Genomic DNA, 115,343 nt, shown 5'->3' with positions numbered 1-115,343 from the left:
CGAGGCGGTCGAATGTGCGTTTGCCGACGGCGAGGTGGCGCGCGTTCGGATCGAGGCCAACGGCACGCTGCGCGTGGCGCGCCGCGAGGCGGTCCTGCTGCTGGCCGGGCTCCTGCGGCGCCTGCACGCGGCACGACCGGAGGCCGCGCTGAGGCTGCGCCGCGAGCCGGCGCGAATCATCCTCGAGGCCGCGATCGAGCCGGCCCCACTGCACGAGCATGCCAGCGCGCGCGCCGACGTCGGCACCGGCTCGGCCCTGCTCGATCGGCTGGCGACTCGGCTCGGCTGGCAACTCGCGCTGAGCACGCCCACCCAGGTCGTGCTCGGGCTCGATCCGGCGGCGGCCGCGCCGACCACGGCATGATCCGCCGCCACGGCGGCTCGTCGATGCGGCCGACGCCAGCTGCGGCTTGCTGGCCGCGCGGCCGCGCCGCGCGTGGTGCGCTCAGGCCGCGCTGCCGGCGAGGCGGTAGCCCTTGAGCTGGGCGGCGAATTCCTGCAAGGAACGGATGCCGCTGGCTTCGGCTTCGCCGCACCAGTCCTTGAGCGCGTCGAGCAGTGCATCGGCGTTGCGGCCGTTGCGCTCGATCAGTGCGGCCAGCCGGGCGCGGAACTCGCACACGGTATGCAGGCGCGGCAGGCGCTCGGTGAACGCAACCATGCGCTCGCGCGAGGCCGCGTCGAGCCAGCGTCCGCCATTGCCGAGCGCGCGCCGCAGGCGGCGCGGCAGCGCCTTGAGGTTGGCGCCGGCGTGGGCCGCATCTTCGCGCAGGGTCGGCACGATCACCTCGCGGCAATACTCGCTCATGACGCGAAAGCGCTGCGCGAGCAGCGCCTTGGCGGTGTCCGCATCGGGCAGGTTCACGTTGGCGCGAATGTCGAGCACGGGTGCCACCCGCAGCACCGTGGCCAGGCGCAAGCGGCGCAAGCCGCCGATCACGAGCCAGCCCGCGTCGATCTCCCATTTGCGCAGCGCGAAGCGCGCCGACCCCGGATAGGCGTGATGGTTGTTGTGCAGCTCCTCGCCACCGATCCACAGTCCCCACGGCGACAGGTTGGTCGAGGTGTCGGCGGTCTCGAAGTTGCGATAGCCCCACCAGTGGCCGAGGCCGTTGACGACGCCGGCCGCCCACAGCGGAATCCACACCATCTGCACGGCCCAGATCGCGACACCGACCACGCCGAACAGCAGTGCGTCGATGACGAGCATGAGCGCCGGGCCCCAGCTCGCATGCGGCGTGTAGAGGTGCCGTTCGAGCCAGTCGTCGGGCGTGCCACGCCCGTACTGCTCGATCCGCTGCCGCTGCGCGCTTGCGGCGCGATAGAGTTCGGCGCCGCGCCAGAACACGGTGCGGATGCCTTGCACCTGCGGGCTGTGCGGATCGTCGGGCGTTTCCACGTGTGCATGGTGCTGACGGTGGATCGCCACCCACTCGCGCGTGACCATGCCGGTGCCCAGCCACGACCAGAAGCGGAACGCATGTGCGACCAGCGGATGGAACTCGACCGCGCGGTGGGTCTGGCTGCGATGCAGGTACAGCGTGACGGTGAAGATCGTCAGCTGCGTGGTGACGAGCAGCCAGACGAGCCAGCTCGTCCACGAGCCCTGGCTGAGGCCACGGGCGGCGAACGCGAGCAGGGAATCTTGCATGGACATGGGGCACGATTGCGGGAACGGCCTGCCACTATAGCGCCGCCGGCGCCGCCGTGGCGCCGCCCGCCTCTGCGGGCCGGCCCTTGCGGCTGCGGGCCACAAACTTCAACAATCACGTCTTGATGAATACCGCCGCGCCCATGCTCGAACTTGCCCAGGTCAGTCGCCGGCTCGCTGGCCGCGAGGTGGTGCGCGAGCTGAGCCTGCGCGTGGCGCGTGGCCGCATCCTGGGCCTGCTCGGTGTCAACGGTGCCGGCAAGACCACCACCTTGCGCATGGCCTGCGGCGTGCTCGCGCCGAGCCGCGGCCAGGTGCGGGTCGAGGGTCGCGACCTGTACGAGCAGCCGCAGCTCGCGCGCCGCCACATCGGATATCTGCCCGAGACGCCGCCGTTGCACGGCGAGCTCACCACGCGCGAATACCTGAGTTTTTGCGCGCGCCTGCATGGCGTGGCGCGCAGCGCGGTCGCGGCCGCGGTGGAGCGCGCCATCGAACGCTGTGCGCTCGGCGAGGTGGCGCGGCGCCTGACCGGCGCGTTGTCCAAGGGCTATCGCCAGCGCGTCGGTGTGGCCCAGGCGATCGTGCACGAACCGGGCCTCATCGTGCTCGACGAACCGGCCTCGGGCCTCGATCCGGTGCAGGCGCTGCGCCTGCGTGAGCTCATTCGCAGCCTCGGCCACGATCACGCCCTGATCGTATCGACCCATGTGCTGCCCGATGTCGCTGCCTGCTGTGACGAGGTGGCGATCCTGCATCGCGGCACCCTGCGTCACGTCGGGCCGGTGGCCGCCGCGGCCGACGACCGCTACGAGGCGCAGTTCAGCACCGCGGTCGACGCCACGCTGTGGCAGGGCCTGCCGCTCGTCGTCGCGGCGGCAGCGCAGCACGACGCGCTGCACTGGCAGGTGCGGCTCGCGGCCGGCACGGGCGGCGCGGCGCTGATCGCCGCGCTCGTGGCGCGCGGCGCACCGCTGTGCGGCCTGCGCCGAGCGAGCCCGTCGCTGGAGGCGACCTTCCTCGCGATCGCTGCCAGCGACACGGCGCAGGCCGCATGAGCGGCGCCCTGCTCATCGCGCGCCACGAATGGCGGCGCCTGCTCGTGCAACCGTTCGCCTGGATCCTCGGCGCCGTGGTGCTGGCACTGATGGCCTGGCAGTTCCTGCTGGCGCTCGAAGCCTACCTGGCGATCGCGCCGCGCCTCGGCGGCGTCAGGGACGCGCCCGGCGTGACCGACCTCGTCGCGGTGCCGTTCCTGCATGCGCTGGCCAATGTGCTCGCGTTCGTGCTGCCACTGGTGACGATGCGCAGCATCGCCGGCGAGCGCCGCGCCGGCACCTTGCCGCTGCTGTTGGCCAGTGGCCTGGGCAATGCCAGCCTCGTCGTGGGCAAGTTTCTCGGCGCGCTCGGCTATGCGCTCGCGCTCATCGCGCTCATTGCACTGCTGCCGCTGGCGCTGAGTACCGGCACCACGCTCGACCTGGGCAAGCTCGCCGCGACGCTGCTCGGTCTCGTCCTGTACGCCTCGGCGCTCACGGCGATCGGGATCGCCTGTTCGGCATGGGCGGCGCAACCCGCGCTGGCGGCCGGCGCCGCGATCGCGCTGACCGGCCTGCTCAGCGTGGTCGACGCCGGCGCGCGCATGCAGGGCATCGCCAACGCGGGCATCAATTACCTCGCGCTGCCCACGCATCTGGTGCCGTTCACGCGCGGTATCGTTGCCAGCGTCGACATCGTCTACTTCCTCATCGTCACCACGGTCGCGCTCGCGCTCGCCACGCGGCGGCTCGATGACCTGCGCGCGAGTGCCACCGCATGAGGGAGCGCCTCGCCTACGCGCTGTTCGTGCTGCTCGTACTGCTGGCAGCGACGCTGGCCGCGTTCCTCAGCACGCGCCATGGCATCGAAGGCGACTGGAGCCATGCCCACTCGGCGAGCCTGTCGGCCGACACGCGCGCGCTGCTGGCGCGGCTCGATGGTCCGGTCGAGGTCGTGAGCTACGCGCGCGCGCAGGGTGGCCTGCGCGAGGTCATCGACAACTTCGTCGCGCGCTACCACCGCGCCAAGCCCGACCTCAGCCTGCGCTTCGTCGATCCCGACGCCGATCCGGCCGCGATGCGGGCGGCCGGCGTGGCGCTCGATGGTGAGCTCGAGATCCGCTACCGCGGTCGCAGCGAACGACTCAAGGTACTCGGCGAGAGCGAGTTCTCGAGCGCGCTGCTGCGGCTGTCGCGCAGCGGCGAGCGCATCGTGGCCTTCCTCGAAGGCGAGGGCGAGCGGGCGCCGCTGGGGCAGGCCAATGCCGACCTGGGCCAGTTCGTCGGCACGCTGGCCGCGCGCGGTGTGCGGGCGGTGGCCTTGCCGCTGGCCAGCACCGGCACGGTGCCCGCCAACACCGACCTCGTCGTGATCGCCAATCCCAAGGTCGCGCTGGCGCCGGCGCTGGCCGCGGCCCTCGTCGCTTACGTCGACCGCGGCGGCGCGCTGCTCTGGCTCATCGAACCCGACGAACCGGCGCTGGCCGAAGGCGGCGGCCTCGATCGGCTCGCCAGCGCGCTCGGCGTGCGCGTGCTGCCCGGCACCGTGGTCGACGCCGGCGGCCAGGCGTTCGGTCTGTCCGATCCGAGCTTCGTCGCGATCGCCAGCTATCCGCCGCACGCGATCACCGAAGGGTTCGTGCTCACCACGCTGTTTCCGCAAGCCTCTGCGCTGGCGCAGATCAGCGGCGCACCGTTCGCGTTCGCGCCGCTGCTGCGCACGAGCAACCGCTCGTGGAACGAGACCGGCCATATCCCGCAGGCCGGCGAGGATGCCGGCACGATCCGCCAGGACGGCGATGCCGGCGAAATCCCGGGTCCGCTCGACCTGGGCTTTGCGCTCACGCGCCTGTCGCCGCTGCCGGGCCGACGCGAACAGCGCATCGTCGTGCTCGGCGATGGCGATTTCCTCGCCAACAGCTTTCTCGGCAACGGCGGCAACCGCGAGTTCGGCCAGCGCGTGTTCGACTGGTTGCTCGGTGACGATGCGCAGATCGTCGTGCCCGATCGCAGCGCGCCCGATCGCGAGCTCGCGCTGTCGCAGCGCGCCCTCACCACGCTCGCGCTGGTGTTCCTGGTGGGCCTGCCGCTGGCGCTCGTGCTGGCCGGGCTCGGCATCGCCTGGCGTCGGCGCCGGCAGTGACGATGCGTCGCCGGCTGCGTGCACCGCTGTTGCTCCTCGCGCTCTGCATCGGGCTCGGCGTGCTCGTCCAGCTGCAGCTGCGGCATGAACGTGCGGCCGCACACGAGCCGCTGACCGACATCGACCCGGCCGGCGTGCACCGCTTCGCCGTCGAGTGCCGCGGCTGCACGCCGCGCCGATTCGAGCGCGTTGCCGGCCATTGGCAGATGCGCGCCCCGCACGATGCACCCGCCGACGAGGCTGCGGTGGCGCGCCTGCTCGCGATCGCCACTGCGCCGGTGCTGCGCCGCCATGCCGCGGGCGCGCTCGATCCGGCGCGCATCGGGCTGCAGCCGCCGCAGGCGCTGCTGCGGCTGGATGACCGCGAACTGCGTTTCGGCGCCACCGACGCGATCGATGGCGATCGCTACGTCGACACCGGCACGGCGATCGTGCTGGTGCCCGAGCAGTACACCGCGCTGCTGTTCGAGCCGGCCGAACGCGAGATCGCGCGTGCCGCGAGCACGCCCGCCGCAACGCCGTGATTGTCGGCTACGCTGCGCGCGAGTCCAGCTGCCGGAAACAGTTCATGGTCGAAACCTTCAACGCCACCGCCGGTCGCGGCAACGTGACCGTGCTCAACGACGCACTCGTCACCACCGCATTCGAGTTGCCCGGCTATCGCATCGTGCGCAGCATCGGCGTGGTACGCGGCATCACCGTGCGCTCACGCTCGATCGTCGGCAATTTCTTCGGCGCCCTGCAGAGCCTGTTCGGCGGCAACATCACGATCTACACCGAGTTGTGCGAGCAGGCGCGCGCCGAGACCTACCGCGACATGGTCATGCACGCGCGCCAGCGCAGCGCCAATGCGATCATCGGCATGCGCTACGACGCCACCGAGATCATGACCGGCCTCACCGAGGTGATCTGCTACGGGACCGCGGTCGTGGTCGAGCCGCAGTGAGCCGCTGCGCCGGAGTGGCGCGGCGCGCCTGAACGAGGCCGGTCATGCCCGAATTGCCCGAAGTCGAAACCACGCGCCGTGGCCTGCTGCCGCACCTGGTCGGGCGCCGCGTGCGCGCGGTGGTGGTGCGCCAACCGCAGCTGCGCTGGCCGATCGCGGCCGAACTCGTCGCGCAACTGCCCGGCCAACGCATCGAGGCCGTGGAGCGACGCGCCAAGTACCTGCTCGTGCACACGCGCGTCGGCAGCGCGTTGCTGCACCTGGGCATGTCGGGCAGCCTGCGCGTGCTGCCCGAACGCACGCCCGCCGGTCCGCACGACCACGTCGATTGGCGGCTCGACGATCATCGCCTGCTGCGCCTGACCGATCCGCGCCGCTTCGGCTGCGAGCTGTGGCAGGCGCCGGGCACGGTCCACGAGTTGCTGCGCGGGCTCGGACCCGAGCCGCTCGGCGAGGACTTCGATGGCGACGTGCTGTGGCTGCGCTCGCGCGGGCGCAGGAGCGCGGTCAAGGTGTTCATCATGGACCAGGCCGTGGTGGTCGGCGTCGGCAACATCTATGCGAGCGAGGCGCTGTTCGTGGCCGGCATCGCGCCGCGGCGACCGGCCGGGCAGGTCTCGCGCGAACGCTACCTGCGGCTCGCGCGCGCGATCCAGCAGGTGTTGCTGCAGGCGATCGAGTGTGGCGGCACCACGCTGCGCGATTTCGGCGCGCCCGACGGCGCGCGGGGTTACTTCGTGCAGGAGCTGGCGGTGTACGGCCGCGCCGGACAGCCGTGCCGCAACTGCGGCACGACGATCCGGCACTGCGTGCTCGGCGGACGCGCGACCTACTACTGCCCGCGCTGCCAGCGTTGATCATTCAATGCCGCGGCGGATCGGGCACGAACGAGTTGGGGAAGGCCTGCGGTTCGTGCGGCTTGCGCGGCCGCGGGATGATGCCGCGCGCGACGAGGTTGGCCTGGCTGTCGTACCAGATCGAGATCGTCTCGGCCGGATCGCGCGTGGCGCGTTCGAACGTGGTGCGGTCGACATGGGCATATTCGCGCTCGCCATGCCCGGTGCCGAGGCGTTCGGCCTTCCTGGGCGCCGGCGCGCGTGCCATGTCCTGCGCGGCCGAGGCTGCTGGCGCGGCCGACGTTGTCGGCGCGCCTTCGCGGCTGGCGCCGGCGGCCGACGGCGGCGCCGGCAGCGGACGTGCGTCGGCGACCTCGGGCACGTACTTGGGCGGCATCGGCACGCGTTCGTTGAACACCGCCACGCCGATCACGCCGACGTTGGCCGGTCGGCCCGTCGCGGCGGCGTAGCTGTCCGACAGCGCGGTGAAGTTGAACTGCGCGATCTCGTCGAGGCTCTTGCGCCAGCCGTTGATCTCGGTGGACTGCCAGGGGTCGAGCACGTAGCCGGTCTGGCTCACGTCGGCGGTCTGGCCGCTGACCGCGTTGACGCCGTCGACGCTGAGCACGACGAGGATGCGGCCGCTGCTGCGGTTGGCCATCCGCACGGCGTAGCGGTGGCCTGGCGTACCGGCGACGTAGAGCTTGCCGCCGGCGGCATAGGTGGGCAGGGTGCGGCCGTCGTCGCGATCGACGACGGCCAGATCGAGCAGGTTGCCCGCATGCGCGGGCAGGGCGGTGGCGAGCGTGATCAGGGCGGCGCACAGCAGGTTACGCATGGGAGTTCTCCGGTTGGGGCGCAGACTGCAACGCGGGTGGGTGGTTGGCGGGGTTGAATCGAGCGCCCGCCGATTGTGGCCGGCCGGGGGGCTGCGTACCATGCCGCAAGCCGCAGCCATGAAGTGTGGTGCGCGTGGACGCCCGGCCGGCAGTGCGCCGCTGCCGGTCGCGGCGGTCGGCCATCACCCGATCGAGACCCATGCCGTCGGGCCGCTGTGCGCGATGGCGTCGCACCGGCGGCTCGCGCGGGCGTCCGTATTCCTTGTCACCGGTACCTGAAACCATGCCAGCACGCCGCATCCTCACCGGCATCACCACCTCGGGCACACCGCACCTGGGCAACTACGTCGGTGCGATCCGGCCGGCGATCGCCGCCAGCCGGCGCGGCGATGCCGAATCGTTCTACTTCCTGGCCGACTACCACGCGCTGATCAAGTGCGGCGATCCCGAGCGCGTGCAGCGTTCCACGCTCGAGATCGCGGCGAGCTGGCTCGCCTGCGGTCTCGACCCCGACAAGGTGTTCTTCTACCGACAGTCCGACATCCCCGAGATTCCCGAGCTGACCTGGCTGCTCACCTGCGTGACGGCGAAGGGCTTGCTCAACCGCGCGCATGCCTACAAGGCCGCGGTCGACGCCAACACGGCCGGCGGCGAGGATGCCGATGCGGGCATCACGGCCGGTCTGTACATGTACCCGGTGCTGATGGCGGCCGACATCCTCATCTTCAATGCACACGAAGTGCCGGTCGGGCGTGACCAGATCCAGCACATCGAGATGGCGCGCGACATCGGCCAGCGCTGCAACCATCTCTACGGCGGCGAGTTCTTCACCCTGCCCGAGGCGCGCGTCGAGGAACACGTGGCGACCCTGCCCGGCACCGATGGCCGCAAGATGTCCAAGAGCTACGACAACACGATCCCGCTGTGGCTGCCGGCCGGCGAACTGCGCAAGGCCATCCTCGGCATCGTCACCGACTCGCGCGCGCCGGGCGAGGCCAAGGATCCGGACAGCTCCAACATCTTCGCGATCTACCAGGCCTTTGCCACCGCGGATGAAGCCGCGGCGATGCGCGAGGCCTTTGCGGCCGGCATCGGCTGGGGCGAGGCCAAGCAGCGCCTGTTCGAGCGGGTCGATGCCGAGCTGGCCCCACTGCGTGCAAGCTACGAGGCGTTGATCGCCGATCCGGCACGCATCGAGGCGCTGTTGCACGCAGGTGCCGCCAAGGCGCGCCAGCGCAGCGCGCCGTTCATCACGCGCCTGCGTCATGCGGCCGGCATCCGCCGCCTGACCGATGCACCCGCGCGGCCACGGGCCGCCGATCCGGCCGCGCTGGCGTTGCCACAGCTCAAGAGCTATCGCGAATCCGATGGCCGGTTCCACTTCAAGCTCGAGGATGCCGCCGGCACGCTGCTGCTGCGCAGCCGCGGCTTCGACGCGCCGCGCGAGGCCGGACGGCTCAGTGCTGCACTGGTCGAGACCGGCGGCGACCCGGCGCGGCTCAGGCAGTTGCTGCTCGAATGCGTGCCGGCTGACGAACTGGCGCTGCCGATCGAGCCGATCGCCGCCGCGCTCGCCGCGCTCAAGGCCGCCCGGCTGGCCAAGGCCAAGGCCGCCTCCTGAATCATCGCGCACGCGGCAGGCATGCTGCGTGGCGCGCACGAATATCGAGACGCCCATGCCCTACGTCCGGATCGTTCTGCTGGCGCTGTTCGTCGTGTATCTGGCGAGCGTGTGGTACGTGCATCGGCGCGGGCGCGTGCGCCTGCCGCTCAAACGCCAGTTGTTCGACCACTCGGGCCTGTTCGCGCCCTGCAATGTCGCGCTCTACCTGAGCTCGGCGCTGCCGGCGCGGCCCTATCCGCCACGCCGCAGCTTCGGCTGCGTCGATCCACTGCGCGACAACTGGCAGATGATCCGCGACGAAGCGCTGCGCCTGTTCGACGAGGGCTACATCCGCGCCGCCGAGCAGCACAATGACGCGAGCTTCGCCTCGTTCTTCAAGACGGGCTGGAAGCGCTTCTACCTCAAGTGGTACGACGCGCCGCTCAAGTCCGCGCGCGCGCTGTGCCCGCACACGGTGGCGCTGGTCGAGTCGATCCCGCAGGTCCGGGCGGCGATGTTCGCGGTGCTGCCGCCGGGCGCCAGGCTCAACCCGCATCGCGATCCGTTCGCCGGCTCGATCCGCTACCACCTGGGCCTGGCCACGCCCAATTCGGACGAATGCCGCATCGTCGTCGACGGCGAGCCCTACGCGTGGCGTGATGGCGAGGACGTGCTGTTCGACGAGACCTACGTGCACTGCGCCGAGAACAACACCGGACAATCGCGCCTGATCCTGTTCTGCGACGTCGAGCGACCGCTGCGCGGCCGCGTCATGCCGGCACTCAATCACGCCCTCGGCAGTGTGCTCGGCCGCGCCACCGCCACGCAGAACATCGGCGGCGAACCGGTCGGCGTGGTCAACCGCCTGTACGGTCTGGCGCATCGTGCCGGTCGCCTGCGCAAGCGCTTCAAGCTGCGTGCGCCGCTCGCCTATCACGTGTTGCGTGTCGTGCTGGTGCTGGCGCTGGTGGCGTGGCTGCTGTCGCCGTGGCTGCCGGCGATGCCGTGACCGCATGTCGCGGCGGCGCGCCGGCGCCGGTCGCGGGCGGTCCGCGCAAGGGGCGCGTGCGACCGGTTACGGCGCGATCGAATCGGCCCGGGCGCTTGCGAGCTGCTCGCGCGCGAAGGCGGTGAATTCGCGGCGCTGGCGCAACTGCATGATGGCGCCGAGGGCGTCGCTGGCAGGGGGCACCCACCCGGCTTGCACGTGATCGTCGCCGCGCACGGCCTCGAGCAGACTGAAGTACGCATCGACCTGCAGCCCCGCGGTGTCGAGCAGCAGCGCCGGCAGGTAGAACGCGGCGGTGGCGACCGGTGCATGGGCGCGTGGGTCGGCGCTGTCGAGCAGCAGCCATGGCACCGGCTGCTGGGCGGCGCCGCGGCCATCGACGAAGCCCAGTTGCGCGTAGACCTGCGGCAGCGCCGGCAGGTGGTCGCCATAGAAGAGCAGCAGGCTGCGGCGCTGCCGCTGGCGCAGCGCCGCGGCCAGTCGGCCGAGCGCGCGATCGGCATTGTCGGCATGGTAGAGATAGCCGCGCAGCATCGCGGCCGCCTCGGCGTCGAGCCCGGGCGGAACCGGCTGGGCGTCGCGTCGCCTGCTGTCGACGTTGGGAAACTCGGTGTAGGGACCGTGGTTTTCCATGCTGATGGCGAGGATCAGCACGGGCGTGTCGGCCTGCTGCAGCCGTTTCAGCACATGGTCGACGAGCGCCTCGTCGCTGATGTACCAACCTTCACGCGGCGCATCGCCGAACTCTTCCTCGGCATCGAACTCATCGAAGCCGAGATTGGTCAGCGCAGCGGCGCGGTTCCAGAAGCTGCGATCATGCGGGTGGACTGCCACGGTGCGGTAGCCCTGCCGGCGCAGGATCCTTGCGATGCTCTGCTCGCGCGTCGCGGTCAGTCCGAAATACGGGTATTGCACCTGCGGGAAGTAGCGCATCGCGATGCCGGTCAGCACCTCGAATTCGGTGCGGATCGTGCCGCCGCCGAACGTCGGCGGCCACAGCTCGCCGTGTTGCGCCGTGGCGGCCAGACGATGCAGCTGCGGCAGCAGGTCGGCGTGCTCCAGGCCGCGCAGGCGGGTCGGATCGAACAGTGATTCGCTCTGCACGATGATGATGTCGGGCTGGCTTGTCGCGGCCGACGGCGGGTCGGGCTGCAGCTGCGGGCGATACTGCGCGAGCAGCGCAGTCGCGGCCGCCCGATCGGGCGCGGCAGCCGGGGCCGCCGTGGCCCAGCGGTAGAGCAGCAGGTGGGCCAGCAATCCCTGCTGTTCGGCGTGCTGCGTCGGGATCCAGATCGCGAAGTCGTCGCTGGCCGCGTACCAGTGATGCCACGGCGATCCGCCGCGGTACAGGCTCAGGCACAACAGGCAGGCGCTGCCGCCCAGTGCGAGTCGGCGCCAGCCGCGCAGCAAGCGCAGCGGTCGTTCGCGGCGGGCCGTCATGACCAGCGCCGCCACTGCCGCCAGCGTGAGCGCAATGGCGAGCCGATCACGCGGCAGGTAGTGCAGCAGCAGCGCACTGCCGCGCTTGCCGAGATTGACGAGCAAGCTGAAATCGGCCGGCATCACGGGCGTGCCCAGTTGTTCGAGCTTGAGCGCGTTGGCCCAGTACAGCAGCGCGGTGATGCCGAGCGTGAGCAGTGCCGCCAGCATGAGCCGCGCGGTCAGGCCGAGCAGGAACAGCAGCAGCAGGGCGAGCGGCAGCACGTTGCGCAGCCACAGCAGCCATGGCGCGGTGGGCAGCAACTCGGGAGCGGTCGCGGCTGGCGCGAGAAAGGCCGCGTCGTTGGCCTGCATGATCCAGCCGCAGGCGGCCAGCGCAGCGGCGGCTGCGAGAGCACGCAGGCCGCCATGCAGGCGCTTGCGTGGCTCGGTCGATGCGGGCAGATCGGCCATGCGGGACCAGCGTTGCGAGCGGTTCCAGTCCGCGATCGTGACACAGACGCGGCCGGATTTGCGGTCGCGCTGCGGTAGGCGAGTGCCGCTGCACCTGCGCCTTGCGCTGATTCGCGCGCCTGCTCTAGTCTCGCCCGCTTCGGCGGCGCTGGCCGCATCACGGGGATCTTCCATGCTCGACACCCTGGGGCACGTTGCGTTCGGCCTGTTCGGGCTGGCCACGTTGATCGGCATCGCCTGGCTGTTCTCCAACAACAAGCGTGCCGTGGACTGGAAGCTGGTCGGCACCGGCGTGGTGCTGCAGATCCTGTTCGCGGCGATCGTGCTCAAGTTGCCGCTCGGGCGCGACGTGTTCAACGCGATCGCGACTGGTTTCGTCAAGCTGCTCGACTACGTCAACGTCGGTTCGGCGTTCATCTTCGGCAGCTTCATGGACATCAAGAAGTTCGGCTTCGTGTTCGCGGTGCAGGTGCTGCCGACGATCATCTTCTTCGCCTCGCTCACGGGCGTGCTCTATCACCTGGGCGTGATGCAGAAGATCGTCAAGGGCATGGCCTGGGTCATCACCAAGGTGATGCGCGTGTCGGGCGCCGAGACCACCAGCGTGTGCGCCAGCGTGTTCATCGGCCAGACCGAGGCACCGCTCACGATCAAGCCCTACATCGAGCGCATGACCCAGTCCGAGCTGATGACGGTCATGATCGGCGGCATGGCCCACATCGCCGGCAGCGTGATGGCGGCCTACGTCGGCCTGCTCGGCGGCGACGATCCGGTGCAGAAGCAGTTTTTCGCCAAGCACCTGCTCACCGCCAGCATCATGGCCGCGCCGGCGACGCTCATGCTGGCCAAGATCCTGGTGCCCGAGACGCAGGAGCCGCTCACGCGCGGAACGGTCAAGCTCGACGTGGAGAAGTCCACCGCCAACGTGATCGACGCGGCCGCGACCGGCGCGGCCGACGGCCTGCGCCTGGCGCTCAACGTCGGCGCAATGCTGCTCGCCTTCATCGCGCTCATCGCCCTCATCAACGGGCCGATCCAGTGGCTGGGCAGCTACGCCTGGGGTGGTGATGCGGGCGCCACGCTCAACGCCTGGCTGTCGGCCCAGGCCGGCCACCCGGTCGAGTTCTCGCTGCAGACGATCTTCGGCTGGGTGCTGGCGCCACTGGCCTGGCTCATCGGCGTGCCGTGGCAGGACGCCGCGCTGGTCGGCAGCTTCATCGGCGAGAAGGTCGTCATCAACGAATTCGTCGCCTACGTCGACATGTCGCAGAATCTGGGCAGGCTCGGCAAGGAAAGCCAGCTCATCGCCACCTACGCGCTGTGCGGGTTCGCCAACTTCTCCTCGATCGCGATCCAGATCGGCGGCATCGGCGGGCTGGCGCCGAACCGGCGTGCCGACCTGGCCCGCTTCGGCCTGCGCGCGGTGCTCGGCGGCTCGCTGGCCACGTTCATGACCGCGACGATCGCGGGCGTGCTCGAGCAGATGTGAGGTCATGGCCGCGCCGCAGGTGCTTGTCGTCGGCAGCTACAACCAGGACTGCAGCTGGCGCGTCGAGCGCGCGCCGCAGGCCGGGGAGACGGTGCGCGGTCACGGCTTTGCCAGTGCGCATGGCGGCAAGGGCTACAACCAGGCCGTGGCCTGCGCGCGGCAGGCCGCGCCCACCACGTTCATTGCGGCGCTCGGCAGCGACGCGGCGGCCGAAGCCGCGCAGCGCGCTGCCGCCGCCGAGGGCATCACGACCTGCTGGCAGCGGCATGCCGAGCGCGCCACCGGCACGGCCTGCATCCTGGTCGAGGACGGCGGCCAGAATCGCATCGTCGTCGCGCTGGGCGCCAACGAAGCGCTCGGCGAGGACTTTCTCGTCGCGCAGGAGGCGGTATTCGCCGCCTCGCGCATCCTGCTCGTCCAGCTCGAGAACAACATCGAGGCGACCCGCACCGCGTGTGCGCTGGCGCGCCGCCACGGCCTGTTGTGCATGCTCAACCCGGCGCCCGTGCATGCCGGACTCGATGCGGCACTGCTGGGCCAGGTGGATCTGCTGATCCCGAACGAAACCGAATTCACGCTGCTGCTCGAACGCATCGCCGGCTTGCGCGTCGCGGCCGACGACCTCGCGCGGCACAGCGACGCCGAGCTGCACGCGCTGGCGCGGCGGCTCGGCGTCGGCAGCGTGATCATCACGCTGGGCGCGCAGGGCTGCTTCGTCTCGCATGGCGCGGCGGCGCGGGTGGGCGACGCGGCGGCCTGCTATCGCGTCGCGGCCGAAGCGGCGCGTGTGGTCGACACCAGCGGCGCCGGCGACGCATTCTGCGGCGCACTGGCGGCCGCGCTGCTGCGCGCGAAGGCACCGCTGCGTGCCGCCGTGGTGCAGGCCAACCGCTGCGCGGCGATGTCGACCGAGTCACGCGGGGCGGCCTCGGCACCGACGCTCGCGGCCGTCCATGCGCGCTTCGACGCGCGCTGAGGCCATAGCGCGTCGCCGTACGCCTTCAATGCCGGCCGCGGCCCGCGCGCGCGTTGCCGCGCAGGGCGCGCCGTTCGCGGTGCGCGTGCAGGCGCAGCATGCGGCGTCGTGCGCCGCGCCACAGCGCCCAGGCGACGCCGGCAACGACGAGCACGGCGAACGCGATGACGATGCCCTGGCCCTCGCGGATCGCCTGCAGCAGCCAGTCGCGGCGCTCGGCACCGAAGTAGCCGACCCATACCCACAGCGGCACCGACACCAGCGCCGCCACGCCATCGAGCAGCAGGAAGCGCCAGAACGGCACGCGGTGGCTTATTCCTGCCGACAGGAAGATGGCCGCGCGCAGCCCCGGCAGGAAGCGCGCAAAGAACAGCATGCGGTTGCCGTAGCGATCGAACTTGGCCTGCACGCGCGCGTAACGGCGCGGCGTGAGCACGCGCGCCACCCAGCGCAGGCGGCGCGCATGCGGACCGAGCCGATAGCCGACCAGGAACATGATCGAATCGCCGACCAGGACGCCGGCGAGACCGACCACGATCATCGTGCGCAGCTCGGCATGGCCGAGACCGGCGATGATGCCGCCGGCCACCAGCGAGATGTCCTCGGGAATCGGCACGCCCAACCCGCACACGACCAGCACCGTGAACAGCGCGATGTAGCCGTTGTTGATGAACAGGTCGGTGAGTGCGTCGAGCAGGGCCATTGTCGCTTCGGGCCGGGGGTGAGTGCCGATTTTACGTTGCCCGCTGCGCGCGCGGCGACGTCCTGCGTATGATGCGCCGGCGGCACACCGCCGCAGCGAGGCGAGGATGATCCCGCGCTGGCTGTTGTTGCTGACTTCGGTGCTGTACGTGGGCGGCCTGTTCGCGCTGGCCTACCACGGCGATCGGCGCCCGCTGCATGGCGGGCGTTCATGGCTGCGCCCGCTCGTCTACAGCCTCACGCTGGCGGTGTACTGCTCGTCGTGGACGCTGTATGGCGCAGTCGGCACGGCGGCGCGCGATGGCTTGGCCTACCTGCCGATCTACATCGGCCCGATCCTGTTGTTCGTGGTCGGCTTCGGCCTGTTCGAGCGCCTCGTGATCGTCGCCCGCGAGCGTCGCATCACCTCGATCGCCGATTTCATCGGTTCGCGCTTCGGCAAGTCGCACGCGCTCGGTGCCCTGGTGACCCTGATCGCGATCATTGCCGCGGTGCCCTACCTGGCCCTGCAGCTCAAGGCGATCGGCATGAGCTTCGACCTGCTGGCCGGCCATGGCCCCAGCCCGGCGCTGCTCGGCGACACCACGCTGTACGTGGCGTTGCTGTTGGCGGCATTCTCGATCCTGTTCGGCACCCGCGGCATCGATGCCAGCGAGCACCATCGCGGCATGATGCTGGCGATCGCCGCCGAATCGCTGGTCAAGCTGCTCGCGTTCGTTGCCGTTGGCGTGTACGCGCTCACGCGCGGTGGCGCCGACCTCGGTGCGTTCGTCAAGCCGATCGAGAGCGCGGTCAGCGATACCCTGCCGCGCGGCTTCATCGCACAAAGCATCCTCGCCTTCCTCGCCATCCTGTGCCTGCCGCGCCAGTTCCAGGTCGGCGTGGTGGAGTGCGAGGCCGTGGCCGACACGCGCGTCGCCCGCTGGCTGTTTCCGGCGTACCTGGCTGTGATCAGCCTGTTCGCATTGCCGATCGCGCAGGGTGGCGCGCTGGCGGCGCAAGGCCATCAGGTCGACGCCGACGCCTACGTGTTGTGGTTGCCGCTGGCCAACGGCGATGGCCTGTTCGCGGTGCTCGCCTACATCGGTGGCTTCTCGGCCGCGACCGGCATGGTCATCGTCGCCTCGGTGGCGCTGGCGACGATGATCAGCAACGAGCTCGTGATGCCGGCGCTGCTGCGCGTGCGCATGCTGCATCTCGAGCAGCGCGAGGATCTCTCCGCCTGGGTGCTCGGCGTGCGCCGGGCCGCGATCGTCGCCCTCGTGCTGCTGGCCTTCGCCTACTACCGCGCCAGTACGCAGAATCAGAATCTCGCCGCGATGGGCCTGCTCGCGTTCGCGGCGGTGGCGCAGTTCGCGCCGGCGATCATCGTCGGGTTGTACTGGCGCAGCGCCAGCCGGCAGGGCGTGATGGCGGGCCTGGGCGCCGGCTTTGCGGTCTGGTGCTACACGCTGCTGGCACCGACGCTGACCTCGGCCGGCTGGTTCGACGCAGGTTGGGTCGGACGCGGCCCCTACGACATCGGCTGGTTGCGACCGCACGCGCTGTTCAATCTCAGCGGTTGGGATCCACTCACGCACGCCACGTTCTGGTCGCTGCTCCTCAATTCGGCGACGCTGCTGCTGGTGTCGCTGCGGTTGCGCCCGAGCATCGATGAGCGTCTGCGCGCGGCGGCCTTCCTCGACCCGGAGTTCGTGCGCGCGGCGGCCGGTGAATTGCGTGGTCGGGTGCGTGTTGCCGATCTGCGCGCGATCGCCGAGCGCATCCTCGGCGAACGCAGCGCGCAGCGCGCCTTCGCCGCCTGGGAACAGGCCAGCGGCGGCAAGCCCAGCGGCGATGCCTATGCCGATCGTGCCCTGGTGCAGCGCGTGGAGCGCCTGCTGGCCAGTGCGATCGGCGCGGCCTCGGCACGCCGCATGCTGACCAGCGCCCTGCGCGGCACGGGCCTGGATGTGGCCGAGGCGGTGGCCCTGCTCGACGAAACCTCGCAGGAACTGCGCTTCAACCGCGCCCTGATGGCGGTGACCTTCGAGAACATGCTGCAGGGCATCAGCGTGGTCGATGCGCAGTTGCGCATCGTGGCCTGGAACCGCCGCTATCTCGACTTCTTCGACTATCCCGAGGGGTTTCTCTACGTCGGCCGCCCGGTGGTCGATCTCATGCGCCACAATGCGCGCCAAGGCCTGCTCGGGCCGGGTGCGGTGGATGAGCTCGTGCGCGAGCGCCTGCAGCACCTGCGCCGCGCGACACCGCACATGTACCTGCGCACGCGCAGCGACGGCCGCGTGATCGAATCGCGCGGTGACCCGCTGCCCGATGGCGGCTATCTCACCACCTTCACCGACGTCACCGCCTACAAGCACGCCGAACAGGCGCTGATCGAGGCCAACGAAACCCTGGAGCAGCGCGTCGGGCAGCGCACGCGCGAGCTGTCGGAGTCGCTGCTGGCGCAGGAGCAGGCCAAGCGCCTGGCCGAAGCGGCCAATTTGTCCAAGACGCGCTTCCTCGCCGCCGCCAGCCACGACCTGCTGCAGCCGCTCAACGCCGCGCGCCTGTTCACCTCGGCGCTGCGCCAGCGCCCCGGCCTGGACGCGGAGTCCTCACGATTGGCCGAGCGCATCGATACGGCGTTCAAGACCGCCGAGGAATTGCTCGATGCCCTGCTCGAGGCCTCGCGGCTCGATGCCGGCAAGTACCAGCCCGAGGTCGTCGAGATGGCGCTGGCCGACGTGATCGAGCCCTTGCGCCACCAGTTCGGCGTGCAAGCCGCCGCGCGCGGCATTCGCCTGCGCCTGGTCGACTCGGGCATGTGGGTGCGCAGCGACGCGCAGTTGCTGCGCCGGATCCTGCAGAACTTCCTTGCCAATGCGCTGCGCTACACGCGCAAGGGCAGCGTGCTGCTGATCGCGCGGCGCGAGGGCGCCGCCGGTGTGCGGGTGGAGGTGCGCGACTCGGGCCTGGGCATTTCCGACGAGCAGCAACGCGCGATCTTCGACGAGTTCCATCGCGGCACCCAGACTTCGCCTTGGGGCGAAAAGGGACTGGGCCTGGGCCTGGCGATCTGCGAGCGCATGGCGCGCCTGCTCGGCCATCGGCTCGGCGTGCGCTCGCGCCTGCAGCGCGGCAGCGTGTTCTCGGTCAGCCTGCCGCGCGCGCGGCCGCGCCCGGCGGCGAGTGCGCCGGAGGCGCCAGCCACGCACGCGATCGGGCTGGCCGCCGACCTGCACGTGCTGTGCATTGACAACGAGGCCAGTGTGCTCGATGGCATGGCGACCCTGCTCGGACAATGGGGCGTGAGCTGCGACCTGGCCGGTGGCATCGACGAAGCGGTCGCCGCGGTGCGGCGCCGGCGCCCCGACCTGGTCCTGGCCGACTACCACCTCGACGGCGACGAGCACGGCCTCGATGCGCTGGCCCGCGTGCGCGAGGCCTGCGCGGTGCCACCGCCCGGCGCGCTGGTGACCGCCGACCACGGCGCCGAACTGCAGTCGCTGGCACGCGCGGCCGGTTACGTCGTGCTGCGCAAGCCGGTGCGGCCGGCGGCGCTGCGCGCGTTCATCGCCCAGCTCGGACGCCGCTCGCGCGCGGCGTCCACGGCGACCGAAGCGGACGATGCGGCGGACTGAGACGACGGCGCCGCCGCCGGTCCCGGCGTGATGGCGGCGCTGGCCGACGCCGAACCCGCGCCTGACCCGGGGCCGTACGCGGCTCAGCCGGGCGGCGCGATCTGCGCTGCCAGCAGCTGCTCGAGGTCGTGGCCGGTGGCCGCCGCCGCGGCCAGTTCGTCGCGCGTCCAGGCATGCGCGATGCGGCCCTCGTGCAGCAGTGCCACGCGGTCGGCCCAGCGCGCGGCGATGTCGAGCGCATGGGTTGCCAGCAGCACCGCGCAGCGGCGCGTCTCGACGCGCTCGTGCAGGTGCCGCTTGAGCAGCAGGGCGCTGGCCGGATCGAGGCCGTTGAAGGTCTCGTCGAGCACGACCAGCGCAGGTTCACCGAGCAGGGCGATCAGCGCGCCGAGCTTCTGCCGCGTGCCGTAGGACAGGAGCGCCACCGCAGTGTCGAGCCACGGCGCCAGGCCAAGGCGGTCGGCGAGCTCGAGCACCTCGGCGTCGATCCGGGCCAGGCCTTTGGCCAGCGCCTGCACCTGCAGGCATTCGCGTGCGCTCAGCAGCTCCGGCAGCAGTTCGGCGGCGATCGCGTAGCCGAGCGCACGCTTCGCCGCCAGCGGCTGCGCCTGCAGCGCATGGCCGGCGATCGCGATCTCGCCTGCCGCCGGTACCAGCCGGCCGACGCAGGCATCGAGCAGCGTGCTCTTGCCGCTGCCGTTGGCGCCGAGCAGGGCGAGCCAGTGGCCGCGCGCGAGTTCGAGCTCCACGCCGCGCAACACGCGGCGGGCGCCGCGCTGCACGTCGACGCCACGCAGGCGCAGCGCGGGGGCGTCGGCTGTCATGCGCGGCCCATGCCGTACCGCCGGCATGCGGCGCCGAGCCAGAGCGCGCAGGGCAGCAGCCACAGCGCGGCGGCCAGGCCGCCTTGGGCGAGCAGCGGTCGCGGCAGCAGTTGCCACGCCAAGCGCGTCGCCGGCAGCGGCGTGCTGCGCAGGAAGCCGGCGGCCTGGCCGATGGCCGTCGTGGTTGCGCGCAACAGGCCTTGCGCCGCAACGAGCACGACGAGTGCCGCCAGCAGGCGCAGCCCGCTGGCGAAGCCCGTGCTCGCCGGCAGGGCGAGCAGCATCGGTGCGAGCAGTTGCGCCTCGCGGCGTGGCTGCGCGGCGGCCAGCCAGCAGGCGAAGGCCCAGCGGCGCAGCGGCGCGCCATCGGCCACGAATGCCGTTGTGACTGCCGCGCTGCGCAGGCGCGGCGGCATCGGCGCAGCCGGCACCGCCGCGGCGCCGTGACGCCAACCACCACCGGCGCCGAGCGCGCACGCGATGCCCACGGTCGTCAGCAAGGCGCGCAGGTCCAGCGCGCAGCGCAGCGCGCACAGCGTCGCCACGGCCAGCACGAGGCCGCAGGCGCCGAGGCCGTGCCTGAGGAGGGAGCGTCGCCAATGCGCGAGCAGGGCGTGCCGTGCGATCGGCGCGGCGGCCAGCCAGCCGCGTTCGTGCGCATGCCGCAAGCCTTGCCGCAGCGCGCGCAGCCGCGACCATGCGACCGCGCCGACGAGCAGGGCGAGCGGCCACCGCATCCGGTCGAGCACGACGAGCGCGGCGCGCAGTTGCGCCGGCCACACGCCGGCCAGCAGCGCCGCGGTGGCCACTGCGCCCAGCGCCAGCATGAGCGACAGCGGCACGCGGGCGAGCGGCTGCCGGCGGCGCCGGCCGGCGTGCGCGCAGCGCGTGGCGAGGGCAAGCGCGGCGGCGCCGTCATGGAGTGGGGCTGCGGGCATGTGGCTGTGACCGTGCCGCGCCGGTGAGGTTCAGCCTCGTGCCGGCGGCCTTGCGTCAGCGTGCCGGTGGCGACAGCGCCGCATCGTCGAGCGCAAGCTGATTGGCCACGAGTGCGACCTGGGTGCGGTTGCCGACGCCGAGCTTGCGCATGATGGCGGTCATGTGGGCCTTGATGGTGGCTTCCGACACGCCGAGATCCCAGGCGATCTGCTTGTTGAGCAGGCCCTCGCCGATCATCGCCAGCACGCGGAATTGTTGCGGCGTGAGTTCGGCGATGCGCGCGGCAGCATCGGCCTCGGCCGTGCGCAGCGGACCGGGCACGGCATCGATCGGCAGCCACACGCCGCCGGCGAGCACGGCCCGGATCGCCTCGACGATGGCGTCGACCGGCGCCGACTTGGGGATGTAGCCCGATGCGCCATGGGCGATCGAGCGCGTGATCGCGCTGCGATCCTCGTGCGCCGACACGACGATGATCGGCAGTCCCGGGTGCTGCGCACGCACATGCACGAGCGCGGAAAAGCCGCTCGCCCCCGGCATGTGCAGGTCGAGCAGCAGCAGGTCGGCATCGACATGCGCATCGACCAGTTGCTGCAGCGCCTCGACGTCGGCGGCTTCGCCGATCAGGGCCTGCGGCCACGCGGTCAGGATCGCGCGCTTGAGCGCGTCGCGGAACAGCGGGTGATCGTCGGCTATGAGGATTTCGCGCATCGGACTGGACGCCGGGAGAGAGCCGCGCGCCAGCGGCCACCGCGACGCACGAGGCGCTGCGTCGTGGCGGCCGATCTGCGCTGGCCGCTCGCCGGCTTCATCTCACTTGACGAGGCGTTCGGCCACCAGGCTCGCCACCACCGAGGGGTCGGCCAACGTGGTGATGTCGCCGAGCGCCTCGGGCTGGTTCTCGGCGATCTTGCGCAGGATGCGGCGCATGATCTTGCCGGACCGCGTCTTGGGCAGGCTCGGCGCCCATTGCAACTGGTCGGGCGTTGCGATCGGGCCGATTTCCTTGCGCACCCAGGCCACCAGTTCCTTGCGCAGCTCGTCGCTGGGATGTTCGCCCGCCTTGAGCGTCACGTAGGCGTAGATGCCCTGGCCCTTGATGTCGTGCGGATAGCCGACCACGGCTGCCTCGGCGACCTTGGGATGGGCCACCAGCGCGCTTTCGACCTCGGCGGTGCCGAGCCGGTGGCCCGACACGTTGATCACGTCGTCGACGCGACCGGTGATCCAGTAATAGCCATCGGCGTCGCGGCGCGCGCCATCGCCCGTGAAATACATGCCGGGATAGGTCTTGAAATAGGTGTCGATGAAGCGCTGGTGGTCGCCATAGACCGTGCGCATCTGGCCGGGCCAGGAATCGAGCAGCACGAGGTTGCCCTCGGCCTCGCCTTCCAGCAGCACGCCGTTGGCGTCGACGATGGCGGGGCGCACGCCGAAGAACGGCAGCGTGGCCGAGCCGGGCTTCTGGTCGATCGCGCCGGGCAGCGGCGAGATGAGGATGCCGCCGGTTTCGGTCTGCCACCAGGTATCGACCACCGGGCAGCGTCCGTCGCCGACCACGCGCCAGTACCACTCCCATGCCTCGGGATTGATCGGCTCGCCCACCGAGCCGAGCAGGCGCAGGCTGGCGCGCGAGGTCTTCTTGACCGGCGCTTCGCCTTCGCGCATGAGCGCGCGGATCGCGGTCGGCGCGGTATAGATGATCGTGACCTTGTGCTTGTCCACCACCTGCCAGAAGCGCGAGGCGTCGGGGTAGTTGGGCACGCCCTCGAACATCACGGTGGTGGCGCCGTTGGCGAGCGGGCCGTACAGCACGTAGCTGTGGCCGGTGACCCAGCCGACGTCGGCCGTGCACCAGTACACGTCGTCCTCGCGCAGGTCGAATACGGCCTCGTGGGTGTAGGCGATGAACACCAGGAAGCCGCCGGTGGTGTGCAGCACGCCCTTGGGCTTGCCGGTCGAGCCCGAGGTATACAGGATGAACAGCGGATGCTCCGCGTTCACCGGGACGGCCTCGTGTTGCGGGGACTGGCCCGCCATGAGCTCGTGCCACCAGCGGTCGCGCGGCGCCTGCATCGCGATCGCGCCGCCGGTGCGGCGCACCACCAGCACGGTTTCGACCGAGGTCGTGCCCGGCCGCGTCAGCGCTTCGTCGACATTGACCTTGAGCGGCACCTTCTTGCTGCCACGCAGGCCTTCGTCGGCCGTGATCACGAGCTTGCATTGCGCGTCGGCGATGCGGCTGGCCAGCGAGTCGGGCGAGAAGCCGCCGAACACCACGGTATGCACGGCGCCGATGCGCGTGCAGGCCAGCATCGCCACCGCGACCTCGGGAATCATCGGCAGGTAGATCGCGACGCGATCGCCGCGCTTGATGCCGAGGCTGCTCAGCAGGTTGGCTGCCTTGCAGACGTCGGCATGCAGCTCGCGGTAGCTGATGCGGCGCGACTCGGACGGGTCGTCGCCTTCCCACACGATCGCGGCCTTGTCGCCACGCGTGGCGAGGTGGCGGTCGAGACAATTTGCCGCAAGGTTGAGTTCGCCATCGGCGTACCATTTCACATGCAGGTCGTTCGCGTCGAAGGATACGTCGCGCACTTGGGTGTAGGGCTTGCTCCAGTCCAGGCGCTTGCCGACGCGGCCCCAGAAGCCGTCCGGATCGCGAACGGATTCGGCGTAGTCGCGCTCGTAGGTGGCGCGGTCGATGCGGGCCGCGGCGGCGAACTCGGGGGGGACCTTGTGGATGTTCGACATGGCTGACTCCTGGTTGGACTGGAGGTGATCCGCCTCGCAAGTGTGCCACGTAGCGCAGAACCCGCATTCGACTTTCGTCGTAGCCTCGACCAATGGCGAATAGCCGACCTTGGCGTGCTGCGAAATCCTCATCACTACCATCGGGAGGGCTTATGAAGCCAACACCAACTCGCAGCAGGTTGCACCACGCCTTGTCCGCAGCCATCGTCTGCGCGCTCATCGCGCCGCTCGGCGTGCAGGCCAAGGATTCGCCCAAAGAGCAGCAGCTCGAGGCGCGCATCCAGCAACTGGAAGCCGAACTGGCTGCGATCAAGGACGAGATCCGCGCCCAGCAGCGCACGGTCGACCATGTCGCCCAGCAGCAGGCGGCAATGCCGCCGCCGCCACCGCCGGCGCCCAAGGAAGAGCCCAAGTCGCCCGTGTTCAGCACGGCCAAGGGTGTTTCCGTTGCGCTGCATGGCTTCATCAACGCCAGTGCCTTCAGCCAGAACCGCAACTTCACGTTCGGCAATGGTCAGAATGCGCAATTCCCGATTCCGGGTTCGACCGGCACGCTCAGCGGCTTCGATATCCGCAACACGCGCTTCTGGCTCGATTTCACCGGCGCCCAGTTCAACGAGTCCTGGAGCGGCGGTGGCCGCATCGAGATGGACTTCTTCGGTGGCTTCAACGGCACCGGCGCCTACAGCCAGCAGCAGCCCGTGCCGCGGCTGCGCCAGGCCTACATGGACATCGCCAACGCCAGTACCGGCACGCGTGTGCGCATCGGCCAGCAATGGGATCTCATGTTCCCGATCGACAACCTCGCCACCTCGCCCACCCATGTGGCGTTTCCGCTCGGCTTCGGCAACGGCTACGTCGGCTGGCGCTTCCCGGGCGTGGTCGTGATGCAGGATCTCGGCCAAGGTGGCGACACCAAGTGGCGGTTCGACGTCGGCGCGTTCTCGGGTTCGTGGAACGGTCCCGGTTCGACGGTCAACTACCTCACCGGTGGCAACGTCGACTTCCAGCCGCAGCTCGAGGCGCGCATCCGCGCCAGCGGCAGCAACTGGGTTGCCTACGTGGCGGGCCATTACAGCAAGATCGACCTCAAGGGCGTCGATGGCGCCGCGCCGACGCCGGTCAAGTCGAGTGTCGACAGCACGGGCCTGGAAATCGGCGGTCAGTGGAAGCCCGGCGACTGGACCCTCAAGGGCCTGCTCTACACCGGCAACGGCTTGGGTGAGATCTTTGGCAACCTCGCCCAGTTCGGCGACATCGGCGAGACCGGCGGCTACGTGCAGGTTGGCTACAACTTCACCAAGAACTGGAGCATCAACGGCTACTACGGCATGTCCAAGTCCGACCGTGATGACGTGACCGCCTGGCTCGGCAATGGCTCGACCGGCCTGCTGCAGAGCCGCCAGACCGCGCTGAGCGTGATCTATGCGAGCGGCCCGTACCAGCTTGGCGTCGAATGGCTGCACGACCGGCTCGACTCGCTCAATGCCGGTGCCACGCGCAAGACCAGTGGCAACCAGGTCAGCGTGAGCGCGCAGTACACGTTCTGATCATGCCTGCGGCGGCGGCGCTGGCCCGCCGCCTGCGGGGTTCATGCCTGCAGCCTCGCCACGGCAGTCGTGGCGGGGCCAGGCGGGGTGCGGCGCCGCGGCGTCGCCGGCGAAGAGGGGATACACGATGGCCACCAGCAAGCCCGGTTCCGTGAACATGCTCAGTACGAGCCACAAGCGCGTGATCATCGCCTCGAGCGTGGGCACGATGTTCGAGTGGTACGACTTCTACCTGTACGGTTCGCTGGCAGGCAACATCGCGGCGCAGTTCTTCTCGGCCCTCAATCCCACCAGCGGCCTCATCATGGCGCTGCTGGCCTTCGCTGCCGGCTTCTTCGTGCGTCCGTTCGGTGCACTCGTGTTCGGTCGCCTCGGCGACATGGTCGGGCGCAAGTTCACCTTCCTCGTCACGATCGTCATCATGGGTTCGTCGACCTTCCTGGTCGGCCTGATCCCGAGCTACGCCACGATCGGCATTGCGGCACCGATCATCCTTATCGTGCTGCGCCTGTTGCAGGGCCTCGCGCTCGGCGGCGAGTATGGTGGCGCGGCAACCTACGTGGCCGAGCATGCGCCGCCAGGCAAGCGCGGCTTCTACACGAGCTTCATCCAGATCACCGCGACCTTCGGCCTGTTCCTGTCGCTGCTCGTCATCCTGGCCTGCCGCAAGCTGCTCGGCGAAAGCTTCGATACCTGGGGCTGGCGCGTCCCGTTCCTGATTTCCGCCGTCCTGCTCGCGATCTCGGTCTATATCCGCCTGCAACTCAACGAATCGCCGCTGTTCCAGCAGATGAAGGCCGAGGGGCGCGGCTCGAAGTCGCCGATCAGCGAATCGTTCGGGCGTTGGGGCAACCTCAGGATCGTCATCCTCGCCCTGATCGGTGCAACCGCAGGTCAGGCCGTGGTGTGGTACGGCGGACAGTTCTATTCGCTGTTCTTCCTGGGCCAGACGCTCAAGATCGATCCGGTGATGACCAACCTGCTGATCGCGGGTGCCTTGCTCATCGCCACGCCGTTCTTCGTCGTGTTTGGCGCCCTGTCGGACCGGATCGGACGCAAACCGATCATCATGCTCGGCTGCCTGCTTGCGGCGTTGACCTACTTCCCGATCTTCAAGGGCTTGACGCATTACGGCAATCCGGCCGTGGAGCACGCCGCGCAGGCGAATCCCGTGGTGGTCGTGGCCGATCCTGCCACCTGCGCGTTCCAGTTCGACCCGGTCGGCAAGAAGGTCTTCAAGGATTCCTGCGACATCGCCAAGAGCGCGCTCACCAAGGCCGGCGTGCCCTATTCGAATCAGCCGGCGGCAGTCGGCACGGTGGCGTCGGTCAAGATCGGCGCGACCACCGTCAATTCATTCGAGGGCGGCGCGCTCGACGCCGATGCGTTCAAGGCCCAGGCGGCCGCGTTCAGCAAGGAGCTGAGCGCAGCACTCAACAGCGCCGGCTACCCGGCCAAGGCCGATCCGGCCCAGGTCAACTGGCCGATGCTGCTGCTTCTGCTGACGATCCTCGTGATCTACGTCACGATGGTCTACGGCCCGATCGCGGCCTGGCTGGTCGAGCTGTTCCCGACCCGCATCCGCTACACCTCGATGAGCCTGCCGTATCACATCGGCAACGGCTGGTTCGGTGGCTTCCTGCCCTCGATCTCGTTTGCGCTGGTGGCCTGGACCGGCGATATCTATTACGGCCTGTGGTACACGGTCATCGTGGCTTCGATGACCTTCATCGTCGGCCTGCTGTTCCTGCCCGAAACCAAGGACGTCGACATTTCCAGGTGACGTTGCGCCCCGCGCACCGCCAGCTGGCGGTGCGCGCTCGGTTCTGGCGAGCCTTCCCCGTCCGCGGGGAAGGCTTTCTTGTTTGTCGACCGGCAGACCAGACCGGTTGCAAGACCTTGTTTCATCACAACGTCATCGCATCGAAACGTTGCCGGAATGCCGCGCGAACGCGGCGCGAATTGCTTTTTGCCGCGACCGCGCCAAGCTGCCGGGTCGCTGTCTCGCGCCCGGCGCGAGGCCGACGGACCCGGCGTCCGCAAGCCGGCCCCCGCCACCTCCGGAGCCCCAACCATGCGCTTTGCCCCGCTCGCCGCGATCCTCGTGGCGGTTCTTGCCACCACCAGCGGCGCCAGCGTCGCCAGCCCGTCGATCACGGTCCTGCAGACGCCCGGTGCCCAGGCCACCAAGTTCTCGCAGAACGGCGACTACCTCGTCGCCTACGTCTTCGGTCAGGGCGGATTGCGCTGGACCGCGGCCACCGGCAACGAGGAACTGCTGAGCGAGCTGGTCTACGCCAACGGCATCAACAATACCGGCACGCTGTCGGGTGCCTGGTCCAACGATGGCGGCATCGACAATGGCGGACATGACCTGCCGGCACTGCTGGCGGTGGGTTCGACCACGCCAACCCAGTTGCCGCTGCCGGCCGATACCGACAATGCCAACGTCTACGACGTGGCCGACGACGGCACGGCGGTCGGGCTTGCCTTCAGCAGTGACTATTCCGTGGCCCGCGCCTACTACCACTCGCCGGTCGATGGCCTCGTCACGTTGCCGGTCGACAGCCCCACCTCGGCCTCGCGCGCCAACGCGATCAGTGCCGACGGGCGCGTGGTGGGAGGCTGGAACGACGACCCGGATGACGGTTTCCGCCGCGGCGTGATTTGGGTCGACCGCGTGCCGACCTATGTGCACGACGGCAGCGGCAATGCGCTCGATGAGGCCACCGGCGTCAGTGGCAACGGCCAGTGGGCGGTCGGCAGCGGCTGGCGTCTCAACGTCGCCAGCGGTGAACTCACGTTGATCCCCGGCATGCCGTTCGCATTCGGCGTGAGCGACGATGGCAACACCATCGTCGGTGCCAGCGGCTTCTTCGACAGCCCGCCGCGCGCGTTGCTGATCTGGACCGAGGCCGGCGGCGCACAGGCGTTGGCCGACTACCTGTCCGACCGCGCGGTCGCCTTGCCGCCCGAGTTGCCGCTGCCGCTGCAGGGAGGCCTGACCGCCGTCTCGGGCGACGGCAGCAAGCTGGCCGGCTGGGTCATCGGCGCCACCGACACGGTGTCGTTCGTGGTCGATGGCGCCAACGGGCCGCCCGACCGGATCTTCGTCAATGGCTTCGATCCCGGTCCAGTGGTCGCCGATGGCGGCTTCGAGGCCACCACCACGAGCTTCGGCCCCAATCCATACTGGACCGCGTTCGACAGCAACGATGATTCCAGCACGTTCTTCGTTGCCGGCGGCTACCCGACCCACGGCGGCGTATACACGACCTGGTTCGGAGGCTGGGGTGGCGACAATCTCTATACGCAGCACATCGAGCAGACGGTGACGATCCCGGCGGGTGCGCCACGCTACCTCAACTACTGGCGCTATGCGGTCGAGCTGCCCGACCAGGTGGCCAATCTCACCGTGTCGATCGACGGCACCGCGGTCGAGACCACCGACCTGTCGGCGATCACCGCCGATGACGCCTATGGGTTGCACTCGATCGACATCGCCGCGTTTGCCGATGGCGGCGCGCATGTGCTGCGTTTCCAGTACGACTACCCCGGTGGCGGCGCGGCCGATGGCAGCACGTTCATCGACGACGTCAGCATTGATGGCACCGATACGCCAACCGTGACCGTGCCCGGTCGCCACGTCAGCGCCGCCGGCCTCGCGCGCCTGCATCGCCGCAAGCACTGAAGCCAGTCGCCGCGCCGCGCATGCGGCGCGGCGCGCGGTGCAGGGCGGCCAGCGGGCGCCCTGCGCTGCCCGCGGTCGCGCCGCCCGCGCACCGCTACAATCGCGCCACCATGCGCATCGGTCCGTACCTCATCGACCCGCCGCTGGCGCTTGCGCCGATGGCCGGGGTCACCGACAAGCCGTTCCGCCAGCTCTGCAAGCGGCTCGGCGCGGGCCTGGCCGTGTCGGAGATGACGCATTGCGATCCGCGCCTGTGGACCACGCGCAAGTCGCGTCAGCGCATGGACCATATCGGCGAGCCCGCACCGATCAGCGTGCAGATCGCCGGCTACGATCCGGCCATGCTCGCGCACGCGGCGCGCTACAACGTCGACCAGGGCGCGCAGCTCATCGACATCAACATGGGCTGTCCGGCCAAGAAGGTCTGCAACGTCTGGTCAGGCAGCGCGCTGCTGCAGGACGAGGCGCTGGTTGCGCGCATCCTCGCTGCCGTGGTGCGCGCGGTCGAGGTGCCGGTCACGCTCAAGATCCGCACCGGCTGGGACCACGCGCACCGCAACGGCGTGACGATCGCGCGCATCGCGCAGGACGCCGGCATCGCCGCGTTGGCCGTGCATGGGCGCACGCGCGCCGACCTCTACAACGGCCAGGCCGAGTACGCCACGATCGCGGCGATCAAGGCGGCGGTGACGATCCCGGTGCTGGCCAATGGCGACATCGACTCGCCGCACAAGGCCCGTGACGTGCTCGCCGCCACCGGCGCCGATGCGCTCATGATCGGTCGCGCGGCGCAGGGTCGGCCGTGGATCTTCCGCGAAATCGCCCACTTCCTCGCCAGCGGCGAACGGCTGGCACCGCCCACGCCGGCCGAGATCGCGGCGATCCTGCTCGAACACCTGGCCGAACTGCATGCCTTCCATGGCGAAGGGCAGGGCGTGCGCATCGCGCGCAAGCATCTGGGCTGGTATCTGCGGCAGGTCGAGCAGGCTGGGTCCGACGCCGCCGGAGATGGCCACCCCAACCGCTCGCCGCATGCCGCCTTCCGCGCGCTGATCAATGGCGTCGACGATGCGCAGGCGCAGTTGCGGCTGACGCGCGACTACTTCGCGGCCCTGGCCGAGGCAGCCGCGCCGATTGCCGCCGCGGCCTGAGGCCCCGGCCTCCGCTGCGCGGGTGGGCGGCGGCGCGCCCGCGCCTACAGCGAGCGATCGGTCCAGCGCCCGTCGACGAGGCGCTGCAGCGCGGCGGGATTGGCATCGCGCAGTTCGCTCGGCAGGCGATCCTCGCGCACGTTGTCATGGCACTGCCACTGCGCAAAACGCCGGATCGCACCGGGCATGCCGACCGCGCTGAAGCCGGCGTGGCTCGTGCTCGGGTAGGGTCCGCCATGCTGCATGGCCGCACTGACGGCGACGCCGGTCGGCCACTTGTCGTTGCACAGCCGGCCCACGCGCGGCCGCAGCGCGGCCGCGACGCGCGCGCAGTCGGCGTCATCGCTGCCGTCCGCGGCGCTGAACAGGCTGCCCGTGAGACTGCCCTCGCAGGCGTGGCCGATCGCCACCGCCTGCTCGGTGTCGTGGTAGCGCACGAGCAGCGCCACGGGGCCGAATGCTTCCTGCTGCAGCGCCGCCGGCTGGGCCAGGAACTGCGCGGCATCGACTTCGAGCAGGCTCGGTGCATAGCGCCAGCCGGGCGCTTCGGCCTGGGCACGTCCCGCGATGAGCCGGGCGCCGGCCGAGCGCAGCGCCGCCACCGCCGCCGTCAGGTGCCGCTCGACGCCGGCGGCCAGCAGCAGCATCGCGGCGGCGCCATCGAAGCGCGCCGCGGCGGCGCTGACGAAGGCATCGCCGGCGGCGTCGGCCGGCACCATGACGAGGCCGGGACTGGTGCAGAACTGGCCGCTGCCGAGCGTGCACGATGCGAAGAATTCCTGGGCGAGGCCGGCGCCGCGCTCGCGCAGCGCGCCCGCCAGCAGGAACACCGGGTTGACGCTCGACATTTCGGCATGGATCGGCACTCCGGCCTGGTCGGCGGCGGCCTTGAGCGCCATGCCGGCCTGGCGGCTGCCGGTGAAGCCGATCGCGCCGAGGCGACGGTCGCCCGCCAGGCGCAGGCCCAGTGCCGGATCGAGCGCGTAGAACAGTTGCAGCGTCGCGGCCGGCAAGCCGCAGGCGAGCACGGCCTGATGGGCGAGCTCGGCGAGCAGCCGACTGGTGCCCGGATGCGCCGGATGGGCCGCCGCGATGACCGGATTGCGCGCCGCGATCGCGCTGGCGAAGTCGCTGCCGGCGGCGGCGTTGAATGCGAACGGGAAATTGTTGGGTCCGAACACGAGCACGGGCTTGTGCAGCGGTGCGAAGTGCGCGCGCAGGCCGCTGCGGGTGTCGATCACCGGCTGCGTCCAGCTGTAGTCGCGCACGGCCCGTGCCGCTTGGCGCAGTTGGTCGCTCGTGCGCGGCAGCTCGACCTCGGCCAGGCGCGGCGCAGCGGGCAAGGCGGTTTCGGCGTGGGCGCTCGCGACGAGCGTGTCGCGGGCGGCGTCGAGCGCGGCCGCGTAGGCATCGAGGAACGCGGCGATGCGCGCCGGCTCACAGGCGGCGAGCACGCTGGCCGCCTGCGTCGCCGCGTCCAGCATGGCCTCCACGTCGGCCGCGCCCGAGTACGGAAACTCTGGGCCGATCGACTCAGCGGTGGTCGGATCGGCGGCGCGAAAACCGCGCGTGGCGTCGGTCGCGGCACGCCACTGGCCGGCGCACAGGATCGGTTGCAGCGTGCTCGACGGGAAGCTGCTCATCGCCGGCTCACCGCGGCGGCCGCGTGGCGATGGCAGCGTCGATCACGCGCAGCGCGGCGGCGCGTTCGGCCGCATCGAGCTCCAGCCGCGGCGCCCGCACGCGCGCGCTGCCCTGGCCAACACGCTCCTGCATGAGTTTGATGAGCTGCACGAACTTGGGCACCGTATCCATGCGCAGCAGCGGCAGCAGCCAGGCATACAGATCCATCGCCGCCGCGCTGCCGCCCGTGCGAGCCAGCTCGAACAGGCGCACCGATTCGGTCGGGAATGCGTTGACGACACCGGCGATCCAGCCGCAGGCGCCCATCGCCACGCCCTCGACCAACGCATCGTCGATGCCGACCATGAGCTGCAGCCGATCGCCGATCAGCGCGCGCAGTGCCGCCAGGCGGCGGAGGTCGCCCGAGGATTCCTTGATCGCCGCCACCTGCGGGAACTCGCTGGCCAGTTCCGCCACCTGCTCGGGCGTGAAGTCGGTGCGGTAGGCGAGCGGGTTGTTGTACAGCAACACCGGCAGTGCGGTCGCCGCGATCACGGCCCGCAGGTGCGCGCCCATCTCGCGCCAGTCCGACGAGTAGACATAGGGTGGCAGCACCATGAGGCCACGCGCGCCGAGCCGCTCGCATTCGCGCGCGAGGCGCACCGCTTCGGCGGTCGACAGTGCGGCGATGCCGGCGATCACGGGCGCGCGCGTGCCGAGCGTGGCGACCAGCGTGCGCACGATCGCGAGCTTCTCGTCGAACGCGAGCGTGGCGCCCTCGCCGAGCGAACCCAGCGGCACGATGCCGGTGCAGCCCGCCTCGACGAGCCAGTTGGCGTGGCGGGCGAGGAATTCATGATCGACGCCGCCGGCGGCGTCGAATGGCGTGGTGATGGCCGGCACCACGCCGTGCCACAAGCAGGTCTCGTGCATCATTGCATGCTCGTCATGGAAGGAAATGGTGACCGGTTCATGGGGCGGCGATGCCCCATGCAAACGGATCATCGGCCTCGACCAGCAGCCGGCCCTGCGCCGACAGGTGGGCGCGACCGGTGATCCGCGGCAGCACGCGGCCAGCGTCACCGGGCGTGAAGCTGCCCTCGAACACGCTGCCGATCACGCTCTCCATGCGCAGCACCTGGCCCGCGGCGAGCGCGCCGTCGGCGGCAAGGCAGGCGAGCTTGGCCGACAGGCCGGTGCCGCAGGGCGAGCGGTCATAGGCCAGGCCCGGGCACAGCACGAAGTTGCGCGCATCGTTGGCCGCATCGAGCGGCGCCGCATTGAGCTCGATGTGGTCGATCTCGGCGCCGGCGTCGCCGCGGATGCCGGCGCTGGCGAGCGCGTCGCGGATCGCAGCGGTGTAGCGGGTGAGCTCGCGCCAGTGCGTGAGCCGCAGCGGCAGCGGCGTGTCGCTGCTGATGAAGAACCAGTTGCCGCCCCAGGCCACATCGCCGCGCACCGTGCCGTGGCCCGGCACCTCGACCGCGACCTGGCGCTGGCTGCGATGGCTGGCGACGTTGTCGATGCTGACGCGCCCATCCGCGTGCAACTGCGCGCTGACGGTGCCGACCGGCGTGTCGATCGCATGGCGACCGGGCCCGATGCGACCGAGGTGGGCCAGCGTGCGCACGAGGCCGATCGTGCCGTGGCCGCACATGCCCAGCGTGCCGACATTGTTGAAGAAGATCACCGCAGCGACCGAGTCGGGCTGCTCGGGCGGCAGCAACAGGGCGCCGACCATCGTGTCCGAGCCGCGCGGCTCGCAGGCGATCATGCTGCGCCAGCGGTCGTGGTCGCGCAGCAGCGCCGCGCGACGCTGCTGCAGCGTGCCCGGCGCCATGCCTGGCAGCGGCGACAGCACCACGCGCGTGGGTTCGCCGCCGCTGTGACTGTCGATGTAATCGATTTCGATCATGCTGGCAGGATCGCCCACTGGCGTGGCATCGTCTAGCCTGATTCGCGCTGCGCGCATGCCGAAATCAGCACAATTGCCATGGCCAGTCCGATTCCGCCGATTCCGCCCGAACAGTTGCAGCAGCTCATGGACGGCCTGCCCGACACGGTGTTCTTCATCAAGGACCGCGCCGGCCGCTACACGCATGCCAACCAGACCCTGCTGCGCCGGCTCGGCCGCGCCAGGCGCGAATACGTCATCGGCCGCACCACGGCCGAGCTGTTCCCGCCACGACTGGGTGAGTCGTATCTGGCGCAGGACCGCCGGGTGCTGGCCGGCGCCAGCATCGACAACCAGCTCGAACTGCATCTGTTCGCCAACCGCGCCTCGGGCTGGTGCCTGACCTGCAAGATGCCGCTGCGGGAAGGTTCGGCCATCGTCGGCCTGATCGGCATCTCGCGCGACCTGCAGCAGCCCGATGGCCGCCATCCGGGCTACGCGCGCCTGCGCCGCGTGCTCGACCACATGGAGCGCCACTATGGCGAGCGTGTGCGCATGCAGACGCTGGCGACGCTGGCCGGGCTGTCGCTGTCGCAGCTCGAACGCCAGTTCCAGCGCGTGTTCCACCTCAGTCCGCAACAGTGGCTCATGCGTCTGCGCATCGAGGCGGCGACGACCCTGCTGCGCGGCGAGCGCAGCATTGCCTCGATCGGTCAGGCCTGCGGCTTCAGCGACCAGAGCGCATTCAGCCGCCAGTTCAAGGCGGCGGTCGGCACCACGCCGCGCGACTACCGCAGCCTCGTCGGCGGCGACTGGGCGTAGGCCGCGGCGGACCCGGCGCGAATCGCCGAATCTCGTGCGGAGTTTTGCATAGCCAGCGCAGCGGCGCGGACCTAGCATGGGCGTCCTTCCGGCTCCGATCCACGCGGCATGTCGACCCCGTCCGCAACAGCCCTGGTCATCGGTGGCGGCGTCATCGGCTACGCCGGCGCGCTCGCGCTGCAGCGTGCCGGCTGGCGCGTGACCCTCGTTGCGCCCGACGAACCGACCGCGCCGCCGTCGTGGGGCAATGCCGGCCACATCGCCACCGAGCAGGTCGAGCCGCTGGCGACGCTGGCCACGCTGCGCAGCGCGCTGCGCCGCTGGCATCGCTTTGGCGGGCCGCTCGATCTGCGCCAGCCCTGGCGGCATCGGGCGTGGCTGCGGCGCTACCTGCGGGCCTGCATGCCGGCGCGGGCGGCCGCCGGGCGGGTCGCGCTCGCCGGCCTGCTCGCCGATGCGTTGCCGGCCTGGCGGCGCCTGGCCGCGGCGATCGATGCCAGCGACCTGCTGCTCGAGCATGGCCACTGGTTGTGCTGGGAGTCGGCGCGCAGCGCCGCCCGCGGCAGCGCGGCCTGGCAAGGCGCCGATCTGGGCACGGCGCGCTGCGCGCCGCTGCCGGCAGCGCAGCGCGAGGCGCTGCAGGCCGAGCTTGGCGTCCCGTTGGCCGGCGCGCTCGGCTTCGAGCACACCGCGCAGATCGCCGACCTGCCGACGCTGGCACGGCGCCTCGAACTGGCCCTGGTGCGTGGTGGCGGCACGATCGTGCGCAGCCGCGTGCAGGCGCTGCAGGCCAGCGGCGTGCGCGTGCAGGCGCTCGATGCCGGCGGCGTGCGCCGCGATGCCGATGTCATCCTCGTCTGTGCAGGTCTGCACTCACGCGGCCTGCTCGCGGGCCTGGGCCTGCCCGCGCCGCTGATCGCCGAACGTGGCTATCACCTGCAGTGGGCCCGCCATGACTGGCCCGCGCTGCCGCCGGTGGTGTTCGAGGATCGCTCGGTGATCCTGACGCGTTTCAGCTCGGGGCTGCGCCTGGCCGGCCATGTCGAATACGCCGTGCCGGACGCCGCGCCCGATCCGCGCAAGTGGGCGCGCCTGGCCCGGCACGCGGCGCAACTGGGCCTGCCCGTGCGCGGCGAGCCCAGTGCCTGGTTCGGCGCGCGCCCGACCTTGCCCGACTACCTGCCCGCGCTGGGCGTGGCCGACGCCTACGACAACCTCGCCTACGCCTTCGGCCACCAGCATCTGGGTCTCACGCTGGCGGCGACCACCGGCGAGCGCATCGCGCGCGCATGCATGCAAGGCGGTCCACGGACCGAGCTGGCACCGTTCGGGTTGGCGCGCTTCGGCTGACTGCCGTTGCGCGCGATCACGGTTGCCGTGCGCACCGGTCCGGCGCAACGGCGATCAGCCGCGCGCTACTTCCAGTCGTAAAGCGAGTAGTAGACCGGCGATACCGGGCCTTCCTTCGGATCGCGCACGAGGCGGCCGCTGCCGTCGTTGGTGACGAAGGTCTGGATCGGGCCGTTGATCGGCACGATGCGGATCATCCAGATGCGGCCGTTCTGGCGGTATTCCTCCACCGTGTCACTGCCCTGCTGGCGTCGCGTGACCTGGCTGCCCGCCATGCGCTGCTGGGTGGCGGCGGCGTCGCGCGAGGCCTTGTCGCGCACGAGGCGCGCATCGGGCTTGGGTACTGCAGCGAGCGGGTCGTCGGCTTGGCTGGCCGCGGTGGCCGCGGCTGCGGCGGCGGGCGCGGCCTGCGTGCTGGCAGGCGCCGCGGTCGGGTCGTTCAGGCCGGGCGGCGGCGGAACCTCGGCCGGTTGCGGGCGGGCCGCGGGCGGGGCCGCCAGCAGCGCGCCGCTGGCAAGGGCAAACGACAGGCCGGTGATGAGCAGGGTCGGGCGGTTCATCGTGGATCCTCGAGCAATGTCGACAGCCTAGCAGAGAGCGCATGGCGCGATGCAGCCGTGCGCGGCGATTGCGGGTCGGCGGTGGATATCGCGTATAAGGCTGTGATCCTGCGGAGACCGCCCATGTTCATGCGCCATGTCCTGCTGTTGCCGCTGCTGCTGTCAGCCGCGGCCGCGTTGTCGGCACCGGCACCGGCATCGATACCGCTGTCGGTGCCCGCGGCGGTGTCGGCGCCCGAGCTCGTGCTGCCCTGGTACAACGGTGTCTTCATCGGCATCGGCACCGACATCGCCTGCCTCAGCGATCCGCCGATCGTCGAGACGCGCGTGAGCGGCTACACGGGTTACAGCCTGCTGCCGCCCAACTACACGCCGGCAGTCGGCGAGGTGTTCTACACCCACCTCGTGCTGGCCCATCCGGGCAACCCCTGCGCCGGCAGCGCGGTCGGCATCGAACTGTTGCTGCCAGCCGGCGTGCAGCCGGCCACCTCGAACGCCAACCCCGCGTTCTGCTTTGCCGTGCTCGGCACCAGCAACACGCTCATCAATCTCGACAACGACCCCAACTACGGTTGCCCGCAAACCTTTCCGCAAGGGCTGGAGGGGCTGGCCGTGCGCGCGCTGCGCGGCGGCATCGGCGGCGGTGCCTGGGGCATGCATCGTGGTTTCTGGCTCGAGCTGCTGATCCCGTTGCGTTCGACGGTGCCGCAGGCGGGCAACAACCTGATCCGCTGGCGCGTCAATCCCGACATCGGCGTGGTCGGCTATCCGCAGGTGCCGCTGCTGGTCAACAACGACGTGATCTTCCGCGATTCGATGGAGGGCCACGTGCTCATGCTCGATGTCTGCACGGTCACGCCGACCCCGAACGGTTGCTGAGCCGGCGCCGCGGGTGGCCGGCCAGCCACGCGCGTCGGTCGGCATTTGATGTTTTGCCCGCCATCTTGCGTTGAGTGGCGCGTCCCAATCGTGGAGCGCGTCATGCACAAGTTCCTGCAACACCTGCTGGGCCTGCTGCTCGTTGTTGCATGTCCGGTCACCGCGCCGTGCGCGGCGGCGCCCGCGGTCGCAACCGCGGATGCCGTTGCGCCGCTGGCATTGCCGATCAGCGAACAGTTGCAGCCCTGGTACAACGGCGCCTTCATCAACATCGGCACCGATGTGTACTGCGACATCTTCGGGCCGCCGATCGTCGAGACGCGCGTCATGGGCTACGCGGGCTTTTCCCATCCGCCGCCCGACTTCAGCCCCGCAGTCGGCGAGGTGTTCTACGTGCATCTCGTGCTCGGCCATCCGGGCAATCCCTGTTCGGGCAGCGCGGTCGGCATCGAACTGATCCTGCCGCCCGGCATGGTGACCGCCAACTCAGCCGACAATCCCGCCTTCTGCTACGCCGCGCGCGGCACGCCACTGGTGCTGTACAACCTCGACGTCGACCCCGACTACGGTTGCCCGCAGAGTTACCCGCAGGGCGTCCAGGGGCTGGCCGTGCGCGCCGTGCGCGGCGGCATCGGCGGCGGCGCGTGGGGCATGCATCGCGGCTTCTGGCTCGAGCTGCTCATTCCAGTGCGCGCCACCCAGGTGCAGACCGGCAACAACGCGATCGCCTGGCGTGTGAACCCCGATGTCGGCGTGGTCGGTTATCCGCAGGTGGCGGCGTTCGCCAACGGCGACGTGATCTTCCGCGACCAGATGGAAAACAACGACATGCGCCTGGACCTGTGCACGCTCAACCCGCTGCCGCAGGGCTGCTGAGCGGCGATCGCGGGGTATCGGTGATGGCGCGCCGTTGAGGTCGCGCCACCACCGCACACCGGTGCTGCGGCGGATTCGCCATTGCAATGGCCGCGGGTGCGCGCGAAGCTCAGGGTCCGTCGCCGCCTCGCCCCGCCATGTCCCAGCGCCTCGTCCTCATCGACGGTTCGTCGTACCTGTACCGCGCGTTCCATGCCCTGCCGCCGCTGAGCAATGCGGCCGGCGAGCCGACCGGCGCGCTGTTCGGCGTGGTCAACATGCTGCGCGCCGTGCTCAAGGACCGCCCCGATTACGTTGCCTTCGTGCAGGATGCGCCCGGACCCACCTTCCGCGACGCGCTGTATCCGGCCTACAAGGCCACGCGTCAGGCCACACCCGACGATCTGCTGGCGCAGATCGAGCCGATGCTCGCGATCGTCGCGGCGCTCGGCCTGCCAATCCTGCGCGTGACCGGCGTGGAGGCCGACGACGTCATCGGCACGCTGGCGCGGCAGGCGCAGGCGCAGGGCATCGAGGTCACGATCTCGACCAGCGACAAGGATTTCGCCCAGCTCGTCGCACCCGGCATCACGCTCGTCAACACGATGACCAACACCAGGCTCGACAGCGCAGGCGTCGTCGAGCGCTTCGGCGTGCGGCCCGACCAGATCATCGACTACCTCGCGCTGATGGGCGACAGCGTCGACAACATTCCGGGCGTGGACAAGTGCGGCCCCAAGACCGCGGCCAAATGGCTGGCCGCCTATGGCAGCCTCGATGGCGTGATCGCCCACGCGGACGCGATCGCCGGCAAGATCGGCGACAACCTGCGCCGTGCCTTGCCGCAACTGCCACTGTCGCGCGAGCTGGCCACGATCAGGACCGACGTCGAGCTCGCGCAGGGCCCACGCGACCTGGCGTTGCGCGAACCGGACGTGGCGGCGCTGCGCACGCTCTACCAGCGCTACGAATTCCACGCCGCGCTGCGCGAACTGGACGCGGCGGGTATCGCCGCCGACACCGGCGCCGCTGCCGCGCCGGTCGTGGCTGCGCCGCCCGCGGCGGCGGGCGCGCAGGGCAGCTACGAGCTCGTGACCGACGCGGCGCAGCTCGCGGCCTGGGTGGAACGGCTGCGCGGCGCCGAACTCATCGCCTTCGACACCGAGACGACCTCGCTCGACCCGATGCAGGCGCAGCTCGTCGGCCTGTCGTTCGCGGTCGAACCGCAGGCGGCCTGCTACATCCCGCTCGGCCACGACTACGCCGGCGTGCCGGCGCAGTTGCCGCGCGAGGAGGTGCTGGCTGCGCTGGCGCCGATCCTCGAGGACGCGCAGCGGCCCAAGCTCGGCCAGCATGCCAAGTACGACCTCAACGTGCTGGCCGGCGCCGGCATCACGGTGCGCGGCGTGGTGCACGACACGCTGCTCGAGTCCTACGTGCTGCATTCGACCTGGCGCCATGACATGGACACCCAGGCCAAGCGTCTGCTCGGCTACGACACGATCCGCTACGAGGATGTCGCCGGCAAGGGCGCACGGCAGATTCCGTTCGCGCAGGTCGATCTCGACAGCGCCTGCCGCTACGCGGCCGAGGACGCCGACATCACGCTGCGCCTGCACCAGGCGCAGTGGCCGCAGTTCGAATCGCTGCCGGGCCTGCGCAGCGTCTACGAGACGATCGAGGTGCCGCTGATCGGTGTGCTGGCGCGCATGGAGCAGGCGGGCGTGCTGATCGACACCGCCGCGCTCAGGCGCCAAGGCAGCGAACTCGGCCAGCGCATGCAGGCGCTCACCGAGCGTGCCTGGGCGCTGGCCGGGCATCCCTTCAGCATCGACTCGACCAAGCAGCTCGGCAACGTCCTGTTCGACGAGCTCGGCCTGCCGGTGGTGGTCAAGACGCCGGGTGGGCAAGCCTCGACCAACGAGGACGCGCTCGAGGCGATCGCCGACCGGCACGAGCTGCCGCGTGTCGTGCTCGAGTACCGCAGCCTGGCCAAGCTGCGCAGCACCTACACCGACAAGCTCGCCGAGATGGTCAACCCGCGCACGGGCCGCGTGCACACGAGCTATGGCCAGGCCATAGCCGCCACCGGGCGACTGTCCTCGTCGGAGCCGAACCTGCAGAACATCCCGGCCCGCACCGAGGAAGGCCGGCGCATCCGCCAGGCCTTCATCGCCCCGCCGGGATGGCGAGTCGTCGCGGCCGACTATTCGCAGATCGAGCTGCGCATCATGGCGCACCTGTCGGGCGATCCCGGCCTGCTCGCGGCGTTCCATGGCGGACAGGACGTGCACCGTGCGACCGCCGCCGAAGTGTTTGGCGTGCCGCAGGGCGAGGTCGATGCCGACCAGCGCCGCGCCGCCAAGGTCATCAACTTCGGCCTCATCTACGGCATGGGCGCATTCGGTCTCGCCCGCCAGCTCGGCGTCTCGCGCGGCGAGGCGCAGGACTACATGGCGCGCTATTTCACCCGCTATCCGGGCGTGCACGAGTTCATGGAGCGCATCCGCGAGCAGGCCCACCGTGACGGTTACGTGGAGACGCTGTTCGGGCGCCGCCTGTACCTGGACTACATCAACTCGCGCAACCAGGCCCAGCGCGCCGGCGCCGAGCGTGCGGCCATCAATGCGCCGATGCAGGGCACCGCGGCCGACATCATCAAGCGCGCGATGATCACGGTCGACGCCTGGCTTGCCGATCAGGCGTCGCGCGCACGCATGCTCATGCAGGTGCACGACGAGCTCGTGTTCGAGGTGCGCGAAGACGCGGTCGATGCGGTCGTGGCCGGCGTGCGCGAACGCATGGCCGCGGCGGCCCGGCTCGACGTGCCGCTGATCGTCGACATCGGCACCGGCATGAACTGGGACCAGGCGCATTGAGCGGCGCGGCATGGCGGCGGTGGCCGTGGCCGCGCAGATGAATCGGGCGTAAATGCGACCGCGGCGGCGCTGGAAACTTTCGCCGCCCGACCCGATCTATGTTCCCGGACGCACGCAACGGCGTCCCTGGTTGGCTCACCTCCCCTTGAGCACAACCCTGAAGCCCGATCCCTCCCCAGATCGGTCTTCCTGCCCCGAGGGCTTCCCCTGGCCCTCGGGGCAATCTATTTCTGGCCCCCGCACATTGCGCCGCCGCGCGTCGGGCGGGTGGCCGGCCGCCCCTCGCTCAGTCGCGGGCGCCGAGCATGGCGATGAGCCGCGCACGCGGCAGCTTGCCGGTGTCGTTGCGCGGCAGCGCCGGCACCTTGCGCAGCGGGCGCGGCAGGAAGGCCGGGTCGATGCAGTCACGCAGTCCGGCCAGCAGCTCGGCCTCGCTGCGCCCGGGTGCGACCACCAGCGCGGCGACGCGGCGCACGCCGGCGGCATCGGGCTCGTCGAGCTGCAGCACGGCGGCATCGACGACACCCGGCAGCGCCAGCACGCGCCGCGAGAGATCGGCCAGCGAGGCCCGCTTGCCGGCGATGTCGACGAAGTCGGCCTGGCGCCCGCACAGGCGGAAGCGCCGCTGCGGGAGCAATTCGACGAGATCGGGCAGCACGACGGGCGCCGCGAACCAGGGCGCCTCGACCAGCGTGCCGTCGGGCTGCGGGTGCAGGCTGACGGCCTCGTGCAGCCGCCAATCCTCGCCATGGGCCGTGCGGCGCTGGGCGATCACGCAGGTTTCGGTGGAGCCGAACATTTCGAGCAGAACGGCGCCGCAATGGGCCTCGGCGGCAGCGGCCAGCGCCGGTTCGAGCGGCGCGGTGGCCGACACGATCGCGGCCAGCGGCGGCAACGCGACGGCCGAGCGCAGCAGGGCGCGCAGGTGCACGGGCGTGGCGACGAGGATGCGCGGCGCCGGAACCTGGGCCAGGGCGGCGGCGACGTCGGCCGGCAGCAGCGGTCGCCCCGAGTGCACGGCGAACGCACCGAACAGCGGCGGCAGCACCGACAGCTCGATTCCATACATGTGCTGCGCCGGCACCGTGGCGACGATGTGGGCCTCGACCCCGGTCGGCAGGCAGGCGCGCAGCGCACCCAGATTGGCCGCGCAGCTCGCGCCGAACATGCCCCAGGTCTTGGCGTGGGCCTTGGGTGTTCCCGTGCTGCCCGAGGTGAATCCGATTGCCGCCACCTGGGCGGCGTCGAGCGGCGGCGGCGCGCAACCGCGCGCGTTCGCGCCGAGCGGCGCGATGACATGGGTCGGCACGCCCGCGATCGGCGCCTCGCTGGCGGCCACGCTGCCCGGATGCGCATCGAGCAGCTCGAGGATCGCAGCGGGCGCGCGCGAGCCCGCGAGCAGGTTGACCTGGCCACGACTGGCGGCGGCGCAGAAGGTGACGAGGAACGCATAGCGGTCTTCGCACAGGTTGACGAGGTGACTGCCCGCCGGCAGTTGCGCCGCGATCGCGCCGACATCAGCGAGGAAACCCGCCACATCGACCGCGCGGCCATCACGCCAGGCGATGCAGCGCGTCGCGCTGGCATCAGCGAGCAACGGCACCTGCGCGCCGCTCGAGGCACGCGCTTGCACTACAGCCGACATCGCTCCATCCCCAGTCTAGGCTCTGATCACGTCCCCGCTGATAGCGTCGCGGATCGCGGTCGGCCGCTCAAGTCCCCCGAGCGGGCCATCGATGATCGCCGCGAGCGCGTCGCCGAACGCGGCGCGCACCGCGGCCGCCGAGCGCGCCGGCGGCTCGCCATGGCGGTTCGCGCTGGTCGATACCACGGCGCCGCCGAAGGCGCGGCACAGTGCAGCGGCCGGCGGATGCGCGGTCACGCGCAGCGCGATGCCGGCATGGCTGCCGGCGATCCAGGCCGGTACCTCCGCTGCGCGCGGAAAGATCCACGTATGCGGTCCGGGCCAGCTCGCCTGCGCGCGCGCCAGCGCGGCGGCCGGCGTGCGGGCCAGGTCGATGTACGGCGCGACCTGGTCGAAGTCGGCGCCGATCAGCAGCACGCCCTGCGTCGGCGGGCGCTGCTTGAGCTCGAACAGGCGGTTGAACGCGACCTCGTTGCGCGGATCGCAGCCCAGGCCGTAGACGGCCTCGGTCGGATAGGCGACGACGCCGCCGGCGCGCAAGGCCGCCGCCGCCTCGATGCTGCCATCGGGAGCCTCGCTCATGCGGTCGATCCTGCGCTCATGCGCGGCAATACGCAAAATGGCGCGCCCGGTCCCAACGACGACATCGCTGCGGCCGCCTCAGGCACATTCGAACAGGGCCAGTCCGCAGTGTTCGCAATGGCGTCCCGGCGGACTGTGCCAGGCCAAACGCTGCGCGGGGCGGCCATGGAACGGCTCGCCGCAGCGCGGGCAGGCAAAGCGCAGCCGCCGCGCGTTGTGGCGCAGCCTGGCCGCAACGCATGCAATCGCCGCCGCCGCGGCCACCGGGCGCATCGACGGCTGCAGCAGCGGCCATTGCCCGGCGGCGATCACGTAGGCGCCGCCAGCGACCACGGCCAGCAGTGGCAACGCGCCACCGCGCCGGTATGCGCGCCACGCCGCCGCGCAGTCGGCGGCTGCGGGACGCGTCATTGCCGCCTCACCATGGCGGATCGGCCGCGACCTTCTTCGCCGCCGCCTTCTTCGCCGGGGCCTTCTTCACGGCTGCCTTCTTCGCCGAAGCCTTCTTCGCCGCCGTCTTGCCGGCGGCCTTCTTCGCCGGGGCCGCCTTGCGCGTGGCTGCCTTGCTGGCGGCGGTCTTGCCGACCGCGGCCTCGCCGGCGGCGGCCGAGCTGGCTGCCGACGATTTGCCGGCGGCTTTCGCGGCGGGTCGGCTGGCGGCCTTGCCCTTGCCCTTGCCGAAACGCCCGCCACCACGTTTGGGTCGGTTCGGCGCAGCGGCGAGCAGTTCGACGCATTCGGCCTCGGTCAGTTCGCGAGGTTCCTTGTCCTTGGGGATGCGCGCGTTCTTGTCGCCGTCGGTGATGTAGGGGCCATAGCGGCCGTTGAGCACCTGGATGCCGTTGCCGAAGTCACGGATGATGCGGTTGGCGGCGGCTTCGGCCTTGGCGCGAATCAGTTCCAGCGCGCGCGGCAGCTCGATCGTGTAGGGATCGTCGCCGGTCTGCAGCGAGGCGTACAGCGTGCCGTGCTTGACGAACGGACCGAAGCGACCGACGCCGACCGTGATGTCCTCGCCGTCGTCGGCCTTGCCGAGGTTGCGCGGCAGCTTGAACAGTTCGAGCGCCTCGGCCAGCGTGATCGTGTGCATGCTCTGGCCCGGCCGCAGCGAGGCGAAACGCGGCTTGTCCTCATCGTCCTTGCTGCCGATCTGCGCGAACGGCCCATAGCGGCCCAGACGCACCTGCACGGGCTTGCCCGAGTTGGGATCGCTGCCCAGTTCGCGCGCGCCGGTGGCCTCGGAGCGATCGACCGTTTCGCTCTTGTCGTCGACCGTGGCCTTGAACGGCTTCCAGAACTTGTCGAGCAGCGGCACCCAGTCCTCCTCGCCGCGGCTGACCGCGTCGAGCTCGTCCTCGAGCCGCGCGGTGAAGTCGTAGTCGACGTACTGGCTGAAATGCGCCGACAGGAACTTGGCCACCGCGCGGCCGACGTCGGTCGGCTTGAAGCGGCGACTGTCGAGGATCACGTACTCGCGGTTGAGCAGCACCTGGATGATGCTGGCATAGGTCGAGGGGCGGCCGATGCCGTATTCCTCGAGCGCCTTGACCAGCGAGGCTTCCGAGTAGCGCGGCGGCGGCTCGGTGAAATGCTGGTCGGCCTCGATCGCGGCCAGCGGCACCGCCTCGCCGATCTTCATCTGCGGCAGCTTGCGGCCCTCGTCCTCGTCCTCGGCGTTCTTCGCGTCGCGGCCTTCCTCGTACACGGCGAGGAAGCCCGGATCGACGACGGTCGTGCCGCTGGCGCGGAACATCGACTCGCCACCGGCGTCGAGGTCGACGCTGACCGTGTTGAGCGTGGCGTGCTGCATCTGGCTTGCCACCGCGCGCTTCCAGATCAGCTCGTAGAGCTTGCGCTGTTCGTCGTTGAGGTAGTGGGCGATGTCGCGCGGCCGGTGCAGTGCCGAGGTCGGGCGGATCGCCTCGTGCGCTTCCTGCGCGTTCTTGGACTTGTTGCGGTAGAAGTGCGGCTCGGCCGGCAGCGCCCGCGCGCCGAAATCCTGGCCGATGAGCTGGCGCAGCTCGCCGATCGCATCCATCGACAGCGACACCGCGTCGGTACGCATGTAGGTGATGAGGCCGACCACGCCCTCGTCGCCGAGCGCGACGCCCTCGTACAGGCCTTGCGCGATCTTCATCGTGCGGCTGGTCGAAAAACCGAGCTTGCGCGCGGCTTCCTGTTGCAGCGTCGAGGTCGTGAACGGCGGCGCCGGGCGGCGCTTGCGTTCCTTCGATTCGACGTTGGCCACCACCAGGCGACCCTGCGCGGATTTCAGTAGCGCATCGCGCGCGGCATGCGCGGCGGCGGCGTTGGTGAGGTCGAACTGCTCGAACTTCTTGCCGCGCAGGCGCATCAGGCGCGCCTTGAAGCCCTGGTCCGGATGCGCGCAGTCGGCTTCGATCGTCCAGTATTCGCGGGCCTTGAACGCCTCGATCTCCTCCTCGCGCTCGACGATCATGCGCAGCGCCGGCGACTGCACGCGCCCCGCCGACAGGCCGCGCTGCACCTTGCGCCACAACACCGGCGACAGGTTGAAGCCGACCAGGTAGTCGAGTGCGCGGCGCGCCTGCTGCGCGTTGACGAGGTCCATCGAGAGCTGGCGCGGATGGGCCACCGCTTCCTTGATCGCGCGCGGCGTGATCTCGGAGAACACCACGCGGTGCAGCGCCCGGCCCTCGAGCAGCTTGCGCGCCTTGAGGATTTCGGCGATGTGCCAGGAGATCGCCTCACCTTCGCGATCAAGGTCGGTGGCCAGATACAGGGTGTCGGCCGCCTTGGCCGCCTTGGCGATCGCGTCGACATGCTTCTCGTTGCGGTCGATGACCTCGTAGTTCATGGCAAAGCGGCGGTCGGGATCGACCGCGCCTTCCTTGGGCACCAGGTCGCGCACATGGCCGTACGAGGCCAGCACCTGGAAGTCCTTGCCGAGGTATTTGTTGATCGTCTTGGCCTTGGCGGGCGATTCGACGATCAGGAGGTTCTTTGCCATGGGATTCCTTGGAGGCGACCACCCGCGGCTGCGGGCAGCGTCTTGCTGCGGCGCAGCGAAAACTCCTTTCTAGTGGAAACACGCCGCGCGGCGTGCTGTCAAGCCGCGCGCGTGGCCGTGGCGCGGTGCAGCCCTGGTGATGGGGCCGATCAGGCGCGGCTCAAGCCTGCCGGTCACGGGGCGTGACCGGCTCGCCGGCGCGGCTCCCGCGCGCGCGGGCCAGCAAAAAAAAAACGGGACCGCGCTCGGCGCGGTCCCGGTCATCGCGGCCCTCGACGGGCCTGGGCAATCAGCGCGGCGTGTCTGAAGCGGCGGCGTGCCAGCGGCGCGCCGACCGTTCAATCAGGCCGAACTGGCCGCTCGTCAGTACTTTTCCCACCACGTGAACGGCACGCGGTACGCGGCCGGGGTATTGTCCGGCCGGTGGCCCGCCAGGCCATCCTTGCCAACGTAGTAGTCGGCCACCTGGTTGCGCGCAGACAGGGACATGTCGGTGTCACCGATCGCAATCGCATGCACATGCCGGTTCCACGACGCGCTCGTCGGCCGGTACCACGCGGCGAAACCGACCGTGCGCAGCGCCTTCACCAGCTGCCAGACCTGGGTCTGGCTCAGCGATGAAATGTTGATGTCGACCGCGCCGCCACCGTCGTGCGTTCCAGCCGACGCGCCCACGCCACCGGCGTTGTAGGAGCCCTGCGTCAGGGAAATGGACCGGCCGAACAGGCGTTGCGCCGCAGTCAGCATCGCGCTCGTGCGTGTGTTGACGCGCTTGCCCGCAAACGTCGTGCGCGAGCCAACGAGGATCTTGTTGGTGACCACGAAGCGACCCGATCCCAGCGAGGTCAGCGAGCTCGGGCCGGGAATGCCGGTGGCGTCGAGTCCGGAATAACCGAGGCGGCGCTGCCAGGTGGCGTAGGCCGACGTGGTGCCGTTGCCGTACCAGCCATCGACCGTGGTGCTGATGCCAACGGCGTTGAGTCCCTGCTGCACGCGCTTGACGTCGTCATTGCCGGCCAGTCCGCTCTGGTTGCCGCGGAACGGCTCGACCTGGGCCTGGATGACGACATTGGCCATGTGCACCGAGGGCAGTGTCATCGGCACGATGTTGAGCTTCATGTCAGCGGGCTGGGCGCCGGACAGGCCCGCCTGCAGATCCTGCTGATCCAGGCTCAGCTCCCGCGTGTATTGCGTGCAATCGGTTTCGCTCTTGCAGAAACCGCCGAGCACGACCGCCCAGGTCTTGTCGTCGGCATCGCGACGCACGTCGATCACGCTCTCCTCGTCGGTGAGCTGGGCGCCCAGCGCTTCGGTGGCGGCGGCGAGATCGTCCGCCGCCAATTGCGCGCCGCCTGCAGTGAGCCACGGATGGTCGGCGTCGTTGTCGGCCGCGGCGCTTTGGGCGCCCGCATCCTGGGTGGCCGCGGCATTGCTGGCCATCAGGCCGTGGGAGTGGTCCGAATCGTGGTCACCGGACGCGTACAGCGGCCCCGACAGGCTCACGGTGATCGCAATGGCCAGCGCTGTTAGCAGTTTGTTCATGGTCTCCCTCACGTATTGACGTCAATGGTCATTCGGAATTGCCGGAGGTATGAAACCGACGCTCGCAACGCGCTCCGGCAGGGTCGACGGTGCGCCGGCCACGGCCTGCTGTCGTGCCGATCCCGTGCCGATGTGATGTGGACCTCGTGATGAAATGCTCGTGAGCGCTGGCGTGGCGATGCACCCGCGCCGCGCTGGCTGTTGCGGTGCGTTCCGGTCGGTCCCGCTCGGTCTGCACGCAACGCCTTGATTGCCTTTGGATACGTGCGGCGACGCCGAAAGTGTCGCGGCAGCGCGCTGCGACGCAGCACGACATGACGGGATCCGGCGCGGTTGCTGGCGGCGCCAGCGGCGGTGGTGGCGCGGCGTGCGCGCTCGTCGAAAGCGGATTCAGCGCGAGGTCGTGGCGGGCGCCGTCGCCAGCGGACCCAGGATCGCGCGCAGGTCCGCCGGTGCCTGGCGCTCGCCGATCAGCTCACGCACCCGGCGCGCCGCCAGCCGGGCACGCTCCTCGTTGCCTTCCGCCAGGCGCACGCGCAGCACCGTCAGCGCTGCGTCGTAGTCCCGATCGACCACTCCGGCTGCGTGCGCCTCGAGCAGATCGATCTGCTGCGATGCGTCGGCGACGCGCCCCCGCGACAACAGGAACTGCACGTAGTCCGCCACGATATCAAGCATGACATTGGGGCTGCGCTGGGCGCGATCGAGCGCGAGCGCGGCGCGGTAGTCGGCATCGGCCGCGTCGGTGTTGCCGCGGCGCGCGTTCCAGTAGGCGCGGGCCAGCAGCCCATTCTCGCTCACAGCCGCCTTCAGAACTTCGATCTGCTTGGGCGTGAGCCGTGGCAGCGGCGCCTGCGGGCTCCAGGGTGCTTCGCCCGCCTGCGCGCGGACCAGCAACGACAGCAGCGTTTCGCCATCTTGGCGATAGGTGAAGGAACCGTCGTCTTCGACCTTGGCGAACAGTTCGAGTCCCTGCGTGGCGGCGGCACGAGCCTCTTCCCATCGCCCCTGCATGATCCGCAGTCGCGCACGTTGATTGGCCATTTCGATCAGCTCCACCCGGCTGCCGTCGCTTGGCCGATTGTCGGAAATCTCGCGCTGTATCACCCGCTCCTGTTCGTTGAGCAGGGCCTCGGCTTCCTGCAGTCGCCCCAGTTCCATGAGCGCCCAGGTCCGCACGCGCAGATAGGTGAATTGTTCGTAGTTGCTGGCGCCGCCACCGGTCTGCAGCAGGGGCCGCATTTCGTCGCTGACGTGCAGCACATCGTCCCAGCGTGCCTGCTCGATCAGGATGAAGGCGGTCCAGTTGGCATTGACGAGTTGCGAAGCCACTGCGTTATAGGCACGCAGCACGCGACTGCTCTGTTCGAGCAGTGTCATCGCTTCCATGTATCGGCCCTGCAGCTCGGCCTGCTGCGCCATCGTGCTGGCCACCCGGGCTGCGCGCAGCTCGTCGCCGAGGGCGAGGAACATCTCCCTGGCGCGGGCAAGATCGCGCGCCGCGTCGGCCTGCCTGCCGGCGACGATGGCGGCGATGCCGCGAAACTGCGTGGCCATGGCCAGATCGCGCGGTGAATTGGCCTTGTTGAGCAATTCCAGCGCCTCGTCCACGAGCGGCGGCCAGTCCGGTTCGCTCAACTGGCGCATCGCGGCGGCCTTGCGCAGCAGGGCACGTGCGAACGCCACCGGCCGCGTGGTCCGGTCGAGCCGCTCGAGCCAGTGCTCGGCCTTGTCGCGCGCGGCGCGGTAGCGGCCTTGATCGAGATCGAGATCGATTTCGAGGATGCCCGCTTCGGGCATTTCACGCGCCTGCGCCGGCAGGCGCGACAGCTGCAGCAGCGCCCCTTCGAAGTCGCGGGCGCGGAGGGACTGCTCGATGATCCCGAAGGCTTCCTCGTTCGATCCGTCGAGGGCCGCCCCCGAAAGCTGCAGGCGCTGGGTGAGCCGGGTGACCGCAACGCGCGCCGCCGCAGTCAGCTCGCTGGCGTTGGCATCGACCCGCGCGCTGCCGAGCGACTTCGATGCCGCATCGAGTTCGACGACCCAGTTGTCGCCGAGCCGGTGCACGCGCGGCTGGATCACGATGGTGGCATCGAGTTCCGCCCGCAACGGCTCCACACGATCGCTCGCAACCGGTTCGCGGATCCGGGCCAGCACCTTGTCGACCGGTGCCACCGTGGCGCCGGTGCGGCGCAGGCCCTCGCCGACCAGCGCCATCAGGCCGACGCGCGCCCAGCTTTCGGATTCGTCGGGCAGTGCGGCTGGCAGCACCCATACCTGCGACGAGTGGGCCACGTCGGTGGCGGGTGTGGCGGGCGCAACCTCCTCGACCGGCGCGCGACGCCAGACGCCGACGAGCAGCAGCAACAGCAACGCCAGCAGCAGCAAGCTCGCGCCTGCGCGGCGACCTGCGGCAAAGCCGGGTGCGGGCACCGCCGGCTGCGGCACTGACGGCGGCACCGCTACCGGCACGGGCACCGCCGCCGGCAACGATGACGGCGCCTCGGTGGTGGCCGGCGCGGGCGCCACTGCCGCCGGGTCGGGTTCGGGTGGCGTGGTCGCGTGCTCCGCAATGGGCGCGCCCGGGTCCACCACATTGGCGTCGATGGCGTCGACGTGGCCGACCCAGTGATAACCGAAGCCCGGTACCGTGCGAACCAGACGCTGCAGGCTGCCGTCGTCGTCGACCAGCCGGCGCACTGCGGCGACGACCTGGGCCAGCTGGTTGTCCGACACGCTGTCGTGCTTCCACAGCGCGCGGGCCAGTTCGTCGCGCCCGATGGCCCGCTCGCGGTGCTCGATCAGATAGGTCAGGCAGTCGAACACCTTGCGCGAAACATTCAGTGGCACCGCTTGTCGCTGCAGCAGGCGCGCAGCCGGGTCCACGAGGAAGGTGTCGAATCGGTATTGCATGCGTCAGTTCGAGCCTCGTGGCGGCAAGCCTGATGGGGAAGGTCCGCACAGGTCGTCGTGGCCAAAGCCATCGCGACGCCTTGCCATCGTGCCGGACCATGAAGCCTGGCTCGCATCCATGCGGGTGGCCACCAGCCTACGTCGCCGCAACCAGGCCTTCCGTGACCGATGCCCAAGTATCGCGTGGCCGGCCGTTTCCGCAATGGGCACCGCCGCGACGTCAGCCCACGCGGCGCGCGTAGCCGCCGCCGGCGGCGACGACTTCGCCCTCGAGTTCGAGCATCAGCAGCATCGACGCCAGCGCCGGTACGCCCAGCCCGCTGCGCGCGGCCAGCGTGTCGACATCGAGCGGATCGGCTTCGAGCGCCGCATACAGTCGCGCATAGTCGGGATCGTCGTCACGCGAGCGCGTGCGCGCCGTCGGCGCGCGTGGCGCCGCGACGGGTGCGGGAGCGAGCCGCTCGCGCAGGCTCGCGCCGAGCCGGCGCGCGAGTGGTGCGAGTTCGTCGATGATCTCGGCCGTGGTCTCGACGAGCTTGGCGCCCTGGCGGATCAGTTGGTGGCAGCCACGCGCGAGCGGGTTGTGGATCGAGCCGGGGATCGCGAACACCTCGCGGCCCGCTTCGGTCGCGTGGCGCGCGGTAATGAGCGCACCCGAGCGCGTGCCGGCCTCGACCACGAGCGTGCCGAGCGCAAGGCCTGCGATCACGCGATTGCGTTGCGGGAAATGCGCCTGCTGCGGGCCGGTGCCGGGCGGAAACTGGCTCACCAGCGCGCCGCTGGCCGCGATGCGCGCGGCCAGCGATTGTTGCCGCGCCGGATACACGCGATCGGCGCCGGTGCCGAGCACGGCCAGCGTGGCCGCGCCCGCGGCGAGCGCACCCTGGTGCGCTGCGGTGTCGATCCCTTCGGCCAGCCCGCTCGTGATCGCAAAGCCCGCCGCAGCGAGCGCGCGCGCGAAGGCCTCGGCGTTGGCTGCGCCGGCAGGCGTGGCATTGCGGCTGCCGACGATCGCCACCTGCGGCTGCCACAGTGCGCTCGTGTCGCCCGCGACGAACAGCGCGGCCGGCGCCGCCGGCATTTCGTTGAGCAGCGACGGATACTCGTCGGTATCGCAGGTCAGCAGCGCATGGCCGGGCTGCGCCAGCCAGGCCAGGTCGGCGTCGATGCGCTGCCGCTCGGGATGGCGCAACCAGTCGCGGCAGGCCGGGTTGCGCGTGCGCTCATGCGCGCCCGCACGCGCGGCGCCGAGCGCGGCCACCGCGTCGCCATGCGCGGTGAGCAGTTCGCGCAGCGTGACCGGCCCCAGTCCCGGTGCGCGCAGCAGGATGAGCCAGGCTTCGAGCCCGGCGCTGGCCGCAGTGTCCATGCGTGCAGTCTAGCGGGCCACACAACGCAACACGGCGCGAAGTTGCCTTCGCGCCGTGTAGGAAATCGACCGATGCGGTACCGGCCGGCGACTCGATGCCGCGGGCGTCGCCCGCGGCGCATGCATCAGGGCGTGCTGTCCGGATCGTGCAGGAAGTTGCCGAGATGGACCGGCTTGATCGAATCCATGACCAGGCCATAGCTCACGCGCTGGAACGTGCGGAACACCATCACGTGGCCGACGAACTCGGGCGGCAGCTTGGCCTTGGAGTCGCGCGGGTGCAGGAACTTCTTCACGCTGCCGTCGGGATAGTCGGTGCGGTCGCTGACCGTCGCGCCATCCTGGTAGATGCTGAAGGTCTGGCCGTTGCCGATGCCATCCTCGCTGCCGCGCGAGAGCGCCACCACCTGCAGCGGGCCGACCGCGTTGAACGCGTCGCTGAACGCGATCACGCGCATGTTGGCCGGCACGCTCGCCGGTGCATGCGGCACATACTCGGCATCGTAGGGCTGGTCGTCGAGCGGCAGCAGGTAGTCGCCCTTGCGCACCTCGACGTCGGACGTGGTCACGAGCGCCGACGACACATCGTTGCCGCTGCGCGTGACTTCGGCGGTGCCGATCTCGGCCATTTCGTAGCCGAGGAAGCGCGTATTGCCGCGGAACGTGAACTCGTTGGGGCCGTGCCGCCACAGGATCTGGCCGCGTGGATCACGCCAGGCGTCCTTTTCCTGACGGTGCACTTCGCGCGGCGCACCGGCCGACACCGGCGGATAGTCGTAGTAGCGACCCAGCGCACGCACGATGGCCAGGCGCGTACCGGGCTGCGCGCTCAGGCCGCGCACGTAGATGAGCTGGCCCGGGCTGCTGCGCAGGCGGTCTTCCTCCAGACCGACCACGTGCGGCGCATCGCGCAGCGTGTCCTCGCCGACGATGCGCGTGTTCTTGAGCCACTGCTTGAGCGCCGACAGTGGGATCGGCGCGATCGCCGCCTCGCCGCCGCTCTCGCGCACGCGCGGGCCCGTGTCGCCCACGCCAACGTGGCCGTCACGCAACACCAGCACGTCGCCGGGGTAGATCAGGTGCGGGTTGGCAACCTTGGGGTTGTCCTGCCAGATCTCCGGCCAGTGCCAGGGCTGGCGCAGGAAGCGCGCGGAAATGCCCCACAAGGTGTCGCCCTTCTTGACCGTGTACGTGTCAGGCGCGTGGTCATTCCATTCGACCGTCGCCGCGTACACGGTCAGCGTGAACAATGTTGCGGCACAGACTGCAAGCAGTTTTTTAAGCATGACCGCCAATTCCCCGATTCCCCGAAGATTTCGGTCAGTGTAGAGGAAAACTCGGGCGCAGGAAAACGAACTGCGTCGCAGGCCGGCAAGCCGATGACCGGGTCCGGTGCCGCGAGCACCGCGCAGCACGGTCCGCGGCGGCGCACGCCGCCGCCGCTGCTCCCGTGCCGGTCGGTCGAGCCGGCATGGCGCCCGACCTGTAAAAATGTGACGCAGCGCGCACTTTGCGGGCCACCCGGTGCCCGCGACTGTCACGAAGCGACACGTCGGTCACGCTCGATGCGCAACGCAGACAAGGACTTGCAGCGGCCGCTTCAGGTTCCGGCACAACGCATTGCCGCAGCTCGCCGGCGCCCCGGCCAGCCCGTGTGCGGGCACCGGAGTGGCCAAGCGCCCGCGCTTGGCATGTCGATTGCTTGGGAACCCGGTGCTTGATCCGTCAGCGCGCAGCGCAGGTGCCCGGCACATGGGGCGGACAAGCCAGGGGCGATCCCGCGTCGGGATCGGGCGAGTCGGTGGGCGTACCCCGCCAAGGGATAGGGAGCGAGTCGGGCATGACTACCGGGGCAGACATGGCAAACGGGTTGGCGGCGGCGCTGCGCGGCGACATTTCGGGCGGCAGCGGTCGGGCGCCATCGGCAGCCGCAACAGCGGTCCGCACGGTGCCTGTCCCGCCGACGGGCGCCGCGGCCGTCGCGTCGCCAAGCGCACCCGCGCACCCGCCCGACCATCGCCAGAGTTTTTCACTCGTGCGGGCACAGCAAGTGCCCACACCGTTTTCGACCAATATCAGGGAGCCTGTCATGTTCGTCGTCCGGAATCCGTTGTCCGCGTTCGCCCTGCGTCATGGGCTGGGACTTGGCTCTCTGGTGCTGGCGGGATTGTTCGCGTTTGTGCTGGCTGCCGCGCCTGTTGCTGCGCAAACGCTCACCCATCGGCCCAACGGTACGGGGGCCACGGCAACGGCCGGGAATGCCAAGATGGTTCGCCGCGCCAAGGACGAGGCTCAATTCGCCTCGCTTGCACTGGCGCTCGCCGACACCGCAACCGCCGACGGCGACGAGCTCCAGCTCGCACCCGGCGTGTATTCGGGCGGCATCGTGCTGACCAAGGGCGTGAAGCTCGTCGGCAGCACCGGCTACACGCCGCTGGCCGGCCCGACCACGCCGCCTGCGGTGATCATCGATGGTGGCAACGCGGTGCAGGATGGGATCGTCGTCAATTCGGGCGTGACCGGCGCAAGCATCAGCGGCCTGGAAATCCGCAACTTCACCCGCCATTGCATCCATGGTCAGGCCGGCAACCACGACCTCACCATCGAGCAAAACGTACTGCACCACTGCGCCGACAGCGGCGTGTGGATCAATGGCGATGTGGACAACGTCACCATCGACCACAACGAGGTGCATGACTTCGGCTACGGCGGCTTCGGCCCGCCGGTTGCCGGGCGCGGCATCGTGGTGTGGAACGGTGTGAAGCGCGACATCACCATCAGCAACAACTGGGTGCACGATGGCACCGGTTGCTGCGGCATCGAGCTGCAGGACGGCACCGCCACGGGCGCGTGGATTACCGACAACGTGGTCGCGAACGTCGGTGATTCGGGCATGGGCTTCGTGCAGCTCACCTCGGGCTCGCCCACTTCCCGCGCCAATATCATCTCGGGCAACCAGATCACGAACACCGGCCGCTTCGGCATCGAGATCAAGATCCCGAACGGCACCGGTGCCGCCAGCGGCAATGGCGCGATCATCGTCGAGAACAACATCATCAACGGCGCTGGCATCAAATCGCTGCGCGACCGTGCCGGCATTGCCGTTTACCGTCGCGCGTTCGCCGGCCTGCCAGGTCAGGTCGATGCGACGCGCGGCGTGATCGTGCAGGACAACACGGTCAGCGGCTTCCGCACCAACCTTGCCGGTTACGAGGGCTACGGCATTGTGGTCGAGGGGCTGGGTTCGACGGTCCAGCGCAATACGCTTTCCAACAACGACATCGGCTTCCAGCTCCAGCAAGGCAATCCCGACGGCACTCCGCCGGGCGACGCCAACCAGAACGCGAACAACGACTGGTTCGGCCGCGGCAATGCGCCATTCACGTGTGCCAGCGTGGGTGAGGGCGCGGACGCGAACAGCTACAGCGCCAACTTCAGCGCCGACCAGAGCGAGATGCCGGCGGCGACGCCGATGATCGGTTCGCGCGTGACCAACCAGAACACCGGGGCGCGTTATTGCACGATCACCTCGGCGGTGGCGGCGGCCAGCAATGGCGACACGATCCTCGTCGATGCCGGCATGCTGGCCGAGAACGTGGTCGTGACGCGGCCGATCAAGATCCAGGGCGCGGGCCAGGCGCTGACCACGGTCGTGCCGGCCGCGTACAACCCCGACTGCAACGGCGCGCCGCTCGGCACGCAGGGCTCGATGTGCGGGGATGGCACCGCGAGCATCGTGTTCCTCGTGAACGCCTCGAATGTCGAGATTTCGCAGCTCACGGTGGACGGCATCAATCCTGCTCTGCCCGGCCATGCGACCGACATCGCCGCGCGCAACGGCATCATGAGCTCGACCACGATCGCCAACATCACCAATTTCAAGGTGCATGACACGACCGTGCGCAACATCTGGCTGCGCGGCATCTACTCGCCGAGCACCAATGGCACGTTCGCGTTCCGCCGCAACACGGTCGACAACGTGAAGGCGGACCCGGCCTCGATCGGCATCTTCAGCTTCTACGGCAGCGGCAGCGTCGACGACAACGATGTCTCCGACGCGAATGATGCGATCGCAGCCAACTGGTCGAAAGGCATCATCTTCGAGAACAACCGCGTCAGCAATTCCAACTCCGGCATCCACACCGACAACAGCGGCGGGTCTGGCGGCAGCGGCACTGATTTGATCGAAAACAACACGATCAGCTGCGGCAGGGACGATGCCTACGGCATATTCACCTTTGCCAACTACAAGAACGTAACCGTGCGCGACAACACGGTGCGCGCGTGCGCGATCGGTCTGGGCTCGTTCGGTGGGCGCAGCGACTCGAATCCGGCGCTGGCGACCGCGGAATTCCTCGGCAATTCGGCCGACGGCAGCGATGCGACCGTTTCGGATCCGGCTGACACGACCGTGGGCGCGATGTTCTCGACCACGCTGTTCCAGTACGGCGACGCGTCGCATCAGGTCCAAGCCTCGGGCAACATCATCACTGGTTTCGGCATCGGTGTGTTGACCGACCGCACCAACGGCAAGAGCCTCGCGACGACGGCGCACTTCAATCGCCTGAGCGGCAATACCGCGGGCTGGCAGGACGCCGGCGATGCCGTCACCGGCAGCAACGGCGCGAGCGATTTCGAGAACAATTGGTGGGGCTGCAACGACAGTCCCGACAGCGGCAGCGGCTGCGCCGCGGCGGCGGGCAACGGCGACTTCGACCCCTGGCTCGTGCTGAGCCTGCCGACCGGACCGATCGAGATCGCGCGCAATGCGAGCCTGCCGATCAGCGCCGACCTCAACCACAACTCCAACGGAGTCCTGGTTGCCAGCGTGTTCCCCGACGGCACTCCGATTGCGTTCGCGGCGAACAATGGCGCCAACGCCACCACACCGGGTGCGACCAGCGGGGGCGTGGCGACCACAACCTTCTCCGGCCTCGCCAGCGGTCAATCGACCGTGAGTGCGACGCTCGAGAACGCGGTCGCCGAAGTCGTCGTGCGGATCACGCAGGCGACGATCACGCTCGATGCCCCGCTCACCCGCACCTACGACGGCACGCCGCAGGCGGTGACCGCAACGATCGCCGCGCCGCATGCAAGCGCAAGTTATGCCGTGACCTACGCCGGTAGCCCGACGCCACCGACAGCGGTTGGCAGCTACGCCGTGGTGGCCACCATCACCGACAACTGCTGCGAGGGCTCGGCCAGCGGCACGCTGACCATCACGCCTGCCTCCACCACCATCGAGTTCCTGCCCGCCAGCGGGAGCAGCCTCACGTACAACGGCGGCACGCATGCCGTGACGGCGCGCTTGACTGCCGAGCAGGGCACGGCGTGCCCGGTGACCGGCACGGTCGGTCCGAACGTGGGCTCGTACACGGTCAACGCCGCGGCCTGCACGGGCGTCAACCACACCGCCCCGGCCGCCAGCGCGAACTACACGGTCAGCCCACAGCCGACCACGATCACGTTCTCGCACCTGACGCAGGCCTACGACGGTTCGCCCAAGTCCGTGGTGGCCACCACCGCGCCGACGGCTGGCGTGCCGCTGGCGATCACCTACAACGGCAGCCCGACACCGCCGACCGCGGTGGGCAGCTATGCCGTGGTGGCGACGATCACCAACGGCAACTACGTGTTGTCGGGCGGCAACACGGCCACGCTGAACATCGTGCTGGGCACCGGCGACATCGCCCTCGTGCTGAACGGCCCGGTCGATCCGATCCACGTGGGCGACACCGCCCAGTACGCGGCGACGATGCTGGCCAATCCGGCGCTGCATGTGGGCGAGTCCTATGGCTACCACGTCGTGCTGTCGAAGTCGGGCGGTGATCCGCTGGCGCTGAGCGACCTCGCGACGATGGAAGTGTGGACCGGTTCCAGCTGGCAGGATGCGAGCGCGCTGATGGCGCTGTTCACGCTCGACGGCAGCGGCAACCTCGTCTACGACTTCCCCGGTGGCATTCCGGGCTATTCGACAGGCTTCCCGATCCTCGATCCGAGCTGGACCTGGAACGTGCGCTTCACCTACGCCACACCGGGTACCTACACATTGTCGACGACGCTGACCGATGGCATCGGCGGTGCGCCCGTCACGCCGACCGTGGCGGCCTCGATCGCCACGGTGGTGCTCGATGCGCTGCCGGCGACCGACATCCATCTCGTGCTGGGCGGTCCGGCCGAGTCGATCGAAGTGGCGCAGGTGGCTGAATACACCGGCACGCTGCTGGCCGATCCGAGCCTGCATGTGGGCGAGGACTTCTTCGTCAAGGTGACGATCAGCAAGAGCGGCGGCCATGCCCTGGCGCCGAGCGATCTGGCCACGATGCAGATGTACTACGGCGGGACGTGGACCACGCTGCCGCCGGACGAAATCACCCAGCCAGGCGGGCCGGGCACTGAGCTTGTGTACTACTTCCCGAAACCGGCGCTGCCGGGCGGCTTCCAGATCACCAGCCCGAGCTGGACCTGGAACTTCCGCTTCGGTTATGCCGATGTGGGTGTGTACACGGCGGTGGCCGAAGTGGTCCACGCGGCCGACGCGGGCAATCCCTCGGCGCATGTGTTCGCGACGGCGGCGGTGGCGACCACGGTGGTCGCGGCGACGCCGCACCTGCCCGACCTCGGCCTGCTGCTCAACGGCCCGCTCGATGACGTCGAACTGGGCGATGCGGCGCAGTACACCGGCACGCTGCTGGCCGAGCCGGCGCTGCATGCCGGTCACACGTTCTGGACGCGCATCCGCATCCACAAGACGGGCGGCACCCATGCGCTGACTGCAACCGATCTGGCGAAGATGGAGCTCTACCAGGGCGGCTGGCAGGATCACACCGCCACGCTGCAGCCGCTGCTCGTGCCCGATGGCGGCGATCTCGTCTACTACTTCCCGCAGCCGTTCGCGGCGTTCACGATCGACAACGCGATCTTCTCGTGGAACTTCCGCTTCACCTACGGTGATACCGGCATGTACACCGCGACGGCCGACCTCATCGATGCCGCCGAGCCGACACCGCTGACGGCACCGGCGCTGGCCAGCGCCAGCACCACCACGACCGTGATCGACACGCCCGACATCCATCTGGATGTGCAGGGCGCGGTGACGGGCATGGTGGGCACGCCGGTGCAGTACGTGGGCACGCTCACGGCTGATCCGCTGCCGCCGGCGACGAACCGGTATTTCGTCGAGGTGCGCATCCAGCGCAACGGCACCGCGGCGAGCGCGTCGGACATCGCGAAGGCCGAGATCTTCTGGGGCGGCGTGTGGGTGGATCCGGTGGCCGACCTCGGCGCCTCGATTCCGTGGTCGGTCGATCCGCTCACCAATGAGCTGGTGTACCTGTTCCCGCAGCCGGTCATGCCGGCCGGCTTCCCGATCGACGAGCCGAGCTGGACCTGGCAGTTCCGCTTCACCTATGCCAACGCGGGCGTTTACACGGCGACGGCCACGGTGATCACCGCCGATGGCAGCGCCACGCCGGTGTCCAACACCGAGTCGATCCACACCGACGTGAGCGTGCTGGCCGAGGACATCCACCTGACGTTGAACGGCCCGGTGGCCGGCGTCGAAGTGGAAGCGCCGACGGCCTACATCGGCCGCCTGCAAAACCTCGGCGGCGCGCTGGCCGAGAACGGCTACGTCAAGGTACGCATCGACATGGCGGGCCAGACGCTGGTCACGAGCGATGTGACGCTCGAGGTCTGGAACGGTTCGATGTGGGTCACGGGCCCAGTGAGCGAAGTCGCCAACGGCCTGGAAGTGAACTTCCCGGACCTGACCGGCTTTGCGATCCCGGCGGGCTTCGACTACACCCACCAGTTCCGCATCACCTACCACCGCACGGGCGTGTTCCATGCCACGGCAACCGTGCGCGGCGCCACGAGCGGAGATGCCTATGCGTCGGCCGAGATGTTCACCGAAGTGGTGCCGCAGGCGATCATGACCGCGAGCGTGCTGTTCGACCCGGCCAGCCTGCACGCGACCTTCGATGGCAATGCGCACGCGGCATCGGCAACGACCGTGCCGCCAGGCCTCGCGCTCGTCTACACCTACGACGGTGGCAGCACCGTGCCGACGGCGGCGGGCAGCTACGTGGTGCAGGCGTCGGTCAATGATGCGCTGTACACCGGCTCGGCCACGGCCGTGCTGACCATCGACAAGGCCCCGGCCACGGTGACGATCAATGCAGCCGATCTGCACCAGTCCACGCCCGTGCATGCCGTGGGCGCGGTCGCGAGCGTGGCAGCGCCGCTGCCGGCGCCGACCGGCACGATCAGCCTGACCTACGACGGCAGCCCGACGCTGCCGACCCTGCCCGGCACCTACACCGTGGTCGCCACGCTCGTTGATCCGAACTACACGGCTTCGGCGAGCGCGACGCTGGTGGTTGGCGATGGCGCAGCAGTGACGATCTCGCTCGACAGCGCGCCGGCGATGGCGCTGGTGGGTCTGGGCGCGCCCTACACCGACCTGCTCGACTACACCGGTTCGGTTGGCAACAGCGGCAGCCCCACCACGCAGAACGTGCATGTGGAACTGACCGTGGTGCGCATCGACGATGGCAACGGTACGGGCGGCATGCCGGTCGCCATCGCCGCCGATGACGTGCTCGCCTGCGTCTACGATCCGGCCGGCTGGGCCGCGCAGGAGCCGGGCAACCACCACGGCTGCCCGAACGACTACGCATCGCTGTTCCTCGGTCAGGCGATGGGTTCGCACAATGGCCGCACCGCGACGATCTTCCGCTACCCGAACCTGGCGGCCAACGATGCGGTGATGCCGAACGTCGATCCGCCGGTGATGCTGGGCATCAAGCTCGCCTTCAAGGCGGGCGAGTACCAGCTCTTCGGCAGCATCGTCGGTGCCGACGGCCACGTCTACGCGAGCAGTGCGACTGCGCGCACGACGGTGCCCAATGCGCAGCTCACCTACAACGGCCCGACCGCCGGCCAGGCCGAGGATGCGTTGCTGTCGCAGGCACGCCTGACCAACACGGGTGGTCGCGCCGACGGCAACGTCATTGTCAAGGTGACGCTGGCCGACGTGGGCGGCGCCACGCTGGCGCCGGCCGACGCGGAGTTTGCCTACCAGCTTGGCGGCAGCTTCATGCCGCTGCCGTGGACGCAGGCCGGCAGCGACCTCGTCACCTGGTTCGGTCCGCCGACGGGCTTCCCGCTCGAGGACGGCTACGACGCGATCAGCTCGGCCCGTGCGATCTTCCATCGCGAAGGCAGCTACACCGTGACCTATGACGTGCTCGATGCGGCGACGCACGCGGTGCTGTTCACGAGCACCGAGGTGACGCCGGTCGTGATCGGCCCGAACATGGTCAGCTTCGCGCTGAGCGATCTGGCGCAGGTCTACGACGGCACGCCGCGCGCGGTGACGGTCACGCCGGCCGCGGTGCCGCACGTGGTGGTGTACGAGCCGCTGACCGGTCCGACCTGCCCAGCGACGCCGAGCGGCAGCAACACCACGCCGCCCACCAATGCCGGCAGCTACTGCGTGTACGTTGACGCAACGGGCGTGTATCAGGGCGGTGCACAGGGCACGCTGGTGGTGGCCAAGGCTGCCGCAGCGGTCACGCTCGACGATGACGACGGCACCGTCGATGGCACGATCCATCGCACCTACGACGGTTCGCTGCAGGTCGTCGCGGCCCACAGCACGCCTGCGGTTGCATCGATCCTCGTGACCTACAACGGCGACGCCACGCCTCCCGAGGTGGCCGGCACCTATTCGGTGGTCGCCACCGTGGTCGATCCCAACTACAGCGGCAGCGCGAGCGGCACGCTCATCGTCGCCGCCAATGGCGGTGCGACGATCACGCTCGATGGTGCGGTCAGCAACATCGTCACGCGCACCTACAACGGCACGCCGCAGGCGGTGACCGCGACCACGACGCCGGGCGGCATCAGTTACGTCGTGACCTACGTCGGTGATGGCGGCACGCTGTATCCGCTCAGCACCACGCCGCCGAGCGACGCCGGCCAGTACCACGTGGTCGCCAGCACCACCGATGCCAACTACGCGCCGGTCAGTGCGACGGGCACCCTGGTGATCGCCCAGGCCAACGCGGGCGCGACGATCACGCTCGACGACGACGATGGCACGGCAGACGGCACGATCCACCGCACCTACAGCGGTGGCGCGCAGGCCGTGACCGCGACCACCAACCCGACCGGCTTGGCGTATGCGGTGCAGTACGTCGGCATCGCGCCGACGAGCTACGGCCCGAGCGCGGTTCCGCCGACCAACGTGGGCAGCTACGCCGTCACGGCGGGCATCACCGACCCGAACTACACCGGCATCACCGACAGCGCGACGCTCGTGATCGCGGCGCAGTCCGGTGGCGTGGTGACGTTCGACCGCACCAGCTTCGTCTACAACGGCCAGCCGCAGTCGCCGCTGGCGTCGATGGCGGGCGATGCCAACGTGAGCTGCAGCTACGCTTACCTGCAGGGCGTCACGCCGTTGTCGGCAGCGCCGACCGCTGCGGGCAGCTACGAGGTCACCGCAACCTGCACCGGCAGCAACACCACGGGCAGCGCGAGCACGGCCTTCACGATCGCCAAGGCGACGGGCACGGTGGCGTTCGGGCCGACGAGCTTCACCTTCGACGGCAGCGCGCACTCGACCACGGCGGTGATCGCGCAGGAGCCGGCAACGAGCTGCGCGCTCGCGCCGAGCGGTGACTATCCGCGCACGCACGCCGGCAGCACGGCGCTGGCGGCGACCTGCAGCGGCAGCAACTACGATGCGAGTGGCAGCGCCACCCTGGACGTCGCAGCCAAGTCGGTGACGATCGCACTGTCGGGCCTGGGTCCGTGGGTCTACGACGGCAGCGCCCATCCGGCCACGGTCAGCGTCGGTGGCGAGGTGGCTGGTTTCGCCGCCACCGTGACCGTCACTTACGCCGGCAGCACCATCGCGCCATCGGCGGTGGGCAGCTATGCCGTGGTGGCGGCGCTGGATGCGGCGGTGACCGACTACGTCGCCACGCCGGCCAGTGGCGTGCTCGTGATCGGTGCGCAGAACGCGACCGTCACGCTCGGCGATCTGGGCGCGGTCTACGACGGCACTGCGCATGCGGCCAGTGCCACCACCCAACCGTCGGGCCTGGCGGTCAGCCTCAGCTACGACGGCAGTGGAACGGCGCCGACCAATGCCGGCAGCTATGCCGTGGTCGCCACGATCACCACGCCTGGCTACAGCGGCGCTGCGAGTGGCACGCTCGTGATCACCAAGGCGTCGGCCACGGTGACGATCGGTGACACCACGCAGGCCTGGGACGGCACGCCGAGGGCAGTCTCGGTGGTGACGGTACCGGCTGGCCTGACCGTCGATGTCAGCTATGACGGCAGTGCGAGCGCACCGAGCGCAGTCGGCAGCTATGCCGTGCTGGCGAGCGTCAACGAGACCAACTACAGCGGTTCGGCCGCCGCCACGCTCATCATCACGAGCGGTGCCGCCAGCACGCTTGCCGCCAATGGTGCGACCACGTTCACCGGTACCGCCGGGCAGGCGTTGGCAGCTCCGCTGCCGTCGGTCAAGGTGAGCGATGCGGGCGGCAACCCGGTCGCGGGCGTGGCGATCACGTTCAGCGCCGGTGCCGGCAGCGGCACGCTCAGTGGTGCCAGTCCAACCACCGATCAAAACGGCATCGCGACGCTCGGCGGCTGGATCCTCGACACCATGCCGGGCACCAACACGGTCACCGCCAGTGCGGTCGGCGTGACGGGCACGGTGACGTTCACGGCCGAAGGAGCGGCCGTGGCGGGCGCACTCAATGCCACGATCACCGACGGTCGCGTCGCGACCCAGGTGGGTCGCCTGCTGACCTACACCATCACCGTGGGCAACGGCGGCAGCGCCGCCATCAACGCGGTCACCGTGACCGATACGCTGCCGGGTGAGCTCGATGCGGCCACCGCGAGCTGGCAGTGCATTGCGATCAATGGTGCGAGCTGCACCGCCAGCGGCAGCGGCAACCTCGCCGACAGCGTCAATCTGCCGGCGGGCAGCAGCGTGGTGTATCTGCTCAACGCCCGCGTGATCGACGACCTCGACGGCATGATCGACAACAGCGTGACCGTCAGCGGCGGCGGCGACAGCCTCGTGCGCACCGACAGTACCGAGATCGTGATCTTCCGCGATGGCTTCGAGCTCGGCGGTGACGGCGCGCAGTGGAGCAGGTCGGACGAGCTGGCCAATGCGGGCGCGCTCAGCGAGGACAAGGCGGTGACGCTCGCCCTCGACGCGGCGGCATTGGCCCCGCTGCAGCGCGTGGTGCTGGCGCAGGCCGCCGATGGCGCGTTCAGCGTCGAGGCGATCCGCATCGACGCGCGCGTGTACCTGCGCCTGGTGGTCGCCGACGTGGCAAGCGCGTGGAGCGTGGCCGGCGACGACCACATCGCTCTCGTTCTCGTCGGCCGGCACCTGAGCCTGGTCGGCGCCGAGTCGGAATTGAGCCTGGACTTGCCGCAGGGCGGCACGTTCATGCTCGAGCGGCTGACGCGACATTGATGCAGCAGGGCGCGGCAGCCGCTGCGGTTGCCGCGCCCGATCGTTGGGGGCAACGGGACGATCGCGCCGCCAGCACGCCGGTGATGTTTCGGCGTGGATCGCGGCAGTCGTCGCGGCTGGCTGGTTCCGTGCGGGCAGTGGCGCGCACTTGGAAAGTGGCTGACCGCCGGCAACGGCGGTCGCAAAGGGGGCAGGCATGAAAGGCAGCACAGGATCGAACGCGGCACCGCCGCTTGCGCGGGCGCAGCCACGCGGATTGCCGTCGGGCCGCGACCCGATGCGTGGCATGGGGATCGGTGGCGCCAGGCTGCGCCGCGCTGCCGCTGGCGTGCTCGCCTTGCTGCTCGCGGTGCCTGCACTGGCGGCCGACTGGTATGCCGCGCCAGGCGGCAGCGGCAGTCTGTGCAGCCAGGCCTCGCCGTGCACGATCCAAGGCGCGATCGACGCGGCTGCGCCGTATGACACCGTGCACGTGGCAGCCGGTGACTATGCGTTTACCAGCAACAGGATCGTGATCGAGACCGAGGGCCTGCGTCTGGTCGGCGACAACAGCCCATTTGCCAAGCCCTATGCCACGCCGCCGGGGCCAGGGCAGATCGCGCACGGGACTGCCGACAACAAGGCGGCCAACGCCTCGGTGCTCAAGGCGGCCAGTGCCGCCGCCGCAGGTGGCGGCACCAGTGCCATGGTGTGGGTGCGCAACGTGCCGAACGTGCGCATCGAGAAGCTGTACATCGAGGTCAACAGCTCAGCGCCGTTTCTTGGTTCGCCGCGTGCCAAGGAGGGCATCGCCGCCACCGGCAATGTCAACGGTCTCGAGCTGGTCGACAACTACATCAAGATCACAAGCGGCACGGCCGCGATCGGCCTCGGTCTCAACCTGTCGGCGGGATCTAACAGTTCGGTGCCCGCGGCGGAGCCGCGTGGCAATGGCGACTTCGTGACGGTGGACGGCAATGTGGTGGAGCCCACGTCGTCGGCGTCGGCGGCGCCCAAGTATGCGATCGGTTTGCAGAACAGCACGGGTGTATTCGTCCGCAACCAGGTGGCCGGGCACACCATGGACATGTCGCTCAAGCCGGTGGCAAAGGGCGCCAATCCGCTCGCGCAACGCGTGTTCAAGGTCGAGGAGAACTGGACCTTTGGCCGGCTCGGTCTGTACATCGCCGGCGGCTACAGCCTTGCCGAACCGGCCCGTATCGCCAACAACCATTTCGTGATGAGCCAGGAATATGGCGACGATGCCGACACGCATCTGGTCAGCCTCAAGGGCATCAGCGCGCCCGGCACGATCGTCGAAGGCAACGTGTTCACGGGTTTCCGCAAGAACTACAGCGGCCTGTGGGTGCAGAGCCGGCCCAATGTCACGATCCAGGGCAATACGTTCCAGCCACTGGCTGGCCAAAGCGACTTCCGCGCGATCGTGGTCGGCAACTGGTCGCTGCAGACGGGCGTACCGCCGTCGCCGGCGACGTTCGACGTCACGATCCGCGGCAACACGTTCCTCGCCAATGGCGCAACGAGCATCAACAAGGGCAAGGCCATCCTGTTCGTCGACGACAATGATGCGAGCGGCGCTGCCACGTTCACCAAGGCGGTGGTCGGCGGCAGCCAGCTGGCCGATGCCAATTCGTTCGACAGCGGCATTGGCTGGTACATCGCGCTCGATGACCGCACCTGCACCGGCCGCAACCATGCCAGCACCTCCGGTGGCTGCAATGGCGGTGCAGGTTATGCGATCGGCCAGGGTATCAACTACACCAGTGGTACCGACGGCAGCTCGATCAGCCAGAAGCGTCCCTTCAAGTGGGATGTGCAGGCCGCTGGCAACAGCTTCGGCGGCGTCTACATGCCGAGCATGGGCCTGGCCCAGTTCAATGCGGTGTGGGCCAAGACCTACGACAAGCACAATGCCGGCGATACGACCGTGGGCAACGTGCTGTACGGCTATCCGCCAATCACGAGCGGCACCATCACCTTCACGCCGACTGCGTTCGCCTATGACGGCAACGCCCATCCGATCAGCGCCACGCTTGCGGAGGACCCCGATGCGACCTGCATCGTGACGCCCGCCACCATCACCAACGCCGGCACGCACGCAGTGGCGGCCGATTGCGTCAGCAGTACCTACCATGTGACTGGCAGTGACAGCGTCGTCGTGAGCAAGGCTGCTGGCAGCGTGGTCTGGGGCACGCTGAACTTCACCTACGATGGCAGTTCGCCGACGGTGACGGCGACGCTCGCCGAGGAAACCGGCGTGAGCTGCACGGTGACCGGCACGGTCGGTCCGAACGCGGGCAACTATCCGGTGAGTGCAAGCTGCAACGGCAGCAACCACACGGCCAGCGGCAACGCGACCGCGACCATCGCCAAGGCGACGGGCACGGTGACATGGGGCACGCTCGCCTTCACCTACGACGGCAGTTCGCCGACGGTGACGGCGACGCTCGCCGAGGAAACCGGCGTCGCCTGCACGGTGACCGGCGCGGTCGGTCCGAACGCGGGCAGCTATCCGGTGAGCGCAAGCTGCAACGGCAGCAACCACACGGCGAGCGGCAACGCGACCGCGACCATCGCCAAGGCCGCCGGCACGGTGACATGGGGCACGCTCGCCTTCACCTACGACGGCAGTTCGCCGACCGTGACGGCAACGCTCGCCGAGGAAACCGGCGTGAGCTGCGCGGTGACCGGCGCGGTCGGTCCGAACGCGGGCAGCTATCCGGTGAGCGCAAGCTGCAACGGCAGCAACCACACGGCCAGCGGCAACGCGACCGCGACCATCGCCAAGGCGACGGGCACGGTCGCCTGGGGCACGCTCGCCTTCACCTACGATGGCAGTTCGCCGACGGTGACGGCGACGCTTGCCGAGGAAACCGGCGTGAGCTGCACGGTGACCGGCGCGGTCGGCCCGAACGCGGGCAGCTATCCGGTGAGTGCAAGCTGCAACGGCAGCAACCACACGGCCAGCGGCAACGCGACCGCGACCATCGCCAAGGCGACGGGCACGGTGAGCTTCGGACCGACGAACTTCACGTTCGACGGCACCGCTCATTCCACGACCGTGGAACTTGCGCAGGAACCCGCCGTGACCTGCGCCCTCACGCCGACCGGTGATTACCCGCGCCTCCATGCGGGCAGTACGACGCTTGCAGCAACCTGCGCCGGCACGAACTATGAGGCCAGCGGCAGCACCACGCTGGTGGTGGCGGCGAAGGGCGTGAGCCTGGCGCTCACGGGTCTTGGCACCTTCCCGTATGACGGCAATCCGCACCCAGCGGGCGTGACCGTGACCGGTGAAGTCACGGGCTTCCCGGCGGTCGTGGACATCACCTACGACGGCGGCGCGACGCCGCCGGTCGGGGTGGGCAGCCACGCCGTCGCCGCGGAGCTTGCCGCGAGCGCGACCGACTACAGCGCATCGCCGGTCAGTGGCCTCATCGTGATCGAGGTGGCGCAAGCCACGGTGACGCTGGGCGACTTGTCTGCCGTCTACGATGGCGATCCGCATGCGGCCAGCGTCAGCACCGAGCCGACCGGACTCACGGTCAGCGTGACCTACGACGGCGTGAACGATGTCCCGGTCAATGCCGGCAGTTACGCGGTCGTGGCCACCGTGACCCAGCAAGGCTACTCGGGTTCGGCGTCGGGAACGCTCGTGATCGCCAAGGCTGAAGCGACGGTGGCGATCACCGACACCACGCAGGCCTGGGACGGCAACCCGAAGCCGGTGACGGTGACGACGACACCGGCGAACCTCGCGGTGGCGGTCACCTACGATGGTGACGGCACGCCGCCCAGCGCCGTCGGCAGCTACGCGGTGGTCGCGACGATCACCGATGCCAACCACAGCGGCTCGGCGAACGCGACGCTCACGATCACCGCAGGTGCGGCGAGCGGCATTGCGGCCAACGGCGCGACCACCTTCAGCGGCGTCGCCGGCCAGCCACTCACGGGCGCATTGCCGGCGGTCAAGGTGACCGATGCAGGCGGGCATCCGGTGGCCGGCGTCGCCGTGACGTTCACCGCGGGTGCCAACAGCGGCACGCTGACCGGCGCGAGCCAGACCACCGACTCGAGCGGCATCGCCACGCTCGGTGGCTGGACCCTCGATGCGACGCCGGGCACCAATACGGTCGTCGCGAGCGCGGCGGGCGTGACGGGCACGGTGGCGTTCACCGCGACCGGCGTATCGGTGCTGGACGGCTTCAACGTGAGCATCAGCGACGGCCGCAACGCGACCCAGGTCGGGCGTTTGCTCACCTACACGATCACGGTCGGCAACGCCGGCAGCTTCGGCGCGAACGGCGTGCACGTGACCGACATGCTCCCCGATGAGCTCGACGTGGCGGGCGCCCAGTGGCAATGCAGCGCCAGCAATGGCGCCAGCTGCACCGCGAGCGGCAGCGGCGACCTCGACGATACGATCGACCTGCCCGCGGGCGGCAGCGTGGTGTACCTGCTCACCGCGCAAGTGGTTGCCGACATCGACGGCATGATCGACAACGGCGTGACGGTTGCCGCGGGTGGCAACTCGATCGTGCGCACCGACAGCACCGAGATCGTGATCTTCCGCGACGGCTTCGAGCTGGGTGGCGATGGTTCCGACTGGGATGAGGCGATCGAGCCGGTTGCGGCGGGCTCGCTGAGCGAGACGCAGGCGCTCACGCTCGATGTCGCCGGCCTCGCCCCGCTGCAGCGGGTCACGCTCGCGCAGGCGGCCGACCGCACGTTTGCAGTCGAGGCGATCCGCATCGGCGAAACGGTGCTGGTACGGCTGGTGGCGGGCCGCCAGGCGACTGCGTGGAGCGCGCTCGATGGCGAGCGCTTCGCGCTGGTGCTGGTGGGCACGCGCCTCGGTCTTGTCGGGGCACAGGCTGACCTCGTCGTCGAGCTGGCGCAGGGCGGCTCGCTCGCGGTCGAGCGGCTCATGCACCACTGAGGCGATACCGCGCGGCGGCCGCAACGGCCGCCGCGCAACCGGGCTACAATGGCGGCTCGCTTGCAATCGCGGCCGGGTGGCCGCATTTCGACGCCATGGCCCTGCTCACGATCCTCGAATTTCCCGACCCGCGCCTGCGCACCAAGGCGCAGCCCGTGACCGTGTTCGACGCCGAGCTCAAGCAGCTCGTCGCCGACATGTTCGAGACGATGTATGCGGCGCCCGGCGTCGGCTTGGCAGCGACCCAGGTGAACGTGCATCGCCAGTTGCTGGTCATGGACATGTCCGAGGACAAGTCCGATCCGCGCGTGCTCATCAATGCGCGCCTCGTCGAGAAGAGCGGCGAGCAGATCTTCCAGGAAGGCTGCCTGTCGTTCCCCGGCATCTACGCCGACGTCGAGCGCGCGCTGCGCGTGAAGGTGGCGGCGCAGGATGTCGCTGGCCAGCCGTTCGAGTTCGAGGTCGAAGGCCCGCTCGCGGTCTGCGTGCAGCACGAGATGGACCATCTGCAGGGCAAGGTATTCGTCGACCACCTCTCGCCGCTCAAGCGCTCGATGCTGCTCAAGAAGCTCGACAAGAAGCGCAAGCAGAGCGCCTGAGTATCCGTGATGCACACATGAAAACGGGAACCCCGCGTGGGGTTCCCGTTTTCGTGCCGCGCACGCCTGCGGCCGGGGCGATCAGCGCTGGCCCGTCGCGGCCACGCCTGCCGGTTGCGCCACGCTTGCCGCCGGCAGCGGTTCGAAGCGACCCTGGAAGAAGCGCAGGTCCCTGGGCTCGTAGACGAAGCGCAGGCCGCTGATCTGGTTGCGGCGCTGCCACAGGCGGATGATGCCGTCGGCGACCGCGCGCAGGTGGTCGTCGCTGTAGACGCGGCGCGACAGGGTCAGGCGCACGAGTTCGAGTGCGGGGCGGTAGTTGTTGCCGTCGCGGTCGCGGCCCTTGGACACGTTGCCACGCTCCATCGGCCGCACGCCGGTCTCGACGTAGATCTCGCCGGCCAGGCGCTGCGCCGGATATTCGTCCTGGTCCACGTGCGGCAGGAAGCGCCGCGCATCGACGAACACCGCATGGCTGCCGGTCGGTTCGACCACCGGTACACCGGCGTCCTTGAGCCAGCCGGCGAGGCGCACCGCCTGCTCGACGCGCGCGCGGATGTAGCGGTCGTCGACCATTTCGCGCACACCCTGCGCCATCGCCGCGAGGTCGGCCGCCGGCAGGCCGCCGTCGCGCACGCCGCCCTCGTAGATGCGCAGCTTGGCCTCGGCCGCGTGCGCCCAGGCCGCGTTGTCCTTGAACGTGAGCAGGCCGCCGATGTTGATGAGGTAGTCCTTCTTGCCCGAGACGGTGGCGCCGTCGCCGTAGAGCATGATCTCGCGCAGGATGTCCTTGACGTGGGTGCTGCGGTAGCGCAAGTCGTGCTTCTGGATCAGGTAGGCGTTCTCGACTGCGCGCGTGGCATCGAACATCACCGCGATGCCATGCTGGCGGCTCCACGCGTAGACCTCGCGCAGGTTGTCCATCGACACCGGCTGGCCGCCGGCCATGTTCACCGACAGCTCGAACGAGATGTAGGCGATCTGCGCCGCACCATGCTCGCGCACCAGCGCATCGAGCTTGGCGAGGTCGATGTTGCCCTTCCAGCGGAACGTCGAGGTCGGATCGTGCGCCTCGTCGACGATCACGTCGGCGAACACGCCGCCGGCGTATTCCTGATGCACCTTGGTGGTGGTGAAGTACATGTTGCCGGGCACGATCTGGCCCGGCCGGATCATCACCTCCGACAGGATCTGCTCGGCGGCGCGACCCTGATGCGTCGGCAGCACGTACTGATAGCCGTAGGTGTCGCGGATCGCGGCGGCGAACTCCAGATAGGCGCTGCTCGTCGCCGGCGTCGGCACCGCGGCGTCGTAGGCCGCCCATTGCACGCTCGACATCGCGGTGGTGCCCGAATCGGTGAGCAGGTCGATGGTGACGTCGGCCGAGCGCAGCAGGAAGGTGTTCCAGCCGGCCTCGCGGATCGCGCGCTCGCGCTGTTCGCGGGTCGTGATCGCGATCGGCTCCAGCGTGTGCACGAGCCACGGTTCGCAGTCGAACGCGAACGGAGCGAGGTCGGCCAGCACCGAACCGAACCGCAGTGCATCGTGCCACTGGCCATCCATCTCCAGCGTGAGCGCGGGAATCCGCTCGCGCTGGGCGTGCAGCGCGATCACGGCGTCGGCGACCTGGTCGAGCTGGCGGTTGCTCATCGCCAGGCGCGGGATCTGCAGCGGCAGCAGGTGGTCGCGCCCGACCAGACCCGGCACCAGCGCACGCACGCCGGCGCTCAGGTACAGCGCGCAGGCCAGCGCGTGCGCAGGATGCTGCGTCGCCTGCGGCAGGAAGCGGTCGGCCTGCACGTAGGCACCATCGCAGCCGCGCTCGATCGGCACGCCGGCCTCGCGCAGGCGCGCCGTGAAGCGTTCGGTCTGCGCCATCGCCCACTGCACGGTCGATTCGTCGCACATCTCGTCGAGGCCGCGCGCGATCACTTCCATCGTGCGTCCGGCCATGCCGCCATAGGTGTGCAGCCCCTCGAACACGACGATGTCGTTGATGAAGCGTTCGTGGTCGGCCGGATTGTCGGTGGCGAGGAAGCCGCCGGTGTTGGCACGCGCGTCCTGCGCGCCATCCATCATGATGACGTGGGCGCTCTTGGCGGTGAGCTTGACCAGTTCGGCGATGCTGCGGTCGGCCATGCCTGGCTCGAAGCGCTGGATGTACCAGGCGTTCTCGACCACGCGCGAGACATCGAGCACGAGCCGCAGGCCGTGGCGGTCGGCCAGCGCGCGCGCTGCGCGCAGGTTGCCGAGGCTGATCGGATGCTGGCCGTCGGCGAAAGCCTGGGCGCCGACGAACGGCGGGCGGCTGGCGCCGATCGCGGCCTCGAGCGCGGCGAGGTCGAAGTTGCCGGTGAACACGGCTTCGGCGTGATCGCGCACGTCGACCAGTTCGATGCCGCGCGGTGCATGCAGGTCGATGCGGCCGCGCGCATTGCTCGGCAGTCGTTGGCCGCTGCTGGCGAAGGCGTGCAGCAGCAGCTTCACCGAGCCGAGCGTGTTGTGGGTCGGGCACACATAGGTGTGGCCGAGCACGCGCGTGATCGCGCCGCTCATGTTCTCGAAGTTGCGCGCGCCGGCGTAGGCCTCGTCGCCGATGAGCTGGCCCGCGAGCTGTTCCTGGCTCATCGCGCCGGCACCGTAGGACACCATGTCGAAGCTGATCTGCTGCGGCGTCAGGTTGAACACGTTGAAGTGCGCCGCGGTCAGGTTGCGCTTGCGTTCGTCGAGCGACACGAAGCGGATCGGGCGGACGGTCTTGGCCTTGTGCGGCTCGTGGGCGGGGACGGGCGTCGTCATGGCGGGCTCCGGAAGCAGGATGGAACGGGGCGCCGCACGCGGCGCGGGATGCCGGCATTGTAGAAAGGAGGATTGTTTGATTGAATGTCGTTCGTTAAGTACAAGTCGCGTATTTGCGCCATAGCTGAAAGCAAATGGTCAAAACAACTTCACCAACGACAACGATCCTCGACGCCATCGACTGGCAGATCCTCGCCATCGTGCAGCAGGAGGCACGGCTGAGCTTCGCCGAACTGGGTCGCCGCATCGGCATGTCCACGCCCGCTGCCGCCGAGCGCATGCGCCAGCTCGAGGCCGCCGGCGTGATCCGCGGCTATCGGGCCGAACTCGATCTGGCGCGCGTCGGCCGTCCGGTGCTGGCGATCGTGCGCATGAGCGTGGTCGGCGACGTGTTCACGCGCGTCACCGCAGCGATCCGCCAGTCGCCCGAGGTGCTCGAATGTCACCGCGGCACCGGCGCCGATTCGTTCACGATCAAGGTGGCGGTGCCTTCGATCGAAGACCTCGAACAGCTCATCGACCGGCTCACGCCGTTCGGCACCACCTCGACCTCGATCGTGCTGTCCTCGCCGGTGCCGTGGCGCGCGCTGGCACCGCCGGCCGCGGCCAGCAGCGCGCGTGGCGGTGGCCGGGCGCCGCGGCGCACGCGCGGCGGCTGATCCGCGCCGACGCACAACTGCGCGTTTTCGCTACTATCACGGCACGGCGGGATCGGCGCGGGGAGCTGGCATGACGAGGGGAAGCGGGCTGAAGGCAGCGGCCGCGGCGCTGGGCATGCGCGGCGCGGGCGTTGCGATCGTGCTGGGCCTGGTTGCCGGCTGCGGCAACAAGGACGCCGCCAAGGCGCCGCCACCGCCGCCGGTCACGGTGCTCACGGTGCAGACCTCGACGATGCCGCTGCGGGTCGAATACGTCGGCGAAACGGCCGGCTTCCGCGACGTCGAGGTACGCGCGCGGGTCAGCGGCATCCTGCTCAAGCGCACCTACACCGAGGGCGAGACGGTGCAGGCCGGCCAGGTCCTGTTCGAGATCGACCCGGCGCCCTACCAGGCCGCGGTCGACCAGGCACGCGGCGGGCTCGCCCAGGTGCAGGCCGCCTTCAACAAGGCCAAGGCCGATCGCGAGCGCGTGGTGCCGCTGTTGGCCAGGAACGTCATCAGCCGGCGCGACTACGACGACACCATCGCCGCCTACGACGCGGCCGCCGCCAACGTGCAATCGGCGCGCGCACGGCTCAAGGAAGCCGAGCTCAACCTCGACTACACGCGCGTCACCGCGCCGATCGGCGGCGTCACCAGCCGTGGTGCGCAGTCGGAAGGCAGCCTCATCAGCGCCAGTGGCGACAGCGGCCTGCTCACGACGATCTCGCAGTTCGACCCGCTGTACGCCAACTTCTCCTATTCCGAGCAGGACTGGTTGAAGGTGGAGCGCATGTTGCGCGACGGAACGCTCAAGATGGCCGCCGACTACGAGTGGCCCGTGCACATCCGTCTGGCCGACGGCAGCGAGTATCCGCTGGTCGGCCACATGAATTTTTCCGACAACCGCGTCGACTCGCGCACCGGCACGATCCGCGCGCGCGCGATCTTCGCCAACAAGGACGAACGCCTGCTGCCGGGACAGTTCGTGCGCGTGATCCTCGACCTGGGCGTCATGCACGACGTGCTGCAAGTGCCCGAGCGGGCCATCGTGCAGTCGCAGGCCGACAAGACCCTGTTGCTGGTCGGCCCCGATGACGTGGTGCAGGCGCGTACCGTGCAAGTGGGGTACGCCAGCGGCGGCATGGTGCAGATCAAGAGCGGGCTGGCCGCCGGTGACCGCGTGATCGTCGAGGGCGTGCTCAAGGCGCGTCCGGGCGCCAAGGTGTCGCCCACCGGCGCACCGGCCGCCAGCGCTGCGGCCCCCGCCGCGAAGTAGGCCCACGCCATGTTCTCGCGGTTCTTCATCGAGCGGCCGATCTTCGCCAGCGTGATCTCGATCATCATCGTGCTGGCGGGGCTGGCCGCGATGCGCAGCCTGCCGGTCGAGCAGTATCCCGAGATCACGCCGCCGGAAGTGGCGGTGGTGGCGTTCTACCCGGGCGCCACGCCCGAGGTGATCGCGCAGACCGTGGCGGCGCCGCTCGAGCAGCAGATCAACGGCGTCGAGCACATGCTCTACATGCAGTCGAGCGCCGCCTCCAACGGCATGATGAGCCTGAGCGTGTATTTCGACATCGGCACCGACGCCGACCAGGCCGCGATCAACGTCAACAACCGCGTCGCGGCGGCGATGGCGCAGATGCCCGAGTCGGTCAAGCAGCAGGGCGTGACGGTCAAGAAGAAGTCGAGCTCGATCCTGCAGGTCATCACGCTCGAATCGCCGCAGCGCAGCCACGACACCACCTTCCTGTCCAACTACGCGCTGCTCAACGTCATCGACGAGCTCAAGCGCATCAACGGCGTCGGTGACACCATGCTGTTCGGCGGCACCGACTACGCGATGCGCGTGTGGCTGCGCCCGGACCGGTTGGCCCAGCTCGGTCTCACGCCGGGCGACGTCATCGGCGCGATCCGCGAGCAGAACGCGCAGTTCGCGGCCGGCAAGATCGGCGCGCAGCCGACCGCGGCGGGCGTGGACTTCACCTACACCGTGCAGACGCGCGGACGGCTCGACACCCCCGCGCAATTCGCCGACATCATCGTGCGCTCGCTGCCCGATGGCTCGCAGATCCGCATCCGCGACGTCGCCCGCGTCGAGATGGGTGGCCAGGACTACGACCTGCTGGCGCGCTTCAACGGCAAGCCCGCGATCGGCATCGCGGTGTACCTGCAGCCCGGCGCCAATGCGGTGGCGGTGGCCGAGGCGGTGCAGGCCAAGATGGACGAACTGCAGGCGCGCTTCCCGCACGACCTCAACTACGCGATCCCGTACGACACCACCCACTTCGTCAAGCTGTCGATCGAGGAAGTCGTGCACACGCTGATCGAGGCGATCGTGCTCGTGTTCCTCGTGGTGTTCCTGTTCCTGCAGAACCTGCGTGCGACGCTGATCCCGTGCATCGCCGTGCCGGTGTCGCTGATCGGCACCTTCGCCGGCATGCTCATGCTCGGTTTTTCGATCAACCTGCTCACGCTGTTCGGCATGGTGCTCGCGATCGGCATCGTGGTCGACGATGCGATCGTGGTGCTGGAAAACGTCGAGCGCATCATGGCCGAACGCCACTGTTCGCCGCGCGAGGCCGCGATCCTCGCCATGCAGGAAGTGGCCGGGCCGGTGGTGGCGATCGTGCTGGTGCTGTGCGCGGTGTTCCTGCCGGTCGCGTTCATGGGCGGCATGACCGGCGTCATGTACCAGCAATTCGCGGTCACGGTGGCGATCTCGGTGGCGATTTCGGGCGTGGTCGCGCTGACGCTGTCGCCGGCGCTGTGCGCCGTGCTGCTGCGGCAGGGCCACGGCCAGCCGGCGCGCTTCTTCGTCTGGTTCAACCGCCAGTTCGACCGCCTCACCGGCGGCTACGTCGGCGGCGTGGCCTTCCTCAATCGTCGCGTCGGCGTCGCCTTCGTGCTGGTGGGCCTCATCCTGCTCGGCACCTGGGGCCTGTTCCTGCGCGTGCCGGGCGAACTCGTCCCCGACGAGGACCAGGGCTACCTGATCGCGGCCGCGTTTCTGCCCGATGCGGCCTCGCTCACGCGCACCGAAGCGCTGACCAACGAGTTCGATACGATCACGCTGGCCAATCCGGCCGTGGCCGACGCGGTGACCTTCGCCGGCTTCAACGTGCTGTCGGGTTCGGTGGCCAGCAATGCGGGCCTGTCGTTCATCACGCTCAAGGACTGGGCGCAGCGCAAGGGCAAGGGCGAGGATTCGTTCAGCGTGGCCAAGACGCTGCAAGGCATCGCCTACATGCGCATCGAGGACGGCTTCGTCGCCGTGTTCAATCCGCCGCCGATCATGGGCATGTCGACCACCGGCGGTCTGGAGGCCTACCTGCAGAACCGCAGCGGCGGCGATGCCAATGCGTTCGCGGGTGAGGTGCAGCGCCTGCTCGATGCCGCCAGGAAGCGCCCCGAGTTCGCCGACGTGAGCTCGACCTACCGCGCCAGCGTGCCGCAGGTGTTCCTCGATCTCGACCGCGACAAGGCCAAGGCGCTGGGCGTGCCGATCCCGATGGTGTTCGACACCATGCAGGCGATCTTCGGCCAGGCCTATGTCAACGACTTCAACCAGTTCGGGCGCACCTACCGCGTGCAGGTGCAATCGGAAGCCGAATACCGCGCCCGCCCCGACGACGTGCGCAACGTCTACGTGCGCTCCAACGACGGACGCATGATCCCGCTGACCAGCCTCGTCAGCGTGACCGACACGGTCGGTCCCGAAGTGGTCGAGCGCTTCAACGTGTTCCCGGCCGCCAAGATCATGGCCCAACCCGCGCCCGGCTACAGCTCGGGGCAGGCGATCCAGGCCCTCGAACAGGTCGCCGCGCAAACGCTGGGCAACGACGCCAAGCTCGAATGGACCGGCTCGGCCTACCAGGAGAAGCGCGCCGGCGGCACCGCCGCGCTCGCGTTCGCGTTCGGCATCGTCATGATCTTCCTCATCCTCGCCGCGCAGTACGAACGCTGGAGCCTGCCGCTGGCGGTCATCACCGCGGTGCCGTTCGCGCTGTTCGGCGCGCTGCTGGCGACCTGGCTGGTCGGCCTCAGCAACAACGTCTATTTCCAGATCGGCCTCGTCACGCTGGTGGGCCTGGCCGCCAAGAACGCGATCCTCATCGTCGAGTTCGCGGTGATGAAGCATGGCGAGGGCCTGGGCCTGCTCGACTCGGCACTCGAGGCGGCGCGGCTGCGCTTCCGCCCGATCGTGATGACTTCGCTGGCGTTCATCCTCGGCTGCGTGCCGCTGGTGACCTCCAGCGGTGCCGGCGCCGCCAGCCGCCATGCGCTCGGCTGGCCCGTGATCGGCGGCATGCTCGCCGCGACCTTCATCGCGATCTTCTTCATCCCGCTGTTCTTCCGCCTCATCATGCGCGCCAGCGCGGGTCGCGGCTCAGGCTGAGCGCGCCCGTCGCCACGCCGCAACGCGCAGCAGCCGCCAGCCACGCCGCGCGCCGCCGCTGGCCACGAGCGCCCATGCGGCAAGGCTCACCCACACGCCCACGCGCGGCACTGCCTGCAGCCAGGCCAGATCGAGCGCGCGCGCCAGTTCGAAGCTGCCGACCGTGTACATGCCGAGCGGGAACACGATGGTCCAGTCCTCGCGCGAATGGCGCAGCGGCAACGCGCGCGCGCGCCACGACCACAGCGCCAGCAGCAGCGGAATCCACGCAGTGGCCACGCTCCATGCCGTCGCGGTGGCGACGACGAGCAGCGGGCGCCATCGCGCGAGCACGGCGGCGGCGTCGGCGTGCTGCACGAGCAGGCTGCCGGCCAGTGTGCTGATCGCGAGCGCGCCCATCGTGATCCAGTACGGCGGGGTCAGGTCGCGCGGCCGCAGCGGCCGACGCAGCAGGCGCCACACGATGAGGCCGATCAGCGGCAGGTACAGCAGGCTGCCGAACACGAACCATGCGAGCGCGAGCACCGCCAAGCCCTCACGCCACGGCGACCCCGGCGTCGCCAGCAGTATCGCGGCGATCGCCAGTCCCTGGGTCGCCACCACCGCGATGAGCCAGCCGCCACCGATCGCGCGGACCAGGCGCGCCTGTCGCGCCGCCTGCACCAGCGTGACGATGAAGCGCGGCAGCAGCACGAGCCAGGTCAGCAGCGCGGCCAGCGCCAGCGACCACGCCAGCAGCGGCCAGTGCACGAGCAGCAGGCACTGGCTTGCCAGCACGCAACTGCCCGCGCTGAAGGTGAGGAAGCCCGCAGCGCGCGCGGGATCGCGCAGGTCGCGCGCGATCCCGGCGCCGAACAGGGCCAGCCGCGCCAGCGTGGCGAGCAGCAGGCCCGCGTATGCCACCAGGTTGAACCCCAGCAGCAGCAGCGCCACGCGCGTCAGCCCGTGCTGGTGGGCGTCGATCGCGACGATGCCGCTGGCCATCACGAGCGCAAAGCAGCCCGGCGCAAGACCGCGCACGCAGGGCAGCAGGCAGTGGCGCAAGGACATCGACTCATGCTCGCAAGGGACCGGCGCGATTATGCCGGCGCGCGGTGGGCGATCGCCGCCATCGCATGGCGCAGACGGCGCGCAGCCGGCGGCCTACAATCGCGGCTTGCTCCCACGCGCGTCGCTCGCATGTCGTCTCCGCTCCGCCTCGTGTTTGCCGGCACGCCCGAGTTCGCGCTGCCTTCGCTGCAGGCCTGCCTCGCCAGTGGTGCGCAGGTCGTCGCCGTCTATACCCAGCCCGACCGGCCGGCCGGTCGCGGGCGTCAGCTCGCCGCCAGCCCGGTCAAGCAGGCCGCGCTGGCGGTCGGCGTTGTCGTCGAGCAGCCACAGACGCTGCGCGATGCCGAGGCGCGCGCGCGGCTGGCGGCGCATGCGCCCGACCTCATGGTGGTGGTGGCCTATGGCCTGATCCTGCCCCGGGCCGTGCTCGCGTTGCCGCGGCTGGGCTGCTGGAACGTGCACGCCTCGCTGCTGCCGCGTTGGCGCGGCGCGGCGCCGATCCAGCGCGCGATCCTCGCCGGCGATGCGCAGACCGGCGTCGATCTCATGCAGATGGAGGCCGGCCTCGACACCGGACCGGTGCTGCTGGAAGCGCGCACGCCGATCGACGCCGGGGACACCGGCGGCAGCCTGCACGATCGCCTGGCCACGCTCGGCGCGCAGGTGCTCGATGAGGCACTGACGCGCGTGCTGCGCGGCGAGACGCTGCCGGCCAGGCCGCAGGCCGAGGGCGGCGTCACCTATGCCCACAAGCTCGACAAGGCCGAAGCGCGCCTGGACTGGCAGGCGCCGGCGGCGGCGCTGGCGCGCGCGGTGCGCGCATTCGATCCCTGGCCCGTCGCCGAGGCACAGCTCGACGGCGAGCGCGTGCGCATCTGGCAGGCGCAGGCGTTGCCGACACCGGCCACGGCGCCACCGGGCAGCATCGTCGCTGCCAGCGCCGAGGGGATCGACGTCGCCACCGGTGAGGGCATCCTGCGCATCGGCGCGCTGCAGCGCGAAGGCGGGCGCCGCATCAGTGCGCGCGACTGGCTCAACGCGCGTCGCGCGCCACCCGCACCGTGACATCGCCGCGCCGACCCTCGCGCCCATCGTCCGCACCGGCGGCGCCCGGCGTGGCCTTGCGCGTCGCTGGCGCACGCACGCTGGCGCGCATCGCGCGCGATGGCCAGTCGTTGCGCGCCGCGCTGGCACCGGCGCAGGCGCCGTTCGCCGATGCGCGCGATCGCGCGCTGCTGGCCGCGAGCGTGTTCGCCGCGACGCGCTGGTGGCTGCGCCTCGACGCGGCGCTGGCGCAGCTCATGGACAAGCCGCTGCCGCCGCGTGCGCGCGAAGTGCATGCACTGCTCGTGCTCGGCTGCGCCCAGATCGGCCTGCTCGCGATGCCGGCCTATGCCGTGGTGGCGGCTTGCGTCGACGCCAGCCGCGCGCTTGGCCAGGGCCAGTTCGCCGGCCTCGTCAACGCGGTGCTGCGCCGCTATGGGCGCGACAGCGCGCCGTTGGCCGCCCACCTCGACGCCGACCCGGTGACGCGCCATGCCTGCCCGCGCTGGCTGATCGAGGCGATCGAACACGACTGGCCCGACCAGGCCGCCGCGATCCTTGCCGCCAGCAACGCGGAGGCACCGCTGACGCTGCGCGTGAACCTGCGCCACGGCACGCGCGCGGCGTTGCACGAGCGGTTCGCCGCCGCCGGCATCGAGGCCAGCGCGCCGGCCGCCGCGCCGGCCGCGCTCGTGCTGGCGCACAGCACCGACGTGACGCGCCTGCCCGGTTATGCGCAAGGCGCCTTCTCGGTGCAGGACGCGGCCGCGCAGGCGGTGGCCGCCGTGCTGCAGCCACGCGACGGCATGCGCGTGCTCGATGCCTGCGCCGCGCCGGGCGGCAAGGCCGCGCATCTGCTCGAATCCGCCGCGGTCGATCTGGTCGCGCTCGACAGCGATGCCAGTCGGCTCGATCGCGTGCGCGACAACCTGCGCCGGCTCGGCCTTGCCGCGCAGGTCGTGGCCGGCGATGCGACGACGCCCGCGGCGTGGTGGGACGGCCGCCCGTTCGAGCGCATCCTCGTCGATGCGCCGTGTTCGGCCACCGGCATCATCCGTCGCCAGCCCGACATCAAGCTGCATCGACGCGCGGCCGACATCGGCGTGCTCGCCGCGGGTCAGCGCCACATCCTCGACGCGCTGTGGCCGCTGCTCGCGCCGGGCGGGCACTTGCTGTATGCCACCTGCTCGATCCTGCGCGCCGAAAACGAGGCCGTGCTTGCCGGCTTTCTCGCCGCCCACGATGATGCGGGCGCGCTGCCGCTGCCGGCGCAGCTCGGCCATCCGGCCGGCGTGGGCCGGCAGCACTTGCCGGGGGAGGACGGCATGGACGGGTTCTTTTATGGCTTGCTCGCCAAGCATGCATGAGCGGTGCCGGCGCGCGGCCGCGGCGCTGCGTGCGGCGGGCATGCTGCTGCTGGCGAGCCTGCTCGGTGCCTGCGGCCTGCTCGCACACCAGGCGCCGGGCAGCGCCGAGGTGCGCCATGCGCAACTGCTGGTCGGCGAGGCGGGCGCGCAACTGGCGCTGGCGCTCGACGTCGAGCTCAGCGGTCCGATGCAGGACGCGCTCGACCACGGTATCCCGCTGACGCTGCGGGTGGACCTGCGCAGCGGCACGCTGCGCGCGCAGCCGCGGGTGGAGCTGCGCTATTTCCCGCTGTCGCGCCGCTACCAGCTCATCGAGGGCGGGCGTGATGACGAGCGGGGTTACGCCACGCGCGGCTACCTGCTGGCGGCGCTGGGTTCGCTGCGGCTGCCGTTGCCGGCGGCGTTCGCGCGCCTGGGCCCCGATGCCCCGTTCACGGTGGCGGTGGCGCTCGATCCGGCCGCGCTGCCGGGCGCGCTGCGCCTGCCCGCATTGTTCGAGCCGGCCTGGCGGCTGGCCTCGCTGGAAAGCACATGGCCGCGCGCGACGCCCTGAATCTGCTGCTGCGCCGCGTGGTGCCGGCACTCGTGGTGGCGGCGCTGCTGGCCGCCTCGCTCAAGCTCGCCGAGGATGCGGCGGCCGACAATGCGCGCTTTGCCGCCCACTACCAGCTCGTGCTCGGCACGGCGCTGGTCGCGCTCGTCGTGCTCGTACTCGTGATCGGCCTGCGCCTGTGGCGGCTGCGCGGCGAGGTGCGGCGCGGCGTGCCGGGCGCCCGCCTCAACCGGCGCCTGCTGGGCCTGCTCATCGTGCTGGCGTTGCCGGCCAGTCTCGTCGTCTACGGCTTTGCGCTGCGCTTCCTCGACGCGACGATCGACAACTGGTTCAACGTGCGCCTCGAGCAGGCACTCGACGATGCGCTGGAGCTGGGCCGCGTGGTGATCGACGAGCACCTGCACGATGCCGAGAGCGCCAGCCAGGCCCTCGTGCAGCGCCTGGCCGAGGCGCCGGCGACCGATGCGCAGGCCATGCTCGACGAGTCGATCGATGCGCTCGGCGCGACCCAGCTCGCGGTCCTCGGTGCCGATTCGCGCGCGCTCGCGCTGGCCAGTTCCGACCCCGGCTGGCTCGATCCGCCGCTGCCCGATGGCGCGCTGCTGTTGCGCGTGCGCAGCGAGCGTCGCTACGCGGCCGCCGAGCCGTTCGGCGATGCGCTGCTGCTGCGCATCGTGCTGCCGATCGATCCGGCGCGCGTCGCGCCGGACCGCCAGCGCCTGCTGCAGGCGCTGTTCCCGCTGCCGGCGCGCGTGCAGCCGCTCACGCGTGGCATCGAACGGGCGAGCTTCGATTTCCAGCGCCTCAAGTTCCTGCGCGGCTCGCTCAAGCTCACGTTCGCGCTGATCCTCACCTTCGTGCTGTTGCTGACGGCGCTGGCCGTGGTGCTCGTCGCCTTCGTGGTGGCGCGGCGCCTGGTGGCGCCGATCAGCCGCCTGTCGGCGGCGACGCGCGCGGTGGCCGCTGGCCGCTTCGACACCCCGTTGCCGGCCGCCAGCAACGACGAGCTCGGCTTTCTGGTTGCCTCGTTCGGCCAGATGACGCGCGAGCTCGAACTGGCCAGCGCGCATGCGCGCACCAGCACGCGCGAGATCGAGCAGCAGCGCGCCTGGCTCGAGGCCGTGCTCGAACGCCTGTCGGCCGGCGTGCTCGGCTTCGACCGCAGCGGTCGCCTGCGCAGCGCGAATGCCGCCGCCGAGGCGATCCTCGGCGTGGTGCTGGAACGGCACCTGGGCGCCAGCGCCAGCGAGATCGGCAAGGCCCAGCCGGCGCTGCAGGCCTTCCTCGAACCGCTGGCGCGGCACCTGCGCGAGGACGCGCGCGAATGGCGCGAGGAAGTCGTGCTCGAGTCGGTGCAGGGCCCGCGCACGCTGATGGTGCGTGGCGCGGCGTTGCCCGAGCATGCCGGCTACGTGGCCGTGTTCGACGATCTCACCGTGCTCAACCGCGCGCAGCGCGACGCCGCCTGGGGCGAGGTTGCGCGACGTCTCGCCCACGAGGTCAAGAACCCGCTGACGCCGATCCAGCTCGCCGCCGAACGCCTGCGCCGGCGCTTCCTCGGCCGCCTGCCGCCCGATGAGGGCGAGCTCATCGATCGTGCCACGCAGACCATCGTGAGCCAGGTCGAGGCGCTCAAGACGATGGTCAACGCCTTCGGCGATTACGCGCGGCCGCCGCCGATCACCACCCATGCGGTCGCGCTCAATGCGCTGGTGGGCGAGGTGCTCGACCTGTACGAGAACGATCAGCGGCTCGGCCTGACGCGCCAGCTCGACGCCGGCGAGCCGCGCGTGCGGGTGGACCCGGTGCGCCTGCGCCAGGCGCTGCACAACCTCATCAAGAACGCGCTCGAGGCGATCGGCGATGAACGCAAGCCGCAACTGGCAGTCGGCACGCATCTGCTCGAACGCGACGGCGAGACCTGGGTCGAGCTCAGCGTGGCCGACAACGGTCCCGGCCTGCCGGCCGATTTCGGCGAGCGCTGGTACGAGCCCTATACCTCGAGCAAGGCGCGCGGCACCGGGCTCGGCCTGGCGGTGGTGAAGAAAATCGTCGAGGAACACGGCGGCCACGTGCGCGCGCTCAACCGCGAACAGGGCGGCGCCGAGTTCACGTTGTGCCTGCCGGCGCAGCGGGACTGATCGCCGCGCCGAGCCGCTGCGGCGGCAGCCGCGCCGGCGTCAGTGCGGCGCGCCCGCGGCGGGCGCCGCTGCGTTGCTGGCGAGTTCGGCGATCGCGCCGCGCAGGCGCTGCCCGAACGCAGCGTCGTTGGCGAGCCACCAGGCGCGTGCGTTGGCACGCAACTGCGCGCACTGGGCCTGGTCCAGCGCGAGCAGGTGCTCGACGCCAGCGCTGATCGCGGCCGGCTCGACGAAGTAGGTGGTCGCCAGCCGCTGGCTGCCGCGGCGTGCCCACGGCACCAGCACGCCGCGTTCGGGCGTGACCATCTCGTTCATCGGCGGCGCGTCGGTGGCGAGCGTGATCGCGCCGACGCTGAGGCCCTCGACGAGGTGGTGGCCGAAGCCTTCGGTCTCCGACGGGCACAGGTGAAACAGATGTTCGTTCTGCAGGCGTTGCAGGGTGTCGTCATCGAGGTAGTCGCGCACGCAGCGCAGGTTGGCCGGCAGTTGCGCCGGCAGGCGCAGCGGCGCGCGCTGCACGAGGGTCAGCGTCGGCCAGTGCGGCGCCTGCAGCCAGGCATCGACGAGCACTTGGGTGCCCTTGTTGGGGCTGCGTCCGCCGAGATGGAAGAACGTCGCGCTGCGCGCCACCGCCGGCAGCTCGCGGTCGAAGCTGGTGAAGCCGACGAAGCGCGTGGCGCAGCCGAGCGCGCTGAAGATCGGCACCGCATGCCGGGTCTTGGCGAACACGGCATCGAGCGCGCCGAGCCAGGGCCGGTCCTGTTCGGCGAACCATTCCGGATGCGGCAGCAGCACGTTGCGCCGCGCCAGCGGCAGGTATTCGGGGCGGATGCGCTCGTCCATGAGGTTGACATCGAAGCGGCCCTGCGCCGGCGCCCCGCGCCAGCGTCGCCACCAACGCTGCGCACGGCGCCGCAGCAGCGTCGCGCTGCGGCGCAGGCCGCCCGCGCCGATCGCGCTGACCGTGACCTCGAAGTCCGCCTGCGCAAGCGTGCGGGTGAGGATGACGAGATCGCGCGACAGGCCGGCGCCGTTGTCGCGCGCAATGATGTGCACGCTGGTCAAGGACTCATCCCGTAGACTGTGCAGCCCACCGCAACCTGCCCGCCGTCCGCACCGATGCCCGCCGCCACCGTCCTGTTTGCGACCTACAACGAACCGCGGTGGCTGGAATGGGTGTTGTGGGGCTACACCACCCAGACCGAGCGCGACTTCGAGGTGATCGTGGTCGACGATGGCTCGCGCGAGGATACGCGCGCGGTGATCGACCGGCTGCGGCCGCAGCTCAACTACCCGCTGCGCCATTTCTGGCAGCCCGACGAAGGCTATCAGAAATGCAAGGGCATGAATCGCGGCATCCTGCTCGCGCGCAGCGACTACCTCATCTTCACCGACGGCGACTGCATCCCGCATCGCGACTTCGTCGCCCGCCACCTCGCCTTGCGCCAAGCCGGCCGCTATCTCACCGGCGGCTATTGCAAGCTGCCGCTGGCGCTGTCGCAGCGGATCACGCGCGAGGACATTCTCGCCGGGCGCGCCACCGACTATGCCTGGCTGGCCGCCAACGGGCTCGAACGCCACACGCTCAAGCTGCGCGTGCAGCGCGAATGGCTGCGCCGCGCGCTCAATGCGCTCACGCCGGTCAAGCCGCGCCTGCATGGCCACAACGCCTCGGCATGGAAGGCCGACGTGGTGCGCGTCAACGGCTGGGACGAGCGCATGCAGTACGGCGGCCAGGATCTCGAGCTGGGCGAGCGGCTCGTCAACGCCGGCGTGCGCGGCAAGACGATCCGCTATTCGGCGATCTGCGTGCACCTGGAGCACAAGCGCGGCTACATGAAACCCGAGATGCGGCAGAAGAACGACGCGATCCGCGCGCAGACGCGGCGCGAGCGCGCGACGTGGACGCCGCACGGCATCGACCTGCACCTGGACGAAGCCAATCGCGCCGACTGACGCGGTACCCGGCCGGCGCTACAGCGGCGCGCCGCGCGCGAGCAGGTAGTGCTTGATCGCCTTGCGCCGCACGTAGTCGGCCTCGACCAGTGCGAACACGAGCCCGCGCCAGCCGTCGAGGAAGCCCGCGCGCAGCACGTAGCCGCGCAGGAAGCGCCAGGCCGGGCTCAGCACGATCGCGGCCAGACGCGCGCGCCGGCCGCTCGCATGCAGGTGCTGCGCCATCAGCGTCGAGTAGCGCTCCAGGCGCCGCAACTGGTCGCCGAGCGAGCGGTAGGCCTGGTGCTCGAGATCACCGGCGAGGCGTGCCACGGGGCCGTCCACGCCGACCTGTTCGTGGATTTCGCGCGCGCCGCGCCAACCGGCGCGGCGACGGTCGAACAGCCGCAGCACGCGGTCGGGATAAGCATTGCCATGGCGCAGCGGCGCGCCGAAGTAGTGCGTGCAGCGCGCAAAGCGGTAGGCCGCGGCGGTGCCGAAGCCAGTCGCGCGGGCGGCCTCGATCGCGGCGCGCAGCGCCGGTGTCACGCGCTCGTCGGCATCGATGCACAGCACCCAGTCGCAGTGGGCGGCTTGCACCGCGAAATCCTTCTGCGTGCGATAGCCGTCGAAGGCGCGCTCGAGCACGCGCGCGCCGCGTGCGGCGGCGCGCTCGCGCGTGCCGTCGGTCGAACCGGAGTCGACCACGATGACTTCGTCGCAGAACGCGAGCGACTCGATGCAGGCATCGATGCGGTCGGCCTCATCGAGCGTGATGATGCAAGCGGCCAGGCGCGGCCGAACGGCGGCAGGGTTCACGGGGCGGGCGGTGGCGACGGGGGCGCAAGCGTAGCGGCGTTCGCCGCGCCCGCCCAGCGTGGCCGCCCCGTGCCGCGTGCCGGTGCGCTATGCTGCTGTCTCTTTTTCGCAACGCAGGCCGGGCGATGAGCGCTGCCGCACGTATTCTCGTGGTCGATGACGAGCCCGACATCCGCGCCACGATCAAGGACATCCTCGAGGACGAGGGCTATCTGGTCGACACCGCCGAGTCGGCGGCCGGTGCGCGCGAGGCGCGCCGCCGCCAGCGTCCCGACGTCATCCTGCTCGACATCTGGATGCCCGATCTCGATGGCATCAGCCTGCTGCGCGAATGGAGCGAGCGCGGCGGCCTGCCGTGCCCGGTCATCATGATCTCGGGCCACGGCAACATCGAAACCGCGGTCGAGGCCACGCGCCTGGGCGCCTGGGACTTCATCGAAAAGCCGCTGTCGCTGGCCAAGCTGCTGCTCGTGGTCGGCCATGCACTCGAGGCCGGCCAGTTGCGCCGCGAGAACGAGGGCCTGCGCCGGCAGTTGCCCGCGCCCGGCGACCTCGTCGGTTCGGGCAAGGCGATGCAGGCGCTGCGCGCCCAACTGGAACGGATTGCGGCACATGACACCGGCGTGCTCGTGCTCGGCGAGGCCGGCACCGGCAAGGAAACGATCGCGCGTGCGCTGCACGAGCGCAGTGCGCGTCGGGCCGGGCCGTTCGTCACCGTGGCGGCCGGCGCGATCGCGCAGGGCAGCGCCGCGCGTGCGCTGTTCGGAGTGGAGGACGCCGGCACCGTGCAGCACGGCCTGATCGAGCAGGCCAATGGCGGCACGCTGTTCCTCGATGAGGTGGCCGATCTCGATGGCGAGTCGCAACTGCGCCTGTCGAGCGTGCTCGAGCGGCGCGCGCTGATCCGCTGCGGCGGCCACGAAGCGGTGCCGGTCGACCTGCGCGTGATCGCGGCGAGCGCGCACGACCTGGCCGCGCTGGTGGCGGCCGGGCGCTTCCGCGACGAGCTCTACTACCAGCTCAAGGTCGTGCCGCTCGTGGTGCCGTCGCTGCGCGAGCGCGCCGATGACGTTCCCGAGCTGCTGCACTACCACGCCGACTGGTTCGCCAACCGCGACCAGTTGCCGTACCGCAAGTTCGCGCTGGCGGCGCAGAACCGGCTGCGCAACCACGGTTGGCCCGGCAACCTGCGCGAGCTGCGCAATCTCGTGCAGCGCCTGCTCGTGCTCGGTGGTGGCAGCGACATCAGCCTCGACGAGGTCGAGGCGGCGCTCGGCACGGAAGTCGCAGCGGCGTCGCCGGTCGAGCCGACCGCGGTCGGCAGCGGCATCGACTTCGCGCTGCCGCTGCGCGAGGCGCGCGAGCAGTTCGAGCGCGCCTACCTGCTGCACCAGCTCGCGCAGGCCGGCGGCAGTGTCGGCAAGCTGGCCAAGGCCGTTGGCATGGAGCGCACGCACCTGTATCGCAAGCTCAAGGACCTCGACATCGATCCGCGCGGCGGCAAATCGGGCGAGGACGCGTGAGCGACGCCGGGCCGGCCTGCCGCAGGGCCGTTCAGCTGCCGTTTGCTGCAGCGCGGAACTCAGGAGCGACAATGCAGTCTCACTGCACAGTTTCATTTCACACTCCATTTGGCGCCGCCCGGAAACGTGCGGCGCCTTTTTTGTGCGATCCGATCGGTGATCGCGGGAATCGGCGGGCCTGTTGGCGACGCCTTGGCGGCATCGCCGCTGCAGCCAGTGGCGGCCACCCATGGCGGCAAGGCCAGGCGGCGGCATGCCGCGAGCGGTTCCCGGCGCAGCGGTTGGAGGGCGCACGTCCCGCGGCCTGGCCGCACAGCAAAGGAGCAAACCCATGAGACTCGACGGCAAGACAGCCATCGTCACCGGCGCGGCCAGCGGCATCGGCAAGCGCATCGCGGAGGTGTTCGCCGATCACGGCGCGGCGGTGGCCATCGCCGACCTCAACCTCGATGGCGCAAACGCCACGGCCAGCGAGCTGCAGGCCAAGGGCGCCAAGGCGATGGGCGTGGCGATGGACGTGACCAACGAGCAGCAGGTCGACGCCGGCGTCGACGCCGTGGTCAAGCAGCTCGGCGCGGTCGACATCCTCGTCTCCAATGCCGGCATCCAGATCGTCAATCCGCTCGAGAGCTTTTCCTATGCCGACTGGAAAAAGCTGATGGCGATCCACGTCGATGGCGCGTTCCTGACCACCCGTGCCTGCCTGCGCCAGATGTATGCGCGCGGCAAGGGCGGCTCGATCATCTACATGGGTTCGGTGCACTCCAAGGAAGCCTCGGTGCTCAAGGCGCCCTATGTCACCGCCAAGCACGGCCTCATCGGCCTGGCCAAGGTGGTGGCCAAGGAAGGCGCCGCGCACGGCGTGCGCGCCAACGTGATCTGCCCCGGTTTCGTGCGCACGCCGCTGGTCGACAAGCAGATTCCCGAGCAGGCCAGGGAGCTCAACATCTCCGAGGCCGACGTGGTCAAGAAGGTGATGCTCAAGGACACCGTCGACGGCGAGTTCACCACGGTCGATGACGTTGCCGCCTGCGCGCTGTTCTTCGCCGGCTTCGGCAGCAATGCGCTGACCGGGCAGAGCATCGTGGTCAGCCACGGCTGGTTCATGCAGTGAAGCCCGCCGCTCCCGGGAAACGCTCCGCGCGCCTGCGCGCGGCGCCGCCACGCAGCGCCGCGGCCAGCGCCACGCCGGCGCAAGCGGCGGCCGGCTACGAGTCGGTCGCGCTCGTGCTGCAGGGGGGCGGCGCGCTGGGTTCCTACCAGTGCGGCGTGTACGACGCGCTGCACGAGGCCGGCATCCGGCCGTGCTGGTTCGCCGGCACCTCGATCGGCGCGATCAACGCGGCGATCCTCGCCGGCAACGCGCCCGAACATCGGGTCGAGCGCCTGCGCGGATTCTGGGAGCTGATCTGCCAGCCGCTCGGTCTGGCCGCGCCGGTCGCGGTGGCAGTGCGGGCGCTGCTGGGCTGGCTGCCGCCCACGCATGCGCTCGACGCCTGGGCCAATTCGCTCGGCGCGCTCGGTGCGCTCACGTTCGGCCAGCAGGGTTTCTTCCGTCCGCGCGCGGCATCGCCGTTCCTGTACGAGGACGCCGGCGCGCATGCGACGAGCTTCTACGACACCACGCCGCTGCGGCACACGCTCGAGCGCTTCGTCGACTTCGACCGCATCAACAGCGGCCACGGCACGCGACTGGCGGTCGGCGCGACCCACGTCGAGACCGGCAACCTGCATTGGTTCGACTCGGCGCACCATCGCATCGGTCCCGAGCACGTGATGGCCTCGGGCGCCCTGCCGCCGGCGTTCCCGGCCATCGTCATCGATGGCGAGCGCTACTGGGACGGCGGCCTGGTCTCCAACACGCCGCTCGACCATGTGCTGTCGGAGCGGCCGCGGCGCGACAGCCTCGTGTTCCAGGTCGACCTGTGGAGCGCCCACGGCACGGCGCCACGCACGATGATGGACGTGTTCGAACGGCAGAAGGACATTCAGTATTCGAGCCGCACGCGGCTGGGCACCGACCACATCGCGCATCTGCATCGACTCGGCCACGCGCTCGGCGAACTGCTGGCGGCGCTGCCGCCCGGTCATCTCGATGCGCCGACCCGCCAGTTGCTCGAACCGTTGATCAGCGACCGCGTGTTCAACATCGTCCACCTCATCTACCAGCGCAAGCCGTTCGAGACCCAGTTCAAGGACTACGCCTTTGGCGTCGGCACGATGCGCGCGCATTGGGCCGCCGGTCGGCTCGACATGGAGCACACGCTGGCGCACCCCGAGTTCTTCACCAAGCCCTCGCGCTCGGTCGGCGTGATCACGCACGACGTGCACCGGCTGGCCGCGGCCAGGTGATGCTGCAGCGCGCGGCCGAACGCGCGATCATGCGGCGATGAACGAGGAACTGGTCGGCCGCCTGCGGGCGCAACTGGGTGGCCCGCGCGATGGCGCGATGCTGCGCTACTCGCTCGGTACGGCCCTGCTCGCGCAGGGCGATGCCGCCGCGGCCGTGGTCGCGTTGCGCGCCGCGCTGGCGTTCGACCCGCACTATTCGGCGGCGTGGAAGGCGCTCGGCCGCGCGTTGGCGCAGGCCGGCGAGCGTGACGCGGCGCTGGCCGCCTACGAACAGGGCATCACGGTGGCGCAGCAGCGCGGCGACGTGCAGGCGGCCCGCGAGATGACCGTGTTCGCCAATCGCCTGCGACAGACACCATCGTGAACGTGCGCCTGCGCTGGTTCATCGCCGTGCTGGTGGCACTGGCCGCGTTGCAGGGCATGCGCTGGGCGGCGCTGCGGCCGATCACGCGCGCGCCGGGCGTGCTCGTCGATGCCGAGCCGCTGCAGTTGGCGCCGCGCGACGCCGCGCCGATCGCGCACGGCGACTACACGCTGGTACCGCTGGCGGATTTCGCGATCGAGGCGCGCGTGCTGTCGCGCATGGACTATCGCTTCGATGCGTTCGCGGCGGTCGCGCCGCTCGATCTCGCGCTGGGCTGGCGGCGCATGTCCGACAGCGCCGTGATCGGGCAACTCGGCATCGAGCAGTCGGCGCGCTTCTACACCTATCGCTGGAGCGGGCCGCCGCCGCTGCCGCCGGCCGAGATCACGCACACCAGCACCAACCTGCACGCGATCCCGGCCGATGCCGCCGTCGCCCGCTCGCTCGATCGCGTGCGCAGCGGCACCCTGGTCACGCTGCGCGGGCAACTGGTCGAGGTGCGCGGTCGCCGCGGCGAGCGCTGGCGGAGTTCGCTGTCACGCGACGATAGCGGCGCCGGTGCCTGCGAGATCATGCTCGTGCGCGAGGTGCTGCGCCGCGACTGAACGCCGCTCGCCGCAGCCGCCGCGGATGTGGCAGCATCGTGCCAGCCGCAGCCGTGCCAAGCCATGTCCGACACCACCATTCCCGATCCGTCCACGCGCGCGAACCTGTCGCGGCCGGCGTGGATCGGCCCTTACCGCATCATCGACGTGCTCGGCGAAGGCGGCATGGGCCGCGTGTACCTGGCCGCGCAGGACCACCCGGCGCGCCAGGTCGCGCTCAAGGTCGTGCGCGGTGCAACGCCGAGTCTGATCGCGCGGTTGCAGCGCGAGATCGCCACCCTCGCCACGCTCGAGCATCCGGCCATCGCGCGCCTGTACGCGGCCGGCGAGGCCAGCGTGGGCGACGCGCTGGTGCCGTGGCTGGCGATGGAATACGTGCCGGGCATGGACCTGCTCGCCTACGCGCAGGCCAATGGACTCGCGCTCGCGGCGCGCCTCAGCCTGCTCATCGCGATCGCACACGCCGTGCAGCATGCGCACGAGCGCGGCGTGATCCATCGTGATCTCAAGCCCGGCAACATCCTCGTCGATGGCACCGGCCAACCCCGCATCCTCGATTTCGGCGTGGCCTACCGCGACGGCAGCGGCGATGCCACGCTGACGCTGGCCGGGCAGGTGCTGGGCACCTTGCCCTACATGAGCCCCGAACAGCTCGGCGGTGGCGACCAGCGCGCCGACGCGCGCAGCGACGTGTATTCGCTCGGCGTGATCGCCTACCAGCTCGTCAGTGGTCGCTTGCCGCATCCGCGCCTGTCCACCTCGAGCCTCATCGAGGCGCTCGACATCCTGCGCAACGACACGCCACCGCCGCTGTCGCGCGTGTCGGCGGCGGCCCACGCCGACCTCGACACCGTGGTGATGAAGGCGCTGTCGAGCGAACCCGCGCAGCGCTATGCGAGCGCCGCCGAGTTCGCCGACGATTTGCAGCGCGTGCTCGAACATCGCCCGGTCAGCGCGCGCCCGCCGACCTTCGTCTATCGCGCCAGGCGCTTCGTGCGCCGTCATCGCGCGCTCAGCGCCGCCGCGGCGATCGTGTTCGCGGTGCTGCTCGGCGCCAGCGTGGTGTCATTGCGTTTCGCGTTGGCCGAGCGCGCCGCCCATGCGCAGGCCGAGCGCCGCGCACAGGAAAGCGCCGCGGTCAGCGCATTCCTGCAGCAGATGCTCGCCGCCGCCAATCCGGAGGCGACCGCCGGGCGCAACCCGACCGTGGCCGAGGTGATCGCCAGCGCCGAGCGCGAGCTCGACGGGCTCAGCGCCACGCCCGTGGTGATGCGCACGTTGGCGGCAACGCTGGCCTCGGCGCGACGCGCGTTGAGCGATTACCCGGCTGCGCTGGCGCTCAGCGACCGTGCGCTGGCGATCGAGCTCACCGATGAAGCGCCGGCCGAGCGCGTGGCGCTGCTGCGCGAACGCGCCACCATCCTCACCGAGCTGGCGCGTTTCGACGACGCCCGCGCGGTGCTGGCGCAGGCGCGCGCCACCTGGCCCGCCGCGCCGCCCGCCGCCGCGCTCGATCTCGACCTCGCCAGCGCACGCATCGACAGCGACGAGGGCAAGGTCGAGGACGCCGAGCGCAGGCTGCGTGCGCTGCTCGCGCGGGGCGCCGAGCTCGGCCCTGCGGCCGCTGACGACCGCGCGATGCAGACCACACTCGCCACCGCGCGCAGTTCGTTGTCGACGCTGTTGCGCGATGCAGGCCGCCTCGACGAAGCCGAGGCGCTGGCGCGTCAGGCGCTGGCCTGGCGGCGCAGTGCCTTCGGCGAGCGTGCGCCGACCACGTTGACCAGCCGCCACAACCTGGCCCTCATCCTTGCCGCGCGCGGTGCCAACGCCGAGGCCGAGCACGAAGCGCGCGCGGTGCTGGCCTTGCAACGCGAGGTGCTCGGCGAGGACCACTCCAGTACGCTCACGAGCTGGCAGACGCTGGCCAACATTCTCGTGGCGCTGCATCGCCTCGACGAAGCCGATGTGGCCGCGCGGCGTTCGCTGCAGGGTTTCGAGCGCAGTGCCGGCGAAGCGCACATGCAGACGCTGGCGGCAATGAACACGTTGGCCTACATCCTCGACGAGCGCCAGCAGGTCGACGAGGCCGAGGCGCTGTACCGGCGCATCATCGCGATCCAGCAGCGCGCCGGCAGCCACCATCCTTCGGCGTTCGCGCCGCGCAACAACCTTGCCATGCTGCTGCTCGCGGCCAACCGACTCGACGCCGCCGAACGCGAGTTGGCGAGCCTCGTCGCCGATGCACGCAGCGAGCTGGGCGCCAACCACCTGATGAGCGCGATCTTCAGCAGCAACCACGGCCTGTGCCTGGGCCGCATGGGACGTCTGCAGGAGGCGCGCAGCGAACTTCAGGCGGCCCATGCGCAATTGCTTGCGCTGCTCGGCGCCGACCACGCGCGCACACGCGCCGCCGCCGAGCGGCTGGCCGACGTCGACGCGCGGCTGGGCCGCAGCGACGCCGCCGCGCTGCGCCCGCCGGCAGGCTCATGAGCATCGTGCTGACGCTGGTCACGTTGTTCGCGCTGGCGCTGGCCACGTTCAGCGCCTTGCATGCGCGGCGCCTGCGCCGCCAGCTCGAGCGCGAACGGCGCCAGGCGGCGGCGCGTGCCACCGAGCGCGAGACGCTGGTGCGTGAGCAGGCCGTCGCCGGCGAGCGCGAGCGCATCTATGGCGACCTCCACGATGACCTCGGCGCGCGCCTGCTCGGATTCGTCCATGAGGCGCCGACGCCACAGCAGGCCGATCGCGCGCGGGCACTGCTGCAGGATCTGCGCGACGTGGTCACGCGGTCGCGTGGCACGCCCGGCACGCTCGCCGACGTGCTCGCCGACATCCGCAGCGAAACCGCGCAGCGGCTGGCCGCGCTGGGCATGCAACTGGACTGGGTCGAACTGGGCGAGCTGCCCGATCCGCCACTCGACCATGGCCGTGCGCTGCACCTGTACCGCATCGTGCGCGAGGCGATCAGCAACGTGATCCGCCATGCGCAGGCGCGTCAGGTGCGCGTGCGCGTGGCCGTGCGCGAGCAGCAACTGCGGCTGGAACTCACCGATGATGGCAGTGGCGCGGGCGTGGCCGCAGCGGCTGCCGGCAGTGGCCTGCGCGGCATGCGCGAGCGCGCCGCCGAGCTGGCCGGCGACATCGACTGGCAGGCCGGCACCGCGGGCGGCACCAAGGTGCTGCTGAGCATGCCGCTGGCGGCGGCGTCGTGAACGTGCCGGCGCGCGCCCTCGTCGTCGACGATCTCGCTTCGAGCCGCGAGTGGCTCACGCGCGCCCTGCGTCTGGCGTTTGCCGACATCGAGGTCGTCGCGGCGGCGACGCTGGCGCAGGCGCGCGCCTGCTGCACGCCGCCACCGCCGCTGGCGCTGATCGATCTGGGTCTGCCCGACGGGTCGGGCATCGAGCTCATCGAGCAGCTGCAGCCGCGCGGCACGTTGTGCATCGTCGCCACCGTGTTCGATGACGACGCGCACCTGTTTCCGGCGCTGCATGCCGGCGCGCAGGGTTACGTGCTCAAGGATCAGGCGCCCGAGGCGCTGGCGGCGATGCTCGCCGGCATCGCCGCCGGGCAGCCACCGCTGTCACCATCGATCGCGCGGCGCCTGCTGCGCCATTTCGCCGCGCCGGCGCCGGCAGCGCCGCCGGCAGCACTGACCGCGCGCGAGAGCGAGGTGCTGCGGCTGGTCGCCAAGGGCCTCAGCGCCGGCGAGGTGGCGCAACTGTTGCAGTTGTCGCGCCACACCGTGGCCGGCTATCTCAAGGAGATCTACCGCAAGCTCAGCGTGGGCTCGCGTGCCGAGGCGACGCTCGAAGCACTGCGTCGCGGCCTCGTCGCGCCGTAGCCGCGGCGTTGCTGCTGCGCGCGCAGGGCCTTCCGTGGCAGGTCGCTCCGATTGCGGGCGCAGCGTTTCCGGCGCCGCTGGCGGGGTGGGCCAGCGCAGCGCGCGGTTGGGGTGGTTGGCTCAGGCGCGCCGCGTGCGCGCGCGCCAGCCGGCAACCAGTGCGAGCAGGCCGCCGAGCAGTCCGAGTCCGGCCGGGCCCAGCGCCGGCACCGCATGCGGCGTACCGCCTGGGGTGCCGCCGGGCGGCACGTGGGCCGAACCGAAGCCGTCGACGTAGACATAGCCGCCGTGTCCGCCGAGCGAGCAGTCGGCAGCGATCACGGTCAGTTCCACCTGGTGGCCGATCGCGCTCAGCGGCAGCACCGCGTCGACGTCCTGGAACGGAAGATATTTCCAGCTGCCGGTGCCGGGCAGGAACTGCACGCCGGCCTGACCCGAATAGGCGAACTGTTCGAACAGCACGCTGTTGTCGGTCAGGTCCTTCACCGACACGTAGAAATACGGCTGCTCCTGCGGCGAATGGTTGGGATCCTCCAGCACCGGCGCGAACGCGAAGCGGATGTGCGGCACGCCATCGGCGGGGTCGATGTCGGCGTTGCTGACGGTGTCGACCTGGCGCAGCGTGGTGACGAGTGCGCCGGTGGCCTCGTCGTTGAGCTTGGCCGTGTACTGGCCCACGCGCGGCAACTGGATCTGCGGCGCGCGCGGATCGGTGCTGCCGGGACCGACGATCGAGGCCGGTCCGGGCGCGCCCGGATTGATCTGCACGCTGGCGCCGGTGAACGGCGGCGACCCGAGCAGGCCCGGGTTGACGCCGCCGGCCACGGTCCAGCCGGTGTAGGCGTTGGCTTCGAAGCCGCCGTTCTGGAAGATTGCGAAGGCTGGCATTGACGCGAGCGCGCAGGCGCAGGCGAGGACGAGGCGGGACAGGTGGGTGTGCGGGTGGCGCATGGCTGGATTTCCGGGGCAAGGACGGGAGGGCAGTCGGGCAACTCGGTGCGGTGGCCTGGCGCAAGCGGGCGGGGACGGCGCCTGACGGAACGACCCGGTGCACCGCGGCGCTTGCGCTGCGGTCGGCGGCGGTCTGCGCGAGCGGCTTTCGGCCGCGCCGAGGCGCGCGGCAGCGGCCTGCGCGCGCGGCGCCGGCGTGGTGTCGGTGTTCATCGGCAATCCCCTGTGTTGCGCAGCGCCGGCGACGGATCGGCGGCTGCATACGCCTGGCCATGCTAGGGCCTGGCGTGACCTTGCCACACCCCGCAAACGCGGGGTGGCGCAAGGCCATGACCACGCGCGGGGTGGGCTCAGCCCTCGTCGGGTGCGGACCGCACGGCCGCCGCGGAGGTGGGGGCAGGCTGCGCCACGGCGGGCGCGACTGCGCTGCGTGGCCAGCGCTTGTAGGTCCACTGATACTGGGTGAAGGCCAGCGCCACGCACTGTTCGACGCCGCGGTTGAGCGCGCTGCAGGCGACGTGTGGGTCGGTGTCGGCGATGCCGTCCGGCGCGGGCAGGAAGTGCAGCCGATAGCCCGCGCCGCGTTCGAGGCGTTCGGCGAACGCGAACAGCACCGTGGCGCCGGTGCGTTCGGCCAGCCGCGGCAGCAGCACCATGGTCGAGGCCGGCACGCCGAACAGCGGCGCGTATACGCCCTCGCCGCGGCGTGGCTGCTGGTCGGGCAGGATGCCGACCATGCCGCCGCCGGTCAGGCGCCGGAACAGCGCGCGTACGCCGCTGCCGTCGGCGCGGATCTGCTCGACGCCGGGCACGCCGCGCACGCGGCGCAACAACGGCTCCAGCGCGCGCTGGCGCGGTGCGCGGTACAGGATCGCCAGTGGCCGCTGCGCGGCCAGCCAGTAGTTGAGCAGTTCCCAGCAGCCCAGGTGCGGTGCCGCGATGATGAGCCCATGCCCATTGGCGGCGGCTGCCTCGAACAGCTCGCGGCCGCGGACATCGACCACGTGCCGCAATGCCCGCGGTGCGCCGCCGCCCCAGACCGCAAGGACCTCGGTCAGCGAACGGCCGGTCTCGATGAGCGTTTTTTTTGCGAGCGCGTGTCTGGATTGGGCGCTGTTCTGCGTTAATACGAGGGCGAGGTTGCGTTCGGCAATGTTTCGCGAGCGCCCATGCAGGGCCCACGCGCAATGACCGACCACCGCGCCCACGACATGGACGAAGCGCAGCGGCAGGAGGCCGAACACGCGCAGGCAGGCGTGCAGCAGCGCGATTGGCCAGGTCATCGGGGTGTCGGGCATGGGCATGTCCATTGTAGGTGCGGCGCGCGGCGGCGTCGCGTGGGCGACATTGACGCGCGCGCTCGTGCGCGGCGACGATGCGTGCCCCGATCGCGGAAGCGGTGATGATTGCCCTGATCCAGCGCGTGACCGAAGCCAGCGTCGAGGTGGATGGCGCCACCGTCGGGGCGATCGGCGCGGGCCTGCTGGCCCTGGTCGGCGTGCAGCCGGCCGATGGCGCGGCGCAGGCGCAGCGGCTGCTGGAGCGGGTGCTCGGCTACCGCGTGTTCGCCGATGCGCAGGGCCGCATGAACCGCTCGCTGGCCGACACCGGCGGCGACCTGCTGCTGGTGTCGCAGTTCACGCTGGCGGCGGACACGCGCGCCGGCACGCGGGCGGGGTTTTCGACCGCGGCCGCGCCCGAGGCGGCGCGGCATTGGTTCGAGTACCTCGTCGAATTGGCCCGGGCCCGGCATCCCGGGGTGGAAATCGGGCGCTTCGGTGCCCATATGCAGGTCCGGCTCGTCAACGACGGGCCGGTGACGTTCTGGCTGGAGACCCGCTGAGGGCTCGTAACCAGACCCCAGGCGCGCGGATTTTGGCGGTCCGCGGCGTTCCTTTGGGTCGGCCGGACGCTGTTTCACGCTACTGGCGAGAGTGTTCGGGCTGCCCTTGACGCCGCTTCTATACTCTTTTTTCTTTGCCCCGCATTTTGCATCTTTCCGGAAATCCCATGGCCGCAGAACACAACCAGGAGCAGCAGTCCGAGATCAAGACCCTGATCATCAAGGGCAAGGAACAGGGCTACCTGACCTACGCCGAAGTCAACGACCACCTGCCCGACGACATCGTCGATCCGGAGCAGATCGAAGACATCATCGGCATGATCAACGACATGGGCATCGAGGTGCACGAGGTTGCGCCCGACACCGAAACGCTGATGGCCGAAGCGCCGGTCACGGCTGACGACGACACTGCCACCGAAGAGGCCGTCGCCGTGCTCAGCGCGGTCGATGCCGAAGTCGGCCGCACCACCGACCCCGTGCGCATGTACATGCGCGAGATGGGTACGGTCGAGCTGCTGACGCGCGAGGGCGAAATCGCGATCGCCAAGCGCATCGAGGAAGGCCTGGGCCAGGTGCAGAGTGCGCTGGCCAACTTCCCATGGTCGATCCAGTTGCTGGTCGAGGAATACGACCAGCACACCGAAGGCAAGAAGCGCCTGTCCGAAGTGCTGGCCGGCTTCGCCGACGTCGAACAGCCCGACATCGTGATTGCCGAGCGCGCGGTCGAATCAGACGCCAGCGGCGATTCGGACGATGACGAGGGCGAGGACGAGGGCGGCGGCGATGACAGCGATCCGGTCGACACCGGGCTCGATCTGGCCGAGGTCGCCCGGCGCATGGATGAACTGCGCCAGCTCTATGCCAAGTTCCAGAAGACCGCCGAAAAGCATGGCGCCGGTGATCGCAAGGCGCTCAAGGTGCGTGATGAGATGGCCGCGGCCTTCCTCAAGCTCAAGCTGCCGGCGATCATGATCGACGGCTTCGTCAAGAAGCTGCGCGAAGTCGTCAACACCATCCGCCATCACGAGCGCGTGATCGGTGACCTGTGCGTCAAGCATGCCCACATGCCGCGCAAGGATTTCCTCAAGCTGTTTCCGGCCAACGAGACGCGGCTCGACTGGGCCGACGAACTCGCGCGCAAGCGTCAGAAGTGGTCGCCGGCGCTGAAGGCCCAGCGCGACGCCATCGTCGGCGAGCAGGAAAAGCTCGTGGCGATGGAGCAGATGCTTTACCTGGGCATCGCCGAGATCAAGGAGATCAACCGTGCGATGTCGATCGGCGAGGCCAAGGCGCGCCGTGCCAAGAAGGAAATGGTCGAGGCCAACCTGCGCCTGGTGATCTCGATCGCCAAGAAGTACACCAACCGCGGTCTGCAGTTCCTCGACCTCATCCAGGAAGGCAACATCGGCCTGATGAAGGCGGTCGACAAGTTCGAATACCGCCGCGGCTACAAGTTCTCGACCTATGCGACCTGGTGGATCCGCCAGGCCATCACGCGTTCGATCGCCGACCAGGCCCGCACGATCCGCATCCCGGTGCACATGATCGAGACGATCAACAAGCTCAATCGCATCTCGCGCCAGATGCTGCAGGAAATGGGCCGCGAGCCGACGCCGGACGAATTGGCGCTCAAGATGGAGATGCCCGAGGACAAGATCCGCAAGGTGCTCAAGATCGCCAAGGAACCGATCTCGATGGAAACCCCGATCGGCGACGACGAGGATTCGCACCTGGGCGACTTCATCGAGGACGCGGCGATCGTTTCGCCGGTGGATTCGTCGACCAACATCGGCCTGATGGAGACCGTGCGCGACGTGCTCGCCGGGCTCACCCCGCGCGAGGCCAAGGTATTGCGCATGCGCTTCGGCATCGACATGAACACCGACCACACGCTCGAAGAGGTCGGCAAGCAGTTCGACGTGACGCGTGAGCGGATCCGCCAGATCGAGGCCAAGGCGCTGCGCAAGCTGCGCCACCCGAGCCGGTCGGAGCAGTTGCGCTCGTTCCTCGATATCGAATGAGCGACACCGGCCGCGCCCGCCAGACGCCCGCGCCCCGCGCGGGCGTTTGCGTTGGCGCTCCCACCCGCAGTCCACTGCGCCATCTGGCGCTGAGCGCGCTTGCGCTGGCTTGCGCCGTGGCGGCCGGTGCCGCCGAGGTCGAACCGGCGCTTTCCGCGGCGGCGCAGCGTGCCGGGCGCATCGAGGTGTTGCTCGTGCTGCCCGACCAGGCGTCGCCGCTGCTGGCGCCGCTGGCCGCGACGGCCGATTACCGGATGCGGCGTCGCGCGCTGGTTGCGGCACTGCGTGACCGGGCGCACGCGCAGCAGGCCGCGCTGATCGACTGGCTCGGCGCGCATCGCATCGAGCATCGCGCCTACTGGATCAGCAACCTCGTCTGGGCGCGTGTCAGCACCGCCGAACTCGATCAGCTCGCGATGCGCGACGACATCACGCACATTCGCGCCAACCCGCATCTGGCCCGGACCTTGCCGCTGGCCGCGGCGGCGCCGCAGGCGGTGGCGAGCCCGCAGGCAGTCGAATACGGTGTCAGCCGGATCAACGCACCTGCGGTATGGGCGCTTGGCTACACGGGGCAGGGCGTCGTCATCGCCGGTGCCGATACCGGCATCCGTTGGGACCACGCCGCGCTCAAGGCGCACTACCGCGGCTGGGACGGCACGGCGGCGCACCATGCCGGCAACTGGCACGATGCGATCCACGACAGCCTCGGCAACGCATGCGGCAACGATGCAGCGGCGCCCTGCGACGATCACGGCCACGGCACCCACACCGTCGGCACGGCCGCGGGCAGCGATGGCGGCGCCAACCAGATCGGCGTCGCGCCGGGCGCGCGATGGATCGGTTGCCGCAACATGGCTGACGGTGACGGCACGCCTGCGCGCTACATCGAGTGCATGCAGTGGATGCTGGCACCGACCGACGCCAACGGCGCCAATCCCGATCCCGATCTTGCCCCCGACGTGAGCACCAACTCATGGGGCTGCCTACCCGACGAAGGCTGCACCAGCGGCGACGAACTCAGCGTCGCGGTCGACAACGTCGTTGCCGGCGGCATTCTGTTTGTCGCCGCTGCCGGCAATGACGGCTCCGGATGCAGCTCGATCCACGATCCCCCGGCGACCTACGATGCGGCGTTCGTGGTCGGTGCCAGCAACTCGACCGACGCACTGGCCGGCTTTTCCAGCCGTGGTCCGCTCAGCGGAGCGGCGCGCATGCGACCCGACGTCATCGCACCGGGCGTGTCGACGCGCTCGGCACTCAACACCGGCACGACAAGCTACGGCACCATGAGCGGCACCAGCATGGCCACGCCGCACGTGGCCGGCGCAGCCGCCCTCATCCTGTCGGCGCAACCCGCACTCAAGGGGCATCCCGCGGCGGTGGCGCAACTGCTGCGCGAGACCGCCGTGATGCAGGGCGTAACCGACCCGTGGAATGGCGGTTGCGGCGGCCTGACGATCGCCGATCGGCCGAACCACCAGGCCGGCTGGGGACGCATCGACGCGCTGGCAGCGGTGCAGGCGGCGCTCGCCGATGACGGCATCTTCGCCGATGGTTTCGACGGCGACTGAAGCGCGCTGAAGCCGCTTGCGGGCGCGCGCGTTTGGGGATCGCAAGTCGATCCGGTTAGACTCGCGCGCCACTCCAGTGCAGTCGCAGCACGCAGTCGGGCGCCGCGCGCAAGGTGCCTCGGCGCACCGGCATGGCGCAGGTGCGCCGACCGGGTGTCCGCAACACGAACGGCAACGGGCCTATAGCTCAATTGGTCAGAGCAGCGGACTCATAATCCGTTGGTTCCAGGTTCAAGCCCTGGTGGGCCCACCAATCCCCTTCATCAAACCGGCTCTCATGCCGGTTTTTGTTGCCGAAATTCCCATGTTTCCGGGGTCTTGCGCGCGTAGCCAGTGGAAGACTTCGCGTCGGGTTCGGGCCGTGTTCGGCCGGAAGCAATGATCGTTTCCCTCTCTCTCTCCTTTCTGTTTCCGGCGCAACGCCTGTGGCGGACTTCACAGGTAACCGTCTAATTTAGCGTGGTTGGCGCACTTGCTCACGAGTCGAAAATGTAGTATCATACCTACATTCTTTGATGTAGGAGGTGTGCTGTGACCATCACGACCCTATCCAGTCGGGAGCTGAACCAGGACGTGACGCGAGCAAAGAAGGCCACCAAGAGCGGCCCGGTGTTCATCACGGATCGCGGCAAACCCGCGCACGTGCTGCTCAGCTTCGAGGACTATCAGCGGTTGACAAGGCAGCGGCGCAACATTGCCGACGCGCTGGCGATGCCGGGTGTTGCGGACATCGAGTTCGAGCCACCGCGCGTGACCATTGGAGCCCGGCCGGCTGATCTCTCATGATGTATGTGCTCGATACCAACGTGCTGTCCGAGCTGCGCAAGGTACGGCTTGGCAAAGCCGATGGGAATGTGACGGCATGGACGGACAGCGTCGATGCCGCCGACCTCTTCGTATCGGCCATCACCATCATGGAGTTGGAGCTCGGCGTTCTGTCGATTGAACGCAAAGACGCTGCCCAGGGAGCCATGCTGCGCTCGTGGCTGGAGCAACACGTACTACCCGAGTTCTCCGGGCGCACGTTGCCTATCGATACCGTTGTCGCGCAGCGCTGCGCTCGACTGCATGTGCCGGACAAGCGCGGCGAGCGTGACGCACTCATCGCGGCTACGGCGCTGGTGCACGGCATGACGGTGGTCACGCGCAACGTGGCCGATTTCAAGCCTACGGGAGTGACTATCATCAATCCGTGGGAGCCGTCGCCATAACTGCCCACGGGTTCAAGAACGCCTCGGATGGCGGTACTCCAGCGGTACAGAGCTTAGTTTTGCCGACCTTCGCCAAGCTGCTCTAAACTACTGTCGCAGCGTACTTTTTTGTTCTGCAGCTTACGCTCCCCTATGCCTGATTTTCCTAGGCATAGCGCGTTGGCGACGGACTCATAATCCGTTGGTTCCAGGTTCAAGCCCTGGTGGGCCCACCATCCTGCCGCTGCGGCAGCGTCACTGCGCGCTGGCCCGGTGGCAGCGGCGCAGTTGGGCGGCGTGGTCGAACTCGAGCAGGTCGGCGCGGCAACCGACCGCGATGCGACCGACGTCGTGGGCGAGGCCGAGGAACTGCGCGGGATAGGTTGCCGCCATGCGCGCGGCTTCGGCGAGCGAAACGTCGAGCCAGTCGATCGCGTTGCGCACCGCGCTGGCCATGTCGAGGGCCGAGCCGGCCAGTGAGCCGTCCTCGTTCTCGCAGCGGCCGTCGCGCACGGTCACGCGCTGGCCGGCGAGGCGGAATTCGGTCGCGGTGGTGCCGACCGGCGGCATCGCATCGGTCACCAGCATGAGCTTGCCGCGCGGCTTGGCCGCCAGCGCCACGCGCAGGCTCGCCGCATCGACGTGGTGGCCATCGACGATGATGCCGCACCAGCTCGCGCGATCCTCCAGCGCGGCACCGACCATGCCGGGTGCGCGTCCCTGCAGCGGCGACATCGCGTTGTACAGATGGGTGAAGCCGCGCGCACCGGCATCGAGCGCGGCGCGTGCCTGCGCATGGGTCGCGTCGCTGTGGCCGAGGCAGACGATGACGCCACGTTCGCTGAACGTGCGCACGAGGTCGGGCGTGACGCACTCGGGTGCGAGCGTGAGCACGGTGACGCCACGGCGCAGCGAGCAGACGAGATCGATTTCGGCGGCATCGGGCACGCGGAACCGGCGCGCGTCGTGGGCGCCGCGCCGGGCCGGCGCGATGTAGGGGCCCTCGAGATGGATGCCGAGCACGCCGGGCACGCCTTCGGCGATGGCCTGGTCCACCGCCGCGAGCGCCGCCTGCATCGTGGCCGCCTCGTCGCTGATGAGCGTCGGCAGGAAGCCGGTGGTGCCGTGGCGCGCATGCGCGGCGCCGATGCGCGCGAGCGCTGCCACGCTGGGGTCGTCGTTGAACAGCACGCCGCCGCCGCCATTGACCTGCACATCGATGAAGCCTGGCAGCAGTGCGTTGCCGGCAAGATCGTGGACGTGGTCGGCATGGCGCGCGCGCGCATCGTCGGCCGGCACGATCGCGCTGATGCGCGCGCCTTCGACCAGCACCGCGACATCATCGCGCCATGCTGCGTCGAGCAGCACGCGGCCGTTGCGGAACACCGTCGTCATTGCACCGCCTCCATGGGCCGGCGTGGATGCGGCGGCAGGTTGCAGCCGCGCCGCACGGCCAGCGCCTTGGCTGCATGATAGAACGCGGCCACGGCCGCGGCCGGCGCGCAGGTCCGATCGGGCGCGGCGGCGAACGAAGGGTCGCCGCCGTCATCGGCCTCACGTTGCCGCTGCACCGCCCCTGCCGGGCGCCGATGCATTCGCGCCGCAAGTGCCCGCGCGGGCGCGTCCGCGCGGTCCCGCCCGCGTTTCGCGCCCGTCCTCAGCAACATTCGAGCGCGGCCACCGAGCGCGCCAGTCGTGGACCGAGGTAGGCATGCGAACCGCATGCCAGCAGGCCGGCCTCGAGAAAGCGTGCGCGGTACCACGCCGGTGGCCGCGCGATGAATATAGAGAGGCTGAATAAATCTTGGCCTTTGCTATGCTGCTTGCCGCTATGACGAATGCCGCCACCCCTACCAAGCCGAAAGCCTATTCGTACATCCGCATGTCCACGGATGTGCAGCTCAAAGGCGACTCACTGCGTCGCCAAACGGCCGCGTCTCAGCAGTACGCGGCCGATCATGGGCTGGAGCTGGCCCCACCGATCGAGGATATCGGCGTCTCCGGCTTCCGAGGCTCGAATCGGGAGTTCGGAAACCTGGCCCGGTTTCTCGATCAGGTCGAACGCGGGTTGATCGAGCGGGGCAGCTATCTGATCGTGGAGTCGTTGGATCGCCTTTCCCGTCAAAACGTCTTCGAGGCTTTTTCCCTCTTCGGTCAGATCGTGCGGAAAGGCGTCAAGATCGTCACGTTGATGGACGGTCAGACCTACGATGAAGCATCGTTCACGGACAATCATGGCCAAGCCTTCATTGCTTTGGGTTCGATGCTTCGAGCGCCTGAAGAGTCTCGGATCAAGTCCAAGCGGATCGCGGCTGCTTGGAAGCAGAAGCGGGCGGAAGCGAGCACAAAGAAGCTGACTCGCACGATGCCGGCATGGCTTCGGATGAGCGCAGACCGACAAACAATCGAGGCGCTGCCCGAACGTGTCGCTATCGTGGAGGAAATCTTCCGACTGGCCCGCGATGGCTATGGCGCGTATTCAATAGCGCAGCGACTCAATCATCGGCGGGAGCCAACGTGGTCCAACAAGGCTGGGCTATGGTACGAGTCGTACATCAAGAAGATCTTGAGTAACAGATCTGTGCTCGGTGAATTTCAGCCTTTCACAACAACTTATGAGGGTGGCTCGGGTGCACGCCGCGTTCCCGATGGGGATCCTGTACCGAGCTACTACCCGGCGGTAATTGACCACAACCTTTTCTTGGCCGCTCAGGCAGCGATCAGCACGCGCAAGATATCTGGACGTGGGCGCAAAGGTGCGACGCTTACCAACCTCTTCACAGGCGTCATTAAATGCGGCCATTGTGGCCGTCCGATGCGATATATAAACAAGGGGACTGCGGTCAAAGGCGGGCAATACCTACGCTGCACGAGCTCCTACTTTCGAGCAGACTGCAAGTCGCTGCCGTGGCGGTATTCCTACTTCGAACAGTCCTTCCTTCAATTCCTGCGCAAGGTCGATCTTCGTTACGTGCTTGGAGGCCAGAAGCAGGATGAGCTCGCCGCGCAGTTGCAGCAACGCCGTTTGATCATTGAGGCAGAAATAGCGGGAATTTCCCAGTCCATTGAGAACCTTGTCGCAGCAATCGCCGAGTCCGCCGCACTTGCGCTCTCGAAGAAGGTCGCCGAATTGGAGGTCAAAGCGATCGAACTGGAAGCCGAACGCACTCAGGTTAGTGTCGCCCTGAACGACATCGAACAGAGTCGCGCAGGGATGTCCAAGGAAGAGATCGAAGGGCTTCTAGACAAGATCACCCGAAATGGCTCACAGGATTTCGATGATCGTCCTCGACGACTATTGGCCAGTGAGATCAATCGAGTCATTCGGAAGATCGAACTTTTTTCCAACGATTCGGCTCGTCCTTGGGATGGAGAAGATGCAGCGGAGTCCAGTCGCATCGAGGCTATGGCGCCGTGGGAACGACAGATGTTGAACAGCTACTACATCGTCCACTATTCGACAGGCGAGAGCGAATATGTGCGCCCCTATGAAGCGGACAGCCTCATCTATCCAACGACCACGCGTATGCGCATCAACGCACTGAGGGATAAATCTGGTCGATTTGTCGCGCAATAATCCGCGTAAAGTCGACGTAGACACTCGCCGTGATCGCCACCTATCGTTCGGTCAATGTTCGAGAGAGGGCGCGTTGATGGCGGCAAAAAAGCTACGCAGGACACGCCGGAAGCTCCGAGGGCAAACGACCGCATCGCGCCCCATGCCTACCTCCATGCAGTTGTTGGTCAACCGGCTCAGCTTGATTGGAGATTTGATAACCACCGTCGAACTCGCACTGCGTGCACAGAATGCCGATCACGACGCGGCCTTTGCCATGACACTCCGTCGATGCGCAGCCGATCCGATCTATGCGGCCCGGGATGAAGTCGAACAACTCGCCATGAGGCTTTCAGCGGGGACGTGAGTGGAGGCAGTTCCGGCAATCCGTCCAGCCAGGAAGGGATCGCCAGTCAGTCGAAACTTATGGTCACTGGGCTGAAGGAATCCGCCCTCGAAGACCAAAAAGTCCATTTTCAGATTTGCCGGCCAGATTCCAGACTTTCCGTTCAGATGTGCCCGGTCATCAGTAGATCGGGAAGCGGGTTGAAGAGCGACTGGTTCCCTTCACATCAAACCCATTTCTCAGAACCATTTCCGGATTTGACCCAACGACGTTGACCACAATCCCATCGAAGACCGGATTGGCTATCTCACTGCAATCGATAGGTCGGAATGCAGTGGATCGGGAACCGAAGGTGCGACGAACCATGTTTCAGTTCATGGCTCAGGGAGTGGTTCAAGGAGGTATCAGAGGGGAGTATTGGATCAGATGGTTTCAGTTGAGCGTCCATGCTCAGGGGTTGATCCATCATGTTTCCATTCACGGTGGGCATAGTTCTCCCATCAAGGCATCGAAGCCTTCCATGGCTTATGAAGTGGCGCTCGTCTCACTTCATTGTCTCCACCTTCAAAGCTGCAACTGCTCAGCGATGAGGGCATCCGCATAGAGCGGCTTGTCACGGACTTTCATTAGGTAGCCGAGCCAGCCCTTTGGGTCAGCGCACAGCTCATGACGGTGCTCATGAGGCCCGGCCAACGCCAGCGAAGTCCAGCACTCTGCCGACAGTTCCGCGAAGTCCGTCGCCGGAAAATGTCCGGGGATTTCCGTCAGCAGATGCAGGTGCGGATGCTTGTCGAAGACCCCGTTGCCACCCTCCATAACGGGGACGACCTGTAGGTATGCGTCTCGACGGCTGTATTCGCGCCCGAGCGCCTTTCGTTGCAGGCGGCGCAAGAACTCCGCCAGAGTGGCCAATACCCCGTCACGAGACACATGCCCGCGATGCGACGGCTTGAACGTCAGGGTTTGCGCCAGATAGCGGTCGCGGGTCAGGCGCGGGCTGATCCAATCCAGCAAGGCGGCACGATGCCGCTCATCCGATGGTTGAGCACTGTCGGGAGCAGACCCGGTGAATGGGCGAGATGTAGTGAAACCGGGGCGCTGTGAAGCGCCCCAGCCACCGTGTGCCATCGAATGATCGAAGGTCGCGCGCTCCATCACGCCGCCCTCTTGATCGCAGCGCGTGCGCGATTGCGAGCCCAGCTGCTGCGATGACGGGCCTTGCGGGCCAAGCGCGGCGTGCGCCAGAACCATTCCACGGTCGATTCGATGTACTCACCGGGCTGGCGGTGTGCCGTCAACACGTCGATCCATTCCCAGTCGGTCTCGCAACCGACGAGATGCATGGGCGATAGAATGTTCGAACGGGCTTCGAGGCCTGCCGCGTAACACACGTGCTTCATATCGACCACGGAGTAATCGACGGGAATCTCCATCAGGAAGTGGTAGGTCGGTGATGCCGCAGCACTCGAACGTGTCCTGATGGCAGCCACACCCAGCGACTTCCAGAGGGACGGCGAGTCGGAGAGGTCATCCCTCACCTTCGATTCCACGGCAATGTTGAACGCGAAGAACATCTTGTCCGGCGCAGCGACGCGCAACGGGTGGAGCGGATCATCATCGACCGGGCAGACCAGCGTGCCCGCGACAAAGCGGCTTGTGTGACCTGCCGGGAACCAGCCCCCGAGCACGGAGTTCATGGTCGCGACGGTCAGCGGCTCGCGCAGCGATTCCGTGGTGTCGTGCCCCTCGGTCAGGTTGTCGTAGGCCACCTCGAAGAAGTACGCGTCCAATGCCTCGAACGACGGAGGATCGAATTCATCGATGGGCTCGGCGCGCGACCAATCGAAGCCGGATTCAGCAACCGGAGCGTGAACGGGTGTGTTTGTGGATGCGAAGCTCGATGCTGCATAAGTCATGTCGGTGACTCCTGTCTGGAAGGTGGAATCGGCAGAGCCGAAGTTCGGGTAACGCATGGCAATCCTCCAAATGGCGGGCCCATTACGGACGCAGCACGACGCTGCGGCGCGCGAGGGCCGAAATCGAAAACCAAGGGATAGCGCACGCCGAGTCGTGAACGGCGGGAAGCCGGCGACTTGGAATGGCCGTTGGGAGTGCTGACGCGTTCCTCTAGACAGGAACGGCGACGTCTAGGTGACGTCGGTGCGAATCGCGGGGAGCGTTCTACGCCGGTCGTTTGGGTCTGTCAAACCACTGACCGAGTTTTTGCCGCAAAAACACTGGCTATGATTTGACCAGCGCATGCAAGTCACTCAGATCGTTGAAGAATTCTGATTTTCTTGCAACAGCGAACATCGGCGAGATTAACCAGCGAATGCAACCGGCCTGATCAACAAAGCGTCGTTGGGCGACCCAACCGACGACCATCTGCTTCCGGCCAACAAGCGGCCGTTCGCCAATGACTGACAATCGATCAGTGGGGCCAGCAAGCTGATCGTCATCGACTGGTTCGGTGGTGCATCCGCTTCGGTACACGCATAGGACTCTGAGCGATTCGTGGCTTGCAGGGTACCTAGCTCCGAGGCATGCTGAGGATGTTGGCTCTATCGAAGCCAAGCCGCCCGCAACGGCGAAGTCCCATGGACATCGAACTGTATCGCTTCGCTATGGATCTCTCGTTCGAATCCGGAACGAGTGAGCGGGCCACTCCATTCAGGATTCGTGGGAGTACGCCATGAATGTCGATCACCTTCGCAAGCAAGCGAAGAAACTCAAGACGTTATACCCCGAGCTCATTAAGGAGTTCGGGGCAACTCTGACGTTAAGCCAAGCGCTCGATGTAGTCGCTCGAACACATGGCTTTCCGTCGTGGCATGCGATTGGCAACCGCACACGGTCTCGGCCTACTCCGCGTGCCGTAGGCGACGCTGCGGAGGCCGACATTGTCCCTACGGCAGAGATCGAAAAGAGCTATCGGTGGGAGGCGAAAGCGGCAGCGAGCCTAGTTGTCAAACTGGACGACAACGCAGATCCGATAGAGTATGCGGAGGGGCGTGAGTACGTCCTGCGGTGCCGTGGTCTCGCCGTCGGCCACGCAGTGCGTCTCGAAAATGATACGTTCGAGGATCGGTGCGATCAGCTAGGCAGGATAACTGGAGACTTCAGCGACTACTCGCCGTCAGCGCTGCGTAGTCTTGTTTCGGCCGCGCACCAAGCCGTTGACCGCTGCCCCGCATTCGTGGACGGGTGGAATTTCTTGGCGGGCGCACTCTTCCGCGCAGGACTATGGCGCGATAGCCTCGCAATTTCTGAGCCTATCGCAACAGGTCTGCTGTCCGGATTGCCAACTTCGAGAAGTGGCGTCGTGCAGGTGTGTTACGGCATGCTCGCGAACCGTCCGTTTTTCCGTATCGCCCATTGCTATCTCTTGGGCTTGCACCATGCCGAGCGCCATGTCGAAGCCGACACTCTCGCGCACCGACTGTATTCGCTATGGCCAAACGACAACATGGGCTTTCGGTTTCTCCTGTCGCGAGAAGGTCGCGAGCAGGCCACGGGATGACAGAGTCCGGTAGCCGAAGAAGGGCATTCGCGGTACCCGTGCATCTCTTAGGCAAATTTCAGCATGTTGGGATATACGAGACCAACAGTGTCGCGCTTGAGCTGCAGGTACCCGCAATGGTCACAGGCAATGGAGTGTGGGCATTGATAGAACTCATTAGAGAGCTCTGCCAGCGTTGCGCCACTCCATCTCACAACATGAGACGTGTCCGAGTAGAGTCGTCGAAACGCGAGTGCTGCTAGAGAACTGCTATGAGCGCATATGACAAGGGATACCTCTTTTCCGACGTCGACTTGCGGGGAGTGATCGATCATCAGCGTGAGCAAATCACTAAAGAAGTCGAAGGACTTGAATCTAATCGCCTGCTCAATACGTCGGATGAGGATTTGGTCCGGTACTTCGTCGAGAAATACACCCTCGACGTGCCTGTGCTTCTTCGCGATGAAATGACCGCCGATCAAAACGAAACGCAGGTTGATGCCAGGCATCACGGCAATCGCTGGATCAGAGACACTAGCCGACCGTTCTACATCCCCGGTCAGCGGATCGACATTGAAATCCCTTTCACGGGCGAAGGCGATCTCTTCAAGGCAAGAGCAAGCACTTACACCTCTGCTCCGCCGCGCGGCAGGATTTCAGCTCAAAGCCTCGTCTTGTCGTTCGAGATTCCGCACGATACGGACCAGGACATTCGACCTGCCTTGGATAGGGAGCTGGCAGAAATTGAGGCGTACTTGGGCTGGGTCAGACGCGACGTGGCCGGATACAACGACGGCATTCACGCGGTCGCGGAAACGGCGATCCAGAAGCGAAAGGAGCGATTGCTTGCCAATCAGGGCCGGGTAGCGGCACTCGGCATCCCGTTGAAAGTTCGCCCGAACGCTCCGCAAACTTACGCTGCCCCCACGATTCGCAAGAAGGTAGCCCCCGCGCTTCCGAAGGCATCCGCTGCGCCCTACGAGCCAGAACCTGCCATGAGCATGGAGCACTACGAGCATATACTCAGTGTGATCCAAAACATGACTCAAGTGATGGAGCGCAGCCCTTCAACTTTTGCGACGATGGGCGAAGAAGCTCTACGCGATCACTACCTTGTGCAGCTAAACGGCCAGTTTGAGGGACAGGCAACCGCCGAGACGTTTAACGCGGCAGGGAAGACGGATATCTTGCTGCGCATCGACGGCAGAAATGTCTTCATCGGAGAGTGCAAGTTCTGGAAGGGCACGAAGGTCTATCAGGAAACCATTGACCAATTGTTAGGTTACTCATCGTGGCGCGACACCAAGACCGCCATCTTGGTGTTTAATAAGAACAAGGACACCAGCAAGGTTCTTGACGAAATCAAAACCGCCAGCGAAGAGCACCAACACTACAAGCGCACGTCGAACTGGAAGCATGAGTCGGGGTTTCGATTTATCATGCACCATCCAACGGATACGAATCGCGAACTAACGATGACTGTTCTTGTCTTCGACATTCCGCAATTCGAGAAAGCAATCAAGGCAGCAAGGCCGGCGAAGGCGACTGCGAAGAAGTGAGCCGTGGCTTGAAAGCCACTTCGCGCTAAAGCCGAGGGCATACCACGGAGCTGCGGCTCTGACCAACAATCGTCGTCATTGACGCGAAATCGCTGCCTTCACGGGTCCGCACATACAAGCGCAATCGGAGTGCACAGATCGCTGCATTCGCCGGATAGGAAATTCCTCCGCCTAGCGAATGGTCGCTTCGGGTCGAAAACTGCCGCTCATCTCAGAGTTTGTCACGTATCCGGCGACTCGATCATTTCAATGATGCATTCGCTTTTATACGCGCTTGCAACCGTTGAACACAGTTTACGGAGCCCAAAAACGACGCTTATCGTTCCTAACCTGTAGGTTGGGAATTTTATTGATGAGCCAGAAGCTGTTCGTCGCGTACTACCGCGTCTCCACGAAGGCCCAAGGCGTCAGCGGCTTAGGGCTGGATGCACAGCGCGAGGCGGTCGAGCGGTACGTTGCCGGAGTGTCGGGCCGCCTAATCGCGTCATTCGAGGAGGTCGAGTCCGGCAAGCGCGTCGATCGCGTGAACCTGCACGCGGCCCTCGAACTCTGCCGCACCGCCAAGGCAACCCTCGTCATCGCCAAGCTGGATCGGCTCGCCCGCAACGTCAGCTTCATATCACGCCTGCTGGACGCCCGCGTCGAGTTCATCGCGGCCGACATGCCATCGGCCAACCGGCTGACGATCCACATTGTGGCGGCGATCGCCGAGTACGAGCGGGAGCAGATTTCGGAGCGGGTGAAGGGGGCGCTGCGAGCCGCCATCGCTCGGGGAACTCCGGTCGGCAATCCCGCAGCCCGGCATGTTCAGCCCCAAGCCGTTGCCGCCGCCCAGCGCGACGCCGACGACTATGCGCGTCGAATGGCTCCCGTCCTTGCGGCTCATGAGGTCGGGGGAGCACTTCCGCTGACGCGCTTGGCTCAGCAGCTTGAACGTCTGGGCTACGAGACGCCGCGCGGCCATCGGCACTGGTCCGCCATGACCGTGCGCAACCTCAAGCAACGCATTGCGACGCTCCAATCACCGTCTTCCTTCATGGAGGAAGCTGCGTGAAGAACAGCGACTTCCACCTGTCCGACGAACAACTGGCGGCCTATCACCGTTGGAGTCGGCATGTTGTACGAGCGCAGTGGAGGGCCGATGCTGCCGAATCCATCAGCGCCACCATCGCCTTCACGTTCACTTCGGTTGGAAGGCAGGTACAGGCGCGGATCGGGCCCGACAGCTTGACGCTGGAGGTGCTTGGGGAGTCGACCTATCCCATCTCTCGGACGCCACCGACATGATGGCCGATCAGGTTGAAGCGGACTTCCGCTTGGGGCGCGAGCGAGCCGACATCTTCATCAGCTCTTCGACTTGGACAAGGAGGTTCGACACGCTGACGCCGAGAACCGGGGCCAGCTTGAACAAGGTCTTGAGGCTGGCCGAGTTCTGGCCGCGCTCCAGCAGGGAGACGTAGTTGCGTTGCAGGTCGGCCTCGAACGCGAGTGCTTCCTGAGAGAGCTGGCGCGCCAGCCGTAGCTCCCTGAGTACACGTCCAAAGGCCTCTTCCGGTTCCAACGCCACCTCCCGCCGTCGGCAAGACGGTAGGGATAGGCGGCAGATTGGTCTTCACAGTATATTGGTCAAAGAAGGGAGGTTCAGACGATGAAATCAAGATGGCGCTACACGCTTCTGGCGATGACCCTTGCCGTCACCGGATGCGCTGATTCAGGACCGCCGCCGTGCAGTGATCCGGGCGTCTTGGAGATTCTGGCGAACACGACCACCGAGGGCGAGCTCGCGTGGACCCCCAAGGACATCCAGACGCTCGACTGGGATGACCAGACCGCACGTCTGGCTGGACTCGACCGTGGCCGCGACATTCGTCATCTGAACTCTTGTGCCGCCATCTTGGTTCCATCCAAGGACAAGGTATGGGTTGCCGGTCAAACGCTTGAGCCGTCCGTCCGAAAAAACATGGAAATGATGCAGCGTACGGCCGATCAGCAGTGCTCGGGTGAGCCGCGCCCCGGTATGCCGAGTGATCCCGCCGCCAACGTGTTGTGCCAGCGCTTGCAAGAAGCTGCCAAGCAACAACAGGCACGCAACCGGCGCGCCGAAGAGGGGTACTGGGAACCGACCGAGCCTCGCCGCATTCGCTATGTCACAGGCCGCTTCGATGACGGTCGCGTGTCCGCAGCGATCATCCTGCAGTGAGCGGACGCCAACGAAATCCACCGAAAGGAGTAACAGATGCAGGACTATCTGGGAATAGTGGTGCTCGTCACGAGCATATGGGTGCTGATCGACGCGAAGACGATCGGCGTCAAGCGTGGACAGATTCAGGGCATGGGCAACATGGGACCGTGGGGATGGTTCTTTGTATGCCTGCTGCTATGGATCATCGGCTTCCCGTTCTACTTGGCCAAGCGGTCTGAGTTCAAGCGCATCAATGGCAAGTAGGTATGGTTTGAGCTCTTTGTCATAAGCTCAGTATCGCGGCGCAGACAAAAGCGCTGCACGTGTGCTAGCGTCAAAACAGGCGCTCTCTCCAACGTGGGAAGGGGTTCCACTTCTCACCTCTCGGACGATCAGCGCCCTGCACAGGGAGGATCGTCGTGCGACTTGAAAGCGCTCTTTCAACGCGGTGTCTCGCCGCGATGTTGTTGGGATCATGTCTGATTGGCACGTCTGCCCAAGCCCAAGAGGTTTGCGGCCTTCAAGACGTGAATTTCGATTCAATTTTCATCAATGGCTTCGACTCGGCAACCACCGGGGGCGGCATCGGTCCGCCAGCCAGCACCACCCCACCGCCCACCCTCGGCATCACGCCCGCGATCGCGATTACCTGGCCAACGGCTGGAACGGTTCTGCCGGCTGGCAAGGTGCAGGTAGTGGGCACTGTCACGGGTTCAATCAATACCGGTGTGTCAGTGGCCGGTACACGGGCCTACGTGAACAACGGCGTATTCGTGACGCCGGAAATTACCCTTGACTCGACGGTGACCAGCCTCGCAGCGACCGCGACGACGATGGACGGGCTGACGGCATCCGCCAATGTCTCGGTAACGGCATCGACAACCGAGCCCGATGCCTCACTGTCGACAGCGACTCCGGTAGGGTTTTCGCCGCTGCCAGTGCAGTTCCATCTTGGCGTGAAAACAGGTCTGACACTGCAGTCTGTTGCGGTCGATTTCGATGGAAACGGCAGCACCGACTACACCGGCACAACGGTAGGCGACCTTCCGATCTTCAGCTATCCAGTACCGGGGGCATATACCGCGACGGCAAGCCTGACCTTTACGGGTCATGCGCCAGTCACCGTGAAGCATCGGGTCATGGTGGTCGCGCTGGCCGAACAGCGTACGGCCATCTGTTCCACCTACGCGCACCTGCGCGCACGACTCGGCGCGCAGGATGTGACCGGCGCAGGCTATGCGCTCATGGGCGATCTAAAGTCACGCCTCACGCCGCTGTTTACTGCGTTGGGGACTCGCATGCCGACCGTTGCAGCGAACCTTGGCATCTTGGCCGATGGCACAATCGGATTCGACGCCGCAGACATCATCGCCGTGCGTGACCTCACTAGCGAAGTGCGCGGCTACCCAGTCCATTTCGCCCGCGACGCGAACGGCGTCTGGCGCATCGACTCGATGTGACGCCGTGATGTCCTTCTGGATGCAGGCTTGGTTTTGCGTGCCGTTGTGGATCGCGGCAGCGTTGTGTGTCGCGCTGGTCAAGGCGTTAACCGGCACGGTCCGTGAGA

General features: G+C 68.9%; 84 protein-coding genes, 1 tRNA gene and 1 pseudogene (1 of these 86 running past the window's edge). 55 read left to right on the top strand and 31 right to left on the bottom strand.

The genetic code is table 11. The annotated features are described in order from the left end of the window. On the top strand, positions 1 to 364 hold the 3' portion of the coding sequence (locus KF903_RS05235) for a HAMP domain-containing sensor histidine kinase (RefSeq protein WP_291211954.1). It extends 854 nt beyond the left edge of the window; the window shows 364 of its 1,218 coding nt (coding positions 855–1,218); its start codon lies off the left edge, out of view; its stop codon occupies positions 362 to 364. Positions 365 to 445: 81 nt separating this feature from the next. Here KF903_RS05235 and KF903_RS05230 read toward each other — a convergent pair whose 3' ends face one another. Beyond that, positions 446 to 1,651, bottom strand: a complete 1,206-nt coding sequence (locus KF903_RS05230) for a fatty acid desaturase (RefSeq protein ID WP_291211951.1) — start codon at positions 1,649 to 1,651, stop codon at positions 446 to 448. Between the two features lie 125 nt (positions 1,652 to 1,776). On the opposite strand from KF903_RS05230, the gene KF903_RS05225 reads away from it, so the two are divergent. The 6 genes from KF903_RS05225 to mutM are packed head-to-tail and all read left to right on the top strand — an operon-like array spanning position 1,777 to position 6,634. Beyond that, the gene (locus KF903_RS05225; RefSeq protein WP_291211949.1) at positions 1,777 to 2,709 is read left to right on the top strand and encodes an ABC transporter ATP-binding protein; all 933 of its coding nucleotides are present in this window, start codon (positions 1,777 to 1,779) and stop codon (positions 2,707 to 2,709) included. Next, on the top strand, positions 2,706 to 3,470 hold the full coding sequence (locus KF903_RS05220) for an ABC transporter permease subunit (protein ID WP_291211946.1): 765 nt from the start codon (positions 2,706 to 2,708) through the stop codon (positions 3,468 to 3,470). Before KF903_RS05225 ends, KF903_RS05220 begins: the two co-directional genes overlap by 4 nt. Continuing rightward, a complete protein-coding gene (locus KF903_RS05215) occupies positions 3,467 to 4,831 on the top strand; it encodes a DUF4350 domain-containing protein (RefSeq protein ID WP_291211944.1) in 1,365 nt (454 codons plus the stop codon). Before KF903_RS05220 ends, KF903_RS05215 begins: the two co-directional genes overlap by 4 nt. A gap of 2 nt (positions 4,832 to 4,833) precedes the next feature. After that, on the top strand, positions 4,834 to 5,355 hold the full coding sequence (locus KF903_RS05210; RefSeq protein ID WP_345777733.1) for a DUF4340 domain-containing protein: 522 nt from the start codon (positions 4,834 to 4,836) through the stop codon (positions 5,353 to 5,355). Positions 5,356 to 5,399: 44 nt separating this feature from the next. Next, entirely contained in the window at positions 5,400 to 5,777 is a 378-nt protein-coding gene (locus KF903_RS05205) for a YbjQ family protein (protein WP_291211939.1), read from the top strand. Between the two features lie 44 nt (positions 5,778 to 5,821). Beyond that, the gene (gene mutM / locus KF903_RS05200) at positions 5,822 to 6,634 is read left to right on the top strand and encodes a bifunctional DNA-formamidopyrimidine glycosylase/DNA-(apurinic or apyrimidinic site) lyase (protein WP_291211936.1); all 813 of its coding nucleotides are present in this window, start codon (positions 5,822 to 5,824) and stop codon (positions 6,632 to 6,634) included. A gap of 4 nt (positions 6,635 to 6,638) precedes the next feature. On the opposite strand, the gene KF903_RS05195 is transcribed toward mutM, so the two are convergent. Next, a complete protein-coding gene (locus KF903_RS05195; protein WP_291211933.1) occupies positions 6,639 to 7,451 on the bottom strand; it encodes a hypothetical protein in 813 nt (270 codons plus the stop codon). Between the two features lie 284 nt (positions 7,452 to 7,735). Between KF903_RS05195 and KF903_RS05190 the strand changes: the two genes are divergently transcribed. Together KF903_RS05190 and KF903_RS05185 are read left to right on the top strand one after the other, a co-directional pair. Next, complete coding sequence (locus tag KF903_RS05190) at positions 7,736 to 9,073, top strand: tryptophan--tRNA ligase (protein ID WP_291211930.1); 1,338 nt, start codon at positions 7,736 to 7,738, stop codon at positions 9,071 to 9,073. A 55-nt stretch (positions 9,074 to 9,128) separates the two neighbouring features. Next, a complete protein-coding gene (locus KF903_RS05185; RefSeq protein ID WP_291211927.1) occupies positions 9,129 to 10,064 on the top strand; it encodes an aspartyl/asparaginyl beta-hydroxylase domain-containing protein in 936 nt (311 codons plus the stop codon). Between the two features lie 66 nt (positions 10,065 to 10,130). Here the strand turns inward: KF903_RS05185 and KF903_RS05180 are convergent, their stop codons facing one another. Then, positions 10,131 to 11,957 (bottom strand): LTA synthase family protein, encoded by a 1,827-nt coding sequence (locus tag KF903_RS05180; RefSeq protein WP_291211924.1) that lies wholly within the window; start codon positions 11,955 to 11,957, stop codon positions 10,131 to 10,133. Between the two features lie 172 nt (positions 11,958 to 12,129). Here KF903_RS05180 and KF903_RS05175 point away from each other — a divergent pair, with 172 nt between their 5' ends. Beyond that, positions 12,130 to 13,446, top strand: coding sequence for a nucleoside transporter C-terminal domain-containing protein (locus KF903_RS05175; protein WP_291211921.1), 1,317 nt, complete (start codon positions 12,130 to 12,132; stop codon positions 13,444 to 13,446). Positions 13,447 to 13,450: 4 nt separating this feature from the next. Next, complete coding sequence (locus KF903_RS05170; RefSeq protein WP_291211918.1) at positions 13,451 to 14,422, top strand: ribokinase; 972 nt, start codon at positions 13,451 to 13,453, stop codon at positions 14,420 to 14,422. 25 nt (positions 14,423 to 14,447) lie between these two features. Here the strand turns inward: KF903_RS05170 and KF903_RS05165 are convergent, their stop codons facing one another. Next, positions 14,448 to 15,125, bottom strand: coding sequence for a DedA family protein (locus tag KF903_RS05165; RefSeq protein WP_291211915.1), 678 nt, complete (start codon positions 15,123 to 15,125; stop codon positions 14,448 to 14,450). Positions 15,126 to 15,231: 106 nt separating this feature from the next. Here KF903_RS05165 and KF903_RS05160 point away from each other — a divergent pair, with 106 nt between their 5' ends. Continuing rightward, a complete protein-coding gene (locus KF903_RS05160) occupies positions 15,232 to 18,750 on the top strand; it encodes a PAS domain-containing hybrid sensor histidine kinase/response regulator (protein ID WP_291211913.1) in 3,519 nt (1,172 codons plus the stop codon). Between the two features lie 83 nt (positions 18,751 to 18,833). Here KF903_RS05160 and KF903_RS05155 read toward each other — a convergent pair whose 3' ends face one another. From KF903_RS05155 to acs, 4 genes are all read right to left on the bottom strand, one after another. Further along, positions 18,834 to 19,574 (bottom strand): ABC transporter ATP-binding protein, encoded by a 741-nt coding sequence (locus KF903_RS05155; protein ID WP_291211910.1) that lies wholly within the window; start codon positions 19,572 to 19,574, stop codon positions 18,834 to 18,836. Further along, positions 19,571 to 20,512, bottom strand: a complete 942-nt coding sequence (locus tag KF903_RS05150; protein WP_291211907.1) for a hypothetical protein — start codon at positions 20,510 to 20,512, stop codon at positions 19,571 to 19,573. The genes KF903_RS05155 and KF903_RS05150 overlap by 4 nt, the downstream gene beginning before the upstream one ends. A gap of 55 nt (positions 20,513 to 20,567) precedes the next feature. Further along, positions 20,568 to 21,224: a response regulator transcription factor gene (locus KF903_RS05145; protein WP_291211904.1), complete on the bottom strand. Its 657-nt coding sequence runs from the start codon at positions 21,222 to 21,224 to the stop codon at positions 20,568 to 20,570. 102 nt (positions 21,225 to 21,326) lie between these two features. Continuing rightward, positions 21,327 to 23,267 (bottom strand): acetate--CoA ligase, encoded by a 1,941-nt coding sequence (gene acs, locus KF903_RS05140; protein WP_291211901.1) that lies wholly within the window; start codon positions 23,265 to 23,267, stop codon positions 21,327 to 21,329. A 191-nt stretch (positions 23,268 to 23,458) separates the two neighbouring features. On the opposite strand from acs, the gene KF903_RS05135 reads away from it, so the two are divergent. The 4 genes from KF903_RS05135 (at position 23,459) to dusB (ending at position 29,659) form a co-directional block, all read left to right on the top strand. Continuing rightward, positions 23,459 to 24,817, top strand: a complete 1,359-nt coding sequence (locus KF903_RS05135; protein ID WP_291211898.1) for a hypothetical protein — start codon at positions 23,459 to 23,461, stop codon at positions 24,815 to 24,817. Between the two features lie 127 nt (positions 24,818 to 24,944). Then, complete coding sequence (locus KF903_RS05130; RefSeq protein ID WP_291211895.1) at positions 24,945 to 26,600, top strand: MFS transporter; 1,656 nt, start codon at positions 24,945 to 24,947, stop codon at positions 26,598 to 26,600. Positions 26,601 to 26,891: 291 nt separating this feature from the next. Next, positions 26,892 to 28,508, top strand: coding sequence for a hypothetical protein (locus KF903_RS05125; protein ID WP_291211893.1), 1,617 nt, complete (start codon positions 26,892 to 26,894; stop codon positions 28,506 to 28,508). 110 nt (positions 28,509 to 28,618) lie between these two features. After that, the gene (dusB, locus tag KF903_RS05120; RefSeq protein WP_291211890.1) at positions 28,619 to 29,659 is read left to right on the top strand and encodes a tRNA dihydrouridine synthase DusB; all 1,041 of its coding nucleotides are present in this window, start codon (positions 28,619 to 28,621) and stop codon (positions 29,657 to 29,659) included. Positions 29,660 to 29,703: 44 nt separating this feature from the next. Here dusB and KF903_RS05115 read toward each other — a convergent pair whose 3' ends face one another. From KF903_RS05115 to KF903_RS05105, 3 genes are read right to left on the bottom strand one after another with little or no spacing between them, the layout of a single operon-like run. Then, on the bottom strand, positions 29,704 to 31,302 hold the full coding sequence (locus tag KF903_RS05115; protein WP_291211888.1) for an aldehyde dehydrogenase family protein: 1,599 nt from the start codon (positions 31,300 to 31,302) through the stop codon (positions 29,704 to 29,706). Between the two features lie 7 nt (positions 31,303 to 31,309). After that, positions 31,310 to 32,215: a dihydrodipicolinate synthase family protein gene (locus KF903_RS05110; protein WP_291211886.1), complete on the bottom strand. Its 906-nt coding sequence runs from the start codon at positions 32,213 to 32,215 to the stop codon at positions 31,310 to 31,312. Between the two features lie 37 nt (positions 32,216 to 32,252). Continuing rightward, positions 32,253 to 33,197: a proline racemase family protein gene (locus KF903_RS05105; protein WP_291211884.1), complete on the bottom strand. Its 945-nt coding sequence runs from the start codon at positions 33,195 to 33,197 to the stop codon at positions 32,253 to 32,255. Positions 33,198 to 33,275: 78 nt separating this feature from the next. Here KF903_RS05105 and KF903_RS05100 point away from each other — a divergent pair, with 78 nt between their 5' ends. Further along, positions 33,276 to 33,998: an AraC family transcriptional regulator gene (locus tag KF903_RS05100; RefSeq protein WP_291211881.1), complete on the top strand. Its 723-nt coding sequence runs from the start codon at positions 33,276 to 33,278 to the stop codon at positions 33,996 to 33,998. A gap of 108 nt (positions 33,999 to 34,106) precedes the next feature. Further along, positions 34,107 to 35,348, top strand: coding sequence for an FAD-binding oxidoreductase (locus KF903_RS05095; protein WP_291211879.1), 1,242 nt, complete (start codon positions 34,107 to 34,109; stop codon positions 35,346 to 35,348). Positions 35,349 to 35,413: 65 nt separating this feature from the next. Here KF903_RS05095 and KF903_RS05090 read toward each other — a convergent pair whose 3' ends face one another. Further along, positions 35,414 to 35,908, bottom strand: a complete 495-nt coding sequence (locus KF903_RS05090; protein WP_291211876.1) for a DUF2782 domain-containing protein — start codon at positions 35,906 to 35,908, stop codon at positions 35,414 to 35,416. A 123-nt stretch (positions 35,909 to 36,031) separates the two neighbouring features. Here KF903_RS05090 and KF903_RS05085 point away from each other — a divergent pair, with 123 nt between their 5' ends. From KF903_RS05085 to polA, 3 genes are all read left to right on the top strand, one after another. Continuing rightward, the gene (locus KF903_RS05085) at positions 36,032 to 36,787 is read left to right on the top strand and encodes a hypothetical protein (protein ID WP_291211874.1); all 756 of its coding nucleotides are present in this window, start codon (positions 36,032 to 36,034) and stop codon (positions 36,785 to 36,787) included. A gap of 102 nt (positions 36,788 to 36,889) precedes the next feature. Beyond that, on the top strand, positions 36,890 to 37,663 hold the full coding sequence (locus KF903_RS05080; RefSeq protein ID WP_291211872.1) for a hypothetical protein: 774 nt from the start codon (positions 36,890 to 36,892) through the stop codon (positions 37,661 to 37,663). Positions 37,664 to 37,800: 137 nt separating this feature from the next. Further along, positions 37,801 to 40,521, top strand: coding sequence for a DNA polymerase I (polA, locus tag KF903_RS05075; RefSeq protein ID WP_291211869.1), 2,721 nt, complete (start codon positions 37,801 to 37,803; stop codon positions 40,519 to 40,521). Positions 40,522 to 40,807: 286 nt separating this feature from the next. Here polA and KF903_RS05070 read toward each other — a convergent pair whose 3' ends face one another. The 8 genes from KF903_RS05070 to KF903_RS05035 form a co-directional block, all read right to left on the bottom strand. After that, on the bottom strand, positions 40,808 to 42,166 hold the full coding sequence (locus KF903_RS05070; RefSeq protein WP_291211867.1) for an AMP-binding protein: 1,359 nt from the start codon (positions 42,164 to 42,166) through the stop codon (positions 40,808 to 40,810). 15 nt (positions 42,167 to 42,181) lie between these two features. Further along, positions 42,182 to 42,748: a Sua5/YciO/YrdC/YwlC family protein gene (locus KF903_RS05065; RefSeq protein ID WP_291211864.1), complete on the bottom strand. Its 567-nt coding sequence runs from the start codon at positions 42,746 to 42,748 to the stop codon at positions 42,182 to 42,184. Positions 42,749 to 42,826: 78 nt separating this feature from the next. Continuing rightward, a complete protein-coding gene (locus tag KF903_RS05060; protein ID WP_291211861.1) occupies positions 42,827 to 43,159 on the bottom strand; it encodes a hypothetical protein in 333 nt (110 codons plus the stop codon). A gap of 7 nt (positions 43,160 to 43,166) precedes the next feature. Then, positions 43,167 to 45,737 carry a DNA topoisomerase I gene (locus tag KF903_RS05055; RefSeq protein WP_291211859.1) on the bottom strand — a complete coding sequence of 857 codons (2,571 nt, stop codon included), beginning with the start codon at positions 45,735 to 45,737 and terminating at the stop codon, positions 43,167 to 43,169. A gap of 363 nt (positions 45,738 to 46,100) precedes the next feature. Beyond that, positions 46,101 to 47,279: a peptidoglycan-binding domain-containing protein gene (locus KF903_RS05050; protein ID WP_291211856.1), complete on the bottom strand. Its 1,179-nt coding sequence runs from the start codon at positions 47,277 to 47,279 to the stop codon at positions 46,101 to 46,103. 390 nt (positions 47,280 to 47,669) lie between these two features. Next, positions 47,670 to 50,192 carry a winged helix-turn-helix domain-containing protein gene (locus KF903_RS05045; protein WP_291211853.1) on the bottom strand — a complete coding sequence of 841 codons (2,523 nt, stop codon included), beginning with the start codon at positions 50,190 to 50,192 and terminating at the stop codon, positions 47,670 to 47,672. A 220-nt stretch (positions 50,193 to 50,412) separates the two neighbouring features. After that, positions 50,413 to 51,561 (bottom strand): DNA-processing protein DprA, encoded by a 1,149-nt coding sequence (dprA, locus tag KF903_RS05040; RefSeq protein ID WP_291211850.1) that lies wholly within the window; start codon positions 51,559 to 51,561, stop codon positions 50,413 to 50,415. A gap of 125 nt (positions 51,562 to 51,686) precedes the next feature. After that, positions 51,687 to 52,847, bottom strand: a complete 1,161-nt coding sequence (locus KF903_RS05035) for a LysM domain-containing protein (RefSeq protein ID WP_291211847.1) — start codon at positions 52,845 to 52,847, stop codon at positions 51,687 to 51,689. A gap of 803 nt (positions 52,848 to 53,650) precedes the next feature. Here KF903_RS05035 and KF903_RS05030 point away from each other — a divergent pair. The 3 genes from KF903_RS05030 (at position 53,651) to def (ending at position 69,619) form a co-directional block, all read left to right on the top strand. Next, positions 53,651 to 64,081 (top strand): MBG domain-containing protein, encoded by a 10,431-nt coding sequence (locus tag KF903_RS05030; RefSeq protein WP_291211845.1) that lies wholly within the window; start codon positions 53,651 to 53,653, stop codon positions 64,079 to 64,081. A 196-nt stretch (positions 64,082 to 64,277) separates the two neighbouring features. Continuing rightward, a complete protein-coding gene (locus tag KF903_RS05025) occupies positions 64,278 to 69,020 on the top strand; it encodes an MBG domain-containing protein (protein ID WP_291211843.1) in 4,743 nt (1,580 codons plus the stop codon). Positions 69,021 to 69,115: 95 nt separating this feature from the next. Then, the gene (gene def / locus KF903_RS05020) at positions 69,116 to 69,619 is read left to right on the top strand and encodes a peptide deformylase (protein ID WP_291211840.1); all 504 of its coding nucleotides are present in this window, start codon (positions 69,116 to 69,118) and stop codon (positions 69,617 to 69,619) included. A gap of 81 nt (positions 69,620 to 69,700) precedes the next feature. Here the strand turns inward: def and KF903_RS05015 are convergent, their stop codons facing one another. Then, positions 69,701 to 72,418 carry a tryptophanase gene (locus tag KF903_RS05015; protein WP_291211838.1) on the bottom strand — a complete coding sequence of 906 codons (2,718 nt, stop codon included), beginning with the start codon at positions 72,416 to 72,418 and terminating at the stop codon, positions 69,701 to 69,703. A gap of 134 nt (positions 72,419 to 72,552) precedes the next feature. Here KF903_RS05015 and KF903_RS05010 point away from each other — a divergent pair, with 134 nt between their 5' ends. The 3 genes from KF903_RS05010 to KF903_RS05000 all read left to right on the top strand — a co-directional run bounded on the left by KF903_RS05010 (position 72,553) and on the right by KF903_RS05000 (position 77,455). Then, a complete protein-coding gene (locus KF903_RS05010; protein ID WP_291211836.1) occupies positions 72,553 to 73,077 on the top strand; it encodes an Lrp/AsnC family transcriptional regulator in 525 nt (174 codons plus the stop codon). Positions 73,078 to 73,147: 70 nt separating this feature from the next. Further along, positions 73,148 to 74,335, top strand: a complete 1,188-nt coding sequence (locus KF903_RS05005) for an efflux RND transporter periplasmic adaptor subunit (RefSeq protein ID WP_291211834.1) — start codon at positions 73,148 to 73,150, stop codon at positions 74,333 to 74,335. 9 nt (positions 74,336 to 74,344) lie between these two features. Further along, entirely contained in the window at positions 74,345 to 77,455 is a 3,111-nt protein-coding gene (locus KF903_RS05000) for a multidrug efflux RND transporter permease subunit (protein WP_291211831.1), read from the top strand. On the opposite strand, the gene KF903_RS04995 is transcribed toward KF903_RS05000, so the two are convergent. After that, complete coding sequence (locus tag KF903_RS04995) at positions 77,447 to 78,505, bottom strand: tellurite resistance/C4-dicarboxylate transporter family protein (RefSeq protein ID WP_291211827.1); 1,059 nt, start codon at positions 78,503 to 78,505, stop codon at positions 77,447 to 77,449. The genes KF903_RS05000 and KF903_RS04995 overlap by 9 nt on opposite strands. 129 nt (positions 78,506 to 78,634) lie before the next feature. Here KF903_RS04995 and fmt point away from each other — a divergent pair, with 129 nt between their 5' ends. Genes fmt through KF903_RS04975 form a run of 4 tightly spaced genes read left to right on the top strand, consistent with a single transcriptional unit; the run spans position 78,635 to position 83,610 of the window. Continuing rightward, positions 78,635 to 79,570, top strand: a complete 936-nt coding sequence (fmt, locus tag KF903_RS04990; protein WP_291211824.1) for a methionyl-tRNA formyltransferase — start codon at positions 78,635 to 78,637, stop codon at positions 79,568 to 79,570. 50 nt (positions 79,571 to 79,620) lie between these two features. Continuing rightward, positions 79,621 to 80,916: a 16S rRNA (cytosine(967)-C(5))-methyltransferase RsmB gene (rsmB, locus tag KF903_RS04985; protein WP_291211820.1), complete on the top strand. Its 1,296-nt coding sequence runs from the start codon at positions 79,621 to 79,623 to the stop codon at positions 80,914 to 80,916. Continuing rightward, complete coding sequence (locus KF903_RS04980; protein ID WP_291211818.1) at positions 80,909 to 81,469, top strand: DUF4390 domain-containing protein; 561 nt, start codon at positions 80,909 to 80,911, stop codon at positions 81,467 to 81,469. The genes rsmB and KF903_RS04980 overlap by 8 nt, the downstream gene beginning before the upstream one ends. Beyond that, complete coding sequence (locus KF903_RS04975; protein WP_291211815.1) at positions 81,448 to 83,610, top strand: ATP-binding protein; 2,163 nt, start codon at positions 81,448 to 81,450, stop codon at positions 83,608 to 83,610. The genes KF903_RS04980 and KF903_RS04975 overlap by 22 nt, the downstream gene beginning before the upstream one ends. A gap of 39 nt (positions 83,611 to 83,649) precedes the next feature. Here the strand turns inward: KF903_RS04975 and KF903_RS04970 are convergent, their stop codons facing one another. Beyond that, complete coding sequence (locus KF903_RS04970; RefSeq protein WP_291212180.1) at positions 83,650 to 84,666, bottom strand: glycosyltransferase; 1,017 nt, start codon at positions 84,664 to 84,666, stop codon at positions 83,650 to 83,652. A 63-nt stretch (positions 84,667 to 84,729) separates the two neighbouring features. Here KF903_RS04970 and KF903_RS04965 point away from each other — a divergent pair, with 63 nt between their 5' ends. Next, entirely contained in the window at positions 84,730 to 85,566 is an 837-nt protein-coding gene (locus tag KF903_RS04965) for a glycosyltransferase family 2 protein (RefSeq protein ID WP_291211812.1), read from the top strand. Positions 85,567 to 85,584: 18 nt separating this feature from the next. On the opposite strand, the gene KF903_RS04960 is transcribed toward KF903_RS04965, so the two are convergent. Next, positions 85,585 to 86,364, bottom strand: a complete 780-nt coding sequence (locus tag KF903_RS04960) for a glycosyltransferase family 2 protein (protein ID WP_291211809.1) — start codon at positions 86,362 to 86,364, stop codon at positions 85,585 to 85,587. A gap of 125 nt (positions 86,365 to 86,489) precedes the next feature. Here KF903_RS04960 and KF903_RS04955 point away from each other — a divergent pair, with 125 nt between their 5' ends. The 8 genes from KF903_RS04955 to KF903_RS04920 all read left to right on the top strand — a co-directional run bounded on the left by KF903_RS04955 (position 86,490) and on the right by KF903_RS04920 (position 95,055). Next, entirely contained in the window at positions 86,490 to 87,887 is a 1,398-nt protein-coding gene (locus tag KF903_RS04955) for a sigma-54 dependent transcriptional regulator (protein ID WP_291211806.1), read from the top strand. Between the two features lie 331 nt (positions 87,888 to 88,218). After that, a complete protein-coding gene (locus tag KF903_RS04950; RefSeq protein ID WP_291211803.1) occupies positions 88,219 to 89,001 on the top strand; it encodes a 3-hydroxybutyrate dehydrogenase in 783 nt (260 codons plus the stop codon). Continuing rightward, the gene (locus KF903_RS04945) at positions 88,998 to 90,239 is read left to right on the top strand and encodes a patatin-like phospholipase family protein (RefSeq protein WP_291211800.1); all 1,242 of its coding nucleotides are present in this window, start codon (positions 88,998 to 89,000) and stop codon (positions 90,237 to 90,239) included. Before KF903_RS04950 ends, KF903_RS04945 begins: the two co-directional genes overlap by 4 nt. 37 nt (positions 90,240 to 90,276) lie before the next feature. Then, positions 90,277 to 90,603 (top strand): tetratricopeptide repeat protein, encoded by a 327-nt coding sequence (locus KF903_RS04940; RefSeq protein ID WP_291211797.1) that lies wholly within the window; start codon positions 90,277 to 90,279, stop codon positions 90,601 to 90,603. Beyond that, a complete protein-coding gene (locus KF903_RS04935; RefSeq protein ID WP_291211794.1) occupies positions 90,600 to 91,208 on the top strand; it encodes a hypothetical protein in 609 nt (202 codons plus the stop codon). The genes KF903_RS04940 and KF903_RS04935 overlap by 4 nt, the downstream gene beginning before the upstream one ends. 63 nt (positions 91,209 to 91,271) lie before the next feature. After that, complete coding sequence (locus tag KF903_RS04930; protein WP_291211791.1) at positions 91,272 to 93,701, top strand: serine/threonine-protein kinase; 2,430 nt, start codon at positions 91,272 to 91,274, stop codon at positions 93,699 to 93,701. After that, positions 93,698 to 94,423: an ATP-binding protein gene (locus tag KF903_RS04925; protein ID WP_291211788.1), complete on the top strand. Its 726-nt coding sequence runs from the start codon at positions 93,698 to 93,700 to the stop codon at positions 94,421 to 94,423. Before KF903_RS04930 ends, KF903_RS04925 begins: the two co-directional genes overlap by 4 nt. Continuing rightward, positions 94,420 to 95,055: a response regulator transcription factor gene (locus tag KF903_RS04920; protein WP_291211785.1), complete on the top strand. Its 636-nt coding sequence runs from the start codon at positions 94,420 to 94,422 to the stop codon at positions 95,053 to 95,055. Before KF903_RS04925 ends, KF903_RS04920 begins: the two co-directional genes overlap by 4 nt. 120 nt (positions 95,056 to 95,175) lie before the next feature. Here KF903_RS04920 and KF903_RS04915 read toward each other — a convergent pair whose 3' ends face one another. Next, positions 95,176 to 96,006 carry a hypothetical protein gene (locus KF903_RS04915; protein ID WP_291211782.1) on the bottom strand — a complete coding sequence of 277 codons (831 nt, stop codon included), beginning with the start codon at positions 96,004 to 96,006 and terminating at the stop codon, positions 95,176 to 95,178. 350 nt (positions 96,007 to 96,356) lie between these two features. Then, complete coding sequence (locus KF903_RS04910; protein ID WP_291211779.1) at positions 96,357 to 97,304, bottom strand: lipid A biosynthesis acyltransferase; 948 nt, start codon at positions 97,302 to 97,304, stop codon at positions 96,357 to 96,359. A gap of 104 nt (positions 97,305 to 97,408) precedes the next feature. Between KF903_RS04910 and dtd the strand changes: the two genes are divergently transcribed. The 6 genes from dtd (at position 97,409) to KF903_RS04880 (ending at position 102,655) form a co-directional block, all read left to right on the top strand. Further along, positions 97,409 to 97,849: a D-aminoacyl-tRNA deacylase gene (gene dtd, locus KF903_RS04905; protein WP_291212178.1), complete on the top strand. Its 441-nt coding sequence runs from the start codon at positions 97,409 to 97,411 to the stop codon at positions 97,847 to 97,849. Between the two features lie 167 nt (positions 97,850 to 98,016). Further along, entirely contained in the window at positions 98,017 to 99,870 is a 1,854-nt protein-coding gene (gene rpoD, locus KF903_RS04900; protein ID WP_291211776.1) for an RNA polymerase sigma factor RpoD, read from the top strand. Then, positions 99,867 to 101,444 carry a S8 family serine peptidase gene (locus tag KF903_RS04895; RefSeq protein ID WP_291211773.1) on the top strand — a complete coding sequence of 526 codons (1,578 nt, stop codon included), beginning with the start codon at positions 99,867 to 99,869 and terminating at the stop codon, positions 101,442 to 101,444. The genes rpoD and KF903_RS04895 overlap by 4 nt, the downstream gene beginning before the upstream one ends. 176 nt (positions 101,445 to 101,620) lie before the next feature. After that, a tRNA-Ile gene (locus tag KF903_RS04890) sits at positions 101,621 to 101,697 on the top strand. A 278-nt stretch (positions 101,698 to 101,975) separates the two neighbouring features. Further along, on the top strand, positions 101,976 to 102,230 hold the full coding sequence (locus KF903_RS04885) for a type II toxin-antitoxin system Phd/YefM family antitoxin (protein WP_291211770.1): 255 nt from the start codon (positions 101,976 to 101,978) through the stop codon (positions 102,228 to 102,230). After that, complete coding sequence (locus tag KF903_RS04880) at positions 102,227 to 102,655, top strand: type II toxin-antitoxin system VapC family toxin (RefSeq protein ID WP_291211766.1); 429 nt, start codon at positions 102,227 to 102,229, stop codon at positions 102,653 to 102,655. The genes KF903_RS04885 and KF903_RS04880 overlap by 4 nt, the downstream gene beginning before the upstream one ends. Positions 102,656 to 102,889: 234 nt before the next feature. Here the strand turns inward: KF903_RS04880 and nagA are convergent, their stop codons facing one another. Both nagA and KF903_RS04870 read right to left on the bottom strand, forming a co-directional pair. Beyond that, positions 102,890 to 104,029, bottom strand: coding sequence for an N-acetylglucosamine-6-phosphate deacetylase (nagA, locus tag KF903_RS04875; RefSeq protein ID WP_291211763.1), 1,140 nt, complete (start codon positions 104,027 to 104,029; stop codon positions 102,890 to 102,892). 262 nt (positions 104,030 to 104,291) lie between these two features. After that, positions 104,292 to 104,417: pseudogene (locus KF903_RS04870) on the bottom strand (methyltransferase); the annotation flags it as partial. A gap of 33 nt (positions 104,418 to 104,450) precedes the next feature. On the opposite strand from KF903_RS04870, the gene KF903_RS04865 reads away from it, so the two are divergent. Both KF903_RS04865 and KF903_RS04860 read left to right on the top strand, forming a co-directional pair. Continuing rightward, positions 104,451 to 106,211 carry a recombinase family protein gene (locus KF903_RS04865; protein ID WP_291211760.1) on the top strand — a complete coding sequence of 587 codons (1,761 nt, stop codon included), beginning with the start codon at positions 104,451 to 104,453 and terminating at the stop codon, positions 106,209 to 106,211. A 154-nt stretch (positions 106,212 to 106,365) separates the two neighbouring features. Then, on the top strand, positions 106,366 to 106,557 hold the full coding sequence (locus KF903_RS04860; RefSeq protein WP_291211757.1) for a hypothetical protein: 192 nt from the start codon (positions 106,366 to 106,368) through the stop codon (positions 106,555 to 106,557). 543 nt (positions 106,558 to 107,100) lie between these two features. On the opposite strand, the gene KF903_RS04855 is transcribed toward KF903_RS04860, so the two are convergent. Together KF903_RS04855 and KF903_RS04850 are read right to left on the bottom strand one after the other, a co-directional pair. Further along, a complete protein-coding gene (locus KF903_RS04855; protein ID WP_291211754.1) occupies positions 107,101 to 107,691 on the bottom strand; it encodes a hypothetical protein in 591 nt (196 codons plus the stop codon). Then, positions 107,691 to 108,509, bottom strand: coding sequence for a hypothetical protein (locus KF903_RS04850; protein ID WP_291211752.1), 819 nt, complete (start codon positions 108,507 to 108,509; stop codon positions 107,691 to 107,693). Before KF903_RS04850 ends, KF903_RS04855 begins: the two co-directional genes overlap by 1 nt. Positions 108,510 to 109,228: 719 nt before the next feature. On the opposite strand from KF903_RS04850, the gene KF903_RS04845 reads away from it, so the two are divergent. From KF903_RS04845 to KF903_RS04830, 4 genes are all read left to right on the top strand, one after another. Beyond that, a complete protein-coding gene (locus tag KF903_RS04845) occupies positions 109,229 to 110,056 on the top strand; it encodes a hypothetical protein (RefSeq protein WP_291211749.1) in 828 nt (275 codons plus the stop codon). 251 nt (positions 110,057 to 110,307) lie between these two features. After that, positions 110,308 to 111,594, top strand: a complete 1,287-nt coding sequence (locus tag KF903_RS04840) for a hypothetical protein (RefSeq protein ID WP_291211746.1) — start codon at positions 110,308 to 110,310, stop codon at positions 111,592 to 111,594. Positions 111,595 to 111,946: 352 nt separating this feature from the next. Beyond that, positions 111,947 to 112,648: a recombinase family protein gene (locus KF903_RS04835; RefSeq protein WP_291211745.1), complete on the top strand. Its 702-nt coding sequence runs from the start codon at positions 111,947 to 111,949 to the stop codon at positions 112,646 to 112,648. Continuing rightward, positions 112,645 to 112,881: a hypothetical protein gene (locus tag KF903_RS04830; RefSeq protein ID WP_291211742.1), complete on the top strand. Its 237-nt coding sequence runs from the start codon at positions 112,645 to 112,647 to the stop codon at positions 112,879 to 112,881. The genes KF903_RS04835 and KF903_RS04830 overlap by 4 nt, the downstream gene beginning before the upstream one ends. 7 nt (positions 112,882 to 112,888) lie before the next feature. On the opposite strand, the gene KF903_RS04825 is transcribed toward KF903_RS04830, so the two are convergent. Then, the gene (locus KF903_RS04825; RefSeq protein WP_291211739.1) at positions 112,889 to 113,155 is read right to left on the bottom strand and encodes a helix-turn-helix transcriptional regulator; all 267 of its coding nucleotides are present in this window, start codon (positions 113,153 to 113,155) and stop codon (positions 112,889 to 112,891) included. A gap of 87 nt (positions 113,156 to 113,242) precedes the next feature. Here KF903_RS04825 and KF903_RS04820 point away from each other — a divergent pair, with 87 nt between their 5' ends. The 3 genes from KF903_RS04820 to KF903_RS04810 all read left to right on the top strand — a co-directional run bounded on the left by KF903_RS04820 (position 113,243) and on the right by KF903_RS04810 (position 115,236). Further along, on the top strand, positions 113,243 to 113,794 hold the full coding sequence (locus KF903_RS04820; protein ID WP_291211736.1) for a hypothetical protein: 552 nt from the start codon (positions 113,243 to 113,245) through the stop codon (positions 113,792 to 113,794). 36 nt (positions 113,795 to 113,830) lie between these two features. Then, positions 113,831 to 114,040 carry a hypothetical protein gene (locus KF903_RS04815; protein WP_291211733.1) on the top strand — a complete coding sequence of 70 codons (210 nt, stop codon included), beginning with the start codon at positions 113,831 to 113,833 and terminating at the stop codon, positions 114,038 to 114,040. Between the two features lie 155 nt (positions 114,041 to 114,195). Next, entirely contained in the window at positions 114,196 to 115,236 is a 1,041-nt protein-coding gene (locus KF903_RS04810) for a hypothetical protein (protein WP_291211730.1), read from the top strand. The last annotated feature ends 107 nt before the right edge of the window (positions 115,237 to 115,343 follow it).

The sequence above is a fragment of the Dokdonella sp. genome, from assembly GCF_019634845.1.
Lineage (GTDB): Bacteria > Pseudomonadota > Gammaproteobacteria > Xanthomonadales > Rhodanobacteraceae > Dokdonella_A.
Note: the sequence above shows the minus strand (reverse complement) of the source record. Positions and strands in the feature narration are given on the sequence as shown.

Coding starts and splice junctions, on each gene's coding strand:
- KF903_RS05045 (WP_291211853.1), bottom strand. CDS start 50,192: ATGCAATACCGATTCGACACCTTCCTCGTGGACCCGGCTGCGCGCCTG.
- KF903_RS05175 (WP_291211921.1), top strand. CDS start 12,130: ATGCTCGACACCCTGGGGCACGTTGCGTTCGGCCTGTTCGGGCTGGCC.
- KF903_RS05155 (WP_291211910.1), bottom strand. CDS start 19,574: ATGACAGCCGACGCCCCCGCGCTGCGCCTGCGTGGCGTCGACGTGCAG.
- KF903_RS04925 (WP_291211788.1), top strand. CDS start 93,698: ATGAGCATCGTGCTGACGCTGGTCACGTTGTTCGCGCTGGCGCTGGCC.
- KF903_RS05105 (WP_291211884.1), bottom strand. CDS start 33,197: ATGATCGAAATCGATTACATCGACAGTCACAGCGGCGGCGAACCCACG.
- KF903_RS05145 (WP_291211904.1), bottom strand. CDS start 21,224: ATGCGCGAAATCCTCATAGCCGACGATCACCCGCTGTTCCGCGACGCG.
- KF903_RS05010 (WP_291211836.1), top strand. CDS start 72,553: ATGGTCAAAACAACTTCACCAACGACAACGATCCTCGACGCCATCGAC.
- KF903_RS05000 (WP_291211831.1), top strand. CDS start 74,345: ATGTTCTCGCGGTTCTTCATCGAGCGGCCGATCTTCGCCAGCGTGATC.
- KF903_RS04915 (WP_291211782.1), bottom strand. CDS start 96,006: ATGCGCCACCCGCACACCCACCTGTCCCGCCTCGTCCTCGCCTGCGCC.
- dprA (WP_291211850.1), bottom strand. CDS start 51,561: ATGGACACTGCGGCCAGCGCCGGGCTCGAAGCCTGGCTCATCCTGCTG.
- KF903_RS04975 (WP_291211815.1), top strand. CDS start 81,448: ATGGCCGCGCGCGACGCCCTGAATCTGCTGCTGCGCCGCGTGGTGCCG.
- KF903_RS05215 (WP_291211944.1), top strand. CDS start 3,467: ATGAGGGAGCGCCTCGCCTACGCGCTGTTCGTGCTGCTCGTACTGCTG.
- KF903_RS04845 (WP_291211749.1), top strand. CDS start 109,229: ATGAATGTCGATCACCTTCGCAAGCAAGCGAAGAAACTCAAGACGTTA.
- KF903_RS04910 (WP_291211779.1), bottom strand. CDS start 97,304: ATGCCCGACACCCCGATGACCTGGCCAATCGCGCTGCTGCACGCCTGC.
- KF903_RS05095 (WP_291211879.1), top strand. CDS start 34,107: ATGTCGACCCCGTCCGCAACAGCCCTGGTCATCGGTGGCGGCGTCATC.
- def (WP_291211840.1), top strand. CDS start 69,116: ATGGCCCTGCTCACGATCCTCGAATTTCCCGACCCGCGCCTGCGCACC.
- KF903_RS04855 (WP_291211754.1), bottom strand. CDS start 107,691: ATGGAGCGCGCGACCTTCGATCATTCGATGGCACACGGTGGCTGGGGC.
- rpoD (WP_291211776.1), top strand. CDS start 98,017: ATGGCCGCAGAACACAACCAGGAGCAGCAGTCCGAGATCAAGACCCTG.
- KF903_RS05220 (WP_291211946.1), top strand. CDS start 2,706: ATGAGCGGCGCCCTGCTCATCGCGCGCCACGAATGGCGGCGCCTGCTC.
- KF903_RS04860 (WP_291211757.1), top strand. CDS start 106,366: ATGCAGTTGTTGGTCAACCGGCTCAGCTTGATTGGAGATTTGATAACC.
- KF903_RS05055 (WP_291211859.1), bottom strand. CDS start 45,737: ATGGCAAAGAACCTCCTGATCGTCGAATCGCCCGCCAAGGCCAAGACG.
- KF903_RS04815 (WP_291211733.1), top strand. CDS start 113,831: ATGCAGGACTATCTGGGAATAGTGGTGCTCGTCACGAGCATATGGGTG.
- KF903_RS05125 (WP_291211893.1), top strand. CDS start 26,892: ATGCGCTTTGCCCCGCTCGCCGCGATCCTCGTGGCGGTTCTTGCCACC.
- KF903_RS04820 (WP_291211736.1), top strand. CDS start 113,243: ATGAAATCAAGATGGCGCTACACGCTTCTGGCGATGACCCTTGCCGTC.
- KF903_RS04965 (WP_291211812.1), top strand. CDS start 84,730: ATGCCCGCCGCCACCGTCCTGTTTGCGACCTACAACGAACCGCGGTGG.
- KF903_RS05050 (WP_291211856.1), bottom strand. CDS start 47,279: ATGAACAAACTGCTAACAGCGCTGGCCATTGCGATCACCGTGAGCCTG.
- KF903_RS05070 (WP_291211867.1), bottom strand. CDS start 42,166: ATGTCGGCTGTAGTGCAAGCGCGTGCCTCGAGCGGCGCGCAGGTGCCG.
- KF903_RS05080 (WP_291211872.1), top strand. CDS start 36,890: ATGCACAAGTTCCTGCAACACCTGCTGGGCCTGCTGCTCGTTGTTGCA.
- KF903_RS05185 (WP_291211927.1), top strand. CDS start 9,129: ATGCCCTACGTCCGGATCGTTCTGCTGGCGCTGTTCGTCGTGTATCTG.
- KF903_RS05190 (WP_291211930.1), top strand. CDS start 7,736: ATGCCAGCACGCCGCATCCTCACCGGCATCACCACCTCGGGCACACCG.
- KF903_RS04930 (WP_291211791.1), top strand. CDS start 91,272: ATGTCCGACACCACCATTCCCGATCCGTCCACGCGCGCGAACCTGTCG.
- KF903_RS04995 (WP_291211827.1), bottom strand. CDS start 78,505: ATGTCCTTGCGCCACTGCCTGCTGCCCTGCGTGCGCGGTCTTGCGCCG.
- KF903_RS05150 (WP_291211907.1), bottom strand. CDS start 20,512: ATGCCCGCAGCCCCACTCCATGACGGCGCCGCCGCGCTTGCCCTCGCC.
- KF903_RS05210 (WP_345777733.1), top strand. CDS start 4,834: ATGCGTCGCCGGCTGCGTGCACCGCTGTTGCTCCTCGCGCTCTGCATC.
- KF903_RS05205 (WP_291211939.1), top strand. CDS start 5,400: ATGGTCGAAACCTTCAACGCCACCGCCGGTCGCGGCAACGTGACCGTG.
- KF903_RS05085 (WP_291211874.1), top strand. CDS start 36,032: ATGTTCATGCGCCATGTCCTGCTGTTGCCGCTGCTGCTGTCAGCCGCG.
- KF903_RS04950 (WP_291211803.1), top strand. CDS start 88,219: ATGAGACTCGACGGCAAGACAGCCATCGTCACCGGCGCGGCCAGCGGC.
- KF903_RS04865 (WP_291211760.1), top strand. CDS start 104,451: ATGCTGCTTGCCGCTATGACGAATGCCGCCACCCCTACCAAGCCGAAA.
- KF903_RS05230 (WP_291211951.1), bottom strand. CDS start 1,651: ATGCAAGATTCCCTGCTCGCGTTCGCCGCCCGTGGCCTCAGCCAGGGC.
- KF903_RS05065 (WP_291211864.1), bottom strand. CDS start 42,748: ATGAGCGAGGCTCCCGATGGCAGCATCGAGGCGGCGGCGGCCTTGCGC.
- KF903_RS05195 (WP_291211933.1), bottom strand. CDS start 7,451: ATGCGTAACCTGCTGTGCGCCGCCCTGATCACGCTCGCCACCGCCCTG.
- polA (WP_291211869.1), top strand. CDS start 37,801: ATGTCCCAGCGCCTCGTCCTCATCGACGGTTCGTCGTACCTGTACCGC.
- KF903_RS04840 (WP_291211746.1), top strand. CDS start 110,308: ATGAGCGCATATGACAAGGGATACCTCTTTTCCGACGTCGACTTGCGG.
- KF903_RS05180 (WP_291211924.1), bottom strand. CDS start 11,957: ATGGCCGATCTGCCCGCATCGACCGAGCCACGCAAGCGCCTGCATGGC.
- KF903_RS05060 (WP_291211861.1), bottom strand. CDS start 43,159: ATGACGCGTCCCGCAGCCGCCGACTGCGCGGCGGCGTGGCGCGCATAC.
- KF903_RS04940 (WP_291211797.1), top strand. CDS start 90,277: ATGAACGAGGAACTGGTCGGCCGCCTGCGGGCGCAACTGGGTGGCCCG.
- KF903_RS05160 (WP_291211913.1), top strand. CDS start 15,232: ATGATCCCGCGCTGGCTGTTGTTGCTGACTTCGGTGCTGTACGTGGGC.
- KF903_RS04895 (WP_291211773.1), top strand. CDS start 99,867: ATGAGCGACACCGGCCGCGCCCGCCAGACGCCCGCGCCCCGCGCGGGC.
- KF903_RS04835 (WP_291211745.1), top strand. CDS start 111,947: ATGAGCCAGAAGCTGTTCGTCGCGTACTACCGCGTCTCCACGAAGGCC.
- KF903_RS05030 (WP_291211845.1), top strand. CDS start 53,651: ATGTTCGTCGTCCGGAATCCGTTGTCCGCGTTCGCCCTGCGTCATGGG.
- KF903_RS05025 (WP_291211843.1), top strand. CDS start 64,278: ATGAAAGGCAGCACAGGATCGAACGCGGCACCGCCGCTTGCGCGGGCG.
- dtd (WP_291212178.1), top strand. CDS start 97,409: ATGATTGCCCTGATCCAGCGCGTGACCGAAGCCAGCGTCGAGGTGGAT.
- fmt (WP_291211824.1), top strand. CDS start 78,635: ATGTCGTCTCCGCTCCGCCTCGTGTTTGCCGGCACGCCCGAGTTCGCG.
- dusB (WP_291211890.1), top strand. CDS start 28,619: ATGCGCATCGGTCCGTACCTCATCGACCCGCCGCTGGCGCTTGCGCCG.
- KF903_RS05115 (WP_291211888.1), bottom strand. CDS start 31,302: ATGAGCAGCTTCCCGTCGAGCACGCTGCAACCGATCCTGTGCGCCGGC.
- KF903_RS05165 (WP_291211915.1), bottom strand. CDS start 15,125: ATGGCCCTGCTCGACGCACTCACCGACCTGTTCATCAACAACGGCTAC.
- KF903_RS04955 (WP_291211806.1), top strand. CDS start 86,490: ATGAGCGCTGCCGCACGTATTCTCGTGGTCGATGACGAGCCCGACATC.
- KF903_RS05130 (WP_291211895.1), top strand. CDS start 24,945: ATGGCCACCAGCAAGCCCGGTTCCGTGAACATGCTCAGTACGAGCCAC.
- KF903_RS05110 (WP_291211886.1), bottom strand. CDS start 32,215: ATGCACGAGACCTGCTTGTGGCACGGCGTGGTGCCGGCCATCACCACG.
- KF903_RS05225 (WP_291211949.1), top strand. CDS start 1,777: ATGAATACCGCCGCGCCCATGCTCGAACTTGCCCAGGTCAGTCGCCGG.
- KF903_RS05100 (WP_291211881.1), top strand. CDS start 33,276: ATGGCCAGTCCGATTCCGCCGATTCCGCCCGAACAGTTGCAGCAGCTC.
- KF903_RS04850 (WP_291211752.1), bottom strand. CDS start 108,509: ATGCGTTACCCGAACTTCGGCTCTGCCGATTCCACCTTCCAGACAGGA.
- nagA (WP_291211763.1), bottom strand. CDS start 104,029: ATGACGACGGTGTTCCGCAACGGCCGCGTGCTGCTCGACGCAGCATGG.
- KF903_RS05005 (WP_291211834.1), top strand. CDS start 73,148: ATGACGAGGGGAAGCGGGCTGAAGGCAGCGGCCGCGGCGCTGGGCATG.
- KF903_RS04980 (WP_291211818.1), top strand. CDS start 80,909: ATGCATGAGCGGTGCCGGCGCGCGGCCGCGGCGCTGCGTGCGGCGGGC.
- mutM (WP_291211936.1), top strand. CDS start 5,822: ATGCCCGAATTGCCCGAAGTCGAAACCACGCGCCGTGGCCTGCTGCCG.
- acs (WP_291211901.1), bottom strand. CDS start 23,267: ATGTCGAACATCCACAAGGTCCCCCCCGAGTTCGCCGCCGCGGCCCGC.
- KF903_RS05090 (WP_291211876.1), bottom strand. CDS start 35,908: ATGAACCGCCCGACCCTGCTCATCACCGGCCTGTCGTTTGCCCTTGCC.
- KF903_RS05035 (WP_291211847.1), bottom strand. CDS start 52,847: ATGCTTAAAAAACTGCTTGCAGTCTGTGCCGCAACATTGTTCACGCTG.
- KF903_RS05015 (WP_291211838.1), bottom strand. CDS start 72,418: ATGACGACGCCCGTCCCCGCCCACGAGCCGCACAAGGCCAAGACCGTC.
- KF903_RS05170 (WP_291211918.1), top strand. CDS start 13,451: ATGGCCGCGCCGCAGGTGCTTGTCGTCGGCAGCTACAACCAGGACTGC.
- KF903_RS04880 (WP_291211766.1), top strand. CDS start 102,227: ATGATGTATGTGCTCGATACCAACGTGCTGTCCGAGCTGCGCAAGGTA.